The following is a 99,154-nucleotide window of genomic DNA, read 5'->3' as shown; positions in this document are numbered from 1 at the left end:
AGTTGAACGTCGGCGTACGTTCGTGCGCCCTGGTGGGGTCCGGCCGTGACCTGGATCCTGGCGACCAGCATCAGGCACCACCGACCGGCGTCGCGCTTTCTGCGACGCCAGCGTCGCCGGCGATGCCGAGCGCGGCGAGCGGCTCGTTGACCCACGACACCAGTTGCCAGCCGGCACCGTCGGCTTGCCGGGTGAAGACCCTGATGTTGCGAAAATGCTGCGCCCCGGCCGGAGTGGCCTTGGAGACCGCGCAGACCACGACCGCCCGGTTGTCGAACATCGTCGTGGACTCGATGCGCGTCTGCCGTGGCGAGCTGACGGTCAAGGAGTCGAGGAAGGTCGCCCGGTCGTCGAAGCGCAGGCCATCCGGGCGGCCCATGCTGAAGGCCGGTGCGAGGAGACGTTCGAAGAAGGCTCGATCCGCGGACGCTTCGGCGTCCCCGATCGCGAGGTTGATGGCGGCGAGTTCGCGTTCCGGCCGGATCATGCGGAGTGCCTCTCCGTGCGGTCGCCGGCCCACAGGGTGTGGAAGGTCCCGGCTTTGTCCACACGCTGGTAGGTGTGCGCCCCGAAGAAGTCGCGCTGGCCCTGGGTCAGGGCTGCGGGCAGCCGTTCCGATCGCAGACCGTCGTAGTAGGACAACGCTGCCGCGATGCCGGGCGTTGGGATACCTGCTCTCGCGGCTCCCGCGACGACATTGCGCCAGGAGTCCTGCGCGGCTGTGATGGCGTCGGTGAAGTACGGTGCCAACAGCAACGATTCGGGAAGCTCGGTGCCGGCGGCGACGTCATAGGCCTCGGTGATCCGGTCCAGGAACTTCGCGCGGATGATGCACCCGCCGCGCCAGATCCGAGGTGCGCGAGGCACCTGAGCAATGACTCGGGTTCCCTGAGCTATCCTTCGTGTCGCGGTTCGGCCCCGACTTCTCCACCCGCCGCACCTCTTGAGCAAACGCCGATCCGACCTCCAGATAGTGGCAGCGTTGGCGCATCTGCGTCGTGTCCTCGCAGGCGGCTTCGCGGAGGAGACTGACTGATCAATCGGCCGAGTCACTGCAACGGGAACGGCGGCTGCCACCACCACGGCCGGGTATCGACGACCACGCGATCCAGCCATTTGACCCACCAGAAGCCCCGTCGCCCCGGCGCGACGAGCCGTGCCGGCCCGCCATGGCCGATCGACAGCGGCCGGTCGGCGAGATGCGTTGCGATGAGCAGGGACGGTACGTCCCGCAGCGGCAGGCGCCGCGCGTACCCGGTAACGGAGACCGCGACGACGCTGCGTGCGTCCGGCGGGAGCGATGCCGGCAGCAACCGGTCGAGCCGCACCCCGCGCCAGCGCTGGTCGGCGTACCAGCCGCCGGTGCAGTCGAGCACCGCCTCCATTTCGTCGGTGGCCATGGCCAGCAACGCGTCGCGGTCGAGTTCGGCCACCTGCCGACCCGCCACCCCGACACGCAGCCGCCAGGTGGCAACGTCGACCCTGGGCACAGCGTCCAGGGCCCACTGCGTGACCGGCATCGCCTCCGGACGATCCGAGCCGACCTCGTGCGAGCCGGTCACCCGGCGGTCCTGCCCCGGCAACGAGAGCCCACGGGCAACACCTTCCACCGCGACGTATGCCGCAGCCGCACCCCCGCCGAGCCAGAGCGCGCGGAGCAGGGTGCGCCGGGACAGGTCAGTACGCCGCGGCCGCTGCGGGTGCTGGAGCACGTGCAGGACAGCGAACGGCACCGCAAGCACCGCGGCACCCACGTGCACCTGCATCGGCGTCAGACCTGCGTAGGTCCGGAAGCCGCCGAGGACGTGCACGACGCCCGCGAGAAGCGATACGGCGACGAGAGCCCCGAGGACGAGGCCGGCAGCCGCACGCCAGGAAGCCGACCGGAATGCCCTGCTCCGCCGCACGATCAGCGACTTCCACGGGACGAGCAGCACCAGGGCCAGACCCGCCGCGCCGTGCAGCACCGTGACGATCCACCCGGGCGTCGTGGTACCCGTGCCGAACGCGGCCCAACCGGTGGTGAACGCGAGCACGAGAAGCACCAGCAGGGCGACGTTGGTACGGCGCCCGGCACGTCGGCGGACCCGACCTTCCCGGCCCATACATCAAGTGTGCAGCGTCAGCTCCGGAGGGCCTCGCCAGGACGGGGCGGCCCACGGTTAAGTGGTGCTCCGCACGCCTTCACGCACATCGGCTGCGTGCGTTGGCCGGCGTCCCCACGTGGTCGCCAGGCTTCTAGCTTGTCGCACATCAGCCGGGACACTCGCCCCCCAGGTCATCTGCCAGTCGGAGCGCGGGTCGCGGCATGGGCGGTCAACAAGGGGGCTCACGGTGGTCGCTACCTTGGCCAATGCCGTCGCTCCGGCAGTACGGTCATCGGCGCAGTCGCGCCCAAATGAGCGGCGGAGTCTGATGGCTCTGAACGCACGAGCGTAGAGTCACCGAGAGGGGGCCCGCACGCGGTGATTTGGGGGGTGCGCGGTGAGCGAAAACGAGAACATCGATCCACGACCTGCGGGATCGCCGGCGGAAGCGCGGTCCCAAGCAGGGCGGTTGCTTCTCATCGTGGGTGCGGTACTGGTAGGGGCTGTCCTTCCTGCCCTCCTGGTTGGCGCGCTCGTGGGCGAGTTCGGCGTCTCGACGTCGTTCACCGGTGTGTTGTGGGGAGTGCTCGGAGCCAAACTCGGTGGGACTCAACGGATTGCTTACCTGGCTCCTGCACTCGGTGTCGTGGCGGCCTGGCAGCTTGGACGGCGTACGACTGGTGGTGGGCGGCGCTGCTTGCGGCTACGGGAGTTGTCGCGGGCGCAGGATTCCGGGCTGGCTGGTTCGGCGCTCTGTTAGTCGGTTCATATGCCGCAACGTTCACCACGCCGGTGTCGACAGGAACGGCCGCACTGACCTTCGGCGCCATCGTGGCGATCGGAACGGTGTACGGCGTCGTCATCGCTCATCGGTTCGGCGCGCCGCCGGTAATCGAGGGTGATCGGTAGTCACTGCCGGTCACTGCCCTCATCGCTGTCGCATTCGGCGCAGTCCTCGGTGCGGCTGCTGCCCTCGGGGTGGCCATGTCGTGGACCGGGCCCTACTGGGCACCCGAGCCGATCCGCATCCTGGTCATGTACATCCTGATGGGCAGACGCGAGAGGATCAGGGAGAAGGCCCTCGGCACCGCACTCGGTGCAGCTGCGGCGGTGGTCGTTGCGATCATCGGGCCACCCGCGTGGGTACTCACCGCGGCGGCGATCGTCGCGTTCCTGCTGGCACTCACGCAGCGGGCCGTGTACTGGCGTCCGCGACGGACCTCGTCCACTGCTGCTCGGAGTTCAGCTCTGAAGTCCCTCGCCAGATCGGAGGCGCGGGAGTCCGCGGGCGATTGCGGCAGCGGTCGCCTGCATGCTCGGCAGGTACGAGACGAGCGTCTGGCGACTCGAACGGATCGACGGGCATGCCAGAACCAGGGCCGCGACTGCCTTGCCGTGATGGCCCGTCACGGGGATTCCGATCGCGTTGACGCCTCTCTCGCTTTCCTCGAGGTTGAGGGCGTAGTCGTTCCGGCGTACGACGGAGAGTTCGCGGCGGAGGCCGGCCAGGTCGCGGACCGAGCCGTCGCGCATCGGCACCTGGCCTGTTGGATACAGGGCCGTCAGCTCGGCGTCCGTCAGGCACGCGAGGAGGACCTTGCCGCCCGAGGTGGTGTGCGCCGGAAGCAGGAGACCGACCCGGCTGCCGACGCGGAGTGCGTGCGTACTCTCGACGCCGTCGACGAAGCGGGAGCCGTTGCCTTCGAGTGTGACCAGGTGCACTGTCTCCTCGGTCTCGGTGGAGAGCGCAGCCAGGTGTGGATGCGCGACGCTACCGAGGTCGGCGCGACGCTCCTGCGGGACACCGAGTTGCTTCAGTAGCGGGCCCGGAAAGTAGACCCGCTGCCGGTCCTGCTCCGCGAACCGCAGCCGCTTCAGGGTGGACAGCAACCGGTGCGCCGTCGGTGGAGTGACCGAGAGAAGTTGAGCCGCGTCTGCCACGCGTAGTCGGCCGCGCTCGCTGAGGGCCGCGACGAGCACAAGCGCGTTCTCGGCCGACGAGACCACCTCGGGTGATGGCATCAGCGCCTCGGTATCAGGATCCGACGACCAGTACGACCCGGCCGACATTCAGATCATCCTCCAGATACCGGTGCGCCGCAGCTGCCTCGGAAAGCCCGAAGGTCGCCGCCACCGGAGGCCGGAACCCCCGCGCGACCTCGTCCCAGAGCCGGCGGCTGCTGGCCTTGTTACCGGTCCGTACGCCGAGGACCTGCTGGCCCATCGAGTACAGGCGTTGCAGATTCACTGGAACCTCGGCACCCCGGAACGCACCACTGGACACCAGCACCCCACCGCGCCCCAACGCAGCTTGGCTGTTGCGCCACAACCGCGGATCACCGATGTCGTCTACGACGATGTCGGCTCCGACGCCGCCGGTCAGGTCGAGGATCCGGTCGGCGAAGTCGGCCGCGGTGCCGTCGAGCACGTGCTCGAAGCCGAGCTGCCGCAACTGGGCTCGCTTGCCTGCCACGCGGGAGGTCGCCACCACGTTTGCCCCGAGCTGCTGGGCCAGCAGCGCGGTGATGCTTCCGAGTGCGGACGGCGCTGCTTGCACCACGACCCAGCTGCCAGGTCTCAGGCCCGCCTGGGTCAGCTGGTTCATGGCCACGGCGCCACCGAGTGCGAGCGCGCACGCGGTGACCGGGTCGATCCCCGCGGGCACCGGGTGGAGGTTCGTTGCCGGTACGGCGACGTACTCGGCGTACGCCCCTGGTCGGTGGGTACCGATGATCTCCAGTCGCCGGCAGAGTTCGTCGCGCCCCTGGCGGCACACAGAGCACTCGCCGCAGGTGATGACGGGGAATGTCGCGACCTGCTGTCCGACCTCGAGGTCGGTGACGTCCGCCCCGACAGCGGCGACGACGCCTGCATGCTCGGCCCCGAGAACGTGCGGGAATGTGAAACGAGCATAGGGATGCGTGCCCGCACGGGCCGACAGGTCCAGCAGGCGGCCGACGCTCACCGCGGCGACCTGCACCAGGACCTCGCCCGGCAGGGGGTGTGGCACCGGCAGCGAGTGCGGCTGTAGTACGTCAGGTGACCCGAACTCGTGGAACACGGTCGCGGTCATCGTGCTGCCCGGGGTCCGGAGCGCCGGCCACCGTGCAGTCTCGCTGCGGATTCCCTCCTGTGTGGTCATGGTTTCACCATGCGGTTCTCGAGGCGTCCGATGCGCTCGATCTCGGTGACCACGACGTCGCCCGGGCAGAGGAACGTGTGCCGCGGCATGCCGACTCCGGCCGGCGTGCCGGTGAGGATGACGTCACCGGGCTCCAGTGTCAGGATCCGGCTGGCGGCCGCGATCAGGCGGGGGATCGGCACCACCATGTCGGCGGTCGTTCCGTCCTGTTTGAGCTGTCCGTTCACCGACAGCCGCAGGCCGAGGTCGTGAGGGTCCTCGATGAGCCAGCTCGGGACCACGCCGGGCCCGAGCGGGCAGAAGCCGTCGAACCCCTTGTGGCGAAGCCAGTCCCAGTCGAACGGCGGGAAGACCGCGTCGGTGCGCGGGAAGAGGCCACGGGCCGACAGATCGTTGGCGACCGCGTAGCCGGCGACATGATCGAGCGCTTCGGCAGCAGAGATGTCCCTGCCTCCGCGGCCGATCACCACGGCGAGCTCGGCTTCCCAATCGACGTTCGATTCTCCGTCGGGCAGGGACACCTCGTCCCACGGCCCGACGATCGTTGTGGTCGGGGGCTTGAGGAAGAAGAACGGCTCGCCGTCCGGATCGGGCGGCTGGGTGCCCATCTCCTGCGCGTGGCTGTAGTAGTTCGCACCGGCGCAGATGACCTTGCGCGGATAGGTCAACGGAGCGATCAGAACGCCACCAGGCACCGGTACGAGGCTCGAGACGTCGAGCCTCCGCAAGGCCGGAGCATGATCATCCCAGCGGCTCAGCGCGTCCATCAGGCCGGCGCTGCGGAAGTCGTCCGGTGCCGCGCGAACGGCGCCGTCGACCAAGACGCCGAGGTACGTCGAGCCGCCCGGATCATCGGGAATGGCGTACTGCACCAGCGCCCACGGGTGATCGGACATTGTGCCCCTCTCATTTGGCCTCAAAGTGCACACACTTTGCGCTATCCTGTCAAGGCCGAGAGTCTGGCGGCGATCTCGAGGAGGAGCACGGCATGAGTGAAAGCAGCGTCATCGCCTCGCTGGGGAAGCCGATGATCCGCGACCCTCGGACGACCAGCCTCGACCTGCACGCCCATCTGCGCCGGCTGATCACCAGTGGCGCACTGGCTCCCGGCACGATCCTCAAACAGGCCGAGCTCGCGCGGATCTTCGAGGTCAGCCGGACCCCGCTGCGAGAGGCGTTCCGGATGCTGCAGGAGGAGGGCCTGATCGAGGCCGACCTGAATCAGCGACCGCGAGTCCGCGGCCTGGACGCCGACGAGCTGGATCAGCTCTATGCCAGCCGGATCGCGCTCGAGGCGCTGGGGGCCCGGGTCACGACGGACCGCTTGTCGGCGGACGAGATCGAGGAGGGACGCTCGCTGTTGCGGCGGATGGACGAGGCGCGCGGCGATCAGGCGATGCCCGAATGGCTCGGTCTGCACCGCCGCTTCCATCAGATCTGCACCGCGCGGGCGGGTGGCCCGCTGGCCCGGGCGATCTCGTCGTACGGCGAACAGAGCGAGCGCTACCTGCTCACGTACCAGGCCTGGCATCCGGACTCGTTCGCGCGGGCCCATCGCGAGCACGTCGCGATCCTGCGTGCGGTCGGTGGTTCGGATTCGATGCTGTCGGGGTGTCTGATGGCCGAGCATCTCTCGCACACCGCGATGACAGTCCTGCGCGATCTGTCCGCGGATCTGCCCGCGCGTGCAGTCGTGCAGGCACTGGCGATGGTGAGCGGCACCCTGGACTGATCCACCGACGATTCCGGAGGGTGGAATTTGCCCGGCGGGGTCTTCACGTCCGCAGATTGTTCCATGCAAAGTGTCTACACAAGCACTACGCCGTCAGATGGGAGACCGACGATGAGAGTCAAGGGTCTGCTGCACTACGGGCTCCAGGTGCCCTCGCTCTAAGTCGGCCAAGCTTTCTACACCGACTTCGGACTCGCGGTTCGCGAGCGCGACGACGCGCTGGTGGTGCGTTGTGACGGGCGTGGGATGGATCAGGCCGTTCTCAGCGAGGGGCAGCGCAAACAGCTGCGGTTCGTGTCGTTCGCCGTGGAGGCCGGGTCGTTGCCGGACTGGCAGCGACGGCTGGAATCGGCCGGCGTCAAGCTCGCCGACGCGCCGATCCATGCGGCCGACGGCGGCCTGTGGTTCTGCGATCCGGACGACGTACAGGTCAACCTTCGGGAGGACGAGCTCGTGCCCTGGCGCAAGGCGGCGCCGGAGGACTCGATGTTCAACTTCGGTGACGACATCCAGCGCGTCGACCAGGCCCGGTGGCTGACCGCGGACGCGCCGGCATCACCGCGCCGGCTGAGCCACATGCTGATCTTCGTGTCGAGCCTGGCCGCGTCCGAGCGGTTCTACACCGAGCTACTCGGTCTTCGGTTGTCGGACCGGATCAAGGGCATGGCCACGTTCCTCAATGCGGGCCCCGGGGATCACCACGTCTTCGGCTTCATCCAGAGCACACACCCCGGCCTGCACCACTCCAGCTGGGAAGTCCCGAACTTCGACCAGTTGGCAATCGGAGCACGGACGATGCAGGAGCGGGGCTATCAGGAGGGCTGGGGACTCGGCCGGCACACGCTGGGCTCGAACATGTTCCACTACATCCGGGATCCGTGGGGAAGCTGGATCGAGTACAGCACCGATATGGACCGGATCACCGAGGCGTGGAAGGCCAGTGACTGGGACATCCCGCCGGCCGTCTGGTGCCCGATGCCTCCGGAGACGTTCCTGGCAAACCTGGAAGACCAGGGCTGAGCCGGTCTGGACTGCTCAGGCCTGGTGGGGGACGGGTCTGCCCTCGGCGTCCGTGGGAGCGCCGGCCCAGATCCTGAGTGCGTCCATGGCGGGTTCGAGACCCCGGCCGCGCTCGGTGAGCCGATAGGTGACCGTCACCGGCGGTCCTTCGGAGACCTCGCGCTGCACCAGGCCGGCATCCTGTAGCTCGGTCAGGCGGTCGGACAGCACTCGCTTGGACAGCTCGGGCAGCGCCGCGGCGAGCTCGTTGAAGCGTGCAGGCCGCTGCAGCAGCAGATCGATCAGCAGGCCGGACCAGCGCTTCCCGAGCAGGGCAAACGCCTCCTCCGTGTAGGAGCAGGCGTGCAGCGGAACTCTCGGCTCGATCACCCGTCCAGTGTACGGGGATTCGAACTTTTCTCATCAGGTGCTATGAAGTAACCTGCTGCTAAAAGCGCACCTTAGTGAGAGGAATCGAGATGAGCGAGAATCCGTACCCCGCCGCGCGGCTGACCCGTGACCTGGCCGCCCTGGTTCTGGTCGACCATCAGGTCGGCCTGCTGCTCGGCGTGCACGACCATGATCAGGAGCAGCTCCGCCGCAACGTGATCGCCCTGGCGAGGGTCGCTCAGGCGTACCAACTGCCGGTCGTCATCACGACGAGTGCCGACGACGGACCGAACGGCGTCCTCTTGCCCGAGCTGGCCCAGGTACTACCGGACGCCTCGGTGATCCGCCGGCCGGGCGAGATCGATGCCTTTGACAACGAGCAGTTCGCGGCGGCGGTGCAGGCGACCGGTCGTGACCAGTTGATCATCGCCGGCATCAGCACCGACGTCTGCGTCACGTTCGCGGCGTTGTCCGCGGTCGCCGCCGGCTACCAGACTCACGCCGTACTGGACGCTTCGGGCACGTGGAACGCGCTGGCCTCGCACGCCGCCGCCGCGCGCATGCAAGGTGCCGGTGTCGTCCTCAACAGCACGGTCGCCGTGGCGGCCGAACTCCAGCGGGACTGGCGTCACGCGGGTGGCCAGGAGTTGGCTGGTCTGTACGCGCAGCACGCGATTCCCTTCTATGGTTCGCTGATCTCGTACGTCGTACCTGCCGCCGAGCCCGCTTGCAGGGCTGACCCAAGCGCCGGGGTCTGAGGCGGCCCGCGTTCCGCTCCGCGAAATCAGCGTGCGGCAGGGGTGAGCTGAGGGGACCTTCGAGCGAAGGTGTATGCACTTCGGGATAAATTGGAGGAGCCATGATCGACGTCAGCCGCACGCTTCCCGTCAACGACGGGTCGCAGCCGGAGCTGTCCTTGGACCAGGTGTGGGAGGGTCTGGTCGACAAAGCGGCCAACCCGCTGCCGTACGTCAAGAGCATCACCGAGTGCACGGTGGTCGACCGATTCGAGGGTGGCCTTGTCCGCGCCATCATTCATGTCGGCAGGCCGGTCCGTGAGGTGGTCACTTTCTATCCCAGGAAGCGGGTGCACTTCGTGCGGACGCACGGTATCGCGCGGGGGACGATCGACAACGAGATCGGTACCGACTCGAGCGGGAACCTCGGACTCACCTTCACCTTCCGCATCGTCGTCGACGGTGTCGAGGACGGCAGCGCCGAGGAGACGGAGTTCGCGACGCAGATGGAGGCCGACTATCTCGACGCCGTACGGACGACCCTCGCCGCCTGCCGAGAGCGCGCTGGTACGGCGTCCCCGCCGAACGGACCGGTCACCACGGCCGTTTTCAAGGTGGTCGACAGTCTCGATGCCAAGGGGTTTGCCGAGTTCTTCGCACCCGACGGCAAGATCACCTTCGGGAACAATCCAGCGCTTGTCGGTCGCAGCGCGGTCGAGTCCGGAACGGCCGACTTCTTGAAGACCATCGACGGCATCAAGCACGAGATCGTGAACGAGTGGGCCGCCGGCAACGACACCGTCGTCGAGTTGTCGGTCACCTACGCTCGCAAGGACGGAGCGACCGTCACGATCCCGGTCGTGACGATCTGGACCGCCCGAGACGACGGGCTCTTCCAGGACTACCGCGTGTACTTCGACCTGGCACCGGTGTTCGGATGAACTCACCTGGTGCCCACGGACGTGTCGCCGTCGTGACGGGTGGCGCTGCCGGGATCGGTCAGGCGCTGGCGGAACGGCTCGCCGGCGACGGCCACCGGGTGGCGGTCGCCGACTTGTCGCCTGCCGACGAGACACTCAGTCTCATCGGAAAGACCGGATCCGAGGGCTTCGCCGCGATATGTGACGTGTCCGCGCCGGATTCGGTGCAGGACTTCGCCATCGCTGTTGAGCGAGCGTTCGGACCGGTGGACGTTCTGGTGAACAATGCGGGCATCTATCCGCTCACTGCGTTCCTGGCCATGGATTGGGCCGAATGGCGCCGAGTCCTCAGTGTGAACCTGGACTCGATCTACCTGTTCGGCAAGGCTTTCGTCCCGGGTATGGTCCAGCGCGGCTGGGGTCGCGTCATCAGCGTTTCGTCGACAACATTCCATTCCGGCATAGGACTCAACACGCACTACACCGCCAGCAAGGGTGGTGTCATCGGCTTCTCGCGCTCGCCGGCTGCGGAGGTCGGGGAGCACGGCGTCACGGTGAACACCGTCGCGCCTGGGCTCGTTCGCACGGCGACCACAGCGCATGGCCCGCACGCAGCCTGGTTCGACGCGCTTGCTCAACAGCAGGCGATCAAACGAACCCAGGAGCCGAAGGACCTCGCTGGACCGGTATCGTTCCTCGCCTCGGACGACGCCGCGTTCATCACCGGACAGACCCTCTGTGTCGACGGCGGATGGATGCGCTCGTGATGACGCAGACCGTACTGGTCGCCCAGGGATGCCTTCGCACGTAGTCGAGAGCCAGTGACGTTTGCTTGCTCATATCAGCATTCCACGTCCATTGGTTCGGCCGGTTCGATGGTCACGCGCAGACCGGTGAACCGTCGGCTGAGGCCGACGGCTTGGGATGACGCTGCGCTACGCCTGGTCGTGTAGTTCACGATCGCGGACCGGCCGAACCAGACGCGGACCCTCACAGTGGGATCCGCGGTCCTGATTCCCGTTGCGTGGTTCACCTCTTCACGCCCTGAATGGCCGTCGCTGTCAGAACCGTTGGCTGGGTAGCGCACGCCGCCACCCGGTGCGTCGGAGTCCCAATAGAGCATCGTCAACACTTCCGTTCCATCCAGAACCTCCGGAGCCCTCCGGAGTCGTGGCCCGTCATGGCCTTCCGAGAGCTCCCGTGAAGTCACGCGGAATCTGTCGGAGTCGAGTGAGCCCGAGCAAGTACTTGGAGTCGGTCGATCGCCCCGCGAAGGGCTCGAGCGGCAGCCCAATGCTCGGTTACCGACATGGGCCAGGCGCTCCAGTACGGCACCTTGGCGGCAGCGTCGGCCGCGGTGTCTTCTTCGTCTCGGGCCAGATCCATCAACAGCCTGCAGGCGGCCTCGAGGACGTCAGGCCTCACGTCTTGAATGTTCATGGCAACGGCACCTCCATGCCCCTGGTCCTCAGGTTGCGCCTCACCTGTGGCCGGCGCATCAGTCGTGCGGCCCGTTGTCTTGGTCCCTTTTCGCTGCCCTTCCTCGCCGATCTGCACAAGGCCGTCTGCGACACATGTCCCGGCTACCGCCATTGCGAACCAGGTTCACGTCGGCCTCCTCGCCTCCGTGGCCGGGATGGCCGGGCGGCGTTTCGTCTGGGGGAATCCGCCGCATGCGCTCATGACACTCGCAGTTCGCCGGCGTTAGTCTGGATGCACCTCACGCCGTGGTGATGGTGAGCAGGACATGACCGAGCGCTTCGGACCGTCACTCGACGGGCGCGTCAGGTACGCGTGAAGACCGGAGGAGAGCTATGACCACGCCGGCCGGCTCGACGGAGGCAATCACCATCTTCGTCGTCGACGACCACGCGGTCGTGCGCCGGGGAATGCGGGCGTTCTTCGACGTGATCCCTGACATGGCCGTCGTCGGCGAGGCGGCCGACGGGCAGTCGGCCGTTGACGAACTACGTGTGCTGGCGGCCCACGGGCAGGCGCCTGACGTAGTACTGATGGATCTCGTCATGCCTCGGCTCGACGGGATCAGTGCGATCGCTGCCATCAAGAAGGACAGTCCGGAGATCGAGGTCGTCGCGCTCACGAGCTTCAGCGAGGCGGAGAGGGTGCACGCAGCCCTCGAGGCCGGAGCGGCCGGCTATCTCCTGAAGGACGCCGAGGCCGACGAGGTAGCAGCAGCCGTCCGCGCGGCCCACGCCGGCGAGGTCCATCTCGACCCTGCGGTCGCGCGCAAGCTGACCCAGTCACTTCGTTCGGGACGAGGCTCGCAGGCGACACTGACCGCTCGGGAACGCGAGGTCCTGATGCTCGTTGCCCAGGGCAAGTCAAACCTGGAGATCGCCGACAGCCTGACGATCAGTGAGCGCACTGCCCGAACCCACGTGAGCAACGTGCTGCTGAAGCTCGGACTCACGTCACGGACGCAAGCAGCCCTCTGGGCCATTCGGGAAGGACTTGTACCCTCGCCGTAGCCGGCTTGACGCGCCCTGACGTCCGCGACATCTGACGTACGTCGACTGCGCCCGATGTCGCCATGATCACTGGTCACACGCCGGTCGTCAGCGACCCACGGGACTGGTTGACTGACCAGGTGTCAAGGCAAGGACTCGGAGGGCGACCGTGCGCAATGGGGGCAGAGCCGACGTGGACGTCCTCGTCGTCGACGACGATCTACGAGTTCGCCAGGCGGTCGTCCGGCTACTCACTGCGTGGCCCGGCTTCAGGGTGGTCGGGGAGGCGGGGGATGCCGAGGCGGCGGTGAGGAGTGCCGAGGAGCGACATCCCAGAGTCGCCCTGGTCGATGTGCTGCTACCCGATGCCGACACAGGCCTGGGCCTTATCGATGCCCTGAGCCACGACATCGGGGCGCCTGTCATCGCAATCAGCGGTCAGAGCAGCTTTCGAGGGGCCGCACTGTCGGCCGGGGCGGTGTTCTTCGTCGACAAGGGCATCTCCCCGGAGCTCCTCGTGGGCGTCCTGACGGAGGCCGCGAACGAGCCGCCGGGTGGACGGCCCGGGCCAACGACGCAGAACTTCTGAGCAACGTGGAACCTTCTGAACCACCTGGAGGTGTCAGTTGAAGGATGACGGGCGGACCAGCCTGCGTTCCTTGATGCTCGGGGTATTCGCCGCGAGTCTCCCGTTGGCCGTTGGTCGGCGCCTTGGCTACTTCGCTGATCAGGGCTTGGATGTGTGCGTTGAGCGTGTGCACTCGTCGCGCCAGCAGATGAGTGCGCTCGCGGACGGCAGCTACGACGTCATCCAGACATCCCCCGACAACCTGGCCGCCTACCGGGTCAACGAGACCAACCCGCTGGGGCGACGGCTCGCCGTGACGGCGTTCCTTGCGGCCGACAGCGGGATGAACCTGGTCCTCGTCGGCGAGCCCGGGGCGACCGCTGTGGACGCTGTACGCCACCGGGTGCTCGCGGTCGACTCGGCGGACTCGGGCTTCGCCTTCGTCGCCTACGCACTGCTCGAGCGCCATGGCATGTTCCGTGACCGTGACTACACGGTGCACGAAGTCGGCGGTGTGGCAGCGCGGGCAGAGCACCTGCTGAACGGCCAATGCAGCCTTACCCTGCTGTCGAACGGGTTCGAGCTGCAGGCCGTCCGTCGAGGGTGCACGGTTCTGGACCAGGTTGGTTCGGTGGCTCGGCCGTACCTCGGGACTGTCTTCAGCTCCCTGTCTGCATGGTTGGAAGAGCATGCGGACATCGCGGCAGCGTTTACCGTCGCATACCTCGACGCAGTGGCCTGGTGCCTGGACCCGGCGCACCGGGAGGACGCCGTCGAGCTGCTTGCCTCCGAGCTCGGCGTGACCAGCCGGATGGCCGAGGGCCTCTACTCTCCGTACGTCGACCCTCGTCACGGGCTGGTTGCCGATGGAATGGTCGGCCAGGCCGCGTTGCGCTCCGTGTTGGACCTGCGCGCGCGATACGACGGTTTCGATACCTTGCAGGGACCGGCCGACCTCGACCTCCTCTCGCGTCCAGGAATCCTCTACGACCAGACGACGTCAGAGTGGGCGCACCGGAAGCGCTCGTCACGGTCGGTCACGGCGACGTGAGCGCGCCCGGCGCCACCGCGCGGACGACCGTCGACACACCAGGAGTGCTGTCGATCACGATGCGGCCGCCAAGACCCTCGATCCGTTCGCGCATCGTCCTCAGCCCCAGGTGGCCGGGATAGTCCGCGTCGGGGTCGAAACCGACACCGTCGTCCGAGACCTGGACGAACAGGGATCCGGGCTCGGTGGGATCCTCTCGAATCTCGACGCCCACATGGCTCGCCTGGGCATGCTTGACGACGTTGTGGAGTGCTTCCTGCACCATCCGGAACAGCTCGTTCTCCGTGGCCTCGTCCAACGGCAGCGCGTCGTCGGGCCCTTCGACGCTGATGTCGAGACGTTCACGGGCTGCGACGGCGGCGGCGTGGCGGCGAATGCCTGCGACAAGTCCCTCCTCGTGCAGGGCTCCGGGGCGGAGCTGGAAGATCAGCGCCCGCATCTCGGCCAGCGCGCCTTGGGTCAGGTCGCGCAGCTCGGCAACGCCCAGTTCGATCGGGTCGTCAGGCGCCAGACCCCGGCGCTGCGCCGCAAGCTCCACCGCGCGTGCGGTCATGGTCATGGCGAACAGCGCCTGGCTGATCGAGTCGTGCAGCTCGCGGGCAAGCCTGTGCCGCTCCTCCAAGGCGGTGTGGCGTTCGAGCTCATCGAACATCCGGGCATTCTCCACGGCCACGGCGGCATGGTCCGCCATGGCGCTGAGGAACGCGACGTCGGCCTCACCGGGCTCGTAGGTCTCGCGATAGAACACGGTGAGCACGCCAACGGGTCGGCCGCGAACCAGCATCGGTACCGCGACGAACGCACCCCAGTTCGCCTGCCGTAGCACGTCGTGCAGCGGAGCCCACCGGGGATCGCCGAGCACCTCCCGGCGCCAGTCGGGCCAGACGATGGGTCGCTGCAACTCGAAGACCCGGTAGACCGCCAGCGGCGCTCCGAGGCGGCGGCACTCCTCGACCCGTGCCGCGTAGTCCTCGGGCAGGCCGGCCGTGCCGGACACGGTGGCGATCCGGGACTCGGGGTCGACGGGTACGACGGCGCAGCCGGCGACGCCGGTGGCGTGGAAGACCTCCGAAGCGACCCGGTCCAGGGCTGCTTGGAGCGACTCGGCGAACGCGATGCTGGAAGCGGTGCGGGCGAATGCCGCGACCCTGCGTGCCTGGACCTGGCTCTCGGTGACGTCTCGGAAGGTGACGATCACCAGCCCGCGACCCTCGGCATGGAAGGAGCTCTGCGAGTACTCCAGCTCCCGTTCTGACCCGTCTGGGCGGTGGTAGCCGACCGAATGGGCTGTCACCTCACCCGACGCCTCCGAGGGCGTCGTCCGGCCGAGCCGCAGGGTGGTGAGGAACGGGCCTGTCCGGCCGACGAGCTGCTCGGCGCGGCGGCCGAGAATACGACTGCCGGACGGATTGATGTAGACCAACCGGCCGCGTTCGTCGAGTACGGCGATACCGTCCATCGACGCCCGCACGAGTTCTGCCAGGGTGCCGAGCCCAAGCCGCTCAGGGCTCATCTCGGCCGCTGCCGGCGTAGCCTCGGCGTCCGACGGCTCGTCCATCACTGCTCCCTGCTTCGCAGACGGTCCCGATCCTCCTCCCACGGCGTCCGTAGTCAGAGGTCGGTCGAGCCAGGATCACCAACGACGTCGAGCGGCGTGTGGCTCGCGAATCGGCGCCCGGCGTAGACCAGTGGCGGACCGTCGAGACCGACGGCGGCCTCCTCGACGCTGCCGATGACGATTCGATGATCGCCCCCAGGGACGACGGCGTCCAGTGAGGCCACGAGCCAGCCCACCACCCCATCCAGGCGCGGTAGCCCGGCGGACTCGTGCCAGCGAACGCCCGCGAACCGGTCAGCCCGCTTGGATGCGAAGGCTCTGGCGACGTGCACCTGTTCGGTCGACAGCACGTTGACCGCGAACCGTCCTGAGGAGCTGATCGTGGGCAGCAGGGATGACTGGAAGTCCAAGGCGATCGCAACCATCGGGGGATCCAAGGACAGCGAGGTAACAGCGCTGACGGTGGTGCCCCGTGGCCGTCCGCCCACCGACATCGCGGTGACGACCGTCACGGGGGCCGGCAGGCAGGCCATCACGTCCAAGAACTCGCGGCGGCCGACCGCGCGGTGTGAGGCCGGTGTGAGGCCGCCGAACAGTGCCGTCGGGCCTGTCATGAGCTGCTCCGATCGGAGGTCGGCCAGGAGCCAGGAACGTGTCGATCCACCGTAGGAAAACCGGACCCCGAGGGCACGCGACAGATGTCCTGGCGGATGCGGGGCTTGCGTCCCAGGCAGTGCTGCCTGCATCGACCGGCCGAGCCGGGTCGGACGGTCGATGACGCAGACAGCCAGCGTGGACGACCGTTGTCGAACGAGGTCATCACGATGACCCACACCACTGAAAGGTCGTGACATGATCGAGAGCGACCCCGGCCGTCCGACGCCGACTCGCGTCTCGAACGAGCCGGCGATCCGTTTCGCATCCGTCGTCACCACGTTCGGCGACGAACTCGTTCTGGACAGGGTCTCGTTCGACGTCGATGCCGGCGATTTCGTGTGCCTGCTCGGCCCGAGCGGCTGCGGCAAGTCGACAACGCTGCGCATCCTCGGTGACCTACTCGACTTCGACGAGGGCGACGTCGAGGTGGGCGGCCGGCCCCCGAAAGACACTTGGCGCGACCTGGCCTACGTGTTCCAGCAGCCGCGCCTGCTTCCCTGGCGAACGGTTCTCGGCAACGTCATGGTGGGCATGGACCTTCGCGGCGTGGGCGGGTCGAAGGCCGACCGGCGGGCCACCGCGGTTGCGAAGCTCGCGCTCGTCGGTCTCGCCGATGCGGCACAGAAGTACCCAGGAGTGCTCAGTGGCGGCGAGCGTCAGCGGGTGGCCTTCGCCAGAGCACTGGCCATGGACCCCCACGTGGTCTTCATGGACGAGCCGCTGTCGGCACTCGACATCCGGACCAAGCACGAGCTGCGCAACGAGATCGTCGACCTCTGGCAGCGCACAAGCAAGACGATCCTCTTCGTCACGCACGACCTCGACGAGGCGCTCTTCCTGGCCGACAAGGTGATCGTCTTCTCGAACAAACCAACGCGCATCCTGCGCCAGGTGGCCGTCGAGGCGCCTCGTCCCCGCGACCTCGACCAGGATCCCGAGCTGCAGCTGCTCCGCAAGCAGCTCCACCAGCTGTTCCAGGACGCGAGTGAGTCGGACGACCCCGCTGATCGGCGGAGCGAGCTCGGCCATGCGGCCGCCGAGGAGGTGACGGCATGACGCGCGGTTCGAGCCGGGGCGGCACGACGACCTCACCCGCCGTCGATTCCAGGAGTAAGGCCGGGCGGGTACGGCGCCGGCGGTCGGAAGCCTCAAGGTCGGGCTGGTTGCTCTCCAGGACTCTCACCGACGGAGTCCCGCTCCTGCTCATCGTCTTGTGGTGGTACTTCTCTCAACGCCTTCCGGCTTACGTGCTGCCGGATCCGATCGAGGTGGTCGTTAGGACCTGGGACCTCCTTGGAGCGGATGCCGACGCCTTCCACCACACCTACGTCTCGGCGGTTCGTGTCGCCACAGCGGTGACGATCGCACTGGTCGTCGGCACTACGGTGGCGGTGGCAGCCCGGTACGTGCCGCCGCTGCGTGGGCTCCTGATCGACAGGTTCAGCCCGTTCGTCAACGCGTTTCCCAGCATCGGGTGGGCCATCGCAGGTCTGTACTGGTTCGGCGTTTCGACGCAGGCGGTGCTGTTCGTCGAGGTCGCGATCATCCTTCCCTTCACCCTCATCACCGTCTGGGAAGGGCTGAAATCGCTGGACCCGGAGACCATGGAGATGGCGCACAGCTTCACCCGCAGCCGCATGCGGGTGCTGCGGATAGTCGTCGCTCCGTTCCTGGTGCCGTACCTGTTCTCGGCGCTGCGGATCTCCTTCGGAACGGCCTGGAAAGTGGCTCTCCTGGCTGAGATCTTCGGCGCCAGCGACGGGCTCGGCTACCTGCTCAACTACTCGCGCGAGCAGTTCGACTCCACGACGCTCTTCGCGACCATCTTCACGATCATTCTCATCGTCCACGCTGTCGACAAAGCGGTCTTCGGACCCGTCGAGCGACGTCTCCTGCGCTACCGGCGAGTCCCCCTGACACGTCAGTGAATGCCCGGGACCCGCGCCACCTCGTCAGCACCAACGCTCTGGCTTATCAACGCGAAAGGTCAATCGTGTCCACAACCCCACCACAGCAGGGCTCCACCAGTCGAACGCGTCGGACCGCCGTCGTCATCCTCGCGCTCTGGTGCCTCGTTGCTCTCGCCGGTTGCGCGTTCGGCGCAGGGCCGTCGGCGGCCGAAGCCAAGACGATCAAGCTCGCGGTCAGCGACGACCCCACCAGGCACATGGCACTGTGGGCACTGGAGCACGGGAAGGTCGACACCGGTGGCATCGACGTCGAAGTGGCCTACCTCCCGAACGAGACCGCCACCCAGGCGTTCCAGACCCGCCAGTACGACCTGATCGAAGCGTCGCCGGTGTCCGTCGCCGCATCCGCGGCATCCGGTTTCCAGACTCGGATCGTCTCCGCCGGCGTCCTGAACCGAACCGGAACGGTCGTCTACGTCCGCAGCAACTCGGCGATTCGAGGCGGCAGCGACTTCAAGGGAGCCCGCATCGCGATCGGTTCGCTCGGTGGGAGCTCGACCCAGGAGCTGCGCTTCGTGCTCCAGGAGGACTACGGGCTCGACACGAGCCTCAAGGGCGGTGACGTGGTTTTGCAGCCTGCGTCGCCCGACAGCGTGTTCACGCTCCTGAAGCAGGGGCAATTCGACGGTGCGGTGATGCTCAACCGGGCTTCGTACCTTGCCGGCAAGGACCCCTCCCTGCGCGTCGCACTCGAAGTCAGCAAGGAAGCAAGCGCGATCACCCACGCCTCGGCAACGCAGACGGTTCTGGTTACCTACCCTGACGTCGAGGACGTCAAGCGCGACGCGCTCGCCGAGGTGAGCAGCGCGCTGGCTGCCAGCGTGGCCTACGCGCGAGACCACAAGGCAGAGGTGGCCAAGGAGGCAGCTCAGGGGAACGCCGCGACGGCCGACTACCTGCAATGGTGGTGGCAGCACGCTGACCTCCGGTTCGGGTCACTCGTCGACGCCGACATCGCCGGCGTCGAAGCCTTCTGGACGATGGCAGAGACGGTTGGTCAGATCAAGGACAAGCCCAGCTTCGACGACCTTCGGTCGAGCGCCGCTCCCGAGCCCTCCTGATGGACCGGCAGGCCATGATGAGCACACAGCGCAGCTTCACGTTGTCCAACTGGACGGACCTCGATGAGGTGCCACGCGATGTCGGTCCGGACGGTCTCTACGAGATGCCCGGTATGGGGCGCATCCCTGCCCACCTGCCGCTCGGTCACACCAAGTTCCTCGGATCGGGCTCAGGCGTAGACGCCGGGCCGCCCTGGCTGTACCTGTTCCAACGGCCGATCGGGGAGGTGACTCCCTGGCGTCGCCACACCAGCGACCACCTCGAGTTGGTCCTGTCCGGGGAGATCGAGTGGTACGACGACGCCGGCAACGCGGGGACGCGGCTGGGTCCGGACAGCGTGTTGTTCATCCCAGCCGGTCGCAGCTACCGCTACACGACCGTCAGCGCCGCCGATCTTCTGGCCCTGTGGTACGGCGTGCCCGACGTCATCGCGGAGGCGACGCCGCACCTGGCCGCAGACGAACCCACGACAAGGGGATGACCATGGACTTCTCGCTCTATCTCAACCCCCAGACCAGGGGGGCGGCCGAGGACCGGCAAGTCATCGAGCACGTGACCTCCTCGGCCCTTCGCGCCGACGTCGCAGGCTTCCGATCGATCTGCCTGACCGAGCATCACTTCAACGACTACAACACCTACGCCGACCCGTTCGTGTACGGGGCGTTCCTCGCCGGCCGGCTCCGGAACGCGTGGCTCGGGCTGACCGTCGCGACCGTCCCGCTGCACCACCCCATGCGGTTCGCGGAGCAGGTCAACCTGCTGGACCAACTGACCCGCGGCAGGCTGTTCGTCGGGATCGGCGTTGGCGGGTCCAACCTCGAGTTCGAGGGCATGGGCGTCGACATCGAAGAGCGCCGCGATCTGCTCGACAGGCACCTCGAGCTGGCCCGCCGGGCATGGGCTCTACCTGACCGGCAGGGCAGCCTGACCTGGAGCAGCGGGCACTCGTCGGGCCAGGTCCGCGGCCGGGTGATGCCGGCGCCGTTCGGTCCGACTGGCCCGCTGCTGGCACGCGCCTGTCTGTCCGACGAGAGCACCCGCGCGGCCGGACAGGAAGGGCTGGCCCTGCTGATGGGACGCTTCGGACCCGAGCGAGCCGCGCAGCAGCTCAACATCTATCGCGAGTCGCTGGAAGAGGCGGGACACACGAAAGCGCGGATCGAGCACCTCATGCACTGGTCCGGCCTGGCGAAGATGATCGTCGTCGGCGAGGACGACGCGAGCGCACGAGATCAGGCCGAGCCGATCGTCGACGCCTATATCGCCGCCGCGAACCGCTCGCGGTCAGCGGACAACGCCGAGGCCGCGATGAGCGCTGGGGTTGGTGCGTCAGAGGCGCACGTGAAGGCCGACTACCTGGAACGCGCGATCATCATCGGCGGGCCTGAAACCGTCGCGCGTCAAGTCGCCGACTATGCCGAGATCGGGCTCGGTCACCTGATGCTGTGGTTCAGCTGGGGCTTCATGAGCGCCGAGACCGCAGACCGGTCCCTCACGCTGTTCATCGACGAGGTCGTGCCCCGCTATCACGCCTTGAAGGCCCGGAACGCCGGCGCTGCCTGAGCGCCGTACCCGATCGATCTCGCAAGATCTCTCGAAAGGAGCATCGTCATGGACGGTATGGATGTCGGGCTGCTACTCGTCCGGTTGGGGGTCGGTGCCGTGCTGGCACCGCACGGCCTGCAGAAGCTGTTCGGCTGGTTCGGCGGACCCGGAGTCGGCGGCACCGCGCAGTACTTGCGCGGGCACGGGTTCCGCCCCGCGAAGCTGCACGCCATCGCAGCCGGACTCTCCGAGTTCGGCGGGGGTCTCCTCGTTGCGCTCGGCCTTCTCACCCCGCTCGGCGCGGCGGTGATGGCCGGAACCATGATCGTCGCCATGGCCAGCGTGGCCGGCAAGCGCGGATTCTTCGCCAACACTGGGGGCATCGAGTTCCCGCTGGCGCTCTGCCTTGGTGCGCTCGCCGTGGCGTTCACCGGCCCGGGGGACATCTCGGTCGACGCGCTGTTCGGAATCGCTTACCACGGCACGGCCTGGGGACTGGGTGCCGTCGCGCTGGCGCTGATAGCCGCGGGTGGCACCCTCGCGACCCGCCTTGGCGGTAAGACCGTCGAGCCTGACGCGGTGGTCGCGGACTCGTCGCACTCCTGACGTCATCCTCTCGAAGTTCCGTCCCCCGAGCACACCGGCGACGTGGCTTCAGCACCACCGAGGTGCACGCATTTCCAAACCAGAAAGGGTTCCGATGGCAACGCAACGATGGTCGCTGGTCCAGTACGACGCCAACGGGGCAAAGGGATCAGAGCTAGGGGTTCTTGCCAACGGCAAGGTCACTCGACACATGGCGGAAGCGTGAGGACGCAGGGGGCAGCGGTGGCTTCACGGACCGATTGGCCGGTCCGCCGTACGCCGGGCACGACCATGACCGCTGTGACCTTCCGCGAGTTCGGAGGGCCGGACGTACTGCACTCAGAGCCGGTCCCGGTTCCCGAGCTCGGTCCTGACGAGGTGCTCGTCCAGGTTGCGGCGGTGAGCGTCGGACGCCTGCTGGACTTGGCGGCCCGCGCCGGCACCCACCCGTACGCGCGCTTCACCTTCCCGCACATCCTCGGCGCCGACCACGCCGGCGTGGTGGCGGCGATCGGGAGTGAGGTGACCGGGCTGGGGCTCGGCCAGCGGGTGGCGACGTTTCCGGTCGTGACCTGCGGGATATGTGCCACGTGTCTCGCCGGGCACGACGAGCTCTGTCCGAACCTGCAGATCATCGGCACCGACCGGCCCGGCGCCTATGCCGACTACGTCGCCGTGCCGGCCGTCAACGCGCATCCCGTACCGCACGGTATCGACCCCGTCGACGCCTGCGCTCTCGTGCTCGGAGCGGCCACGGCGATGAACCAACTCACCCGTGCAGGCATGCAGCGGGGCGACTGGGTCGTGGTCCAGGCGGCGCCGTCCGCGCTGGGTAGTATCACCGCTGCTCTCGCCAGGCACCTCGGCGCGAACGTCGTCGTCACCTCCCGCGTCGCGGACAAGCGAACGCAGCTCAGTGAGCTCGGCTTCGAGCACGTGCTCGACGGAACGGCCGCGGAGTTCCCCGACAAGGTTCACGAGCTGACCGGCGGAGCCGGCGCCGACATCGTCGTTGACAACATCGGCGACCTCAAGCTCTGGCGCAACAGCCAGGCCGTCCTCGGCCGGGGCGGCACGCTGGTCACCAGTGGAGCATTCCGCGGGTCGGAGGTTCCCCTGGACCTGCAGCGCCTGTACTCGATGGGTCAGAGCGTCCTCGGTCTGCGAACCGGCAACAAGGAGAGCAGCCGCCGGGTGTGGGAAGAGGTGGAGCGAGGATTCCGCCCGCCTGTCGCGGCGACGTTCCCACTGCAGGAGGCCGCGGCGGCGCACCGGTACCTGGAGGACGACCTGAACGTCGGCCGAGTGGCCTTGGTGACCGAGGGCTGAGCCAGATGGCGAATGCGCAGCCCGGGGCGTTGATCTCCTCGGCAGAGAAGGCCCTGCTGCTTGCATGTCTACCCGAGCGCCAGCGACGGCTGATTGGAGTGAGGAAACCGATGCACGTCAAGGGTCTGCTGCAGTACGGCCTCCAAGTGCCCTCCCTGGAGGTCGGCCGTGTGTTCTACACCGACTTCGGCCTACAGGTCGCCGAGCGGGGGTGCGCTTTGGCCGTGCGGTGTGACGGTCGGGAGATGGACCAGGCCCTGTTGACCGAGGGCTCCCGCAAGCAGCTGCAGTTCGTCAGCTTCGCGGTAGAAGCCGGATCCCTACCCGAGTGGCAGCGCAGGCTGGAGTCTGCGGGGACGTCGCTCGTGGACGCGCCGGTCCAGTCCGCGCAGGGAGGCCTGTGGTTCACCGACCCCGACGGGGTTCATGTCAACCTGCGGGAGGACGATGTCGTCCCCTGGCGCAAGGCCGCTCCCGAGGAGTCGATGTTCAACTTTGGTGACGAGATTTAGGGTGGACCAGGCTCGCTGGCTCAGGGCTGACGCCCCGGCATCCCCTCGCAGGCTCAGCCACATGCTGATCTTCGTGACCGATCTGGCGAGATCGGAGCATTTCTACACCTCGCTGCTCGGCCTTCGGCTGTCCGACCGGATCCGCGGCATGGCGACATTCCTCAACTCCGGGCCGGGCGACCACCACGTCTTCGGGTTCATCCAGAGCACCCATCGCGGCCTGCACCACTCCAGCTGGGAAGTGACGAACTTCGACCAGCTGGCCGTCGGCGCCGGGACCATGCACGACAAGGGCCACGAGGAGGGATGGGGTCTCGGCCGGCACACCCTGGGCTCGAACCTCTTCCACTACATCCGCGATCCGTGGGGCGGCTGGATCGAGTACGGCGCCGACATGGACCGAATCACCGACGCTTGGAAGGCCGGCGATCGGGAGACTCCGCCTGCGGTCTGGTGCCCCATGCCTCCGGAGACGTTCCTGGCCAACCTCGAAGAGCCCGGCTGGAGGGACAAGGGAAGGAAGCGGGTTACGCACTGCTTTCGACAGACCCGACGCGCACTTTCCTGGTCGGTGTCGGTGCGGAGTTACGGTGGTCGAGGAGGCGAAGATAGTGACACGTCCAGGGTGGGTCAACGACGAGTTGTTCCCGTTCGAGAGCCGGTACGCCGATGTGGCCGGTGCCCGGGTTCGCTACATCGACGAGGGTGACGGCCCAGTGTTCCTGGGCTTGCACGGGAATCCGACCTGGTCGTTCCTGTACCGGCACATCGTGCAGGGGTTGAAGGATCGGTTCCGGTGTATCGCGCTCGACTACCCGGGGTTCGGCTTGTCTTCCGCTCCGGCTGGGTATGGCTACACGGTCAGCGAGCACGCCGCGGTGGTGGAGGCGTTCGTCGAGCAGCTGGACCTGCGTGACATCACGTTGATGGTGCAGGACTGGGGTGGTCCGATCGGGTTCTGGGTGGCCGGCCGTCACCCTGAGCGCTTCCGGGCGTTCGTGATCGGCAACACCTGGGCGTGGCCGATGGCGGACAGGGCGACCAAGACCTTCTCCAAGACCCTTGGCGGGCCGATCGTCGGTGGGTTCCTGGTGGAGCGCGCGGACGTCTTCACCGAAGTGTTCATGCGCGGCGGTATCCGGCGAAAGAAGCTCACCATCGATGAGCGGTTCATGTACAAGCGCCCCCATCCGACTCGCCAGTCGAGGGTCCCGGTGCACGTGATGCCGCGTGAGATCCTGGCAGCCGGCGAGTTCCTGGCAGAGGTCGAAAATGGGCTCGCGCGGGTCGCCGGGAAGCCTGCGCTGGTGGTATGGGGTGACAAGGATCCGGGATTCAAGACGCCGCACCGGCTCCGCTGGGAACGGACATTCCCGAACCACCGGACCGAGATCCTCAGGGGCGCGTCGCACTACATCCAGGAAGACGCTCCGGACGAGATCGTCACCGCGATCCGGTCCTGGTGGCCAGGCGGCCGCTGAGCCGAGGGTCGCTGAGGTGCTGTGCGCCATGTCCGAGGTCGGGATCATAGCGGCAGGCGACCTGCCCCTCGCGCCAACCTGACCGACAAGTTGGCGTCCGTGGAGGGGCTGATCGCCGCGGCCGCATCGCGGACATCGCTACCGCGCTCCGGTCAGCGGGCGTCCCATGTGAGGTTGTCCTCGATGAAGCGTCGCAGGGATTCCAGCGATTGCTGGTATGCGCCACGAATCATGTCGGAGAGCCGGTCGGCGTCCGCGGAATCGAGCTGCTCGAACGTGGAGTGCAGGGTGACGGTGGCGGAATCGGCGGTAGCGCCTTGCGTGACTGTGAAGGTCCCGCGGGAGTGACGCACCGGCAACGGCACCTGGACGTGCTCGAACCGGAGGCTGTGGTGCGCGGGCGACAGTTCGCTGATCCGCTCGTGTACCTCCTGTCCGTCGGCCATCTGGCACACCCGCAGGTCCCCGTCTACCCGCGCGGAGACCACTCGTGGCAGCCATTGCCGAGTAGTGGGCAGATCGGCCAGAACGGCCCAGACGTCGTCGGGGCCGGCCGAGATGTCGATGGTGTTGGTGATCGTGGGCATCGGTCGGGTCCTTTCGTGGTGAGACGGCTTCACCAGTTGTGACGGCAACCAGGCCGCGAATTCATCGCGCGTGAGTCGTAGCCTGGGCGCGTGGCGACGACTGACGGATTCGTTGCGCCTGCGGATGCGCCAGCTCTGCTGGCGGCTGCGGTAGGTGGTGATGCGGAGGCGTTCCAGCTCTTGACCGCACCGCACCGACGCGAATTGCTGGTGCACTGCTATCGGATGCTCGGTTCGGTGGACGACGCGGAGGATGCCGTTCAGGAGGCAATGCTGAAGGCGTGGCGGCGACTGGCGGGGTTTCAGGGGCGCTCGTCGCTGCGGGCCTGGCTGTACCGGATCGCCACCAATACGTGCCTGGATGCTCTCGACTACCGCGCCCGGCGAGTGCTTCCGACCGCGATCGCCGACCCCGCTGACCCCCGGATTCCCCCTGAACCGGACGACCCCGAGTTACCGTGGCTTCAGCCGTATCCGGATGCGCTGCTGGACGTGACCGACCCAGACCCAAGGGCCGACCCGGCCGCCGTGGTGGTTCGCCGCGAGCACATCGAGTTGGCCTTCATCGCAGCCATCCAGTACCTGGCTCCGAGGCAACGTGCGGTGCTGGTGTTGCGCGACGTCCTCGGCTGGTCCGCGGCGGACACCGCTGCGATCCTCGAAGTATCGGCCGCCTCGGTCAACAGTGCCCTGCAGCAAGCCCGCCGTGGCCTCGATGCCCGGCTGCCCGGCAGTGGCGACCAGACACCGCCGGCGGACCAGATCGAGCTGGCGAGGAAGTACGCGCGGGCCTGGCATGCGGCCGACCTGGCCGCCCTGGTCGCATTGTTGCGCGCCGACGCCCAGATGGCGATGCCGCCGAGCAGGTCGTGGTACGACGGGAGCGACAACATCGAGGTCTACCTGCGGAAGCTGTTCGGCAGCGCGTTGGGCAGGAGCCTGCGCCTGGTACCGACGGCAGCCAACCGTCAGCCCGCGCTGGCCGTCTACGCGCCCGCGGACCGCGAACCCGATGGGTATCAGCCCTTCGCCCTCATGGTGCTCACCATCGACAACGGACTGATCTGCGCCGTCACCGGCTTCGTCGACCCAAGCCTGTTCCCGAGATTCGGCCTTCCGCCACGCCTAGCCGCAACCGACCACTGAATGACCGTCGCAGATACCGAGTCGCGTCGCTGCGGCCGAGAAGATCGCCTCGCCTCTTGAACCGAAACCTCACTTGGCCGGGGGGAGCTTGTCGTCCGGCACTGATGTGGGCACGGCCTGCACGTTGACGGTGAACTCGACAATGTCGGAGATCAGGCCGCGGAAGGCCGATATGCCGAATTCACTGCGCCGGAGGCGGCCGGTGGCGCGGGCGCCGACGCGCTGGATGCCGAAGCCGTCGGTCACCGGTCCTGCGGTGTCGGCGACAAGGTCGACCGCCCGCGTCACGCCGTGCAGTGTCAGCTCCACCGTCATCAGGTAGGTGGACAGCACATCCTTGGTCAGCGACGCCAGCCTGACCTTGGCCTCCGGGTGGACACCGACGTCAAGGAAGTCCTCGCCCTTGATGTGGTGATCGCGGGTCGGCACACCTGAATCGAAGCTGTCCAGGTCGAAGTTCGCGTCGAACGAAACGAGCTCCGGCACTTCACCGTCCGGCCCGTCGCCGAGCTGGACCGGGCCACGGAGGCCGTTGAATCGGCCGTGAATGGTGGATACGAGGTAACGAACGGAGAGGTCGACGGATGAGTGTGCTGGGTCGATCTTCCACTCCATGAGCTTTCTCCTGTCGGTGCGATGATGACGGTGTTGTCCTCAGCCCAGGCTGAGGAGGTTGCGGCTGTTGCTGTGCGCAATCTTTCGGCGGTCGAGCTCGCTGATGGGGGCCTGATCGATCCAGGCCGAGGCTTCGGCGTTCGTAGAGTAGGGGTAGTCGACGGAGAACAGAATGTGGTCGGCGCCGACGGTCAGGATGGCGTTCGTCAGGGCGTGGTCGGAGAATGCGCCGCTGGTGGTGATCCAGATGTTGTCGGCGAAGTACTCCGGCAGTGTCTTGTTGATCTTCTGGGCGAACGGGTTGAGGTCGAACATGTGCTGTGTTCGCCAGAGCAGGGCCGGCAGCGCCTCGCCCAGGTGGCCCAGAATCAACTGGGCGTCCGGGAAACGGTCGAAGTGTCCGCCGAGCAGGAGCCGTACGGTGTGAGAAGCCGTCTCGGTCCCGAAGCCCCAAGTGGCGCCCTTCATCTCGGGATGCCCGTCGTACGGGATCAACCCACCGGGTAGCGCGGGGCGGGGATGCAGGTAGAGCGGAACATCGAGTTCGGTCAGGGCTTCCCAGAAGGGGTAGTACGCCGGATCGTCGAGGTAAAGGCCGTGGTCGTTGTCCCCGACATTGGTGTAGCCGTTGACCAGGACGCCCTTGAACCCGAGCTCGGTGATGGCGCGGCGTATCTCCTCGACCGCGCGGTCGGGCTGCTGCAGGGCAACGGCGGCAAAGCCGGAGTAGCGGTCGGGGTGCCTCGCGACCTGCTCGGCCAGGAAATCGTTCTGCCGGCGGGCTTCCGCGGTGGCCTGGGACGGATCGGTAATCGCCTGGATGCCGGGAGCGGTCAGTGACAGTACGACGTGCTCGATGCCGGCGGCGTCCATCGCGTTCAGGCGGATGTCGTCGAACTCGCCGAGTTTCTCCAGCACCGGCCGGTAGTACGACGGCATCACTCCGCCGCCGTCGGACATTCTGGCCAGTTCCTCGTCGCTGGCCAGAATCCGCGAAACGTCGTCCGGATGCGCGTACGCCTCTTCGAGCGCGATCTTCGGCAGGACGCTGATGCTCATGTTTCTTCCTCTCGTCCGGCAGTGCTGATTCCAGGCTTGCACCGGTCGATGAGCTACCCGGCTACTCTTTAGAGCAGGATCAGCTGGCCGAAGGAGTGGAGACCGATCGACGAGGCGACGCTGGATGCCGTGCTGGCAGTGCTGCGGTCGCCCGACGCGGTGATCTTGGCGCGGTTGTCGGCCGAACTCGCCGGCGACGTGCCACACGACTGGGCCGCAGCCCTCATCGACGACGCCGTACACAGCACAGGCCTCGAGCTCGGCGCGGCCGCACCAGTGGTCACTGAGCTGGCCGAACTGATCCAACGCGTCCCGCCCGGTACGACGTGGTCCGGGCGCGCGGTTGTCGGCGGGTCCGCACGGCAGGTGCTCGCGGTGGCGTCCACCGAGCCTGCCGCGGCGGGCAGCGTGCTGGTTCTGGTCGGCGGCCGAGGCAACGCCACGGCACGTGACCTGGTGCAGCGCCTCTGGGAAGTCGCGGTGGTACGGCTGAGGATGCTCATGTCGCTCGGCGCGCTCGATCCGCCGCTGTACCTGGCTGCCGGCCGAGCCGCCGCCGGCGAACACGCCAAAGCCCTGACTGCTTTGAAAGACGCACACTCGGCCACGCTGACCGCACTACTGGGAGCGCTGCGTTCGCGCCGGCTCGAAGACAGTGCGGCCCGGCAGGCCGCCATCTCGCTCGCCTCCATGGCGTTGACCGGACTCCGCGCTCGCCCTGCGGCTGGCGAACGGACCGCCGCCGAGGCGTTCGCTGCCATGAGCGCAGGGCTGCGGTCGCTGTCCGGGTACAGCGGCTTCGACCTCGAACTGGTGCCACCCGAGCGGGGCGACCGGCTGCTCGCACCCGCTGTCGCCGCTGCCGCCGGAACTGTCGCGCGGGGATGTGTTCTGACCATGGTGGAACACACCGACCCCCGCCGGATCCGGGTCGGCTGGGAGGTGAACGACGCGGATCTGACGATCAGTGTGCGCGACAACGGCAACGGCGCCTTGTTCCCGCAGGAACTGGCCGAGTACCGGCTCCGGGAGCGGGTGATCGCGCTGGGTGGCGACTTCGCAGTAGACGCCGTACCCGGCTGGGGAACCGCCGTCACGGCCCGCATCCCGCTCGCGCTGCCACCCGTACCTGGCCCGGACGCGCTGGGCGTCCTCAGCCCTCGCGAACTCGAGGTGCTGACCGAACTCGCCGCAGGCAGACGCAATCGGGAGATCGCAACCCGGCTGCACATCACCGAACACACGGCGAAATTCCACGTCGCGAGCATCCTGGCCAAACTCGGCGTCCGCTCCCGCGGAGAAGCCGCCGCCCTAGCCCGCGACGCCCACCTCTGACCGCCCGGGGCCGGAAAGCCAAGGTACGCGTCGGGCCGCGGATCCGGAAGTTCTCTGCAATCTGAGCAGGTACCAGGTCACGGTTCCACGGTGTACTGGCATGCACAACTCGTCCCAGTTCTCCACAAATGTGGAGCAGGGGCGCTAGCTGGAGATCACCATCGTCTCGTGGGATCACTTCGAGTTCTGGACAGCTGCTGGCCGGTCGGTACGTTCTGGCGGATCATGCTGCCACTCGCGAGGCCGTGCCTCGCGGCGGTGGCGGTGATCAAGGCCCTGCCGGTCTGGAACGAGTACCTAATGGCGCTGGTTCTGTTCAACACCGACGATCTGATACCTGTGCAGCGAGGTATGACCAAGTTCGTGTCGGCCGAGACGCCGCGACAGCGTTGTCGGCCCTCTCAATCATTGCCAAGTACGTCTTCGCCCAACGTCGCTATGGCCTCGTTTTCAAGCGTCGTCGACACCGACGCGACACTAACGCCGCCGAAGGCGTTGACTCGACCAACAGACGCCGCACCGTGAACCGCCCAAGCATGCCCCCAGCGTAACCTGGATTCGAACATATGTTCTAGTCGGGGTAAGTCGGGGTCGTCGAAGGCTCGTTCGAGAGCCTCGGCCGCGGCAGGGTTCGCCACGCGGCGGGCCAGGTAGATGTCCTGGGTGATGGAGACCTGGCCTGGCCTAGTTGGTCCGCGATTTGGCGAGCGGTATGGCCGGCTTCGTCCAGGGCGGTGGCGGTGGTCTTGCGGAGGGCGTGGGAGCGGATCCAGGCGAGTTTGTCGGACTCGGTCGGTTGGGTCGCTCTGTCGACCGCAGTGGCTAGGGCGGGCAGGTTCTCGAGTTCAAGGCCGTAGGTCCCGATCAGGTCAGTGATCAGTCGACGGTCGACTTTGATGCGGCCGGTTTCGATGAGTTCGATTCTGGTTTGGGCCCGGGTGAGGGCTTCGGCGACTTGCTTGCGGGTGAGGTGTGCTTCGCGGCGGAGGGCTCGGAGGGTGAGGCCTAGGTCGCGGCGGGCGGTGTTGGCGACGGGGGAGAGGGCTGTGCGGAGGTGGCGGCGGGTGTTGGAGGGGTCGCGGTAGCCGCCGAGGGTGTCGGGGAAGACCGGGCTGTCGAGGCGGATGCCTGCGGCGTGGCGGGTGCGGAGCATGGCGATGGCCCAGTTGGGGAGGTGGAGGAGGCGTTCGCCGGCCTTCGACTTCGTGGGCTTGCGGATCAGGCCTTCGCCTTTGACGCGGGCGATGGTGTGGGTGATCTCGACGGTGCCGGCTTCGAGGTCGACTTGGTGCCAGAGGACGGCGAGGGCTTCGCCGATGCGTACGCCGGTGCCGAGCATGAATGTCACCAGGTCAGGCAGGTCGGCCTCGACGGCGCGTTCGTCAGCTGCCAGGCTCCTGCGAAGCAGCGTGACTTCTTCGCTGGTCAGGGCACGAGGCGGAGCCTTGGGCGCGGCTTCGATGGAGTCGACCTCACGGACGGGGTTGACCGAGAGGGCGCCGAAGCGGACGGCAAGTTTCATGGCACCGGAAATGATGGCGCGGCACGTCTTGGCGGTGGGCCCGCCCGCCGTGGTCTTGACCTTGGTGAGAACGGTGTCGATGCGAGGCGTGGTGGCTTCGCCGATGCGGAGTTCGCCGAGGGCGGGGCGGACGTGGTTCTTGAGAGCTCGGCGGTACGTGTCGAGGGAGGTTGGTGAGCGGGTGCCGTCGGCGACCAGTGCCTCGAATCTCTTCTCCCAGAGGTCGAACAGGTGGTTGAGCTTGTGCAGCGCGGTCAGCTCGCCTGACTGGTTGGTCTTGGCGCGGTCCTGGAGCTTCTTCAGCAGGGCGCGCTCGGACGCTGTCTTGGTCTTGCTGTAGGCCGACACCTGGCGGACGTGGCCGTCGTGGTCGCGGAACTTGGCCTGCGACTTGTACTTGATCGGCTTGCCCTTGCCGTCGGTCGCTGTGACCCAGGTCGAGATCTCGCCCCAAGAGCCGAGAGGGATCGGCGGCTTCGCCATGTCAAGCCTCCAACCTGTCTGATGGTTGGAAGCTCAACGCTGGGGACGGCGCCGAATCGGAGAAGTCGGCAACGCTGCGAAGCGATGTGATGTGACGCACAGTCACGATCAGATGAACCGCGATCCGGCGGCCGCGGGTGGTGCACGAGGCGGCGGTGTGCGGATCGGCTCGGAGTCGGCGCGCGGCATATGAGTGCGTATTGAGTGCGTCGCGGACATCAAGAAACCCAGGGCACCTGCGTGACCTGGGTGTTTGTGCGCCGCCAGGGACTCGAACCCCGAACCCGCTGATTAAGAGTCAGCTGCTCTGCCAATTGAGCTAGCGGCGCCTGTGTTGTGTTGTGTCTTGCGGTCGAACGATGAGGATCGTAGCAGGGGTGGATGGGAGATGCGAAATCGGTTAGCGGGTGAGGAGGGACATGGCTGCGTTGTGGCCGCCGATGCCGGAGACGGCGCCGCCGCGGCGGGCGCCGGAGCCGCAGATCAGGAGGTTGGCGACGTCGGTCTCGGTGCCCCAGCGGCCGGTGTCGGTGTCGTCGGCGGCCCAGGGCCACTGCAGGTCGCCGTGGAAGATGTGGCCGCCGGGCATGCCGACCGACTCCTCGATGTCGTACGGCGTCTTGGCCTCGACGCACAGGTTGCCGTCCGGGTCCCGGGCGATGCAGTCCTCGAGCGGTTCGGCCAGGTACGACGCCAGCCCGGCCAGCACCCGGCGGGTCGACTCCTCCCGGGCCGCGTCGTTGTCGGAGGCAAACAACCGGGCCGGGAAGTGCACGCCGAACACGGTCAGCGTGTGGTGGCCGGAGGCAACCAGCGACGGGGACAGGATCGACGGGTCGGTCAGCGAGTGGCAGTACACCTCCGACGGAGGTACGGCGGGCAGTTCGCCGGACGCAGCCGATCGGTACGCGGACTCCAACTGACTGTAGTCCTCATCGATGTGGAACGTGCCCGCAAACGCACGCCGCGGGTCGTCCCCGGACTTCAGCACAGGCAGCCGGGACAGCAACAGATTGATCTTCAGCTGCGACCCCTCAGGCTTCACGCCGACCGGCCGGTCACGCAGCGCGTCCAGCGTGGTCGGCGCGACGTTCGACAGCACGTAGGAGCAGTCGACCGACCGCTCGCCGTCCCCACCGAGCCACGTCACCGACGCGCCGACGCCGTCCGCCTCGACGGACGTCACCGAGGCGTTGGTGACCAGTACGGCGCCCGCCCGCCGAGCCGCGGCCGCCAAGGCGTCCGTGACCGCGCCCATCCCGCCAACCGGCACCCGCCACTCGCCGGTGCCGTTGCCGATCAGGTGGTAGAGGAAGCACCGGTTCTGGATCAGTGACTCGTCGTGCAGGCCGGCGAACGTGCCAATCACCCCGTCCGTCGCCACCACGCCGCGCACGGTGTCGTCGGCGAACCGCCGTTCGATGGTCTCGCCGAGCGGACGCTCGATGATCTCGTCCCACAGGGCCGGGTCGATCCGCGAGCGCATCGAGGCGGCCGGCTCCAACGGCTCGAGCAGGGTCGGCGCGATCACCTCGGCCAATGACCCGACCGCGCCGTAGAACTCGGACCAGGCCGAGTACTCCGCATCGCTCCCAGTCAGCGCCTCGAAGGACGCACGCGTGCCCGCACCCTCCGGTCGCTCGACGAGGAGGCCGACGTCGCGGCCGGAGCGCCGTACCGGGGTGTACGACGCCACCGCGCGCGACCGGAGGTCCAGCGACAGGCCCAGGTCCGCGACGATCTTGTCCGGAAACAGGCTGACCAGGTACGAGTACCGCGACAGCCGGGCGTCGACCCCGGCGAACACCTGCTGGCTGACCGCGGCGCCGCCGGTATGGCGCTGCTGCTCCAGGACCAGCGTGGACATCCCGGCCTGGGCCAGGTACGTGGCGGCGACGAGGCCGTTGTGCCCGCCGCCGACGATCACGGCGTCGTAGAAATCCTTCATCCGACCGGCCAATCCAGCTTGTGGTACGCGGCGTCCCAGAACATCCACTCGTAGCGGCACGTCGTACTGAAGTGCTGGTGACAACGCTCCCGCTCCGACGCGCTCACGTCCAGCCCGTCGGTCACCGCAAGCACCGACTCGACGACAGCGTCGAACTCTTCCGAGCCGTACGTCTCGATCCACTGCCGGTACAGCGGGTCCGGTGACGACCGCTTCAGCAGCTCGCGACCCACGTCGCGGTAGATCCAGTAGCACGGCAGTACGGCGGCCACGGCCTCGGCGTACGTGCCCGTCGCGCACACTGCGGTCAGATAGGACATGTACGCCGTCGTCGTCGGCCCGGACCCGGCTGTGTCGACATCCGCCGACGTCAGACCCAGCGAACCGAGCAGCGACGCGTGCAGCTCCCGCTCGACCGCGATCGCGTTGGCCGCGTGCAGGGCGAACATGCTGACCGCGTCCTCGTCGACCGCGCGGCCGGCGACCAGGGTCAGGGCACGCGAGTACGAGCGCAGGTAGTGACTGTCCTGAACGATGAAGTAACGGAACGCGTCGTGGTCCAGCGTGCCGTCGGTCAGCCCGGTGATGAACGGATGCCGGACGATCTCGTCGTACACGGGCGCCCCACCGCGGTCCCACAGCTCGGTGGAAAACGTCATCCCCAACTCCCTCGCCGTCGACTGCGACGACCTTATCCACAACGCGGCACGACAGCACGAGACGAAAGTCACTCGCGCGCTCTACCCTGGCGCCATGACCATCCAGGGGGAGCGGGTTGACGTGACGGCCGGTATGCCGCCCGACACCCCCTTGCTGCGCCGGATCCGGGCCTCGGTGATCGGCGACGACCAGGTCATGTACGGGCCGTACGGGCCGCGCCGGGTGACGTACGCCGACTACACCGCCTCCGGACGCGCCCTGACCTTCCTCGAGGACTTCATCCGCGCCGAGGTGCTGCCGCGATACGCGAACACCCACACCGAGTCCAGCGGGACCGGCCTGCAGACCACCCGGCTGCGCGAGGACGCCCGCCGGATCATCCGCGACAGCGTCGGCGGCGACGACGAGACCGCGGTGATCTTCTGCGGCTCCGGTGCGACCGGCGCGATCGACAAGCTGATCGGCATCCTGGGACTGCGGATCCCGGCCGAGCTCGACGACACCTACCACTTCACCGACCAGATCCCGCCGGAGCAGCGCCCGGTCGTGTTCATCGGGCCGTACGAGCACCACTCCAACGAGCTGCCGTGGCGCGAGTCGATCGCCGACGTGGTCGTGATCAGCCAGGACCACGACGGCCACATCGACATCGACCAGCTCGAGTCGCGGCTCGTGCAGTACGCGGACCGCCCGCTGAAGATCGGCTCGTTCTCCGCGGCCAGCAACGTGACCGGGATCGTCAGCAACACGCGCCGGCTCTCCAAGCTCCTGCACCGGTACGGCGCTCTGTCGTTCTGGGACTGTGCCGCGGCGGCGCCGTACGTGGAGATCGACATGTACGGCGACGACCCGCTGGAGTACAAGGACGCGATCTTCCTGAGTCCGCACAAACTCATCGGCGGGCCGGGGACTCCCGGCGTACTGGTTGCCCGCCGGGAGCTGATCCGCAACCGGGTGCCCGACGTGCCTGGCGGTGGGACGGTCGCGTACGTGAACCCGCTGGAGCACCGCTACCTCGAGGATCCGGTGCATCGGGAGGAGGGCGGCACGCCGAACATCATCGGGTCGATCCGGGCCGGGCTGGCCTTCCAGCTCAAGCAGGCGGTCGGGATCGACGTGATCCGCGCGCACGAGGACGCCTACCTGCGGCGCGCGGTCGAGGCCTGGCAGCAGGAGCCGAACATCCAGATCCTCGGCAACCTGGACGCCGAGCGGCTGTCGATCGTGTCGTTCGTGGTGAAGGCGCCGTCCGGACGGTACCTGCACCACAACTACGTGGTCGCGCTGCTGAACGACCTGTTCGGGATCCAGTCGCGCGGCGGGTGCTCGTGCGCGGGCCCGTACGGGCACACGCTGCTCGGGATCGACCTCGAGCGGTCGCACGAGTTCGCCGCGGAGATCCTGCACGGCTGCGAGGGGATCAAGCCGGGCTGGGTGCGGGTCAACTTCAACTACTTCATCTCCGAGGCCGCCCTCACGTACGTCGTCGAGGCGGTCAAGCTGGTCGCCCGCGACGGGTGGCGGCTGCTCGGCGACTACCGCTTCGACCCGGCCAACGGCCTGTGGCGGCACCACCGCGGCCCGATCGAGCCCCCGATGCGGCTGTCCCAGGTCGGGTACGACGCCGACGGCACGCTCCGGTATCCGCACCACGACCACACCGCCCCCGAGTCGGCCCTCGAGGACTACCTGGCCGAGGCCCGCGACCTGCTCTCGACCTGCCCAGGCACCCCCGACCACGACGGCGAGGTCAACGCCGACTTCGACCACCTCCGCTGGTTCGACCTTCCCGCCCGCTGCCTGAGCAACCGGACCTGAGGCGTTTCGGGAGCTGCCTAAGGACATCGGGTGGCGAGGTGTGGGCAGATGCCCGATGTGGGCAGCGGGGCTGCGCGACGACTGTGGTGATGCAAGCAATTCTCACCGCAAGGAGTTGGCCATGAAGCACCCGTTGTCCATCCTCGCCGCGCTCGCCTTCGCAGCCGGCACCACGATGATCGGCGCGACGGCGGCATCGGCGATGCCCCCGGACGAACCGAGTCCTAGGGTCACCGAGGCCGTCCCGGCTGGTCCGCCGAACTACCCCGAGTACCCGGAGGAGCCGGCCGGGGTGCCCGACACCAGCACGGCCCTGACCGCCGTCGACGACACCGGCACCGAGGCCCTTCAAGCAGGCGCTTCAGCGATCGGCGGCGCCGCCATCGCACTCGCCACAATGTGGCTCGTCCAGCGCCGCCGCGTCCACACCGCCTGACCAGTAGCCGTACCTGCACCAGCAGGTACGGCTACACCAACTGCCTTGGGTGACGCATGATGGGCAGGTGGCCACCGAGCTGGTGGGTCGAGGGGATGAGGTCGGGTTTCTCAGGGGGCTTACTGCCACGCTGCCGACCTCGTCGGCGGCTGTGCTCGTCCGGGGCGAGGCGGGCATCGGGAAGACGCTGCTGGTCGAGACCGTGCTCGAAGGAACCACCAGTCCACAGCGCCCTTCGACTTGACGTTGCTCGACCGCGCGATCGACTCGCCTGACGCCCTGGAAAGCATCGCCCGGCCCTACTACCTGGCCGCTCGCTACAACCCCGACCTGACCACGTTACGGATGTCCTAGCGCAGTCGCTGCTCCAACCAGTGGGCGGTTGCGATTGTCTGGTCGTTGTCCTTGGCAATGACCTGGAGGCCGATGGGGAGACCTGTTGTGGGCAGGGGAATGGTGATCGCGGGGTGCCGGGTGAGGTTGGCCAGGCGGGTGTTGCTCAGGAGTGACGTGCGTACGGCGACGGCGCCGGACGGGGTGTCCACGGCGTCGATGGGTGGCGCTGTGCTGAGAACAGTCGGCGTGAGGATCGCATCGTGCTCGTGGAGTAGCTCGTCCAGAGCAGCGGTGATCTCGACGGCCTCGGTGCGGGCGGCGTCGTACCGGGAACGGGGGACGGCGGCGGCTTCGCGGAGTCGTTCCTGGACGTCGGGTTGGTAGCGGGAGGTGTCTCGGCCGGCGTGGTTGGCGGCTGCTTCCGGGCCCTGCAGGTCGGCGGCCGTCTGGAAGCTCTCGGCCCAGTCGGGGAGGCGCACGTCGATTGTCGACAATCCACTGATCGCGTCGGACCAGGCGGCGCCGACCTCCGGCGTGTAGTTCAGGTACTCCTCGTTCACCACGACACCCAGCCGCTCAGGCTCCCGCCCGGCGCCAACGGGCAGGTCGGTCAGCGCAGCGACGGCGTACGCCGCGTCGGCGACGGTTGTGGTGAGGACGCCGACATGGTCGAGGCTGATCGCGAGCGGGAACACGCCGTCGACGGGCAGCGTCCCGTCGGCGGGCTTGAAGCCGACCACGCCACACAACGCGGCCGGGATCCGCACCGAGCCCGCGGTGTCCGTCCCGAGCGCCAGCGGAACGATGCCCGCGGCAACGGCCGCGCCGGCGCCGGAGCTCGACCCGCCGGTCATCCGGCTCGGGTCGTGCGGGTTGCGGCACGGCCCGACGCGGTTCGACGTACCGGTGCAGCCGTAGGCGAACTCGTGGGTATGACTCAGCCCGATCACGATCGCCCCGGCCGCCCGCAGCCGCGCGACCACCTCGGCATCCCGCCGGCCAACCTCGTCCATCCCGGCCGACCCACAGCGGAACGGCAGGCCCTCGACCTCGATGATCTCCTTCACCAGCACGGGTACGCCGGCCAACGCGCCCGAGCGCGGATGGTCAGCAGCCGCCTTCCGCGCACCCGGCGCGTCGAGATGCACCACAGCGTTGAGGTGCTGACTCTCGTCGGCACGCCGAAGCGCCTCTTCGACCAGTACGACGGGATCCAGCCGCCCGGAGCGTACTCCTTCAGCGATCTCCCGGATCATGCGTCGACCCGGTGATCGGCCGCGAGAGACACCGCGAGCTCGAGCGTTGCGTCGTCCAGGGTGACCGGGCTGGGCGCGCCGTACGCGTCAAGAAGCTGGCCCTGGACCATGTCGACGGTCAGGCCGGGCACCTCCGTCGACAGCGAGCCGACCGACACCGGGTCGAACGGCAACTCCAGATGCCGGTAGACGTCCGTCAGCACGGCCCGGAGCCGCTCGTCGTCACCCACCACGACCAGTGCGCTGAACAGCCAGCCGTTACGGACGACGCGCTGCCCGGTGCCGACCAGCTTCACCACACCGCGCGCGTTGATGCTGTGTGCACCCGGACAGTACTCACCAGGCACTGCCCCCACCCGCGCGTCGATCCCGAGAGCTTGCAGTACGTCGGCGTACAGCAAGCCGTACTCCTTGAACCGGGTCTCCAGGCCGTCCGGTGCGAGTTGCTCATGCTTGACGTGGTCCACCACCAGCGCCTCGGTCGTGTAGGCCACCGGACGCCCGCCCACTGCCCGCACCAGCGGCTCGAACCCAGCGGCCCGAGCAGCCTGCGCAGCAGCCGCGAACCCGGGCAGCCGCGTGTCCCGTCGTCCGAACACCACGACCGGCGACGCAGGCCGGTAGACGCGCAACGCCTCCGTCACCTCGCCGGCCGACACCCGCCGTACCAGCGCATGTCCAACCGCCAACTCAACCGCCGCGTCGTCTACCCCGCCACCGATCACCAGCACCCAGCCATCGTGTCACGCCCGCCGTGGAAGGCTGTGAGCCATGGTGCTTGGAGTCGATGCGTGCAAGAAGGGGTGGGTCGGGGTCTCGGGGGAGCTGCGCGGGTACTTCGGCCGGACCATCGACGAGGTGGTCGCGGCGGCGGCGCAGGACGGGTCCCTGGACGTGGTCGGGATCGACATCCCGGTCGGCATGCCCGCGACTGGAGCGCGGCAGGCCGACGTGCTGGCCCGGCGGATGGTTGGACGGCGAGCGTCGTCGGTGTTCTCCACGCCGGTGCGGGATGCGGTCGCGGCGGCCACGTACGCGGAGGCGTTGGAGGTCAGTCTGCGGCTGACCGGGAAGGGGATCAGCAGGCAGTCCTATGCGTTGGCGCAGCGGATCCTGGAGGTGGACGCCTGGGCGCCGACCGCGGGCTGTCCGGTGATCGAGGTGCATCCGGAGGTCTGCTTCGCGACGATGGCGGGCCACTCGCTGGAGCATCCGAAGTCGACCTGGGCGGGCATCGAGGAGCGCAGGCGCCTGCTGGCGAGCGTTGGTCTGCTGATGCCCGCCGACATCGGCGCGGCTGGTGAGTATGGAGCCGTCGACGACGTGCTCGATGCGGCCGCGGTGGCGTGGACGACCGGGCGGTACGCCGAGGGCAAGGCGGTTGCCTACCCGGATCCTCCTGAGGTCCTCGGCGAGGGCGTGACGGCCGCTATCTGGGTCTAGCGCGCTCCGGCGTCGCGCAGAAGGTCGGCGATCTCGTCGTACCCGCGGTTGGTGGCGTGCTGGAGTGGGGTGACGCCGTCTGCGTCGGCGAGCGACGGGTGGGCGCCGGCGGCCAGCAGAATGCCGACGATCTGCTGCCAGGGCTCGGTGCCTTTGCCGAGGATGATGGCTTCCAGCAGGGCGGTCCAGCCGAGGTTGTTGACGTGGTTGACGTTGATCGGGGTCTTGACCACGCGACGGACGTAGTCGACGTGGCCGCGTTCGCTGGCCGGGATGACGGAGATGCCGCCGTACCGGTTGCGCAGGGTGAGGTCGGGGTCGGCCGGCAGCAGCGTCTCCAGCATGGCCACGCTGCCGGTGACGCCGGTGACCAGCCAGGCGGAGTCCTGCCGGTCGTCCTGCGCGTCCGGGTCTGCGCCGAGCGTCACCAGCAGCCGGGCGACGTCGACGCGGTCGTGCAGTGAGGCGAGCAGCAGCGCAGTACGGCGGTGTGCATCACGAGACTCCAGCTCGGCGCCGGCCCCGAGTGCCGCCGCTGCCCGGTTGGCGTCCCCTGCTTCGGCTGCTTCGAGCAATGCATCCGTGGCGTCGTCGCGCGCCGGCGGTTTGGTGCCTAGCGCGGCCGCAACGGCACCATCGCCAGCAGGAACCGGAGTGGTGCCCGCAGGGTTGCGGTCCGCGCCCGCGGCGATGAGCAGCCGGACGGTGTCGACGTACCGCGGGCTGCCGTCGCCCAACTGCACCGCCTCATGCAGTGCGGTCCAGTTGAGCCGGTTCACGTGGTCGACGGCGACACCTGCGCGGAGCAGGCGGCCGACGACGGCGGCGTGACCACGCTCGGCGGCGCGGATGAGCGCCGTACCGCGGTAGCTGTCCAGGCTGCGCACGTCGGCGCCATGCTGCAGGGTTAGCTCGAGCAGTTCGAGGTAGCCCTCGCTGGCCGCGATCAGGAACGCGCTCTGCACGGTGTCGTCGACCGCGTTCACATCGGCGCCTGCCGTGATCAGCCGACCTGCCGTGCGGACGTCGTTCTTCCAGGCGGCGTCGATGAGTTGCTGGTCCAGTGATCGCACAGTGGACGTCCTCGGGGTCGGAGCGGGCGGCGGCTCAGCGGGGGAGCAGGCTGCCGCCATCAGGACGACGGCAGCCATGGCGACAACTCTGTTCATCAGCGTGGCGGGGTCAAGGCGACGACCTGGTACGGCGGTACGGCGACCTGCTCGTCGAACTTGCTGTCCACCAGCAGCAGCCTGCCCTGGGCGAGCTTGGCAGTGGTGAACACCCGGGTCGGGTCGGTCGGAGTTGCCGAGACCAGAGTCGCCGTACGGCCGTCCTGCGACAGCTGCAGGGTGCTCAGCACCCGCGAGAAGTTCCGCACGACCCACAGCGCATTGCCGTCCCGCACGAGACCGTCCGCGTTGACCAGGTCCGCCGTACCGGTGTCCACAGCCGATACCTTGCCGCTGCGCAGGTCGAAGCGCCACAGCTTGCCGACGTTGCCCTGGGCGACGACCAGTGCGCGGCGGTCCGGCGACAGCACGATGCCGCCGAGGTTGAAGCCGGCCTGCGTCGGGATCGTCGCAGTGGCGTCCGCCCAGGTCCGCACGGTCCAGTCGCCGTGCCGCTCGGCTACACGGAACACCTGCGGCACGTTGGAGTTGGTGAAGTACGCCGCTCCGTCCGGCCCGATCACAACGTCGTTCAGGAACGCGTTCGGCACGCCGGTGCGCAGGGCGGCCAGCAGTCGACCGGCCCGGTCGTACACCCACAGGTCGGGTGCGCCCGGGTGGTCGATGCCGTTCGGACCGCCGGCGACGTACACCCGGCCCTCCGAGTCGACGGTGACGCCGCGGGCGGTCCAGCGGCCGTCAGTGCCGTCGCCGCGCAACCACTCCGTCGCGCCGGGGGAGCGCAGGTCGCCACGGTGGATCTCACCGCCGGTCGTCTCCGACACGTAGAACCGCTGCGTGCGTACGTCGTACCCGATGCCCTCGTACTTGGACCCGCCCGCGTCACCGGGCAGCTCGTAGCTGGCGGGCCGGGCGGATGCGAACGCAGCAGGAGCACCTGCGCCGAGCAGTGCGGCGGACAGCGCCAGCGTGGCGGACAGGGAGCGGACGGACATGAGTACCTCGCTTCGAGAAGGGGTGGATGTCTCAAGCCTGCTCCGTGGGCGGCTGGGGTACGACGGGCGTTCGGGGACGATCGGATAGCCGAACGGATGATTTTCCCGGGCGTGGTTCGGGCCTACCATCGGCTCGACATGACCACTTCACGAACGCAGCTACCGTGGGTGACCGGGATCCTCGCCCGCGCCGACGGGCTGGTGACGGCGCTGCACACGGCGTTCGTCGTCCTCGTGCTGGCTTCCACGGTGCGGTACCTGACCGGGCACGGATTCGGCGACCGGGCGCCGTGGGTGCTTGCCGGAGCCGGTGTGCTGCTGGCGACCTACGCGGCGTACCGGGTGCTGCCTGGGCGGGTGTGGCTGGGGCTTGTGGTGGCGGTGTGGTTCGGGCTGGTGCTGCTGGCGCCGTCGTTCGCGTGGTGCGCCGTACCGCTGTCGTTCGTGGCGCTGCGCGTGCTGCCGTTCTGGCCGGCCTGTGTGGTGGTGGCCGGCATGGTCGCGACCACTGTGGTCACGTGGACCCGGATGACCGACCGTCTGGACCCGACCATCGTGCTGGGGCCGGTGTGCGTCGCCGTACTGGCTGTCAGCGCCTACCGGGCGTTGGAGCGGGATGCACTCGCGCGGCAGGCGCTGCTGGACGACCTGCACGCGGCGCAAGGCGACCTGGCAGACGCTCAGCACCAGGCCGGCGTACTGGCCGAGCGGGCGCGGCTCTCGCGGGAGATCCACGACAGCGTGGCGCAGGGGCTGTCCAGCATCAACCTGCTGCTGCAGGCGGCCGAACGCGAGTGGGACGACCGGCCAGGCGCTGCTCGCCAGCACGCGTCGCAGGCGGCGGCGACTGCTCGCGACGGCCTAGATGAGGTACGGCGGGTCGTCCGTGACCTAGCGCCTGCGGATCTGGTGAGCGGCTCGCTGCCGGACGTCTTGCGGCAGACATGCGAGCGACTGGCCGAGCACAGCGGAGTCGATGTGCAGGTCCAGGTGCATGGCACGCCGGTGGCACTCCGGCCGGACGTGGAAACCGCACTACTGCGTACGGCGCGTGGTGCACTGGCTAACGTGCTCGAACACGCTGCCGCGACCACTGCGGTCGTCACACTGACCTACCAGCCGGATGCCGTCGTACTGGACGTCCGCGACGACGGCCGTGGTCTGGGCGTCGGTAGCTCCGACCCGGACCGTGGCCGCGGCCTGGCCGGCATCCGCGAGCGACTCCAGGCGCTCGGGGGCACGCTGGTGCTGGAGAGCGAGCCAGGTGAGGGTACGGCGCTGGCCGCATCGGTACCGCTGGAGCAGTCGTGATCCGGGTAGCGCTGGTCGATGACCACCCTGTGGTGCGCGCGGGGATGCGTGCGCTCGTGGAGGGACAAGACGACCTGACTGTGGTCGGTGAGGCGTCCGACGCGCACAGTGCCGAGCAACTGGTCGCGGCTGTCCGGCCAGACGTCGTACTGATGGACCTGAACCTCGGCAGCGGGCCAGGTGGGGCCGAGGTGACCGCACGGCTGCGTGCACTGCCGGAGGCGCCGCAGGTCCTGGTGCTGACGACGTACGACACCGAGGCCGACATCCTGAGCGCGATCGACGCGGGCGCGTCCGGCTACCTGCTGAAGGACGCGCCGCCGGAGGACCTGTTCCGAGCCATCCGCGGCACTGCCCGCGGCGAGGTGGTCCTGGCGCCGGCAGTCGCCGCCCGACTGGTACGACGGACCGGCCCGAGCCTTACCGATCGCGAAGTCGAGATCCTCGGCCTGCTCGCGACCGGCCAGTCCAACCGCGAGCTCGCCAAGCGGCTGTTCGTCAGTGAGGCGACCATCAAGTCCCACCTCTCGCACATCTACACCAAGCTCGAGGTGGACACCCGGGCCGCGGCCGTGGCCCGGGCCATCGAGCAGCGGATCATCCGGCCGCCCGCGTGAGGCCTACTCGCCGTTGAGGTTGGAGCCCGGCGCCGGCGGGACGGTCCAGCGGAAGTAGACCGGGTCCGGGAACTCGGCCTGCACCCAGTGGAACTCCTGGATGACGGTCGCGGTCCCGTTGGCGTGGCCGATCGCGAACATCTGCGCGTGCTGGCCGTTGCGGTCGATGGCGAGCAGCAGAGTGCCGTACTGGCCGCACTTCTCGGCGATCAGGTTCTGGTACGGCTCCCACCGCTGCCCGCCGCCCGGACCAGCTTCACCACCGGCTTCAGCGGCGCGGTGACCGGCAGCCGGACCGTGTAGAGCGCGCAGCCCCGGGTGGTGGCCAGGAAGGTGTCGTACGTCCGGGTCTGGCTGATCAGCGCCATCGTGCGCAGCGATGAGAACCCGGTAGCACTGACCGGCTTGGTCCAGGTGTCGCCGGACATGGTCCAGCGGAACAGGACACCGTCGGAGCGGAGAGCGTACTGGTTCGTACGGCGGTAGGCGGCGGTGGCGTCGTAGTACCGGGAGGTCTCGATGGTGCTGAACCCGCTCCAGCCGGCGCCGACCCGCTGCTTCACCAGCGTCCCCGGGACGAGCTTGCGGTCGGCGTCGGCCGGGTAGCCGACCTTGTACATCACGTCGCCGAACACCATCCACCCCGAGAACACCGTGCCGTCGGCCACCGCCTGACTCACCATCGACGCACCGAGCCGCGCGCCCTGGAACACCCCGGTCGCACCCGCAATCTCCGCCGTACGCGAGGGAGGCGTCGACCGCCAGTATGTTGCAGGTGCCTACTTGGTCTTGGTGGCCGGCGTGGTCCCCTTGGACGGCTTCACGACACTGCGGTCAGGCAGCTTCCACTGCGGGCTCTGCACCAGCTCGGTCAGTTGCGCAACGGTGAGAAGCGGCTTGGTGCGGGTGTGTGGCGTCCCCTTCTCGGCCGGACCGTTGTAGCTCGTCAGGCTCATGAAGCGCCCGTCAGGCAAATACCGTGCCACGTAGTTGGACACCACGCCGTCGACGTTGCGCGACCCGGCGTACGAAGGCACCTCCATCAGACTGAACACCTTCGACCCATCCGGAAGCGTGGTACAGCCGCTACCGGCCGCAGCACACCGGTTCTCCTCGCCACCGCCGGTCAACAGCACCTCCACCCGCGACGCCCCCTGCCCGTCATCGACCACGTACGAGGCGCCAATCGCTCCCTTGTCACCCCAAGCCTGCGGCGCAGACAGCGTCCGCCCCGGCGCCTGCACGAGCGCCCGCAGCGTGGCCAGCCCCTCCTGCGACGTCACCGGCGTCGCCTTGGGCGCAATCGGCGTCGCCGACGGCGCGGTCGTAATGCCGCTCACTGCCACGTCGGACGGTCCGCCAACGAGTTGCGTCGCGCTGACCACCAACCCCGCCGTTGCCAGCACGGCACTAGCGCCGGCGACGCTGAGGAGCGCAGTACGGCGTCGCCGCAGCCGAAGCCCCTCGTGCAGACTCCGCTCGAGCAGATCGTTGGAGACCGGCTCGAGATTCTCAGTAGCCCGCTGCATCAGCGCAGGCAGCGTGTCGTTCAGGTTGTTCATGAGTTCTCCCGGTGAGTTCAGTGCACGATCAACTGAGCCGCGTCGTCACCGAGGACGGCCCGAAGCCGCTCCAAGGCCCGCGACGTCCGAGTCGTGATCGCGCTGGCGTTCTTGCCAAGATCGAGCGCCACCTGCTCGACGCTGCGATCTTCGAAGAACCGCAGCACCAGCACCGCCCGATCCAACGGCGCCAGCTCAGCCAAGGCCGCCTGCAACGCCACCCGCAACGCGAGATCCCCACCCCGCTCAACCCGCTCCGGCACCTCAGCAGTAGGCCGCTCGGACCAGCTACGCCGCCGCCGCTGAGACACAAACGTCCGAACCAACGCAGTCCGCGCATAAGCGATAGGACTGTCGATGCGAGGCCAAGCCTTGAGCATGTTCGCGAGCGTGTCCTGCACCAGATCCTCGGCATGATGCCGATCCCCGGTCAGCAACCAAGCAGTCCGGTACAACTGCGGAATCCGAGCCCGCGCAAACTCCTCAAACTCATCAGAACCCCTCATCGCAGCCCTTCGATCGACGCTCCTGCCTAGATGACGCATCCATCCACAAGGCAGGTCACACCCAGATCAGAAGACTTTCGACAGCACCCACACAGCAAAAGCAAGAAACCCGACCACGAACGTGACGACGACCACAGCCCCGTACCCCAACCACAAGCTCCCAGAAGATTTCACCCGCACATCCTTCCAGCAGACAACCGCAGCCACCGAAGTAAGCCGACCGACATCCCCAGCCGCGGAGCCGAGCGAAGGCGAAGGCGCAACCCCGACCGACAACCCCAGCCACGGAGCCGAGCGAAGCGAAGGCGCAAGGGGGTGCGGGTGGCGAAGCCCCCGCCCGCGCCGAGCGAAGCGACGGCGCACGAAATGGAGAAGGCGACCCGCTCCGCGCTCTCCGCGGACACGAGTCGCCCTCGCCTTCGGGTGAGTGACGGGACTCGAACCCGCGACCACCTGGACCACAACCAGGTGCTCTACCAGCTGAGCTACACCCACCATTGCCGTCCGGACTGCGACGGCTGAGCAATCATAGCGATGATGGCCGATTACCAGAAATCGGGTCGGCAGGGGCTCCGTTGACACCGTCGGCGACCAGGCTGGCAGCCGCCCGGGCGGTGTCGGAGTCCGGCCCGGGCTGCGGCACGAACACGGTTTCGCGGTAGTAGCGGAGCTCGGCGATGCTCTCGGTGATGTCTGCGAGCGCACGGTGGTTGCCGGTCTTGGCCGGGGTGGCGTAGTAGACCCGCGGGTACCAGCGCCGGACGAGCTCCTTGATGGAGCTGACGTCGACGTTGCGGTAGTGCAGGTGCGCTTCGACGCGGGGCATGTCGCGGACCAGGAAGGTGCGGTCGGTGCCGACGGAGTTGCCGGCCAGGGCGGCCTTGCGGGGCTCCTTGACGTACCCGGAGATGAAGTCGAGCACCTGCTGCTCGGCGTCGGCGAGCGGGATCCCGGTGGCGAGCTCGTCGAGCAGGCCGGAGGCGGTGTGCATGTCGCGGACGAAGTCGCCCATCTGCTCGAGGGCGGCAGGAGGCGGCGCGATGACCAGGTCGATCCCGTCACCGAGCACGTTCAGTTCGTAGTCGGTGACGAGTACTGCGACCTCGATCAGGGCGTCTGCCGCCAGATCGAGGCCGGTCATCTCGCAGTCGATCCACACCAGCCGGTCGTTCATGGGCACCCACCCTACGGTGAGGCGCCGACACCGTCGCGTTCGCCAGGCCGGTCAGCGTGGTGCGTGCCCGATGTGTATGCTGCGCACCGACAGTACGGCGAGGTCCGTGCGCCGCCCGAGGTAGTGCGAACTGTCCGGATCCAGCAACTGCTCCCACACTGCGAGGTCCTCAGCGGACAGCCACTCCTGATACTCGACGTGGCCGTGCCCATGGCCATGACCATGCCCATGACCGTTCCCACCGCTCTCCGGCTTGAGCCGCTCGACGCGATGCTGGAACTGCGTGACGACCCGCTCCTGCTGCTCGGCCGCCAGCGGCGGTGACGACTCGGTCAGGATGCTCCGCGTCCCGACCTCGACCAGTCCGGCCCGCGTCAGCGCGTCGGTCCACCCGTACGGCATCGGCACCGTCCCCGGAAGCGAGTCACGCATCGCCGCGAACCACTTGTCCTGCGCCAGGTCCAGCCGCAGCTCCAGACCGGGCTCGCCGATGCCCAGGTCCCACGGCAGGCTCCTTGCCGGCAGACCGCTCTCCGCGAGCGCCAGGCGCCCACCTGGAGCGAGTAGCGACGCCAGCGCGTCGATCGCTGCTTGCTGGTCGGCCGCGTGGTGCACCGAGGCCGACGCCCAGATCAGGTCGGCCGGCGCGTCGATTGCCTTGCGCAACGGTTCGGCGCCGTCGTCCATCGAGGCCAGCTCGCACCGGACGGCGCCGGCGGTGTGCTCGCGCGCCTGCTCGAGTACGTCGGGATCCGCGTCGATCGCGACCACCGTCGTACCGGACGGCATGGCCGCGGCGAGCGCCTTCGCCATCCCGCCGCCTCCGCAGCCGACGTCGACGGCCACCTTGTCGCTGTCCCGCACGAGTCCGGCGGCCACCGCGGCGTTCCAGTCGGCCTCGTTCGCGGCCGACTCCCGCAGGTGCCCGGCCCATTCACCCCATTCGATCTCCACCATGAGCCAAGTCTCCGCCGCGACGGCCGGAATCCGATGAACAGTTGCCATTTCGGCAACACTCATTTCGGCTCCCCGGCGTTCCGGATCGGCCGGGACGCCGATCCCGCCCGGACCGGGAGATTGTGACGTTCAACCAGGAGATCAGGGCTAGCACTGTTGCGGCGCGGTGATCCGGGGTGCTGTCCTAGGCACTGTCTGGGGAGGAGGTGGGGCGCCGGTGGATTCCGTGGCGGGGACGGTGGCGCGCCCCCGGTTGGCGACGTTGCTGGACGAAGGTGCCCAGCGACGGCTGCTGACCGTGGTGGCGGATGCGGGGTTCGGGAAGTCGACACTGCTCAGCTCGTGGGCCGCCGGGCGTCCCTGCGCGTGGCACACGGTCCGGGCAGAGGACGCATCGCTCGCAGCCATGGTCTCCGGCCTGGTCGAGGCGCTACGCCGTCAAGTGCCTGCGCTCGAGGCGATCCCGGCCGAGTTGCAGAGTCCGCGCGGCCCGGACGCCGACGCGGAGCAACAGACCCGTGCGCTCGCCTATGCCGCCCTGCTCGCCGACGGCCTGGAGCAGAACCTCAGCAACGACCTGGTTCTGGTCCTGGACGACCTGCACGAGCTGGACCCACTGGCTCCGGCCACCAGGCTGATCGAGGGACTGGTCCGCACCGCACCGCCGCACCTGCACCTGGTCGTTGCCTCTCGCACCCACATGCCGTTCGGCATCGACCGCCTGCGCGGCCGTGGGCAGGTCCTGGAGATCGACGCGCCCGCTCTCGCGTTCACAGTGCCCGAGACCCTCGCCGTACTGCAGAAGGTGCTCGGTGAGGGCACGGACGACCTGGCCGAGTCGCTGCAGACCGCAGTCCAGGGCTGGCCAGCCGCCGTACGTCTTGCTGTGGAAGCCCTCCGGACAGCACCGCCGGCGGAGCGCACCAGCCGGCTGCAGCGTGCTCTGCGGTCAGACGGTCCGCTGTACGACTACCTGGCCGAGGAGGTCTTCGCAGCCGAGCCCCCAGCGGTACGGCGCTTGGTCGCAGGCGTAGCTGTGTTGCCGCGGTTCGGGTCGGAGCTGTGCAAGGCAATAGGACTGACAGACAGCGCCGAAACGCTCCAGCAGCTGCGGACACGCGGACTGCTCGTCTCGGCCGGTGAGGCGGACGGCTACGAGCTGAACCCGCTGGTGAAGAACTTCGCCAAGGACCGGCTGGCTGTGGACGAGCAGGAGATGGCAGAGCTGTCCCTGGAGGCCGGCAGGTGGTTCGAGTCGACCGGTGAGCACCGCGACGCGCTGGCCTGCTACCAAGCCGTCGAGCCGGCTGCTGCGGCGCGCATGCTGGCTGAGCGCGGCCACGCGATGGTCAGCGGTGGGCTGGCCGAGATCGTGGTCGCTGCGGTCGCCGCACTGCCTGCGGACCTACGTGACGCCGGCATGGACCAGTTGGAGGGCGAAGCCCGGCAGGTGCTCGGCGACTGGCAAGGCGCGAAGGAGTGCTTCGACCGGATCATCGGGCCGGAGGGTGAGATCCCGGTTGCCATCGCCTGGCGGCTCGGACTGATCCACCACCTGCGCGGCCAGACCGATGTGGCGATCGCGACGTACCGGCGCGGACGCATCGATGGGCAGCACCCGACGGACGAGGCGTTGCTGCAGGCATGGTGGGCCGGAGCGCACTGGCTGCGTGGCGAGTTCGACGAGTGCCGTGCGCTGGTCGCCGCCGCGCATGAGACTGCAAAGGTCTCCGGTGACGACGGGGCGCTGGCCATCTCCTACACCGTGCTCGCCATGCTGGCTGCGGTCGACAGCGACCCGCACGGCAACTACACCAACTACGTGCGAGCGCTCGAGCATGCCGAGCGCGCCGGCGATCTGCTGCAGTCGATCCGGATCCGGGTGAACCGGTCTTCGCACCACATCGCCGAGGGCGGCTACGCGCTCGGGCTGAAGGAGTTGGACATCGCTCTGGAGCTTGCGGACCGGGCAGGCTTCGCCGTGTTCCGTGCGCTGGCGCTGAACAACCGTGGAGAGGCTCTGCTCCGGCTCGGTCGGCTGGACGAGGCCATCGGCGAACTGGAGGCGTCGCGAGCGCTCTACCAGAAGCTGGACTCGAAGCGGGTGGCACAGCCGCTGTCCGTACTCGGGGAGGTCTACCGCGAGCGGGGTGATCGTGCGATGGCCAGAGCCTGCTTCGAGGAGGCCATCCCGATCGCCGAGGAGACCAAGGACATGCAGTCCCTGGTCCCGGCCCTGGCCGGCCTGGCCCGGGTGCTCGCGGTCGAGGAGCCGCAGCGGGCTGCCGAGCTGGCCGCACTGGCTCGGCAGGCAGTTGCCTACGGCCCCGTCCTCGGCCTGTCCGGTGCACTGGTCGCGCTGGGCTGGGTCACGCTGCACGCCGGCAACGAGACCGAGGCCGCGGCGACTGCGGAGGAAGCGGCCGCGCTGTGCCGCAAGCGACGGGACCGGGCCGGCCTGGCCGACGCGCTCGAGTTGTACGCGGCAGCAGGCGGCGGTGAGGTCCTGCACGAGGTGCTGAACATCCGCAGCGAGCTGGGCGACCAGCTGGGCGAGGCGCGGGCCGAGCTGATGCTTGCCAAGCGCACCAGCGGTCCGGACGGCCGTGAGCTCGCACTGCGCGCTCACCAGCAGTTCCTGGCTGCCGGAGCGACCCGCTACGCGGCTGCTGCTCTGGAAGCGAGCGAGGAGACCGGTCCGGCGGCCGTGCGGATCGAGTGTCTCGGCGGATTCCGGGTGCTGCGGGATGGCAAGGCAGTCCAGCTGGGGGAGTGGCCGTCTAAGAAGGCGCGCGACCTGCTGAAGATCCTGGTCGCCCGCCGCTGCCGTCCGGTCGCCCGCGTGCAGCTGCTGGACCTGCTCTGGCCGGAGCAGGACGAGTCGGTCGCATCGCCCAGGCTGTCCGTCGCCCTGTCGACTGTGCGGTCCGTGCTCGACCCGGAGAAGCGGTACCCGCCAGACCGGTTCGTTGGCGCCGACCGGGCCACCATCTGGCTGGATGGTGAGCAGGCCGCCGTCGACGTGGAGCACTTCCTCCACGACGCCCGGGAGGGACTCACGACCAGCGACCTGCGGTTGCTGCGGGCGGCAGAGGCGGCGTACAGCGGGGACTTCCTGGAGGAGGACGTGTACGCCGACTGGGCCGCCGGGATGCGGGAGGAGGCCCGGGCGCTGTACGTCCGGGTGGCGCGCGTGCTGGCCGAGCGGGGCCGGCGTGACCCCGACGCCGCGGCCGGGTACCTGCTCCGGATCCTGCAGCGGGACCAGTACGACGAGCGCGCTCACCTAGGCCTGGTCGGGGCGTTCCAGGCCAGCGGTGCGCACGGCGAAGCACGCCGGGCCTACCGCACCTACGTGCAGCGGATGGGTGAGCTGGAGGTCGAGCCGGCCCCCTATCCGGCGGTGCCGGCCCGGCTTTAAGACTATCTGAAGGTACGGCCGCACCATCTGACCATGGCAGCGCCGGTGCACAACCCAGTGGTGGTCCGCGAATACGACCGCGCGGGGCACACCGGTCGGGACTACCGCTCCGAACCAGGCACGCCCGTCAGGGCTGCGCTGGCCGGTGTGGTGGTCCGGGTGGAGCCGGGTCGGGTCGTGGTCGAGTCGAACGCGATCTGGCACGTCTACGACCACCTGTCCGAGCTCACGGTCAGCCAGGGGGAGACCGTGGAGACCGGGGACCTGCTGGGGGTCGCGGCCGGCCCGCACCTGCATTACGAGGAGCGGGTCGCGCCGTACGGGGTGGGGGATCAGCGGAGTCCGCAGTTCGATCTGCACACGAATGCCCGGATGCGGATGGTGGCGCAGGGCGGGTCGGCCGAGGAGGGAGCGGCCGAGTCGTCCGGTGCCACCCCCGAGCCGTAGCGTGGAGTGGTGATAGCCACCAGCTTCCACACCGCCCGGCTGGTCATGCTGCCGCTGCAGGTGGAGTACGCCGGGGAGATGGCGGAGGTGCTCTCCGACCCGGACCTCTACACGTTCACCGGCGGCGAGCCGCCGACCGTGGAGGCCCTGGAGAACCGCTACCGCCGTCAGTTGGCCGGACCGGGCCGCGAGAACGAGTACTGGCTCAACTGGGTAGTCCAGTACGACTCCCAGCTCGTCGGCTGCGTGCAGGCGACAGTCACCGGCCGTACGGCGGAGATCGCCTGGGTCATCGGGACCGCTTGGCAGGGCCGTGGCTACGCCAAGGAGGCCGCCCGGGGCCTGGTCGACTGGCTGGGTGCCCACGGCGTCGAGCGGATCGTCGCCCACGTCCACCCCGATCACGCCGCCTCAGCGGCCGTCACCGCTGCCGCCGGTCTCACGCGCACGGATCAGGTCGACGACGGCGAGTACCTCTGGACAACATGACAGCAGGCCCAGCCGCGATGCGACTGGGCCTGCTGTGCTGCTCAGCTCAGAGCGGGCGGACGTTCTCCGCCTGCAGGCCCTTCGGGCCCTGGGCTACCTCGTACTCCACCTTCTGGTTCTCCTCGAGCGAACGGAAGCCGCTCGTCTGGATGGCCGAGTAGTGGACGAACACGTCGGCGCCGCCCTCGTCCTGGGTGATGAAGCCGAAGCCCTTTTCACCGTTGAACCACTTCACTGTTCCGCTGGCCATGTTCTGCTCCTCGCGTTAGGGCCGGTACGAGCCCCGGCCCGGTGCCGGTTCTCGGGTTGCCGTTTGAGCCCTCCCACAACAGACCAGGCCTGAGATGAGAAAACGCCCTGCGGATCACAAATCCGCGGGCGCTGAAACACGAACGTGGAACTGCAAAACTGCAACCGCAGGCAACCCTAGCAGACCCCCGGCCATCCGTCGCGTCCCCGCCGGGAAACGGGCGAGCGCTTGCCGGGGGGTGTGATCTTGACCGCATTCAGGCTCCCGCCTACTGTATCCCGTATACCGAGCCCCTCCGGAAGGTGGGACCATGGACTCTGCCCTTTTCGCGGTCAACTGCTCGATCCTGTTCACCGAACTCCCGTTGCTCGACAGACCGGCGGCCGCCCGGCAGGCCGGGTTCGAGGCGGTCGAGTTCTGGTGGCCGTTCGACACCCCTCTGCCCGGCGACGCGGAGGTGGACGCGTTCGCACGCGCCGTCACCGACGCCGGGGTTCAGCTCGTCGGGCTGAACTTCGCGGCCGGCGACATGCCCGGCGGCGACCGCGGCCTGGTCTCCTGGCCGCAGCGATCACTGGAGTTCCGGGACAACATCCCGGTCACTCTCGGCATCGGCGAACGCCTCGGCTGCCGTGCCTTCAACGCGCTCTACGGCAACCGCGTCGACGGCGTCCGCCCGGAGGCCCAGGACGACCTGGCCGCCGAGAACCTCGCCCTCGCCGCCACCGCGGCCGGCTCGTTCGGCGGCGTCGTACTGGTCGAGCCGGTCAGTGGCGCCGACCGCTACCCCCTCCGTACGGCGGCCGACGCGGTCGAGGTGATCGACCGCGTCCAGGCCGAGTCCGGCGTCACCGCCATCGGACTGCTCGCCGACCTCTACCACCTGACCGTCAACGGGGACGACGTGACGGCGGCGATCTCGACGTACGCGGACCGGATCGCGCACGTCCAGCTCGCCGACGCGCCCGGCCGGAACGAACCCGGCACCGGGAAGATCCCGGTCGACCAGCATCTCGGCGAGCTCCGGGCCGCCGGGTACGCCGGCTGGATCGGGCTGGAGTACAAGCCGTCCAGTATGACGGCCGAGAGCTTCGACTGGATCTCACCCTCCGACTGAAAGGCAGCTGGCATGCCCCGAATGACCGCCGCCCGCGCCGCGGTGGAGATCCTTCGCCGTGAAGGCATCTCCCACCTGTTCGGCCTGCCCGGCGCGGCCATCAACCCGTTCTACGCCGCCGTCCGCGCCCAGGGCGAGCTCCAGCACGTGCTCGCCCGGCACGTCGAGGGCGCCTCCCACATGGCCGAGGGCTACACCCGGGCCGCCCCCGGCAACATCGGCGTCTGCGTCGGTACGTCGGGACCGGCCGGCACCGACATGATCACCGGGCTGTACTCCGCGAGCGCCGACTCGATCCCGATCCTGTGCATCACCGGCCAGGCCCCGGTGGCCAAGCTGCACAAGGAGGACTTCCAGGCGATCAACATCGCCGACATCGCCAGGCCGGTGGCCAAGTGGGCGGTCACCGTGCTGGAGCCGGCCCAGGTGCCGGGCACCTTCCAGAAGGCGTTCAAGCTGATGCGCGAGGGGCGTCCCGGCCCGGTCCTGATCGACCTGCCGCTGGACGTCCAGCTTGCCGAGATCGACTTCGATCCCGACCTCTACGCGCCGCTCCCGATCGCGACTCCGCGCGCCACCGTCGCGCAGGCCGAGTCGGTCCTCAGGCTGCTCGCAGAGGCCGAACGCCCGCTGATCGTCGCCGGCGGCGGGATCATCAATGCGGACGCGGCCGACCTCCTGGTCGAGTTCGCCGAGCTGACCGGCGTCCCGGTCGTCCCGACGCTGATGGGCTGGGGGACCATCCCGGACGACCACCGGCTGATGGCCGGCATGGTCGGGCTGCAGACCTCCCACCGGTACGGCAACGAGACGCTGCTCGCCTCCGACCTGGTGATCGGCATCGGCAACCGCTGGGCGAACCGGCACACCGGCTCGATCCCGACGTACACGAAGGACCGGAAGTTCGTCCACATCGACGTCGAGCCGACCCAGATCGGCCGGGTCTTTGCGCCGGACCTGGGCATCGTCTCGGACGCCAAGGCCGCGTTGGAGACGCTGCTCCACGTCGCCCGGCAGCAGGTGCCGCTCCCCGATCGCTCGGAGTGGGCGGCCGCCTGCCGCGACCGCAAGAAGACGCTGCTTCGCCGTACGGACTTCGACAACGTGCCGGTGAAACCGCAGCGGGTCTACCAGGAGATGAACAATGCCTTCGGACCCGAGACCCGGTACGTGTCGACAATCGGATTGTCGCAAATCCAGGCCGCCCAGATGCTGCACGTCTACCGCCCGCGGCACTGGATCAACGCCGGCCAGGCCGGACCGCTCGGCTGGACCGGCCCGGCCGCCCTGGGTGTCGCGGTGGCGGACCCGGACGCGACCGTCGTCGCGCTGTCGGGTGACTACGACTTCCAGTTCCTGATCGAGGAGCTCGCTGTCGGCGCGCAGTTCAACATCCCCTACATCCACGTCGTGGTGAACAACTCCTACCTCGGGCTGATCCGGCAGGCGCAGCGCAACCTGGACATGGACTACTGCGTCCAGCTCGCCTTCGACAACATCAACAGCCCCGAGGTCGAGGGATACGGCGTCGACCACGTGAAGGTCGCCGAAGGCCTCGGCTGCAAGGCGCTGCGGGTGCTCGAACCCGACGGCATCCTGCCTGCCCTCGACGAGGCGAAGAAGCTGCTGCTCGAGTTCCAGGTCCCGGTCGTCGTCGAGGTGATCCTGGAACGTGTCACGAACGTTGCCATGGGCACCGAGATCGACAACGTGGTGGAGTTCGAGGAGCTCGCCGGCGTGACGAACCCGGTGCCGACGCTGTCCGGTCTGAGGAGGGACTGATGAAGGTTGCTGTTCTCGGCGCCGGGGCGATCGGCGCCTACGTCGGCGCGGCCCTGCACCGCGGCGGGACCGAGGTCCACCTGATCGCCCGCGGCGCCAACCTGGCGGCGATCCGGTCCGACGGCGTGCGGGTGCTCAGCCCGCGCGGCGACTTCGAGGCCCGGACACCGGCCACCGACGACCCGGCCGAGGTCGGCCCGGTCGACTACGTCTTCCTCGGCCTCAAAGCGAACTCCTACGCCACCGCCGGCCCGCTGCTCGAGCCGCTCCTGCACGACGAGACCGTCGTCGTCGCCGCGCAGAACGGCATCCCGTGGTGGTACTTCCACGGCCTCAAGGGCCCGTACGAAGGCCGCCGGATCGAGTCGGTCGACCCCGGTGGCGCGGTGACCGAGGTCATCCGGCTCGACCGCGCCGTGGGCTGCGTCGTGTACTGCTCGACCGAGCTCGAGGCGCCCGGCGTCGTACGCCACCTGGAAGGCACCCGGTTCTCCATCGGCGAACCCGCGGGCGGGCTGTCGCCGCGGTGCGAGGCGTTCAGCACGGCGATGATCGCCGGCGGACTGAAGTGCCCGGTCGAGGAGGACGTCCGCAAGGACATCTGGATCAAGTTGCTCGGCAACGCGGCGTTCAACCCGATCAGCGCGCTGGCCCGGGCGACGATGGTCGAGATCGCCACCCACCAGGGCACCCGGGCGATGGTCCGGCTGATGATGGAGGAGTCGCTGGAGATCGCGGCCGCGGTCGGCTGCCATCCGGAGATCTCGGTGGACAAGCGGATCAACGGCGCCGAGCGGGTCGGCGAGCACAAGACGTCGATGCTCCAGGACCTGGAGAAGGACAAGCCGCTCGAGCTCGACGTGATCCTCGCCGCGGTCGTCGAGCTGGCCGACCTCACCGGCACCAAGGCGCCGACGCTGCGCGCGGTGCACGCCGTCGCGGATCTCCTCGCCACGAAGGTGGGCGTGCCTTCCTGAAGCCAGGTGGGTCCGGCCACAGCGACGTCGGACCCACCTGTACCAACCAAAGACCAAAGAAAGAAGCAGTGATCAGGGAGTTCCAACCTGATTACAATTCGGTCGGCCCTAACGAGAGACCAGACACGAAGTGCGCGACGGGCTCGGCCATCACGTCGAGCTCGAGTACGACGAGTTCGTTGCGCCCGGGCCGCAGTACCGGACCCGGAACGTACAGCGTCTCCTGCGGCCCCCGCCGCCAGTACCGCCCGAGGCAGAACCCGTTGACCCACGCGATGCCCTTGCCCCAGGCAACCGTGGAGAGAAAGTGGTCGACCGGCTCAGCGACCTCGAACCCGGCCCGCCAAGCCGTAGGCCCAACCCCGGGGGCATCCGGCGTCTGGCCCACGGAGTCCCAAAGCCCCGGTACGGCGTCCAGGTCGATCACGCGGGCCGTCCAGTCAGTCAGCTCGGTGGATCCCAGATGCACAGGACCGATCAGCCCCTTCGGCTCCCCGATCCGCTTCCCGTAGTTCACCCGGCCCTGATCCTCGACCACGATCTCGAGCCGCCCGCGGCCGGCCGGCAACATCAGAGCCCGATCGTGCCGTTCCCGATCCAGGACGCCCACCGGAGCCCCGTCGAGGAATACATACGCCCGGTCCCGCACCTCGTCGACGCTGAGCAGCATCGGCTGATCGATGTCGATGGACGTCGCGAACAGCGCCAGTTGGGCGTCCAACTCGTCGAGCGTCGGCATCACGTCGTACTGCGACGCCGTACCCCAGACCGACGGGTCGGCGAGCAGCCGGATCGGCGAGCCCAGCGCCGCGGATGTCTCCGGTGCGGCCGGCCCCGACGCCGGGACAACGTCGGGGACGGGCGCGTACCGGGAGATGACGTCCCGGAAGGCGTGGAACTTCGCGGTCGGGTTCCCCGCCTCGTCCAACGGGGCGTCGTAGTCGTACGACGTGATGGTCGGCCGGTAGACGCCCTTGTCGTTCGCCCCACTGGTCAGCCCGAAGTTCGTGCCGCCGTGGAGCATGTAGATGTTGACAGACGCGCCCGCCGCGAGCAGCGCGTCCAGCTCGGCGGCTGCCTCGTCGACACCGGTCGTGTGGTGCGGCCCACCCCAGTGATCGAACCAGCCGTCCCAGAACTCCATGCACATCAGCGGCCCGGTCGGCTGGTGCCTGCGCAGAGTCGCGAGCCGCTCGTCGGCCCGCGACCCGAACGAACCGGTCCGCAGCACGCCGTCCAGCCCGCCCGCCGCCAGCATCGCGTCGACCGGCTGGTCGACGGTCACCAGCGGCACCGTGGTGCCGGCGTTCCGGATGATCTCGGCGATCGACTTCAGGTACGTCGGGTCGTCGCCGAAAGCGCCGTACTCGTTCTCGACCTGGACCAGCAGGACCGGGCCGCCCCGGCCGACCTGGAGCGGCTGCACGATCCGCAGCACGTTGCGCAGGTACTCCTCGACCGCGGCCATGAACTTCGGCTCGTACCGCCGGACCCCCATGCCCGGCTCCCGGAAGAGCCAGGCAGGGAGCCCGCCGTTGTCCCACTCCGCGCAGATGTACGGGCCGGGGCGGACGATCGCGTACAGCCCGGCGTCGGCGATCTCCCGCAGGAACCGCTCGAGGTCGAGCATCCCGGAGGTGTCGAAGACACCGGGAGCCGGGCTGTGCGCGTTCCACGGCACGTACGTCTCGATGGTGTTGAGCCCCATCAGGCGGGCCTTCTCGATCCGGTCGGCCCAGCTGTCCGGGTGCACCCGGAAGTAGTGCAGCGCACCGGACAGGATCCGGAAGGGCCGGCCGTCGAGGAGGAAGTCGGACTCACCGATCGCGAACTGGGACACCGGCTAGCCGTTCACCTGGAAGCCCTGCTGGTTGCCGTAGGCCACCAGCGCGTCCTGCCAGGCCTGCAGGCCGGTGTTCAGGTCGGACTTGGACTGGTACGACTTGCCGACCGTGTCGCCGTAGATGCTGTTCGCGTACAGCTCGTACGGCAGGTAGCTCCAGCCCTTCACGACGTTGTCGGCCGCGCCGGTGAGCACCTGGTTGATCTGCTGGCCACCGAAGTACGCGCTCGTCTTGTCCACGAACGCCGGGTCCTTCAGATCCTTGGTCGTGGCCGGGAAGCCGCCGCTGGCGAGGAAAGGCTTGACGCCCTCGTCGTGGTTCAGCCAGCGCACGAACGCCGCCGCCAGCGCCGGGTTGGCGCTCTGCTTCAGCACGGACTCGGTGCTGCCGCCGTTCTCCGCGGTGGCCGGCTGGCCGTCGTACGTCGGCATCGGGGCGACCGCCCACTTGCCCGCGCCGGCCTTGACCGACGCCTCCATCACACCGGGCATCCACGCGCCGGTCGGCAGCGTGGCGATGGTGCCGTCACCGAGCGCCTTGAACCACTCGTCGGTCCAGCCGGGGATCTGCGACACCAGACCACCCTCGACCAGCTGGTTCCAGGTCGAGGTCCACTTCTTGGAGCCCTCGTCCTGCAGGTTGATGGTGATGTTCTTGCCGTCGGTCTTGAACGGCTGGCCGCCGGCCTGCCAGATCATGCTGGTGGTGAAGCCCGCGTCACCGGAGTCGTTGGTGATCCAGGCCTTCGGGTTGGCCGCGTGCAGCTTCTTCGCGGCGGCGACGTACTCGTCCCAGGTCTTCGGCACGGCGATGCCGTACTTGTCGAAGACCTCCTTGTTGTAGAACAGCGCCATCGGCCCGGAGTCCTGCGGCAGGCCGTAGAGCCCGCCGCCGGCGTGCACGGCGGCCCAGGTCGAGGCGGTGTAGGCCGACTCGTACTGGTTGAAGCCGTACTGGTTCAGGTCGACCAGCGAGCCGGGCAGCGCGAACTGCGGCAGCGCCTGGTACTCGATCTGCGCCACGTCCGGGGCGCCCGAGCCGGCCTTGATCGCGTTCTGCAGCTTGGTGTAGTGGTCGTTGCCGGTGCCGGCGTTGACGTAGTTCACCTTCACGTTCGGGTACTGCGCCATGAACGCCTTCACCTGGGCCTCGGCCGACGGCGTCCAGCTCCAGTAGGTGATCGTGCCGCCGGCCTTCAGCGCGGCGTCGACGGCGTCGGGCGAGCCCGTGGTCTGGCTGCCGCTGCCGGAGGTGTCCGACCCGCCGCCGCACGCAGCCACGACCGCGAGGGCGGTGAGAGCGGCTCCGGCAACCACCAGTTGCCGGAGGCCACGCCAATGTGACTTCATCGGTGTTCCTTTCACTTGACGCTGCCCGCGCTCAGGCCCGACTGCCAGAAGCGCTGAAGGAGCAGGAAGGCGATCACCAGGGGCACGATGGTCAGCAGCGAGCCGGTGATCACCAGGTTGTAGATGGGGCGGGCACCCACGCCGGTCGCCTGGTTGCTCCACTGGGTGAGCCCGACCGTGAGCGGGTAGAGGTTGGGTTTGCTGAGCATGATCAGCGGGAGGAAGTAGTTGTTCCAGGTCGACACCACCGCGAACAGCAGGGTGGTGACGATGCCCGGGGCCAGCAACCGGAGCGCGACGGTGAAGAAGATCCGCACCTCGCCGGCGCCGTCGATCCGGGCCGCCTCGAGCAGCTCCGGCGGCACCGCCTCGGTCGAGTACACCCACATCAGGTACAGCCCGAACGGGCTGACCAGCGACGGGATGATGATCGCCCACACCGTGTTGGTCAGGCCGAGGTTCGAGAACATCAGGAACGTCGGCACCGCGAGCGCCGTCCCCGGTACGGCGACCGCTCCGAGCAGCACCGCGAACACGGCCCGGCGGCCGGCGAACTTGTACTTCGCCAGGCCGTAGCCGGCCGCGGTCGCGAGCAGGGTCGCACCGCCGGCCCCCACGACGACGTACAGCAGCGTGTTGCCGAGCCACTGCAGGAAGATGCCGTCGTTGTAGGTCAGCGTGTCCTTGATGTTGTCGAACAGGGCGAAGCTCTTGCCGAACCACAGGCCCGGCGTCGACAGCAGGTCGGCCTGGGTCTTGGTCGAGCTGATCAGCAACCACGCCAGCGGGACCAGCGTGTAGATCAGGTACAGGACCATCAGACCGGTCAGCAGCGGCGACTTCCGCGGCCTTAGTGGCGACGTGGCCTTCTTGTTGGCGCGAGGCGCCGTACGCACGGCCCGCGGAGCGTCCACGGTGGTGGTCGAGGTGCTCATCAGAGGGCCTCCCGGGAGCCGCGCAGCTGGACGACGTACGCGATGATCGCGGTGATGACGCCCATCACGATCGCGACGGTGGCGGAGTAGTTGAACTGCTGCCCGGCGAAGGACAGGTTGTAGGCGTACATGTTCGGCGTGTAGTACGTGGTGATCACGTTCGGCGCCAGGGTCCGCAGGATGTTCGGCTCGTTGAACAGCTGGAAGCTGCCGATGATCGAGAAGATGGTCGCGATCACGATCGCGCCGCGCAGCGCGGGCAGCTTCACCGCCCGGATCGTCCGGAAGGTGCCGGCGCCGTCGATCGCGGCCGCCTCGTACAGCTCACCGGGGACCGTGCGCAGCGCCGAGTAGAAGATCAGCATGTTGTAGCCGACGAACTCCCAGGTGACGATGTTGGCGATCGACGGCAGCATCCAGCTCCCGCTCAGCGGCTGGATCGCGGTGGTACCGAACAGGTCGTTCAGGTTCGCGGCCAGGCCGAAGTTGTCGCCGTAGATGTAGCCCCACATCAGCACCGCGACCACGCCCGGCACCGCGTACGGCAGGAAGATCACGATCCGGAAGAAGCTCGCGCCGTGCAGTCGGGCGCTGTCGATGGCCAGCGCGGCCAGCAGCGCCAGCCCCAGCATCACCGGCACCTGGACGACCAGGAACACCGCGACCCGGCCGAACGCCTCCCAGAACTTCGGGTCCTGCAGCGCCTCGGTGTAGTTGTCCAGGCCGACGAACACGGTGCCGCCGAAGAAGGCCTGGTCGCGGAACAGGCTCAGGTAGATCGCGTACCCGATCGGGGCCAGGAAGGTCAGCGCGAACACGGCCAGGAACGGGCCGACGAAGACCCATCCCTTCCCGTCCTGACCGAACCTCCCACGCCTCCGGCGTAGTGCTACGGACTGACTCATGCGCCCGCCGGCCTCCTTCGTGACTTGTCGCCGACACGCGATGTTGACGTCAACATCGATCGCCGAGACGGTAGCGTGTTTACGTCAACATGTCTACACTGCGGGCACAAGCGAGGAGGGGTGACGATGTCAGCGGAGGAGCCTGCGGTCCGGCGGCGGCGCGGTCCGTCGATGGCCGACGTGGCCCGGCTGGCCGGCGTGTCCGGGCAGACGGTGTCCCGGGTCGCGAACGACCGGCACAACGTCGACGCGGCCACCCGGGACCGGGTCCAGGCCGCCATGCGCGAGCTCGGCTACCGCCCGAACAGCGCCGCCCGGGCGCTGCGCAACGGGCAGTTCCGCAGTATCGGCGTGATCGTCTTCGAGCTGCACAGCTTCGGTACGACGCGGACGCTGGACGCGGTCGCCGCGGCGGCCACCATCAGCGGCTACGCGATCAACCTGCTGCCCGTGCTCGACGTGAACCAGAGCGCGGTGACGAATGCGTTCAGCCGGCTGGGGGAGCAGGCCGTCGACGGGGTGATCATCCTGATCGAGGCGCACACGCTGGACGAGGCCGGCGTACTGCTGCCCGAGGGGCTGCCGGTCGTGGTGGTCGACTCGAGCGCACACTACGACTACCCGATCGTGGACACGAACCAGGCCCAGGGCGCCCGGCTGGCCACCGAGCACCTGCTGGACCTCGGGCACGAGACCGTGTGGCACCTCGGCGGCCCGCCGACGTCGTTCGCCGCGGACCGGCGCCGGCGCTCGTGGGAGCTGACGCTGAAGCAGCGCGGTCGCGAGGTCCCGCCGGTCCTGGACGGCGACTGGACACCGGGCTCCGGGTACGAGGCCGGCCGCGAGCTGGCCGCGAATCCGGACGTCACGGCCGTGTTCGCCGCGAACGACCAGATGGCGCTCGGGTTGCTGCGGGCGCTGCACGAGCGGGGCCGGGTGGTGCCGCACGACATCAGCGTGATCGGCTTCGACGACATGGAGGAGGCGGCGCACTTCTGGCCGCCGCTGACCACGATCCGGCAGAACTTCGCCGAGGTCGGCCGGCTCAGCGTCGACGCGCTCATCCGCGAGATCCAGGCCGGCGAACACCACCACGACCCGGTCGCCGTACCGACCAAACTGGTGGTCCGGAGCAGTACGGCGCCGCCCCGCAAGTCAGCGAGCTGACAGCTGCTCGACGACCTTCAGCAGGGCGGAGTGGTCGAGGGAGCCGTGGCCTTGGGCGCGGGCTGCGGCGACGAGCTGGGCGACCACGCCGGTGACGGGCAGGGCGACGCCGGCCGACCGGGCGGAGGCGAGGGCGATGCCAATGTCCTTGTGGTGCAGGTCGATCCGGAAGCCGGGCTCGAACTGACGGGCCAGCATCGTGCCGGCCTTGAGGTCGAGGATCCGGTTGCCGGCCAGCCCGCCGGCGAGCACCTCGAGGCCGCGTTCGCCGTCCACTCCAGAGGCCTCCAGCAGCACGATCGCCTCGCTGACCAGGCTGATGATGCCGGCCACCAGGAGCTGGTTCGCCGCCTTCACGGTCTGGCCGGCGCCGTGGCCGCCGACGTGCACGATGGTCCGACCGAGATCCTCGAAGATCGGCTTGGCCGCCGCGAAGTCCGCCGCGTCGCCGCCGACCATGATCGACAGCGACGCCTTGATCGCGCCCTGCTCGCCGCCGCTCACCGGCGCATCGAGCACTCGTACGCCGCGCTCGGCCCCGGCCGTGGCGACCTCGCGCGAGGTCTCCGGCGCGATCGAGCTCATGTCGATGAGCAGTACGCCGGGTTGCACGGCAGCGAGCACGCCACCCGATCCGAGGACGACCTCGGCGACCTGTGGCGAGTCCGGCAGCATCGTGATGACCACCTCGGCACCGTTGAGGGCGTCGGCGATGTCCGCGGCCGGCTTCCCACCGGCCTGCGCCAACCGATCCACGGCCGCCGGTACGACGTCGTACCCAGTCACAGTGTGTCCGGCCCGGACCAAATTCGCCGCCATGTGCGAACCCATGATCCCGAGCCCGATGAAACCAATCGTGGTCATACCGCGACCTCCTCGACGGCCATCACGGCTCGCATGAGATTGGCGGTCTCGGTGGGGGTTTTGCCGACCTTGACGCCGACGGCCTCGAGGGCCTCCTGCTTGGCGGCTGCGGTGCCGGAGGAGCCGGAGACGATGGCGCCGGCGTGGCCCATGGTCTTGCCCTCGGGGGCGGTGAAGCCGGCCACGTAGCCGACGACCGGCTTGGTGACGTTGTCCTTGATGAACGCCGCCGCGCGCTCCTCGGCGTCGCCGCCGATCTCGCCGATCATCACGATCGCGTCGGTGTCCGGGTCGTCCTGGAACGCCTGCAGCGCGTCGATGTGGGTGGTCCCGATGATCGGGTCACCGCCGATCCCGATCGCGGTGGAGAACCCGAAGTCCCGCAGCTCGTACATCATCTGGTACGTCAGCGTGCCGGACTTGCTGACCAGCCCGATCCGGCCCGGACCCGCGATGTCGGCGGGAATGATGCCCGCGTTGGACTGGCCGGGGCTGATGATTCCGGGGCAGTTCGGCCCGATGATCCGGGTGGTGCCGGACGCCTGCGCGTGGGCGAAGAACGCGGCGGTGTCGTGCACCGGCACGCCCTCGGTGATCACCACCACCAGCGGGATGCCCGCGTCGACCGCCTCGATCACCGCGCCCTTGGTGAACTTCGGCGGTACGAAGACCACCGACACGTCCGCGCCGGCCGACTTCACCGCGTCGGCGCAGGAGCCGTAGACCGGGATCGACCGCTTCGCGAAGTCGACCGACTGGCCGCCCTTGCCCGGAGTCACGCCGCCGACCACGTTGGTGCCCGCGGCAAGCATCCGGCTGGTGTGCTTCTGTCCTTCGGACCCGGTCATGCCCTGCACGACGACCCGGCTCTGCTCGGTCAGGAAAATCGCCATCTCACATGCCTCTCAGTTCTGCGCTGCCAGTTCGGCGGCACGGGTGGCGGCGCCGTCCATCGTGTCCACCACGGTGACCAGCGGATGGTTGGCCTGGGCAAGGATCCGGCGGCCCTCGTCGACGTTGTTGCCGTCCAGCCGGACCACCAGCGGCTTGTCGGCCTGGTCGCCGAGCAGCGCGAGCGCCTGGACGATCCCGTTCGACACCGCGTCGCAGGCGGTGATGCCGCCGAACACGTTCACGAACACACTGCGGACCTGGGCGTCGCCGAGGATGATGCCGAGTCCGTTCGCCATCACCTCCGCCGACGCGCCACCCCCGATGTCGAGGAAGTTGGCGGGTTTCACGCCGTACGGCTCACCGGCGTAGGCGACCACGTCGAGGGTGGACATGACCAGGCCGGCGCCGTTGCCGATGATGCCGACCGAGCCGTCCAGCTTGACGTAGTTCAGGCCCTTCTCCTGGGCCGCGGCCTCCAGCGGGTCCGCGGCCGCCTTGTCCTCGAAGTTCGCGTGGTCGGCGTGCCGGTACGCCGCGTTCTCGTCGAGAGTCACCTTGCCGTCGAGGGCTTCGAGCGATCCGTCGGCCAGCTTGACCAGCGGATTCACCTCGACCAGGGATGCGTCCTCGGTGATGAACACGTCCCAGAGCTTCCGGACGACGTCCCCCGCGCCGGCCGGGAAGCCTGCGGCCGCGACGATTTCGGCGGCCTTGGCCTCGTCCACGCCGACGGCCGGGTCGATCGCGACCTTGGCGATCGCGTCCGGCTTGGTGTGCGCGACCTCCTCGATCTCGACACCGCCCTCGGTGCTGGCGATGCAGAGATAGTCGCGGTTGGCCCGGTCGACCAGGAAGGAGAAGTAGTACTCCTCGGCGATGTCTGCGGCCGGCGCGAGCAGCACCCGGCGGACGGTGTGGCCCTTGATGTCCATGCCGAGGATCTCGCCGGCCCTGGCCACGGCCTCGTCGGGGGAGCCGGCCAGCTTCACGCCGCCGGCCTTTCCGCGGCCGCCGGTCTTCACCTGCGCCTTCACCACCACCCGGCCGCCGAGCTCCGCGGCGGCCGCGGCAGCGTCCGCCGGGTCCTCGACCACCCGGCCGAGCGTCACCGGGACGCCGTGCCGGGCGAACAGTTCCTTGGCTTGGTACTCCATCAGGTCCACGTCAGCCTCCCGGCTCGTAGCTGTGTTCAGACGACTGTATGCGATATGCAATCTGGTCACAAGGGCGGGGGTTGGAACGCCCCAGGTCTGGACAGCCGCGCCGGGGAGGCGTACCACAGATCTCATACGGTATGCAGTAGTCAGGAGGCGATATGAATCACGCCATGTATCCAGACCGGGGTGGCGGGGTGGGGACAGTGAAGGTACAGCCCCGGGACGTGCGTGACGTCTACGGACGGCAGTACCGCATCGGCGAGGACGCCGAGGAACTGACCGGACACTCCCGTCGATGGCAACTGTGGGCGACCTGGGCCTGCATGGTCGCCATCAGCCCACTGCAGTACTCCTTCGGATCCGCCGCGATCGGCTTGCAGGACGGACGTGGCTGGGACGCCGTCGCGACCATGTGGCTGCTCGCCGTCTTCGTCGCCTGCCAAGCACTGATCGCGATCCCGGCCGCCTGGGCCCAGCGAGTACGGCGGGCGACGCCGACCCAGCTCGTTGTCGTCGGCGGTCTGCTCGGCGCGATCGGGCTGGTGACCCTCGCGCATGCGGACAGCTATCCGTTCGTCGTCCTCGGCTACGCGGTGGTCGGCGGCGCCGGCGCCGGGCTCGTGTACGCGGCCTGCATCACTACGGCCGCACGATGGTTCCCCGATCGCCGCACCGCCACGATCGGTTTCGTCACCGGAGGGTTCGCGGTGGGCGCGGTGCCGAGCATCGCATTGTTGACAATCTTCCAGTCGACAACCGGACAGCGGATCGTCTTCGACCTGACCGCGCTGGTCGCCGTCGTGATCGTGCTGATCGCCGGCGGCGTGCTCAAGGACCCGCCGCGGCACTGGTGGCCCGCCCACATCGACGCGCAGGTGTGGGCGATCGACCGCAAGCTCAACCGGAACATCCCGCACAACGCGCCCGCGGTCCGCCACTACCGCCCGGCCGAGGCGATGCGCACCGGCGCCCTCCCACTGATGTGGCTGACACTCGCTCTGAGTACGGCGCTCTCCCTCTTCGGCATCGCCTTCGTCGTGAGCTACGCCGTCACCGCGGAGCTGGGCGTCGCGGTCGCCGGGTTCGTGGCCGGAATGCTTGCCGCAGTCAACGGTCTTGGCCGATCGCTGGCCGGGCACCTCTCGGACCGGTTCGGCCGGCGTCGGGTGCTGGCCGCCGTACTGATGGTCGAAGGGTTCACACACGTCGGGCTCGTGATCGCGGGGGAGGCGGGTGCGGGCTGGGTGTTCGTGCTGTGCGCCATGTTCGCCGGGCTGGGTGGCGGTGCGTTCTACGCGATCATGGCGAATCTGGTGGTGGAGTTCTTCGGCGAGAACAGCCTGCTGCAGAACCAGGCGATCCTGTACTCCGCGAAGGCTGCCGGCGGACTCGTCGGCGTCGGTGTCGCCGCGTCGGTGGTGGCGTCCGTCGGGTATCGGCCGCTGTTCCTCGGTGCCGGGTTGCTCGGCGTGCTGACGGCGCTGATCGTGCGGTTCCTGAAACAACCAGGTCGGCCGGCGTTGCCGGTTCGCCCGCAGTTGGGTACACCGGTCGCCGGGTCGGGCGAGTGAACGGCTACGGCCGGGTTGCACGGCCCGATCCGTGCGTGATGGAGCTGGTGTCGAAGCTGGCCCGGGAACCGTGGACCGATCGCCCGACCTGCGTGCATCCCACCCTGAGCGCGGTGGCCAGAGCGGTGCACGACCACAGCAGCTCCGCCGGCCGCAAGGCCCTGCTCCCGCTGGCGCCGAGCTTCCTCGGTACGGCGCAGACCGGCTTCGAACCGTCCGCCCGCGTTGTCGCGCTGTGTGTGTCGACAGCGCTCGCGGGCGGCGAGCTCACGAAGGACGAACGCGTCCGGTTGGCGAACGCGCACCAGACCGCGATCCACCTGATGAGCGGGCGCGAGGAACCCGGGGGAGCGGCTCGCTGGTGGCTGCCGCTGCTCGGCCGGTTCGGCTGGAGCGAGCCGTTCTACCGGACCTTCGTCGCCACCGAGCACGCCGCAGAAGCAGTCGCGGTCACCGCCCGGCTCTCGAACGGTGACCGCGACGTACGTCTGAGGCAGTTACTGAAGCAATGTCTGGCCGCTCACGGTGCCCGGCGACCAGGTGCTCCCAGGCCTTCGTGTTCGACGTCCGCCCAGAAGCCGTGGTCGTAGTCGCCGTCCGGGATCACCACCAGTTCGCGCCTGCGGGGTGCGCGGACCTGCTGCTCGAGGCGCTCCAGGTCCGCCGCACACCGTTGCAGATCGTCCATCAACCGCAGTACGTCGAGATGCGGACCGAGCTGATTCCTCAACGCCAGAAGGGATTTCTCCAACGCCTGCACGGCCTCGCGGGTCCGGTCGAGATGTTCGTGAATCGTCATCGCAGCCTCCGTTGTGTCCTGTGGCGGGCGTCCTTCGGCGCTTCCGGCGCCCATGCACGCACCTCACGGCACTCGAGCAGCGCCCACGATGCTCCGCATCGAGGCCACTTCTCGAGCACCGCGATGCACGCACCTGGACACCGGAATCGCTCGAATGACGCCCGCCACAGGACACCGCTTCGAACTCTGGACAACCACCACGGCGTGCGATAAGACTACGACTACACCATACGGTATGCAATCTACATTCAAGCCGTACCACCGGCCCTTCCGAGGAGATGACTGCAGATGGCGCAGACAGTGTCGGAGACCCAACCAGCTGCTGAGGTGAAGGGGCCCGAGGAGTCACAGCCGGCGACGATCTCAGGTGGTCACCTGGTCGCCAAGGCGCTCAAGGCCGAGGGGATCGACGTGATCTTCACCCTCTGCGGCGGCCACATCATCGACATCTACGACGGCTGTGTCGACGAGGGCATCGCGGTGGTCGACGTACGGCACGAGCAGGTCGCCGCGCACGCGGCCGACGGCTACGCCCGGATGACCGGCAAGCCCGGCTGCGCGGTCGTCACCGCCGGCCCTGGGACGACGGACGCCGTCACCGGCGTCGCGAACGCGTTCCGGGCCGAGAGCCCGATGCTGCTGATCGGCGGCCAGGGCGCGCTGAACCAGCACAAGATGGGGTCCCTGCAGGACCTGCCGCACGTCGACATGATGACGCCGATCACCAAGTTCGCCGCGACCGTGCCGCACACCGCGCGGGTCGCCGACATGGTGTCGATGGCGTTCCGCGAGTGCTTCAACGGCGCCCCCGGCCCGTCCTTCCTGGAGATCCCGCGCGACATCCTGGACAACTCGGTCCCGGTCGAGTCCGCGACGGTCCCCGAGCCCGGCCGGTACCGGGCCTCGACCAAGAGCATCGGCGACCCGGCCAACATCGAGGCGCTGGCCGACCTGCTGGTCCGGGCCGAGAAGCCAGTGGTGCTGCTCGGCACCCAGGTGTGGACCTCACGCGGCACCGACGCCGCGGTCGAGTTCGCCCGGAAGCTGAACATCCCGGCGTACATGAACGGCTCCGCCCGTGGCTCGCTGCCGCCCGGCGACCCGCACCACTTCCACCTGTCCCGCCGGTACGGGTTCAACAACGCCGACCTGATCCTGATCGTCGGCACGCCGTTCGACTTCCGGATGGGCTACGGGCGCCGGCTGCCGAAGGGCGCGACCGTGGTGCAGATCGACATGGACTACCGCACCGTCGGCAAGAACCGCGACATCGACCTCGGCCTGGTCGGCGACCCGGGCGCGATCCTGGCCGCGGTCACCCAGGCGGCCTCGGGCCGGATCCAGAAAGCGGGCGACCGGAAGGCCTGGTTCGCCGAGCTCCGTGCCCAGGAGGACGCGGCGTACCAGAAGCGGCTGCCGAAGCAGCTGTCGGACGCGAACCCGATCCACCCGCTGCGGCTGGCGCACGAGATCAACGAGTTCCTCACCGAGGACTCGATCTACATCGGCGACGGCGGCGACATCGTCACCTTCTCCGGCGGCGTGGTGCAGCCGAAGTCGCCCGGCCACTGGATGGACCCGGGCCCGCTCGGCACCATCGGCGTCGGCATCCCGTTCGTGATGGCGGCCAAGTACGCGAGGCCCGACAAGGAAGTGGTGGCGCTGTTCGGCGACGGCGCGTTCTCGCTGACCGGCTGGGACTTCGAGACCCTGGTCCGCTTCAACCTCCCGTTCATCGGTGTCGTCGGCAACAACTCCTCGATGAACCAGATCCGCTACGGCCAGGAGGTCAAGTACGGCCAGGCCCGCGGCCGGGTCGGCAACACCCTCGGCGACGTCCGGTACGACGAGTTCGCCAAGATGCTCGGCGGGTACGGCGAGGAGGTCCGCGACCCCAAGGACATCGGGCCGGCCATGCAGCGCGCCCGCGAGTCCGGGCTGCCGTCGCTGATCAACGTCTGGGTCGACCCGGACGCGTACGCCCCCGGAACCATGAACCAGACGATGTACAAGTAAGGGGACCCAGCATGACAAAGGCCCTCGAAGGTGTCCGTGTTCTCGACATGACCCACGTGCAGTCCGGACCGTCCTGCACGCAGATTCTCGCCTGGCTCGGCGCCGATGTGATCAAGCTCGAGGCGCCCACCGGTGACATCACCCGCCAGCAGCTGCGCGACATCCCGGACGTCGACAGCCTCTACTTCACGATGCTGAACTGCAACAAGCGCAGCATCACGCTGAACCTGAAGTCCGACCGGGGCAAGGAGATCTTCACCGACCTGGTGAAGGACGTCGACATCCTGGTGGAGAACTTCGCTCCCGGCGCGATCGACCGGATGGGCTTCACCTGGGAGCGGCTGCAGCTGATCAACCCGCAACTGATCTTCGCCTCGATCAAGGGCTTCGGCCCGGGCCGCTACGAGGACTTCAAGGCCTACGAGGTGGTCGCCCAGGCGATGGGCGGCGCGATGAGCACGACCGGGTTCGAGGACGGGCCGCCGACCGCGATCGGCGCCCAGATCGGTGACTCCGGCACCGGGATCCACCTGGTCGCCGGCATCCTTGCGGCGCTCTACCAGCGGACGCACAGCGGCAAGGGCCAGCGGGTCAGCGTGGCCATGCAGGAAGCCGTGCTGAACCTGACCCGGGTCAAGCTGCGCGACCAGCAGCGGCTGGCGCACGGGCCGCTGCGCGAGTACCCGAACGAGCACTTCGGTGACGAGGTGCCCCGGTCCGGCAACGCCTCCGGCGGTGGCCAGCCCGGCTGGGCGCTGCGCTGCGCTCCGGGCGGCCCGAACGACTACATCTACGTGATCGTCCAGCCGCCCGGCTGGGCCCCGATCGCGAACCTGATCGGCAAGCCCGAGCTGGCCGACGACCCGGACTGGTCCACCCCGGCAGCCCGGCTCGGCAAGCTGGACAAGATGTTCGCGCTGATCGAGCAGTGGACCGAGCAGCACACCAAGTTCGAGGTGATGGACCGGCTCAACGCGCTGAACGTGCCCTGCGGCCCGATCATGTCCACGCGCGAGCTGATCGAGGACGAGACGCTGGCCGAGCTCGGCGCCGTGGTCGAGGTGAAGCACGCCGAACGCGGCAGCTTCAAGACCGTCGGCTGCCCGATCAAGCTGTCCGACTCCCCGGTCCAGGTCGAGACCTCACCCGGTCTCGGCGAGCACAACTCCGTCATCTACGGCGGGCTCGGGATCGACACCGCCGAGCTCGAGGAACTCAAAGCCGCCGGCGTCGTCTGACCTCTTCGCGAATTGGAGCTAATGGCATGACCTATGACAAGGCAGCAGTCCGGACCATCCTCGACCAGGCTCTGGCGGACGGCCGCACCTCGCTGAGCGCGCCCGAGGCCAAGCAGGTCGCGGACGCGTACGGCATCCCGACGCCGGGTGAGGGGCTGGCCACGACTGCCGAGGGAGCGGCCGGCCTGGCGGCCGAGATCGGCTTCCCCGTCGTGCTGAAGATCGTCTCGCCGGACATCCTGCACAAGACCGACGCCGGCGGGGTGGTGGTCGGGGTCGACTCCGAGGACGCCGCGAAGGAGGCGTTCCGGAAGATTGTCGACAATGCGAAAGCCTACAACGCCGACGCGGACATCACCGGGGTCCAGGTGCAGAAGATGCTGGTCACCGGCGGCGACGTGCAGGAGGTCATCGTCGGCGCCGTCACCGACCAGACGTTCGGCAAGGTGGTCGCGTTCGGGCTGGGTGGCGTCCTGGTCGAGGTGCTGAAGGACGTCACCTTCCGGCTGGCCCCGCTGTCCGGCGACGAGGCCCGCTCGATGATCGACGGGATCGGCGCGCACGAGATGCTGGACGGCGTCCGGGGCGCCAAGCCGGTGGACAAGGAGGCCGTCGCCGACCTGGTCAAGCGGCTGTCCGACCTGGTCACCGACTTCCCGCAGTTCGCCGAGGTGGACCTCAACCCGGTGCTCGCCGGGCCGGACGGCGCCACCGCGGTGGACTTCCGGATCATCGTCGACGCCGAGGCCGGCAAGCCGGTCGAGCGGTACAGCCAGGACGAGATCCTGACCGCGATGACCCGGATCATGAAACCGCGCGCGGTCGCGGTGATCGGAGCCTCGAACGAGACCGGCAAGATCGGCAACTCGGTGATGAAGAACCTGGTCAACGGCGGTTACCAGGGCGACATCTACCCGATCAACCCCAAGGGCGGCGAGGTGCTCGGGCTGAAGGCGTTCCCGAGCATCCTGGACGTCCCGGGGGATGTGGACGTCGCGGTGTTCGCCGTACCGGCCAAGTTCGTCGGCGGGGCGCTCGAGCAGTGCGGCGAGAAGGGCGTGGCCGGGGCGATCCTGATCCCGTCCGGGTTCGCCGAGACCGGTGAGCAGGAACTCCAGGACGAGGTGGTGGCGATCGCGCGCAAGCACGGCGTGCGCATCCTCGGGCCGAACATCTACGGCTACTACTACCTGCCGGAGAGCCTGTGCGCGACGTTCTGCACGCCGTACGACGTCAAGGGCAGTGTCGCGCTCTCGTCACAGAGCGGAGGCATCGGGATGGCGATCCTCGGCTTCAGCCGGTCCAGCCGGATGGGCGTCTCCGCGATCGTTGGAGTAGGCAACAAGGCCGACATCGACGAGGATGACCTCCTGACGTTCTTCGAGAACGACGACGACACCAACCTGATCGCCATGCACCTGGAGGACCTGAAGGACGGCCGGGCGTTCGCCGAGACGGCGGCCCGGGTGTCGAAGAAGAAGCCGGTCGTCGTGCTGAAGGCCGGCCGTACCGACATGGGCGCGCGGGCGGCCAGCTCGCACACCGGCGCCCTGGCCGGCAACGACAAGGTGTACGACGACATCCTGCGGCAGAGCGGTGTGGTCCGGGCGCCGGGTCTGAACGAGATGCTCCAGTTCGCCCGCGGCATCCCGCTGCTGCCGACGCCGAAGGGCGAGAACGTCGTCATCATCACCGGCGCGGGCGGCTCCGGCGTCCTGCTGTCGGACGCCTGCGTGGACAACGGCCTGCAGTTGATGTCGATGCCGGCCGACCTGGACGAGGCGTTCAAGAAGTTCATCCCGCCGTTCGGGGCCTCCGGCAACCCGGTGGACATCACCGGCGGTGAGCCGCCGTCGACGTACCGGAACACGATCGCGCTCGGGCTGTCCGACGAGCGGATCCACGCCTTGATCCTGGGCTACTGGCACACCATCGTGACACCGCCGATGGTGTTCGCGAAGCTGGTCGCCGAGGTGGTCGAGGAGTACCGGGCGAAGGGCATCGACAAGCCGGTGGTGGCCTCGCTGTCCGGCGACGTCGAGGTCGAGGAAGCCAGTCAGTACCTGTTCGACCACGGTGTGGTCGCCTACCCGTACACCACCGAGACCCCGGTCCAGGTGCTCGGTGCCAAATACCGCTGGGCCCGCAACGCCGGCCCGCTCGGCTGACTGATTGGAGGAAGGGAGCGCGCGGGGGAGCGTTGATCCGCTAGTTGGCGTCGATCTAAGGAGTCCGCCTTGGACGTCACAAGCAACACCTCAGAAGTACCCGAAGGGCCCGCCGCGGCAGCTGTGACCGAGAAGGTCTGGAAAGCGGGCAGGCTCGAACCGATGCCGATCCGGAAGCTTCCGGACGCACCGCCCTCGCTGCACATCCTGGGTCCGACCGTGTTCCTGGTCGCGCTCGGCGTCGGGATGGGCGAGTCCTACATGTGGCCCCGGCTCGTCCTGGTGTTCGGGCCGGACATCCGCTGGCTGTTCATGGTCGGCGTCACCCTGCAGGCGTTCGTGCTGCTGGAGATGGCCCGGTACGCGATGGCCACCGGCGAGAGCATCTTCTTCGGCGCGGCCCGCATCTTCAAACCGATGATGTGGTTCTTCTACGTCGCGGCGATCCTGATCTACATGTGGCCCGGCCACCTGTCGGCCGGCGCCGCCGCGTTCGAGGAGATCAGCGGCATACCCTGGCAGGTGACAGCCTGCGTCGCGCTGATCTTCGTCGGGGTGCTGTTCAGCCTGCTCTCGGTGATCTACAACTTCCTCGAGAAGCTGCTCGGCCTGCTGATCGGCCTACTGGTGGTCGGCACGTCGGTGATCGCGGCGATCGTGGGCAGCTGGGACGACCTGGCCAACACTGTGTCCGGCATGTTCGCGTTCGGGTACTTCCCGGACAAGGCGCTGACCGACGCGTGGTTCCCGATCGTGGTCGGCTCGATCGCGTTCGCCGGCCCGTCCGGCATGCAGCAGATGTGGTACACCCTGCAGTTGCGCGACAGCGGCGCCGCGATGGGGTCGCACATCCCGAAGATCCGCGGTCTGCGGTCGGCCGGCGAGGCCGAGTCGATGCCGTCGCGGGGCTTCATGTTCGACACCGAGGACCCGGCCGAGATGCAGAAGTGGAAGGGCTGGCGCAAGTGGGTCACCTTCGACGCGCTGCTGCTCTTCTGGGGTATCACCATGCTGGTGACGGTCTCGTTCACCGTGCTGGCGATGTCGGCGGCCCGGACCAACCCGAACGTGGCCGGCCTGATCGAGGGCGGTGACCGGGAGGCGGCGCTGAAGGCCATGTCGGATGCGTTCGCGTCGGCCGGCAGCCCGATCCTCGGCACGCTGTTCTTCGGCTTCATCGCGCTGATCGGGCTGAACGCGACCCTCGGTCTGTTCGACTCGTTCTCCCGCGGCCAGGCGGACATGACGTACTACTTCGTGCCGGGGGCCAAGCGGTTCTCGATGTCGAGGCTGTACGCCGGGTTCCTCTGGGGCGTGATCACCTTCGGCATCCTGATCCTGCTGTTCGGGCCGGCCGACGGTCCGGCGGGCATCCTGGACATCCTCGCGTTCCTGTCCACGTTCGCGATGGGCGCCTACTGCATCGTGTTGCTGCTGGTGAACAACATGCTGCTGCCCAAGCCGATCCGGCCGGGTCCGGTGCGGAACCTGATCATCGGGTTCGGCGCGGTGTTCTACCTCGGCCTGCTGTTCTACTGCCTGATCCGCTTCGGTGTGGCGGTGGGCTGATCATGGCGGACCTGAAGCAGCTCGCGGAGTTCTCGGTCCCGGCCGCCGCGGTCGGCGCCTCGGCCGGAGTCATCGCCGGAGGGTTGGCCGCGTTCGTCGGCCAGCCCTTCGGCTGGGCGGTCGCGACCGGCCTCGGTCTCGGCGTCCCGCTGGTCCTGTTCGGCGCGGGGTACGCCGTACTGGTCGCGCTGGGCAAAGTCCCCGCCGGTGTGTTCGCGCCGGCGGCGGTCTACTGGGTGATCGGCTTCCCGCTCGCCCTGCTGGTGCATTCGGTGGTGACCGAGTGGGTGGTGGCCGGCTCGCCGGGCCTGCCGCCCGAGCCGTGGAAGTTCCTCGCCTTCCGTGCCCTGGTGAGCATGGGCTTCGCGATCGGCTTCCTCTGGATGCACGAGCAACTCGGCCGCCACTGGTGGCCGCGCATCCTGGATCGCAACATCTACGCCAGGCGAACCGTGGAGCAGTACGCGCACCTCGCCGCCGCCTTGGAGGCCCGCAAGGCCGCCACCGGCCGCGGCCGCAAGAAGCGTGTCGCCTGATCCCCTGCCGGTCGCCCGCAGCCTTCTGGTTGCGGGCGACCGCTTGTGCTCAGCTTGTGATCGTACGGCGGCGGCGCCGGGGAGTTGCCTCGGTCTCGGGAGCCGCTTCGTCGGAGCCGTTGGCGGCCTGGAGGTCGTGGTAGGCCTTGCGAGTGTGCTCGGTGTGCTCGCGCATGGCCTGCGCGGCCTTGTCCTCGTCACCCTCGCTGATCGCCTTCACCAGCCGGTTGTGCTCCCGCCACGACGCGGCGCCACGCACGGGCGCGACCGGTGTGTAGTACCACCGGACCCGGCGGTCCACCTGGGCCGCGAAGTCCACCAGGAACCTGTTGCCGGACATCTGCGTGATCAGGCTGTGCAGCTCGCCGTTCGTCCGTACGGCGCCGTCGATGTCACCGGACTCGTGGTACGCCGTGCCGACCTTGCAGAGCTCCTTGAGCTTGGCCACGTCGTCCTTCGTGGCGTGCCGGGCCGCGAGCCGGGCGGACTCCGACTCCAGCGCCGCACGGGCCGCCAGCAGTTGGTCGACCTCGTCCTCGGCGGGGACGTGCACCATCGCGCCGAAGCCCGGCCGCAGGTCCACCCAGCCCTCGTTGTTGAGCCGCTGGAGGGCCTCGCGGACCGGCTGCCGGGACACCCCGAGCATGCCGGCCAGCTCGACCTCGACGAGGTGCCGGCCGCGCTCGAGGGTGCCGTCGATGATCATCTCGGTCAGGGCCTCGTAGACGGACTCCCGCAACGGCGTCGGGCGCTTGACGTGCCGGACACCGGGGGAGACGGGATCGCTGGTACCCGTGCTGATGGTCGTCATGAGGTCCTTCCCGGAACAAGCGCTGAAGGGATTAGGATGGCACTTGGTAGACAGTCTACCAAGTGCCATGACCGAACATATGCTTTTCGGCCCCGGGATTCCGGGTGCCGGTCAGGCGGCCGACTCGTCCGCCCGGCGGCGGTCGTCGTCGCCGGAGGCGAGCCGGACGTCGTCGCCGGTCAGCCGGGCCAGCTCGGCGTCCAGGTCGACCGGGGTGTTCAGCTCCTGCTGCAGCTCCGGGGCATCCGGGAACTGCGGGCGAGCCGCCAGAGCGCCGAACCTACGCGTGAAGATCATTGTGTACCTTCCTGCTCCTCGTGGGAGCGTGCTTGAATTCTGCCTTCTGTATACATTCAACCAGCCGTACTAGCCGGTTATGCCCATGTCTCACGTGATCCCGGTTACGTACGACGTGATCCCGCTTACACACCCCGCTCAGCGGGGGTTGAGGGCATTTCTACGGTCGCCCGGTCACTGGCCGGCGGTCAAAGACTTGCTTGCTATGTCGAGATAGCCGGAACCCATGAGGTGCACGTCGAGCAGCGCGTCCAGCGCGTTGTGGACGCCGGCCTGTCGCGCGACGTCGAGGAGCGCGCGGGCGAGCACCGGCTCGGGGCTGCGAGCCGCGATCACCAGGCCGACCCGCGGCCCGTGCGCGGGGCCCTTGAGCGGTACTACGCGCATGCCGTCAGGCACCCCGAACATGTGCAGCCACGCGTGCGAGATCACGGTCGACCAGTGGTTGCCGTGCAGATGGCTGTAGAGACCGGAGACCGTGTCGCTCTCGATCGACGGCGCCGCGGTGACGCCGTCGTCGGTGAAGTAGCCGTTCATGATCCGGCGGTTGCGCATGTCCGGGGAGAGCAGGCACAGCGGCAGCTCGGCGACCTGCGCCCACGTGGCCATCGGCAACTCGGCGAGCTTGGTGTGCTGTGGGGTGAGCAGCAGGTAGCGCTCCTCGTACAGCGGCGTCTTGCGGACGTGGCCGAGCGTGTCGTCGTCGAGGTAGGTCATCGCGACGTCCAGGTCGAACTCGGCGAGCTTCTGGGTGATGTCGCGCGACGACAGCGACTCGATGGTGACCTTCGCGTTCGTGTGCCGTTCGCAGAACGGGGTGGTGAGCAACGAGACGACGGGCATCGCGGTCGGGATCGCGCCGAGCCGGAGCGTTCCGGTCAGGCCGCCGCGCATCACCGACAGTTCGTGCCGCAGCGCGTCCTGCTCGGCCAGGATCCGCTGCGCCCAGAGCAGCACCCGCTCACCCTCGGGGGTGAGGCCCTCGAATCGGCGGCCGCGGCGGACGATCGGCACGTCGAGCTCCTGCTCGAGCTTGCGGATCGCGGCGGACAGCGACGGCTGGGACACGTAGCAGGCGTCCGCGGCGCGGGCGAAGTGCTTCTCCCGGGCCAGGGCGACGAGGTACTCCAGCTGGCGGAGCAGCATCAGGACCCGGCCCGCCGGTGGACCGCATACCAGTCGTCTGTATACATAATCCAACTGTAGTGACGTGGCTTGGCTCCGGGAAGGTCCTGCGGGTCGCGGCGGTGTCGTGTGATGTGGATCACATTGGACCTAGTCTCATCGGGACTGGGTCGTTCGACGGATGGGTAGGGAGTCCCGTTTGCTAAGGAGCAGGTGATGGAGAAAGTTGTCTCGAAGGACGGCACCGAGATCGCGTACGACGCTGTCGGCAGCGGTCCGGGCCTTGTGCTGATCGCCGGCGCGTTCACCGACCGGTCGTTCTTCGCGTCGTACGCCGAGGCGTTGTCCGGCTCGTTCACGGTGGTGAACTACGACCGGCGCGGCCGCGGTGACTCCGGCGACACGACGCCGTACGCGGTGGAGCGGGAGTGGGAGGACCTGGACGCCGTGCGGACGGCGACCGGGGCGCGGTACGCCTGCGCGTTCTCCTCCGGGGTGATGGTGCTGCTGCAGGCCGGTTTGCCGTTCGAGAAGGTGGCGATCATGGAGCCGCCGTTCCGCGTCGAGGGCGCGCCGCCGGCGCCAGAGCGGTACCTGGAGCGGCTGCAGGAGTACGTCGACGCCGGAAACCCGGGCGGTGCGGCCGAGCTGTTCATGGTGGAGGCGGTTGGTCAGCCGAAAGAGGTCGTGGACCAGATCCGGGAGACGCCGATGTGGGCCGGGCTGGAGGCGATGGCGCACACCCTCGTGTACGACGGCTTGCAGATGCGGGACAGCGCCGTACCCGTGTCGTTGCTGTCGTCCATCTCCACGCCGGTGCTCGGGCTGTACAGCAACGCGAGCCCGGAGTGGATGCAGCGGGCCGCGCAGGAGGCTGTGGCCGCGCTGCCGAACGGTACGGCGGAGGGGCACGGCGGGACGTTCCACACGCTCCCGCCGGAGACGCTGGCTGCTGTCCTGACCGGCTACTTCAGCGCTAGCTGACGTCTGCCGGCAAGGAGGCTTTTGAGGCGCGGTGCCAGTGGTCGCTCGTCGCAGTAGTGCAGGGCGGCGGCTGCGGCGATCATCAGGATCATCGTGGCGGCGACCAGGAGGACGTGATTCACCTGGTCGCCGAGCCGCTCGAAGATGATGAAGCCGACGTGCGCGTGGATCAAGTACAGCGGGTAGGTGAGTGCGCCGAGGACCGCGAACCACGGGCGGCCGAGGTGCTGCGTGAGCCGCGTCGCGATCGCGAGCATGACCGCGAAGATCACCACAATGACGGCGATCACGACCGGGCGGTGGATCTCGGTGCCGTAGCGGGCGCCGACCCGCTCGGCGAACCCGATGCCGCGGAAGATCGCGTTGCCCAGTGCAACGGCGACGATCAGGAGGTACTGCGGTTTGGCGCCGTACCGGTGGATCAGGCAGAGCGCCATACCGGCGATGAAGTAGTGCGAGAACTGGGTGTTCAGGACCAGATCGGTTGCGGAGGGCAACAGGCCGGCCCACAGCGTCCAGTAGACGACGTCGACATCGTCAAACCACGGCGTGATCCCGGCGTGCTACCTGCGGATGAGGTCCGGGTGCTCGGCGACGAGATCGTTGTACGCGGCAATAACCTCCGGTGGGATGTCCACGTGGTCGACGAAGTTCCGGCCGCGGGGGCCGTAGCCGTCGGCGTCGTCGCGCAGCCGCCGGATCTCGCCGAGGACGAGCTCGGTGAATCGGCGCCGGCTCCAGATCTCGGGGAGGTTGGGGCCGGCGCTGACGTGGGCCGGCTCGATCCACGGGATGAGCGGGGCGTGGCTGATCAACGTCGTCCCGGGCAGGTCGCTGAACGATCGCTCGAAGCAGGCGTGCGTCCGGCGTTGCATGGTCGGATCCTGGATCAGCAGGAGCGTCTCCGGACGATCGACGAGCTGGCGGGTCAGACGCGCGTTCTCGCCACAGTTGGTCGACTCGTCCTCGACCGCGATGGCGTCGGACGGCACGCCGTACCTGGTGACAAGCAGGTCCCGGAAGACGTGGGACTCGGGGCGATCGGTGGCGGCGACGTCGAGTCCGCGTCGTCGGACTGCTTCCTCGAGGTAGTGGGTCGAGTGGCCGATGCCGCCGCTGATCAGGAGCTGCGGGGCGAGCTGTCGGTGGTACAGGTCGGCCGCGGTCTCGACCGACTCCAGAACAGCGGAGCCCATCAACACGATCCGATCAGCCGACCCGAGCCGGTCCCGCCGCGCCAGATACCGCGCGATCACCTCTTCAGCCATCACTCACCCTAGTCAGCTTGGCAGGCGCATGGGCATCAGGATGTAGGCGGAGTCGGTGGGCGGGGCGTCGTCGGGGGAGCGGAGGCCGGTGAGGTTCGCGGGCTTGGTGGGCTGGGTGAAGGCGAAGTGCGCGACCGGGGCGCCGATCGAGGCCAGGCCGTCGAGCAGGTAGCCGGCGTTGAAGCCGGTCGACACCGGCTCGCCGGTCAGCGTGACCTCGACGGACTCCGACGCCTGGGCCTCGTCCCCGCTGCCGGCGTCCAAGGTCGCCGTGCCGTCCGCGACCGTGAGCCGGACCGGCGTCGTCCGCTCCGCCACCAGCGCGACCCGTTTCGCCGCCTCGACCAGCACGGCGGTCTCCACCCGGACCGTGCTGGTGATCGCGGCCGGCGCCGGGATCAGGCTGCGGACCTTCGGGAACTCGCCGTCGATCAGCCGGCTCGTCGCCCGGCGGCCGGCGCCCCCGAACCCGATCAACCCGTCCCCTGTGCGGGTCGAACCGAGCGCGAGCGTGACGTCGTGACCGGCCATCGCCTTGGACACGTCGGCGAGCAGCTTGGCCGGCACCAGCGCATTGGCCTCGACCCCCGGGTCGACCGGCTCCCACTCGACCGTCCGCACGGCGAGCCGGTACCGGTCGGTGGCCAGGAGCTCGATCCTCGGCCCGCGGATCTCCAGCCGGATCCCGGTGAACACCGGCAACGTGTCGTCCCGCCCGGCCGCGCTCACCACCTGGTGAACGGCGCGCGAGAACGCCTCCCCGCTCACCACCCCGGTCGCCGCAGGCAACTCCGGCAGCGCCGGATACTCACCCAACGGCAAGGTATGCAGCACGAACCGCGAGCTCCCGCTGCTCACCTGCAGCCGAGCGGCGTCGCCGCTCAGCTCCACGGAGTCGCGCGGCATGCTGCGGCAGATGTCGGCCAGCAACCGGCCGGACACCAGATACCGCCCCTCGTCGGCCACCTCGGCCGGCACGGTCACCTGCCCCGAGCTCTCGTAGTCGAACCCGGACAGCGTCAGCTGCCCGTCACCCGCCTCCACCAGCATCCCGGCCAGGATCGGCACACTCGGCCGGCTGGGCAGCCCCTTCGCCACCCAGCCGATCGCCTCGGCCAGCACCTCACGCCCGACCCGAACCTTCATGCCCACTCCTCCCCATCGAGAGCTTCGAGCCAATCACCCGCCACCGACAATTCCGGATCGCAGGTAGGCCAGGACGGCGAGGACCCGGCGATGGCTCAGGGCTGATTCGTGGATGTCGAGTTTCTGGAAGACGGAACGGACGTGGGTTTCCACGGTTCGCTCGGTGATGACGAGACGGGCTGCGATGGCCGCGTTCGAGTGGCCCTCGGCGGCGAGCGCCAGCACCTCGCGCTCGCGGGCCGACAGCTTGCCAAGTCCTCCGTCATCGGACGCCAGCAAGGCTGCGACGACATCTGGGTCCAGAGCGGAGCCGCCGGCGGCCACGCGTTCCAGGGCGTCGAGGAAGTCGGTCACTCGAAGCACGCGGTCCTTCAGCAGATAGCCGAAGGCGCCGGTCGACACCAGATGCACCGAGTGCCTGGTCTCGACGTGCTGCGACAGCAGCAACATGGGCTGGTCGGGTGCAGCCTCCCTGATGAGGTGGGCTGCCCGGGCTCCGTCGTCGGTCATCGTCGGCGGCATGCGCACGTCGATCACGGCGATGTCCGGCCTGAGTACGTCGACCAGCTCGGGCAGACCGTCCGCAGTCGCCGTCGTCTCGACCACCTCATGCCCTGACTCGGTCAGCAGGCGCACGAGGCCTTCGCGAAACAGCACGGAGTCCTCGGCGATCAGGACACGCACGGGAGCACCACCTCGATCGCAGTACCGGACTGTGCTGGGCTGGAGATGGTCAGGCGGCCGCCGACGGAGTCAACTCGGTCCCGCAACGTGACGAGGCCGTTGGACGGCGTACCGCCGACGCCGTCGTCAGTCACGGACACGTGCAACTGATTGTCGGCCTCCCGCACGACGACATCGATCCGCGTGGCTTGCGCGTGCTTGAGCACGTTGGCGACTGCCTCGGCGACGACGAAGTACGCCGTCGTGGCGATCAGCTCGGGCGGCACCACGTCGGGTACGGCGAAGTGGATAGGGATCGGCGAGTCAGGGGCCAGCCGACGCAGTGCAGTGGCCAGACCGTCGTCCAGACTCGCCGGACGGACCCCGTGCGCGAGGCGACGCAGCTCGCGGACGGTCTGCTCGAGCCGCTCGACGGCTACATCCAGCTCACTCAGCACGGGGTGCTCTGGCGGCAGCTGGCGTTGGGCAGCCTGCAGCTGCATTCCGATCGCCAGTAGCTGTTGTTGCGCGCCATCGTGGAGGTCTCGCTCCAACCGGTGCCGCTCAGCCACAGTCTCGGCGACGATCCGATTTCGGCTGTCGTCCACTTCCTGCAGAGCCCGGCGCAGCCCCAGCCGCAGCCGGCTGACCTCGATCGGCAGTCGCGCAGCCGACGCAGCCAGCTGCACACGTCGCAGCTGCCGCGCCGACGCGTCACCGACCAGCACCAGCCCGATGTCCGTGTCCGTCGTCCGCAACGGCACCTGTACGGCGTCTTGCCCAACCTGCACTGGCTCACCGGCCAGATCGACGTACCGTCCGTCCTCGACGCTCGTCAGCAGCAGTGACAGCTGCGGATCACCCACCGCGTCTCTCAGCACCTGCTCGACCGTCTCAGGCTCGGCGGAACCATCCCGGACCTGGTCGACGAACCGCCTGATCCGCTCCAGCAGTACGACGCGGTCCCGGTCGATGACCCGCCCGACAGCCTTGTGGAACCACCGGTGCAGCGGAAGAAGCGCAAGCGCGACCAGGAACACCGATGCAGTCAGTCCTGCCGCCGACTCCCGTCCGGCCAGGTAGCCGATGCCGATCACCAGACCGGCCGTCATCAGCGCGGCCACCACAGCGGTCACCACCCAGGCCACCGAGTCACTGAGGATGCGGTCGATCTCGAAGAGGTCGTGGCGCAGGATCGCGATGGTCACCGCGGCCGGCACGAGGACGACGATGCCCAGCAGGAACCCGGCGTACGCGCCCTGCCCCACCCAGCCGAACGCGGTCACCACCCAGCTCGCGACCATCAGCACCACAACGGCTCCGGCGGCCAGAATGAGCCAGCGCAACTGTTGCCTCGTCCGCTGATCGCCGTGCCGGTAGCGGACGACCACGCTGGCCATGCACGCCACACTGACTGTCAGAACGATGCCCAGGGCGCCGAGCATCACGGGCATCCACAGTGCCTCGGGTACGGCGACCGGCGAGTGCGCCGGCGGTACGTCGTGGTAGTTCATCGTCACGACGAACGCGGCAGTCATGATCGTTGCTGCGATGGGCACCAGCCAGAACAGCGCCTTCCAGCGCAGCCCGTCCGGGAACACCAGCAGCAGGATGAGGAAGCCGACGAGCTGCCAGGCCCAGACGCCGGCCCCGATCACCGCGACCACGCCGCCGCTCATGTCCCCCCACGACTCCACAGCCGGTGTGGCGACCAGGAAGGCGGCCAACCAGGCCAGCGCGGGTCCGACTGGGCTGGCCGGCACCCGTACGGCGATCAGCCAGGACAAGCCGAGTGGGACGAGCACCAGGAGGTCGGCGAGGGTGGCAACCTCGTCACGCGCGTCGGACGGACCGAAGGCGGCCACGGCGAGCACAGCCCAGGACGCGACGCAGACCGCCGTCGCCCCCAGCATCAGCCCGCGCCTCATGGCCAGATTGTGCACCGATTCGCCCCTGGGTGGACTCAGTGCCAGCACTGGCCCCAGATCCAGCGATGGCCTCGATGCCACAGACCAGGCCGGCCGAGGACGGTAGTGATCAACTTCTACGGGTCCTGGAGGACACCATGATCGCCATCCTGACCGTCCTGGTCGCACTGCCGCTCGGCCTGCTGGTCCGCAACCGGCTGGCCGCCTACCTGATCTTCGCCATCGCCTTCAGCCACGTGTACACGTTCCAGACCGCGAACCTGGTGATGGAGTGGGTCAACGGCTCCACCGCCGCGTTCCCGGCGACCGAGTCGAACCAGCTCCTCGACGGCACCCTCGGCTACTTCACCTTCACCACGATGATCTACGCCGTCGGCTTCGGCCTGGTCACCCTCGGCCACTGGCTCCGCAACCGCCGCCGCACCGCCCCCGAGGTACGGCTGGACCAGCCGGCCTAGTAGCGGAACACCTGCGTCGGCGAGCCGTTGCAGTTGGCGAGCACCACCTGTTCGGCGTTGGTCTTGCCGGGCGCCGAGAAGCAGAGCTTCGGCCTGCTGGTCGACCTGATCCTGCTGTCGGCGCCGATGGTCCACTTCTGGGCCGGGTCGGTGCTGCTGCAGATGTCGGTCCGCACCGGAGCACCCACCTTGAGCGTCCCGCCCGGTACGTCCGCGCACACCCCGAGGGCCCGCAACGTGCCGTCGGCCGGACGCGTCCAGCGCTGGGCCGGCGTGCCGTTGCAGTCCCACAGCTGGATCTTGGTCCCCGGCACGACCGAGCTGTGGTCGATGTCCAGGCACCGGTCGCCCGGTCCGCTGATGGTGAGCCGGATCGGCGCCGGCGCCGGCGGGGCGGTGGCGGTCAGCTGCACGATCCGGGCCACCGACGGCACGCCGTTGCTGTCGACCACGAACAGCATGTAGTACCCGGGCGGGGCGAGGTTGACGTTGGCCGGTGAGCCGACGGTCAGCGTCGTACCCGTGGCACTGAACGAGAGCGGCACGTACCGCTGGCCCTGGTCGTCGCCGTGGGTCGGCGCCCCCAGGCCGACCAGCCCCACCTTGGTGATCGCCGCAGCCTGTGGCGACGTCAGCGAGAAGAAGCTTCCGTACGACGCAGTGGCCGGCGCCGAGGTGATCGCCGGTCGCGCGGCGAGCTGTCCGTCCGGTCCGTACAGGTACGGCGGGGTGAAGTACTCGATGTTCTTCTCCAGATAGCCGACCCGCTGGCACTCACCGCAGATGCCGCCGCCACCGGTCATGACACGGCCGTCAGGCAGCAGCAGTGCGGTCGAGTGGTACTGCCGGATCCGGTTGGCCGCGCCGAGCGTGCGCCATGCACCCGTCTCGGTGTCGTAGAGCTCGGCGGCGTACACCGGAGCCGCGAGGTTGACGCCGCCGTCGCTCATCACCGCATTCATGCCACCGGTCGCCAGCGCGTCGCCGTCGGCGAGCACGGTCAGGTTGTGCTGCCGCCGTCCGGTGGCCATCGAGCCGGTCGGCAGCGCCAGCGTCGTACTGTTCGAGTCGACGATCACCGCAGTGCGGGTCGGCACGCTGACCTTGCCTTCCTCGGCGACGACGCCGCCACCGGCCACGAGCGTCTTGCCGACCCGGATGGTGGCGAAGCTGGCGTAGTCGCGGTTGATCAGGTCCCGGACGGAGGTACCGACCTGGGCGCCGGCCGCACTCGTCTGCAGCGTGCGCATGACAGTCCCGGTCCCGACCATGTCGACGTTGCCGTCCGGCCGGACGGTGAGTAGCGGGTACAGCCGACTGGACGGCGTGGTGAAACCGGTGAGCAGCCGGATCCACTGGTTCGTCTGGTGCACCTCGGCGTTCTCCGGACCGCCGCCCTGGATCAGGGCCTCCTGGTTCGGCAGCGCGGTCACCGACGGGTACCAGCGCTCGGCGGCCATGTCCGGGCCGCGGCGCCAGGTCTCGGTCCGCCAGTCGAACAGGTGGGTCTTGCGGATCCCGTTGAGCGACATGTCCCGGTTGCCGCCGGCAACCAGCACGGTGCCGTCGGAGAGCTGGGCGTACCCGGCGCAGAAGATGTTGTAGCCCTGGACGTCGACCCGCTTGCTCGTGTTCGTCACCGGGTCCCAGACCGCGGCCCGGGTGAACGACTGGTCGCTGTACGACTCGGCCGGCCCTTCGCCGACGGAGTCCCACATCAGCACCTTGCCGTTCGGCAGCGTGGCGCTGAACACCGGTACGACGGGAGTGGGGATCACACCGCCCCACGTCCCGGACACGGCCGGGTCCGCGGCCGCGACGATCCGGTCGGCCTCCGCCTGCTCCTTCGGGGAGCGGCGGCCGGGCCGCTGACCGGTCTGCCGCTGGACCTCGTCGGCCCGCGCCTTCGCGGCGCGCTCGATCTCGTTCATCGGAACGCCGACCAGGTCCTCGAGAGCGTGGTCGTGGTCGTGACTGTGGTGGTCGTGCCCCGGTGGTGTGGGCGGCGGGTCCGCGGTGGCGGGCGCGGTGGCGGCGAGGCCGAGCCCCAGCGCGATGGCGGCGGCGATCGCCACCCGGGCATGCGAGACACGAGTGCGCATGACAGGTCCCCCCTGCAGCAGTAGCGATCATCCCGGCGACCGCTGGAGTCAGTGTGTGAGATCCACGACCTCTGGTCAACGGGGGAACGGAGTCGTACCTTCGGAATGTCCGTCTGTGGGGGATGGACAGGGGAGTGCCGCCGAGGTGCCTGCCCGGCGGTGCGCTATTCACAGAGGGGGGCCTGAAATGGGCCGCAACCGTGGGGTGTTCGCAGTCGTCGCCGCAGTGTCAGCGGTAGCCGCCGGAAGTGTTCTCGGCATCGGCTTCGTCTCGCAAGCCGGAGCGACCTCGAGCACGACGAGCTCTACGACCACCACAACCACCGCCACACCGCCGTCGACCACACCGCCGACGACGCCACCGACCACACCGCCGACCACACCGCCGACCACACCGCCACCCGGGGCCGAGTTCTGCACACCGGGGTTCTGGAAGAACAACCCCGGCGCGGTGGCCGAGACGGGCGTCGACATGTCGCAGTCCTACAACGCGCTGTTCGACCCCGACGTCGACGGCACCGCCAAGGGCGGCGTCGCGAACCCGACTCTCCAGCAGGTGCTGGACAACCCGCAGCACTACGGCGGCGAGGCAGCCAACAACGTCGCCGCGCTGCTCAGCGCCGCGCACCCGGATATCAACTTCACCGGTGAGCGCGTCGAGGACAGCTGCCCGCTGGACGCGGACGAGGCCAACGACTGAAGTAGTACGGCCTGGCCGTGTGGTCACGGCCAGGCCGTCGCTGGCCTTAGCGGGATCAGTAGACCGTGACGCCGTAGGTGCTCGCGGCCTCGGGGACCGGTAGGTAGAACGTCGTACCGCCGGACCTGCAGTCGCCGCTGCCGCCGGAGGTGATGCCGAGGGCCTTGGAGCCGTCGTAGAGCGGACCGCCGGAGTCGCCGGGCTCTGCGCAGACGTTGGTCTGGATCATGCCGCTGACCCTTCCGCCACCGGAGTACCGGACGGTGACATTGAGCGCGGTGACTTGACCGCTGTGCGTGCCGGTGGTCGAGCCCTTGCGGGTGACGTTCTCACCGACGAACGCGTTGGCCGCAGTGAAACCACCGGGGTGGCTCAGCGACGTATTGCTGTACTGCACGAGCGCGTAGTCGTTGCCGGGGAAGCTGTAGTCGACGGTCGGGCCGATCAGCGTGGTCTTGGCGGAGTTGGCGTACCAGGTCTTCGCCACCTTGCCGCAGTGTCCGGCGGTGAGGAAGTAGTAGGTGCTGCCCTGCACGACGTTGAAGCCGAGCGAGCAGCGGTACTGGCCGCCGTAGATGGCGTCGCCGGCCGACAGCAGTGGCCGGAACACCCCGTTGGTGCGATTGACCTGGACGCCGTCGTGCTTCAGCGCGGCGACGTCGGCGGACGAGACAGTGGCGTCAGCGGTGACGACAACCTTGCCGGAAGCCGCATCGGTGTACCAGGCGATGCCCTTCACACCGGACTGGTCGACCTTTGCGGTGGCCGCTGCGAGTTTGGCGGCTGGTGACGGCTCGGCGGCTGCGGGCGGCACGGCGTACAGGCATGCTGCGACCGCGCTGACTGTGGCTGCCAGCTGGGCGAGCCGGCGGCGTGACGTACGTTCGTTCCTCACGGTGGGTCCTCCTGAGGCGTGCACGGGACCGACTGGGCGGGGTCCCTCGAACGTCGACCGGCAGCAGCACGTAGCCGTGTCGCCACCGGCTGACACTCAGGAGTATTTGCCTCGTTCGCGGAACAGGCAACCGCTGGGCTAGTCGAACGTGATTCGCTCGAGTCTGCTTGCCTGGCGGCGGCTGAGGACCACTGCAGACTCGGCGCCGGGCACTACGTGGCTCGGGTCGGTGACAGCCTGTGCCAACAGGTCCGGCCAGCGACGGAGGTGCGTCTCCATGCTGCTGGAACGCACGACCCGACCACGAGCCCACTGCCCGGACCGAGCGACGTCCCCGGGTACGTCGAGCAGCACCAGGTGCACCTGGAGTCCGGACCGACGCGCCCGCCAACCGATCAAGCGCCGTACCCACGGGCGAGTGGCGCAGTCGTGCAGGATCATCGGGCCGCTGCGCATCGCGCTGATGGCCTTCACGTAGTAGGCGAGGTGCAGCAGCGGCCGCCACCACGCGTACGGAATCGCGCCGAGCGTTGGCATCCAGCGATCGCGCAGTCGCTCGGAGTCGAACACTCGCACTCCCTGGTGGTCACCACCCACCGGGTACAGCCGGCGCAGCAGCGTCGACTTCCCTGCTCCCGGGATCCCGGCCAGCACCACCACCGAGCCCGCCGGGTACCGCAACTCGTCCTTGTCCTGCGCCAGGAGGGTCCCCGGCGCCTCGGCGATCCCCAAACCTGCCACAGCACTCAATCCTCTCGTCCGTAGTGGAGTCCAACACCCACTTAGACGAGAGAGCTTCCCCACCGGCCCATAGAGCACGCTAAGAACTCACTGGGAAAACCCTGAGAGCAGGGCTGCAACCAACGTATGCTCGATCGGTGACCCCCCGCCGTTCAGGCGCCGGATTGATCGGACGGCTCGAGGAGTGCCGGGCGCTCGACGACCTCTTGGAGGACGCCAGGGCGGGACACAGCGCTGCCCTGGTGTTGCGCGGCGAGGCCGGCATCGGCAAGACCGAGCTGCTGAAGTACCTTCTCGACAGCTCAGCCGGGCACCACGTTCTGCGGGCTGCCGGCGTCCAGTCCGAGATGGAGCTCTCGTACGCCGGCGTGCACCAGCTCTGCGCCCCGTTGCTCACCGGTCTGGACCAGCTTCCCGGACCTCAACGCGATGCGCTCGCCACTGCGTTCGGTCTGCGGGCCGGGAACGCACCCGACCGGTTTCTCGTCGGCCTCGCCGTACTGAGCCTCCTTGCTGATGCCGCCGGCAACCAACCACTGGTCTGCCTCGTCGACGACGCCCAGTGGCTCGATGAGGCCTCGGCGTTGACCTTGGGATTCGTCGCGCGGCGACTGCTCGCGGAATCGGTGCTGCTGGTCTTCGCCGTCCGCGAACCCACACCCGTGAAGATGCTGCCCGGGCTCCCGGAGTTGGCCGTGAAGGGCCTGTCGGACCGTGACTCCAGAACACTCCTCGGCTCCGTCGTCACCGGTCCGCTCGACCAGCGGGTGCGCGACCGCATCATCGCCGAGTCGCGTGGCAATCCACTGGCCTTGCTCGAGCTCCCGCACGGTTGGACCGCCGCGGAGCCGGTTGGGCATCCGGAGGCCCGGCCGGTGTCGAGCCAGATCGAGAAGGAGTTCCTCCGCCGGGTCGGGTCGCTCCCGATCGATACCCGGCGCTTGATGTTCACCGCTGCCGCCGAGCCGGTCGGTGACGTGCGGTTGCTGCGGCTGGCGGCCGAGCGGTTGGGCATCGACGTGGAGACTGCCGCGGCCGACGCCTCCGAGCTGATGACCCTCGACTCGCACGTGCGGTTCCGGCATCCGCTGGTGCGCTCGGCGGTCTACCGGGCGACGCCCCTCGAGGATCGGCAGACGGCCAATCGGGCGCTGGCCGAATCGATCGACGGCGACGTCGAGCCCGATCGCCGGGCCTGGCATCGGGCGCAGGGCGCGCCGGGCCCTGATGAGGACGTGGCCGCGGAGCTCGAGCGTTCGGCGGTGCGGGCCCAGGCCCGTGGCGGCCTGGCAGCGGTGGCCGCGTTCCTCGAGCGCGCGTCCGACCTGACCCAAGATCCCGGTCGCCGATCGCAGCGCGCACTGGCCGCGGCAGGGGCGAAGTTCCAGGCCGGGGCCTTCGAGGCGGCGGCCGCTCTCCTCGCGACGGCAACCGCCGGACGGCCCGACGAGCTCACCCGCGCGCGAATCGACGTACTGCATGCCGGGCTCGCCTTCGCACAGGGCCGCGGCACCGAGGCACCTCCACTGCTGCTCACCGCGGCTCGCCGGCTTGAGCCCCTCGACGTCGCCCTCGCGCGGGAGACCTACCTGGAAGCGGTCTCGGCAGCGATCTTCGCCAGCCATCTCGCGCACAGCCCGGGTTGGCGTGAGGTTGGCGAAGCGGCCCGCGAGGCCCCGCCAGCGGAGCTGTCGCGCGCAACGGACCAGCTGCTGGATGCGCTCGCCGTGCGTCTCACGGACGGCTTCGCAGCCTCGGCTCCGATGGTCGAGCGAGTCCTGACGGCGTTCTGTGACGACGACGTACCCGTCCAGGAGTCGATGCGGTGGCTGCTGCTCGCCGGAGTCATCGCGGCCGACCTGTGGGATCTCGAGCGCTGGGACCTGGTCACGTCCCGGCACGTGATGCTGATCCGCGACGCCGGCGCGCTCAGCGAGCTCCCGCTCGCACTCGACTCGTCCGCCGTCGTACATGTCTTCGCCGGCGACCTGGCGGCGGCGTCGTCGATGGTCGAAGAGGTGAGAACGGTCAGTACGGCGATCGGCAGCAACCAGCCGCCGTTCGGCGCTCTCGCGCTGGCCGCCGTGCGTGGCCACGAGGAGGAGGCGCGGACGCTGATCGAGGGCACGATCAGCGGCGCCACCCAGCACGGCCAGGGGCTCGGGGTCACCGTCGCACACTTCCACCACGCTGTGCTCTGCAACGGCCTCGCGCAGTACAAGCAGGCCATGGCCGCGGCCCAAGCATCGGCGGCACACCAGGAGCAGTTCGGTGCGCCGCAGTGGGCCCTGGCCGAACTGATCGAAGCGGCGACCCGGAGTGGTGCGTCAAAGGCGGCGTACGACGCGTTCGAGCAACTCACGGAAACCACGCAGGCCAGCGGTACGGACTGGGCGCTCGGTGTCGAGGCCCGCTCACGCGCACTCCTGTCCGAGGGCGCCATAGCGGACACGCTCTACCGCGAGGCCATCGAGCGGCTCTCCCGCACACGGGTCCGCGTCAACCTGGCGCGCGCGCATCTCTTGTACGGCGAGTGGTTGCGCCGGGAGGGCCACCGCGTCGACGCTCGTACGCAGCTGGGCATCGCCCACGACATGCTGAGCCGCATCGGCGCCGACGCCTTCGCCGAACGAGCGCGCCGCGCGCTGCAGGCCGCCGGAGCGAAGGTGCGCAAGCGTGCGGTGGAGACATCCACCGCGCTCACTGCCCAGGAGGCGCAGATCGCCCGCCTCGCCGGCGACGGGCTCACCAACGCCGACATCGGCGCCAGATTGTTCCTCAGCCCGCACACCGTCGAGTGGCACCTGCGCAAGGTGTACTCCAAGCTCGGCATCGCATCCCGGAGGGAAATCCCTACGTTCACCGGGGCATCGGGAAGCTGACAACGTCGTCACCCTTCTCGGTCGCCGTACCCCGACCTACCGTGAGCCCGTCACACTCACTCTCCAGGGAGGGATCCGCTCGTGAGAGACGTCCGGAGAAGTATGTTCGCGGTGACAGGGGCCATCGCCCTGGTCGCCGCCACGCTCGCCGTACCGGTGACCGCCGGCGCCGGGGCTACGGGAGCGACAGGGGGAGACACCGAGTACCTGGTCCTGCTCGAAGAGGGCGCGGACCGCAACCAGGCCATCGCGGCGGTCAAGGCCGCCGGCGGTGAGGTGGTCAAGGAGAACGCCCACCTGGGCACGCTGACCGTGCGGGCGGCGGCGTCGGGATTCGTCGCCGGCGTGTCCGCGTCGAGCGCGGTCGAGGGCGCGGCCCGCAGCCGGCCGATCGGCACGGTGCCGCAGCAGAAGAAGCGGAGCACCGTCGAGCGAGAGAACAGCCTGAGCGGCAAGACCGCGGCGAAGAGCAAGAAGAAGACCGTCGGGATGGACCCGCTCGACCCGCAGCTGTGGGGTCTGCGGATGGTTCGCTCCGACCTGGCGCGGATGGTCCAGCCGGGCAAGAAGTCGGTCAAGGTCGGCGTGCTCGACTCCGGGATCGATGCCCGCAACCCGGACATCGCGCCGAACTTCGACTGGAAGCTGTCCCGCAACTTCGCGCCGGACATCCCGGAGATCGACGGCGAGTGCGAGTTCCGCGGCTGTGTCGACCCGGTCGGCTGGGACGACAGCGGTCACGGCACCCACGTGGCCGGCACCATCGGCGCCGCGGCCAACGGCTTCGGCGTCTCCGGCGTCGCGCCGAACGTGACGCTGGTCGAGATCCGTGGCGGCCAGGACAGCGGCTTCCTGTTCCTCGGCCCGGTCACCGACGCGCTGACGTACGCCGGCGACGTCGGGCTCGACGTGGTCAACATGTCCTTCTACGTCGACCCGTGGCTGTACAACTGCATCGCCAACCCGGCCGACAGCCCGGAGGCGCAGGCCGAGCAGCGCACCATCATCCGGGCGATGAACCGGGCGCTGAACTACGCGCACAAGCGTGGTGTCACGCTCGTCGGCTCGCTCGGCAACAACCACGAGGACCTCGGCAAGCCGCGGACCGACATCTCCAGCCCCGACTTCCCGCCGGGCACGGCGTACCCGCGGCCGATCGACAACGCGACCTGTGTCGACCTGCCGGTCGAGGGCCCGCACGTGATCGGTGTGTCGGCACTCGGTCCGTCGACCAAGAAGGCCGACTACTCCAACTACGGTCTCGAGCAGATCGAGGTCTCCGCGCCGGGTGGCTGGTTCCGTGACTACTTCGGGACGCCGCAGTTCCGGACCAACGAGAACCTGATCCTCTCGACGTACCCGGTCAACTCGCTGCAGGCCGACGGGCTGGTCGACGCGGCCGGCAACATCACGCCGGACGGCGTGGCGCTCGGCGCGCAGAAGCAGTGCCCGGCCGGCGTCACCGACTACACCAAGTGCGGGTACTACTTCGTGCTCCAGGGCACGTCGATGGCGTCGCCGCACGCCAGCGGCGTGGCTGCGCTGATCGTCAGCGAGTACGGCAAGAAGAGCCGTGGTGAGTACGGGATGAACCCGGACAAGGTCGGCAAGATCCTGATGGACACGGCCCAGGAGCGGGCTTGCCCGACCCCGCCGCTGCAGACCTACACCAACGAGGGGCGGCCGGAGGAGTTCAACGCGCTCTGTGAGGGCACGCGGGACTTCAACGGCTTCTACGGCCACGGCATCGTCGATGCCTACGCCGCGGTGACCCGCCACTGACAGCTGTCGACCAAGGTGCTGCCCCCTCGAGACTTCGAGGGGGCAGTACTGCGTTCGGGCACGGGTCAGGCGCGCCAGCGGTCGGTCAGCTCGGCACCGCTAGGCGGCGGTCCCGGGAGCTCCGGCTCGCCGCCCGGTCGTTCCCCCGGCCGGCGCATCGCCTCCAGCATCAGGGTGAGGTACCGGTGCCGGAGCTGGTTCGTGCGTGCCTCGTCGCCGAGCTTGATCGACGTGATCTGCTCCAGGATCACCGCGAGGTCCTCGACCACGATCCCCGGCCGCAGGTGCTCCTTCGTCCGCTCGTAGATGGCCTGGTTCAGCTCACCCGCGCGGGCGGCGTCCTGCCAGAGGTCGGGCGTCGGGGTGAACGTCCCCGCCAGCCGCTGGGTCAGTGAGTTCGTGTCGGCGTCGACCAGCGCGTGCAGGAACGCTCCGAACGCAACCCATGGCTCACGGTCGTCGGCCAGAGCCTTCTCCGACTCCGCGATGTACCGGGCCAGCCCGTCGCTGCAGAGCTTGCGGAGCAGCTCCTCCTTGCTCGCGTACCGCCGGTAGAGGGCGCTGATCCCGACCCCGGCGCGCTCGGCCACCGCGGCGATCGGGGCGCCGGGATCGGCGATGAACACCGCCCGGGCCGCGGCCAGGATCACTTCGTCGTTGCGGGCCGCCTGCGCCTGCCGGCCACTGAGCGCTTTCGTCGTCATTTCTCCAGCATAGCACTTGAACGGAATGCTCCGTTCCGCTAGAGTTGGAACAGAACATTTCGTTCCGTTTGGGTCTGGAGCCGATGATGACCGCAGTCGCAGAACTTCCCGCAAGCGCAGTAGTCGCCGCGCAGCCGCTCCGCAGGCGCTGGCTCGCCTTCTCCGCGGTCATCACCGCGTCGGTGATGGACCTGCTCGACTCGACCGTGATGAACGTCGCCGCCCCGGCCATCCGCGCCGACCTCGGCGGCTCCTTCGCGAGCCTGCAGTGGATGGCGGCCGGCTACACGATGGCGCTGGCCGTCCTGCTGCTGGTCGGCGGGCGCCTCGGTGACCTGGTCGGGCGGAAGCGGGCGCTGCTGATCGGCGTCGCCGGGTTCACCGTGACGTCGTTCCTCTGCGGCCTCGCGGTGTCGTCGGAGATGCTGATCGCCGCGCGCGTCGCGCAGGGCGCCTTCGCCGCGATCATGCTGCCGCAGGGCTTCGGACTGGCCCGGGACCTGTTCGAGCCGGGCGAGCGGGCCAAGGCGTTCGGGTTCTTCGGTCCGGTGATGGGCCTGTCCGCGGTGATCGGCCCGATCGTCGGCGGCACGCTGCTCGACGCGGACCTGCTGGGCACCGGCTGGCGGGCGATCTTCCTGGTGAACATTCCGGTCGGCATCTTCACCTTCGCCGTCGCGGCGAAGTACCTGCCGAACACCCAGCCCACCGCCGGCCGGGTCTCGCTGGACATCCCCGGGCTGCTGATCGCCGGCGCCGGTCTGGTCGCCCTGGTCTACCCGCTGGTGCAGGGGCACGAGATCGGCTGGCCGCTGTGGTCGAAGGCGCTGCTGGTCGCCTCGGTGCCGATCCTGGCCGGCTTCGGTGTCTACCAGTCCCGCCGGCAGCGCAGCGGAGCGACCCCGCTGATCGAGCCGGGGCTGCTGCGGAGCCGCTCGTACCTGTCCGGCGTGCTGTTCGCGGTGGTCTTCTTCGGCGCGCTGGCCGGAACCTTCGTGCTGGGCATGTTCCTGCAGGTCGGCCTGGGCTACCCCCCGATCCACGCAAGCCTGGCGATGGCGCCCTGGGCCTTCGGAGCGCTGATCGGCTCGGCGGTCTCCGGGATCACGATGCAGAAGTACGGCCGCAGGCTGCTCCACGTCGGCCTCGCGCTGATGGCGGTCGGCCTGGTCGGCCTGTACGGCGTTCTGTCGCTGGCCGGGCTGAACGTCGGGCACTGGGATCTCGTCGTACCCAACCTGATCGGCGGAGCCGGGATGGGCATGGTCTTCGTCCCGCTGTTCGACATCATCCTGAGCGGCGTCCGGGACCAGGAGGTCGGCTCGGCCACCGGCATGCTGGGCTCGCTCGAGCAGGTCGGGATCGCGCTCGGCATCGCGGTGATCGGAACCATCTTCATGGGCAAGGTCGCGCACGCCACGCCCGCAACCCGGACGCTGGCCGCCCTCGACGGCACCCAGACCGCGCTCCTGGCAACCGTTGGCGGCATCCTGCTCGCCTTCGTGATCGGCTTCCTGCTCCCCAAGACGGCCCGCCCTGGCACCGAGCACTGACTTCGGCCACCCTCGCCCCGGCGCCGCTCCGTCCCACGGAGCGGCGCCCCTGGCGTATGGTCGAGTCAGGGGGCGAGATGACGACTTTCACAGTTGCAGCTGTGCAGGCGGCCTACGTGCTGATGGATCGCGAGGCGACGCTTGCCAAAGTGGAGAAGTTGCTGGCGGACCCCGCCGTACAGGCGGCCGACCTGGTGGTGTTTCCCGAGGCGTTCGTGCCTGGCACCCCGATCTGGATCGACGGGCCGCCGATCTGGGACGGTGACGAGCAGTGGTTCGCGATCCTGGCCGACCAGGCCGTGGTAGTTCCGAGCGAAACCACCGACCGGCTCGGGGCAGCGGCTCGGCAGGCCGGCGTCTACCTGGTGATGGGGGTCGACGAACGCGAGGCCACGGGAAGCACGATCTACAACACCTTGCTGTACTTCGATGCCGATGGCAACTTGCTTGGCAAGCACCGCAAGCTGATGCCGACCGGCTCGGAGCGCACCGTGTGGGGGATGGGCGACGGCTCGATGCTCGAGACCTACCCGACTCCCTTCGGACGCGTCGGCGGGCTGATCTGCTGGGAGAACTACATGCCGCTGGCCCGGTTCTACCTCTACTCGCAGGGTGTCGACGTGTGGGTGGCGCCGACGCTGGCCAGAGGTGACGGCTGGGTCGCGACGATGCGGCACATCGCCCGGGAAGGCCGCTGCTACGTGATCGGCGCGAACCCGTGCCTGCACGTCGACCAGATCCCGGTGGACTTCCCCGACCGGGACCGGGTGTGGCGGACCGAGCCGGACGACCCGGACTGGGTCGAGCCCGGCAACACGGTGATCGTGGGTCCCAACGGAGAGATCCTCGCCGGACCGGCCCGGCACGAGGAGACCATCCTGGTGGCCGAGCTGGATCTCGGGAAGGTCCGTTCCGCGCGCCGGATGTTCGACCCGGTCGGCCACTACCACCGCCCCGATGTCTTCCGGCTGGCCGTCGACACCGCCCCGCGGCCCGTGGTCACCACGCTCCGCAACGGTTTCCCGGACGAGTAACCGACATGCGCACGCTACGGCCACACGGCGATCCGGGCGGATGATGGCGCATGGCCGGCTTGATGGTCGGACGCGGGGGCGAGGCTGCGGTACTGCGCGGAATGATCGCGCAACTGCCGAAGCGCTCGGCAGTCGTGGTGGTCCGGGGTGAGGCGGGCATCGGCAAGACAGTGCTCGTCCGGTCGGTTCTCGACGAGCAGTCCGGCAACGGCGTACGGATCCTGCGCGGCGCCTGTGCGCCGATGTCCGGCGCGACTGCCTACAGCGGCCTCGGCGCAACGGTGACGGCTGCGCTGAGTCAATCTGTGGAGGCCGGCCAGTTCCCTTCGGCTGCGGCGGCTCGAGCGTGGTCGATGCAGATCCTCACCGACGTGCTCGACAGCGACGCGGAGCAGGGCACGGTCCTCATGGTCGAGGACGTTCACTGGGCGGACTGGTCCACGCTGGACTTCCTGGCCCATTCGACACGCAACCTGCCCGACAGACGGCTGCTGGTCCTGCTCACCTGGCGGGACGAGACTGCCGAACCCGACCGCCTGACCTGGCTCGGGGAACTGCTCCGAACCCCTGCAGTCATCGATCTGCCGCTCCGTCGCCTGACCGAGCAGGAGACGTCACAGCAGTTACTCGATCTCCAACCGGACTGTACGACGGAGACGGTCGCCGCCGTGTACGCGCGCAGCGCAGGCAACCCATACCTGAACGTCGAACTGGTCCGCGGGGACCTGACCGTGCCGGCATCGTTGCGCCAACTCCTGCTGGCGCGTCTGCAGGCACTCTCGGCGGCTGCCCGACCAGTCGTCGCAGCCACCGGCACGTTGGCTCGCGCTCTCGATGACGATGACCTGCTGGCGGCGGCCAGCGGTGTGGGCGACGCCGTACGAGAGGCCTGTGACTCCGGCCTGGTGATCCGGGACCCGGCGGACGGATGCGTCGCGCGGCACCCGGTGGTCGCCGAGGTGGCTTACGACCAGTTGTTGTCTGCAGAACGCCGCGACCTGCACGCGCGCCTTGCTCAGCATTTGGCTGGCCGCGTTCGTCCCTCGGCGACCGCGTCGGAGCTCGCCGAGGTCGCTGAGCAGTACCACCGCGCGAGCGACCGGGACGCGGCATTCACGTGGGCTCTCGCGGCGGCCCGCGCCGCTGAGAAGGAGTGCGCGTTCGCGGAGGCCGGCCACTGGTACTCCGTTGCTGCGTCCCTCTGGCAGCCATCGGACCTAGCCGACGACCAGGCGCCACCGCGCCTCGTCCTCGCCGAGCGTGGGGCTTCACTGCTGGGGGGCGTCGGTCGACGTGCGGAAGCTCTCGCCTTGCTCGAGTCGGCGGTGACTGCGTCCGATGCCGAGGTCGGCACGCTCGAGGCCTTGATGATGCGTGGCAAGCTGCGCTCGCTGGACGATGACCTCGCAGGGGCCCTGGCGGACGTTGAGCGCGCACGGCGCCTGGTGCCGGCCGACGATGACCGCGCGCTCGGCCAGCTCTGCATCGCGCACGCGGAGGTGGTGGGCCTTTATGCGCGCTCGGCGGAGCAGGCCGAGGCAGCCCGTGCGGCGCTGCAGTACGCGACCCGAGCCGGCGACACACGGACGATCGGCCAGGCCCGGGCGGCGCTGGGAGCGGTCGCCGCAAGCGAGGGCCGGCTGGACGAGGCGCTCGAGGAGACACTGGCTGCGCTCGGAATCGCTCACGAGCTCGCCGAGCCCGAGGACATTGCAGGGGCGGCGCTGACGCTGACCTCTGTGCACGGGATGCGCGGCGAATCCGACCAGGCGTTGGCGGTCGCGGACGCCATCCAGTCCGATCTCCGGCGGCTGATGGTCGACGAGCATTGGATCGAGGGGGTCATCGAGAGCAACGCCGTCTTCACCCTCTACGCGGTCGGTCGGTGGGATGAAGCGCTGAACAGGGATGACAGCAGAGGCCGGCCGCCGTCCGGGCCGGCGTACAAGGATGCCGAGCTTGCGCTGATCGAGATCGCGCGCGGGAACCTGGAGAAGGCCGTCGAACTGATGCGCGGACAAGAGTTGCTCGCGGTCGACGACCAGCCCATGATGAAGCGCGACTACGCGGGTATCACGGCCGAGCTGCGCCTACTGCAGCAACGTCCACACGAAGCCCTGACCCTTGCACTCGACGCTGCCGAAATCAGCCACGACACCGAAGACGAGCTGGTGGCCGGCGGGCTGCTGCGCATCGGTCTCGAAGCAGCAGTCGCCGCGCAGTCGCCGGACGGCTTCGATCGACTCGTGATGCTCCTGCGGCGTGCCATCACCGGAATCGAGGGCCCAGCGCTGGCTGCGATCGTCGACGGCGAACGCTCCCGGATCCGCGGCACGCCCGACCCGGCCGCATGGCGCACCGTCGTACAGGAATGGTCGGCACTCGGCCGACCGTACTGGGAGGCGCAGGCCCGGCTGCGGGTGGCCGAGGCGCTGCTGGCTCAGCGCGGGCAACCTGGCGCCCGAGCCGAGGCGGCCGGCGAGCTGGAAACCGCGCGACACATCGCCGAGCGGCTCGGCGCGGCGCCCCTGCTCGGCCACATTCAGGAGCTGGCGAAGCTCGCCCGGATCCAGCTCGACGACTCCGTGACCGAGCACCATAGGCAAGGCGCGGTCACCACCGACTCACACCCACCGCTGACCGAGCGCGAGCTCCAGGTCCTTGCCCTGGTCGCAGCCGGCCGGACGAACCGCGAGATCGGCGAGGCGCTCTACATGAGCCCCAAGACCGCCAGCGTGCACGTCACGCACATCCTCGAAAAACTCGGCGTACGAACCCGAATCCAAGCCGCCACCAAAGCCACCCAACTCGGCCTCACCGGCAACCCCCCAACCACCTGACACCGACGCGACCGCGTCCACGCCGAGCCGCGGCAGCGCGGCGGCCGGCGAGGCCAA

At 68.7% G+C, this 99,154-nt stretch carries 95 protein-coding genes, 2 tRNA genes and 1 pseudogene; 50 read left to right on the top strand and 48 right to left on the bottom strand.

Annotated elements, in window-relative coordinates:
* Positions 1 to 70: 70 nt before the first annotated feature.
* The 3 genes from AB0H36_RS22885 to AB0H36_RS22875 all read right to left on the bottom strand — a co-directional run bounded on the left by AB0H36_RS22885 (position 71) and on the right by AB0H36_RS22875 (position 2,105).
* Entirely contained in the window at positions 71 to 487 is a 417-nt protein-coding gene (locus tag AB0H36_RS22885) for a nuclear transport factor 2 family protein (protein ID WP_360526693.1), read from the bottom strand.
* On the bottom strand, positions 484 to 867 hold the full coding sequence (locus AB0H36_RS22880; RefSeq protein ID WP_360526690.1) for a hypothetical protein: 384 nt from the start codon (positions 865 to 867) through the stop codon (positions 484 to 486). Before AB0H36_RS22880 ends, AB0H36_RS22885 begins: the two co-directional genes overlap by 4 nt.
* 182 nt (positions 868 to 1,049) lie before the next feature.
* Positions 1,050 to 2,105 carry a molybdopterin-dependent oxidoreductase gene (locus AB0H36_RS22875; protein ID WP_360526687.1) on the bottom strand — a complete coding sequence of 352 codons (1,056 nt, stop codon included), beginning with the start codon at positions 2,103 to 2,105 and terminating at the stop codon, positions 1,050 to 1,052.
* 894 nt (positions 2,106 to 2,999) lie between these two features.
* Here AB0H36_RS22875 and AB0H36_RS22870 point away from each other — a divergent pair.
* Positions 3,000 to 3,278: pseudogene (locus AB0H36_RS22870) on the top strand (FUSC family protein); the annotation flags it as partial.
* A gap of 51 nt (positions 3,279 to 3,329) precedes the next feature.
* Here the strand turns inward: AB0H36_RS22870 and AB0H36_RS22865 are convergent.
* The 3 genes from AB0H36_RS22865 to AB0H36_RS22855 are packed head-to-tail and all read right to left on the bottom strand — an operon-like array spanning position 3,330 to position 6,125.
* Positions 3,330 to 4,157 carry an IclR family transcriptional regulator gene (locus tag AB0H36_RS22865; RefSeq protein ID WP_360526684.1) on the bottom strand — a complete coding sequence of 276 codons (828 nt, stop codon included), beginning with the start codon at positions 4,155 to 4,157 and terminating at the stop codon, positions 3,330 to 3,332.
* The gene (locus AB0H36_RS22860; protein ID WP_360526681.1) at positions 4,123 to 5,229 is read right to left on the bottom strand and encodes an alcohol dehydrogenase catalytic domain-containing protein; all 1,107 of its coding nucleotides are present in this window, start codon (positions 5,227 to 5,229) and stop codon (positions 4,123 to 4,125) included. The genes AB0H36_RS22865 and AB0H36_RS22860 overlap by 35 nt, the downstream gene beginning before the upstream one ends.
* Positions 5,226 to 6,125, bottom strand: coding sequence for a fumarylacetoacetate hydrolase family protein (locus AB0H36_RS22855; RefSeq protein WP_360526678.1), 900 nt, complete (start codon positions 6,123 to 6,125; stop codon positions 5,226 to 5,228). The genes AB0H36_RS22860 and AB0H36_RS22855 overlap by 4 nt, the downstream gene beginning before the upstream one ends.
* Positions 6,126 to 6,217: 92 nt before the next feature.
* Here AB0H36_RS22855 and AB0H36_RS22850 point away from each other — a divergent pair, with 92 nt between their 5' ends.
* Together AB0H36_RS22850 and AB0H36_RS22845 are read left to right on the top strand one after the other, a co-directional pair.
* Positions 6,218 to 6,961 (top strand): GntR family transcriptional regulator, encoded by a 744-nt coding sequence (locus tag AB0H36_RS22850; protein ID WP_360526675.1) that lies wholly within the window; start codon positions 6,218 to 6,220, stop codon positions 6,959 to 6,961.
* 246 nt (positions 6,962 to 7,207) lie between these two features.
* Complete coding sequence (locus tag AB0H36_RS22845) at positions 7,208 to 7,981, top strand: VOC family protein (RefSeq protein ID WP_360526672.1); 774 nt, start codon at positions 7,208 to 7,210, stop codon at positions 7,979 to 7,981.
* 15 nt (positions 7,982 to 7,996) lie between these two features.
* Here the strand turns inward: AB0H36_RS22845 and AB0H36_RS22840 are convergent, their stop codons facing one another.
* The gene (locus AB0H36_RS22840) at positions 7,997 to 8,350 is read right to left on the bottom strand and encodes a helix-turn-helix domain-containing protein (protein ID WP_360526669.1); all 354 of its coding nucleotides are present in this window, start codon (positions 8,348 to 8,350) and stop codon (positions 7,997 to 7,999) included.
* An 89-nt stretch (positions 8,351 to 8,439) separates the two neighbouring features.
* Here AB0H36_RS22840 and AB0H36_RS22835 point away from each other — a divergent pair, with 89 nt between their 5' ends.
* The 6 genes from AB0H36_RS22835 (at position 8,440) to AB0H36_RS22810 (ending at position 14,094) form a co-directional block, all read left to right on the top strand.
* A complete protein-coding gene (locus AB0H36_RS22835) occupies positions 8,440 to 9,108 on the top strand; it encodes an isochorismatase family protein (protein WP_360526666.1) in 669 nt (222 codons plus the stop codon).
* A gap of 101 nt (positions 9,109 to 9,209) precedes the next feature.
* Entirely contained in the window at positions 9,210 to 10,028 is an 819-nt protein-coding gene (locus AB0H36_RS22830; protein ID WP_360526663.1) for an AtaL-like protein, read from the top strand.
* The gene (locus AB0H36_RS22825) at positions 10,025 to 10,774 is read left to right on the top strand and encodes an SDR family oxidoreductase (RefSeq protein WP_360526660.1); all 750 of its coding nucleotides are present in this window, start codon (positions 10,025 to 10,027) and stop codon (positions 10,772 to 10,774) included. Before AB0H36_RS22830 ends, AB0H36_RS22825 begins: the two co-directional genes overlap by 4 nt.
* Positions 10,775 to 11,821: 1,047 nt before the next feature.
* On the top strand, positions 11,822 to 12,496 hold the full coding sequence (locus AB0H36_RS22820; RefSeq protein ID WP_360526657.1) for a response regulator transcription factor: 675 nt from the start codon (positions 11,822 to 11,824) through the stop codon (positions 12,494 to 12,496).
* 172 nt (positions 12,497 to 12,668) lie between these two features.
* Entirely contained in the window at positions 12,669 to 13,064 is a 396-nt protein-coding gene (locus tag AB0H36_RS22815; protein ID WP_360526654.1) for a response regulator transcription factor, read from the top strand.
* Positions 13,065 to 13,137: 73 nt separating this feature from the next.
* A complete protein-coding gene (locus AB0H36_RS22810) occupies positions 13,138 to 14,094 on the top strand; it encodes an ABC transporter substrate-binding protein (RefSeq protein WP_360526699.1) in 957 nt (318 codons plus the stop codon).
* Here AB0H36_RS22810 and AB0H36_RS22805 read toward each other — a convergent pair.
* Both AB0H36_RS22805 and AB0H36_RS22800 read right to left on the bottom strand, forming a co-directional pair.
* A complete protein-coding gene (locus tag AB0H36_RS22805; protein WP_360526651.1) occupies positions 14,081 to 15,652 on the bottom strand; it encodes a GAF domain-containing protein in 1,572 nt (523 codons plus the stop codon). The two genes, AB0H36_RS22810 and AB0H36_RS22805, sit on opposite strands and share 14 nt — an antisense overlap.
* Positions 15,653 to 15,705: 53 nt before the next feature.
* Positions 15,706 to 16,266, bottom strand: coding sequence for a flavin reductase family protein (locus AB0H36_RS22800; RefSeq protein ID WP_360526648.1), 561 nt, complete (start codon positions 16,264 to 16,266; stop codon positions 15,706 to 15,708).
* Positions 16,267 to 16,504: 238 nt separating this feature from the next.
* Here AB0H36_RS22800 and AB0H36_RS22795 point away from each other — a divergent pair, with 238 nt between their 5' ends.
* From AB0H36_RS22795 to AB0H36_RS22750, 10 genes are all read left to right on the top strand, one after another.
* Positions 16,505 to 17,365, top strand: coding sequence for an ABC transporter ATP-binding protein (locus AB0H36_RS22795; protein WP_360526645.1), 861 nt, complete (start codon positions 16,505 to 16,507; stop codon positions 17,363 to 17,365).
* A 107-nt stretch (positions 17,366 to 17,472) separates the two neighbouring features.
* On the top strand, positions 17,473 to 18,237 hold the full coding sequence (locus AB0H36_RS22790; RefSeq protein ID WP_360526642.1) for an ABC transporter permease subunit: 765 nt from the start codon (positions 17,473 to 17,475) through the stop codon (positions 18,235 to 18,237).
* Positions 18,238 to 18,302: 65 nt separating this feature from the next.
* Positions 18,303 to 19,340 (top strand): ABC transporter substrate-binding protein, encoded by a 1,038-nt coding sequence (locus AB0H36_RS22785; RefSeq protein ID WP_360526639.1) that lies wholly within the window; start codon positions 18,303 to 18,305, stop codon positions 19,338 to 19,340.
* A 17-nt stretch (positions 19,341 to 19,357) separates the two neighbouring features.
* Positions 19,358 to 19,822, top strand: coding sequence for a hypothetical protein (locus tag AB0H36_RS22780; protein ID WP_360526636.1), 465 nt, complete (start codon positions 19,358 to 19,360; stop codon positions 19,820 to 19,822).
* A 2-nt stretch (positions 19,823 to 19,824) separates the two neighbouring features.
* Positions 19,825 to 20,904, top strand: a complete 1,080-nt coding sequence (locus tag AB0H36_RS22775) for an LLM class flavin-dependent oxidoreductase (RefSeq protein ID WP_360526633.1) — start codon at positions 19,825 to 19,827, stop codon at positions 20,902 to 20,904.
* 48 nt (positions 20,905 to 20,952) lie between these two features.
* Positions 20,953 to 21,492 carry a DoxX family protein gene (locus AB0H36_RS22770; protein ID WP_360526630.1) on the top strand — a complete coding sequence of 180 codons (540 nt, stop codon included), beginning with the start codon at positions 20,953 to 20,955 and terminating at the stop codon, positions 21,490 to 21,492.
* 222 nt (positions 21,493 to 21,714) lie between these two features.
* The gene (locus AB0H36_RS22765; RefSeq protein WP_360526627.1) at positions 21,715 to 22,800 is read left to right on the top strand and encodes a zinc-binding dehydrogenase; all 1,086 of its coding nucleotides are present in this window, start codon (positions 21,715 to 21,717) and stop codon (positions 22,798 to 22,800) included.
* 110 nt (positions 22,801 to 22,910) lie between these two features.
* Positions 22,911 to 23,312, top strand: coding sequence for a VOC family protein (locus AB0H36_RS22760; RefSeq protein ID WP_360526624.1), 402 nt, complete (start codon positions 22,911 to 22,913; stop codon positions 23,310 to 23,312).
* A 61-nt stretch (positions 23,313 to 23,373) separates the two neighbouring features.
* Complete coding sequence (locus AB0H36_RS22755) at positions 23,374 to 24,021, top strand: VOC family protein (protein ID WP_360526621.1); 648 nt, start codon at positions 23,374 to 23,376, stop codon at positions 24,019 to 24,021.
* On the top strand, positions 23,924 to 24,793 hold the full coding sequence (locus AB0H36_RS22750) for an alpha/beta fold hydrolase (RefSeq protein ID WP_360526618.1): 870 nt from the start codon (positions 23,924 to 23,926) through the stop codon (positions 24,791 to 24,793). The genes AB0H36_RS22755 and AB0H36_RS22750 overlap by 98 nt, the downstream gene beginning before the upstream one ends.
* 152 nt (positions 24,794 to 24,945) lie before the next feature.
* Here AB0H36_RS22750 and AB0H36_RS22745 read toward each other — a convergent pair whose 3' ends face one another.
* Positions 24,946 to 25,380, bottom strand: coding sequence for an SRPBCC family protein (locus tag AB0H36_RS22745; protein WP_360526615.1), 435 nt, complete (start codon positions 25,378 to 25,380; stop codon positions 24,946 to 24,948).
* A gap of 90 nt (positions 25,381 to 25,470) precedes the next feature.
* On the opposite strand from AB0H36_RS22745, the gene AB0H36_RS22740 reads away from it, so the two are divergent.
* Positions 25,471 to 26,526, top strand: coding sequence for an RNA polymerase subunit sigma-70 (locus AB0H36_RS22740; protein ID WP_360526612.1), 1,056 nt, complete (start codon positions 25,471 to 25,473; stop codon positions 26,524 to 26,526).
* Between the two features lie 69 nt (positions 26,527 to 26,595).
* Here the strand turns inward: AB0H36_RS22740 and AB0H36_RS22735 are convergent, their stop codons facing one another.
* Together AB0H36_RS22735 and AB0H36_RS22730 are read right to left on the bottom strand one after the other, a co-directional pair.
* Positions 26,596 to 27,141: a YceI family protein gene (locus AB0H36_RS22735; RefSeq protein WP_360526609.1), complete on the bottom strand. Its 546-nt coding sequence runs from the start codon at positions 27,139 to 27,141 to the stop codon at positions 26,596 to 26,598.
* Positions 27,142 to 27,180: 39 nt separating this feature from the next.
* Complete coding sequence (locus tag AB0H36_RS22730) at positions 27,181 to 28,200, bottom strand: amidohydrolase family protein (protein ID WP_360526606.1); 1,020 nt, start codon at positions 28,198 to 28,200, stop codon at positions 27,181 to 27,183.
* 129 nt (positions 28,201 to 28,329) lie between these two features.
* On the opposite strand from AB0H36_RS22730, the gene AB0H36_RS22725 reads away from it, so the two are divergent.
* The gene (locus AB0H36_RS22725) at positions 28,330 to 29,535 is read left to right on the top strand and encodes a LuxR C-terminal-related transcriptional regulator (protein ID WP_360526603.1); all 1,206 of its coding nucleotides are present in this window, start codon (positions 28,330 to 28,332) and stop codon (positions 29,533 to 29,535) included.
* 168 nt (positions 29,536 to 29,703) lie between these two features.
* Positions 29,704 to 30,060, top strand: a complete 357-nt coding sequence (locus tag AB0H36_RS22720) for a hypothetical protein (RefSeq protein ID WP_360526600.1) — start codon at positions 29,704 to 29,706, stop codon at positions 30,058 to 30,060.
* Positions 30,061 to 30,106: 46 nt separating this feature from the next.
* Here the strand turns inward: AB0H36_RS22720 and AB0H36_RS22715 are convergent, their stop codons facing one another.
* From AB0H36_RS22715 to tenA, 4 genes are all read right to left on the bottom strand, one after another.
* Positions 30,107 to 31,540 carry a tyrosine-type recombinase/integrase gene (locus AB0H36_RS22715; RefSeq protein ID WP_360526597.1) on the bottom strand — a complete coding sequence of 478 codons (1,434 nt, stop codon included), beginning with the start codon at positions 31,538 to 31,540 and terminating at the stop codon, positions 30,107 to 30,109.
* A gap of 256 nt (positions 31,541 to 31,796) precedes the next feature.
* Positions 31,797 to 31,869, bottom strand: a tRNA-Lys gene (locus AB0H36_RS22710).
* 71 nt (positions 31,870 to 31,940) lie between these two features.
* Positions 31,941 to 33,488: an NAD(P)/FAD-dependent oxidoreductase gene (locus AB0H36_RS22705; RefSeq protein WP_360526594.1), complete on the bottom strand. Its 1,548-nt coding sequence runs from the start codon at positions 33,486 to 33,488 to the stop codon at positions 31,941 to 31,943.
* On the bottom strand, positions 33,485 to 34,147 hold the full coding sequence (gene tenA, locus AB0H36_RS22700; protein WP_360526591.1) for a thiaminase II: 663 nt from the start codon (positions 34,145 to 34,147) through the stop codon (positions 33,485 to 33,487). Before tenA ends, AB0H36_RS22705 begins: the two co-directional genes overlap by 4 nt.
* 94 nt (positions 34,148 to 34,241) lie before the next feature.
* On the opposite strand from tenA, the gene AB0H36_RS22695 reads away from it, so the two are divergent.
* The 3 genes from AB0H36_RS22695 (at position 34,242) to AB0H36_RS22685 (ending at position 36,646) form a co-directional block, all read left to right on the top strand.
* Complete coding sequence (locus AB0H36_RS22695) at positions 34,242 to 35,966, top strand: aminotransferase class V-fold PLP-dependent enzyme (RefSeq protein WP_360526588.1); 1,725 nt, start codon at positions 34,242 to 34,244, stop codon at positions 35,964 to 35,966.
* A gap of 121 nt (positions 35,967 to 36,087) precedes the next feature.
* Positions 36,088 to 36,402 carry a hypothetical protein gene (locus tag AB0H36_RS22690; protein ID WP_360526585.1) on the top strand — a complete coding sequence of 105 codons (315 nt, stop codon included), beginning with the start codon at positions 36,088 to 36,090 and terminating at the stop codon, positions 36,400 to 36,402.
* A gap of 67 nt (positions 36,403 to 36,469) precedes the next feature.
* Positions 36,470 to 36,646, top strand: coding sequence for a hypothetical protein (locus tag AB0H36_RS22685; RefSeq protein ID WP_360526582.1), 177 nt, complete (start codon positions 36,470 to 36,472; stop codon positions 36,644 to 36,646).
* 106 nt (positions 36,647 to 36,752) lie between these two features.
* Here the strand turns inward: AB0H36_RS22685 and AB0H36_RS22680 are convergent, their stop codons facing one another.
* Positions 36,753 to 37,994, bottom strand: coding sequence for an amidase (locus AB0H36_RS22680; protein WP_360526579.1), 1,242 nt, complete (start codon positions 37,992 to 37,994; stop codon positions 36,753 to 36,755).
* Entirely contained in the window at positions 37,991 to 38,725 is a 735-nt protein-coding gene (locus tag AB0H36_RS22675) for a lipoate--protein ligase (protein WP_360526576.1), read from the bottom strand. The genes AB0H36_RS22680 and AB0H36_RS22675 overlap by 4 nt, the downstream gene beginning before the upstream one ends.
* A 40-nt stretch (positions 38,726 to 38,765) precedes the next feature.
* Here AB0H36_RS22675 and AB0H36_RS22670 point away from each other — a divergent pair, with 40 nt between their 5' ends.
* A complete protein-coding gene (locus tag AB0H36_RS22670; protein ID WP_360526573.1) occupies positions 38,766 to 39,437 on the top strand; it encodes a DUF429 domain-containing protein in 672 nt (223 codons plus the stop codon).
* Here the strand turns inward: AB0H36_RS22670 and AB0H36_RS22665 are convergent.
* Positions 39,434 to 40,588, bottom strand: a complete 1,155-nt coding sequence (locus AB0H36_RS22665) for an ankyrin repeat domain-containing protein (RefSeq protein WP_360526570.1) — start codon at positions 40,586 to 40,588, stop codon at positions 39,434 to 39,436. The genes AB0H36_RS22670 and AB0H36_RS22665 overlap by 4 nt on opposite strands.
* 17 nt (positions 40,589 to 40,605) lie before the next feature.
* Positions 40,606 to 41,562 (bottom strand): SMP-30/gluconolactonase/LRE family protein, encoded by a 957-nt coding sequence (locus tag AB0H36_RS22660; RefSeq protein ID WP_360526567.1) that lies wholly within the window; start codon positions 41,560 to 41,562, stop codon positions 40,606 to 40,608.
* 138 nt (positions 41,563 to 41,700) lie between these two features.
* Here AB0H36_RS22660 and AB0H36_RS22655 point away from each other — a divergent pair, with 138 nt between their 5' ends.
* Both AB0H36_RS22655 and AB0H36_RS22650 read left to right on the top strand, forming a co-directional pair.
* A complete protein-coding gene (locus tag AB0H36_RS22655; protein ID WP_360526564.1) occupies positions 41,701 to 42,873 on the top strand; it encodes a sensor histidine kinase in 1,173 nt (390 codons plus the stop codon).
* Positions 42,870 to 43,490, top strand: a complete 621-nt coding sequence (locus tag AB0H36_RS22650; RefSeq protein WP_360526561.1) for a response regulator transcription factor — start codon at positions 42,870 to 42,872, stop codon at positions 43,488 to 43,490. The genes AB0H36_RS22655 and AB0H36_RS22650 overlap by 4 nt, the downstream gene beginning before the upstream one ends.
* Positions 43,491 to 43,493: 3 nt before the next feature.
* On the opposite strand, the gene AB0H36_RS22645 is transcribed toward AB0H36_RS22650, so the two are convergent.
* The 7 genes from AB0H36_RS22645 to AB0H36_RS22615 form a co-directional block, all read right to left on the bottom strand.
* Positions 43,494 to 43,631: a hypothetical protein gene (locus tag AB0H36_RS22645; protein WP_360526558.1), complete on the bottom strand. Its 138-nt coding sequence runs from the start codon at positions 43,629 to 43,631 to the stop codon at positions 43,494 to 43,496.
* Between the two features lie 68 nt (positions 43,632 to 43,699).
* Positions 43,700 to 44,173: a hypothetical protein gene (locus AB0H36_RS22640; RefSeq protein WP_360526555.1), complete on the bottom strand. Its 474-nt coding sequence runs from the start codon at positions 44,171 to 44,173 to the stop codon at positions 43,700 to 43,702.
* A 96-nt stretch (positions 44,174 to 44,269) separates the two neighbouring features.
* Entirely contained in the window at positions 44,270 to 45,052 is a 783-nt protein-coding gene (locus AB0H36_RS22635) for a hypothetical protein (RefSeq protein ID WP_360526552.1), read from the bottom strand.
* Between the two features lie 17 nt (positions 45,053 to 45,069).
* A complete protein-coding gene (locus AB0H36_RS22630; RefSeq protein WP_360526549.1) occupies positions 45,070 to 45,558 on the bottom strand; it encodes a SigE family RNA polymerase sigma factor in 489 nt (162 codons plus the stop codon).
* Between the two features lie 422 nt (positions 45,559 to 45,980).
* Positions 45,981 to 46,053, bottom strand: a tRNA-His gene (locus AB0H36_RS22625).
* A gap of 31 nt (positions 46,054 to 46,084) precedes the next feature.
* The gene (gene orn, locus AB0H36_RS22620) at positions 46,085 to 46,732 is read right to left on the bottom strand and encodes an oligoribonuclease (RefSeq protein WP_360526546.1); all 648 of its coding nucleotides are present in this window, start codon (positions 46,730 to 46,732) and stop codon (positions 46,085 to 46,087) included.
* 51 nt (positions 46,733 to 46,783) lie between these two features.
* The gene (locus AB0H36_RS22615; RefSeq protein ID WP_360526543.1) at positions 46,784 to 47,689 is read right to left on the bottom strand and encodes a class I SAM-dependent methyltransferase; all 906 of its coding nucleotides are present in this window, start codon (positions 47,687 to 47,689) and stop codon (positions 46,784 to 46,786) included.
* Between the two features lie 217 nt (positions 47,690 to 47,906).
* On the opposite strand from AB0H36_RS22615, the gene AB0H36_RS22610 reads away from it, so the two are divergent.
* From AB0H36_RS22610 to AB0H36_RS22600, 3 genes are read left to right on the top strand one after another with little or no spacing between them, the layout of a single operon-like run.
* Positions 47,907 to 51,110, top strand: a complete 3,204-nt coding sequence (locus tag AB0H36_RS22610; RefSeq protein ID WP_360526540.1) for a tetratricopeptide repeat protein — start codon at positions 47,907 to 47,909, stop codon at positions 51,108 to 51,110.
* A gap of 33 nt (positions 51,111 to 51,143) precedes the next feature.
* Positions 51,144 to 51,557, top strand: a complete 414-nt coding sequence (locus tag AB0H36_RS22605; RefSeq protein ID WP_360526537.1) for a M23 family metallopeptidase — start codon at positions 51,144 to 51,146, stop codon at positions 51,555 to 51,557.
* A 9-nt stretch (positions 51,558 to 51,566) separates the two neighbouring features.
* The gene (locus tag AB0H36_RS22600; protein ID WP_360526534.1) at positions 51,567 to 52,046 is read left to right on the top strand and encodes a GNAT family N-acetyltransferase; all 480 of its coding nucleotides are present in this window, start codon (positions 51,567 to 51,569) and stop codon (positions 52,044 to 52,046) included.
* A 46-nt stretch (positions 52,047 to 52,092) separates the two neighbouring features.
* Here the strand turns inward: AB0H36_RS22600 and AB0H36_RS22595 are convergent, their stop codons facing one another.
* Positions 52,093 to 52,296 carry a cold-shock protein gene (locus AB0H36_RS22595; RefSeq protein ID WP_360526531.1) on the bottom strand — a complete coding sequence of 68 codons (204 nt, stop codon included), beginning with the start codon at positions 52,294 to 52,296 and terminating at the stop codon, positions 52,093 to 52,095.
* Positions 52,297 to 52,606: 310 nt separating this feature from the next.
* Here AB0H36_RS22595 and AB0H36_RS22590 point away from each other — a divergent pair, with 310 nt between their 5' ends.
* Genes AB0H36_RS22590 through AB0H36_RS22580 form a run of 3 tightly spaced genes read left to right on the top strand, consistent with a single transcriptional unit; the run spans position 52,607 to position 56,172 of the window.
* Positions 52,607 to 53,413 carry a TIM barrel protein gene (locus tag AB0H36_RS22590; protein WP_360526528.1) on the top strand — a complete coding sequence of 269 codons (807 nt, stop codon included), beginning with the start codon at positions 52,607 to 52,609 and terminating at the stop codon, positions 53,411 to 53,413.
* Positions 53,414 to 53,425: 12 nt separating this feature from the next.
* Positions 53,426 to 55,195: a glyoxylate carboligase gene (gene gcl, locus AB0H36_RS22585; protein WP_360526525.1), complete on the top strand. Its 1,770-nt coding sequence runs from the start codon at positions 53,426 to 53,428 to the stop codon at positions 55,193 to 55,195.
* Positions 55,195 to 56,172 (top strand): 2-dehydropantoate 2-reductase, encoded by a 978-nt coding sequence (locus AB0H36_RS22580; RefSeq protein ID WP_360526522.1) that lies wholly within the window; start codon positions 55,195 to 55,197, stop codon positions 56,170 to 56,172. The genes gcl and AB0H36_RS22580 overlap by 1 nt, the downstream gene beginning before the upstream one ends.
* 91 nt (positions 56,173 to 56,263) lie before the next feature.
* Here AB0H36_RS22580 and AB0H36_RS22575 read toward each other — a convergent pair whose 3' ends face one another.
* From AB0H36_RS22575 to AB0H36_RS22560, 4 genes are read right to left on the bottom strand one after another with little or no spacing between them, the layout of a single operon-like run.
* Positions 56,264 to 58,012 carry a beta-galactosidase family protein gene (locus tag AB0H36_RS22575; protein ID WP_360526519.1) on the bottom strand — a complete coding sequence of 583 codons (1,749 nt, stop codon included), beginning with the start codon at positions 58,010 to 58,012 and terminating at the stop codon, positions 56,264 to 56,266.
* 3 nt (positions 58,013 to 58,015) lie between these two features.
* On the bottom strand, positions 58,016 to 59,365 hold the full coding sequence (locus AB0H36_RS22570) for a sugar ABC transporter substrate-binding protein (RefSeq protein WP_360526516.1): 1,350 nt from the start codon (positions 59,363 to 59,365) through the stop codon (positions 58,016 to 58,018).
* 11 nt (positions 59,366 to 59,376) lie between these two features.
* Positions 59,377 to 60,300 (bottom strand): carbohydrate ABC transporter permease, encoded by a 924-nt coding sequence (locus AB0H36_RS22565; protein WP_360526513.1) that lies wholly within the window; start codon positions 60,298 to 60,300, stop codon positions 59,377 to 59,379.
* Complete coding sequence (locus AB0H36_RS22560) at positions 60,300 to 61,205, bottom strand: sugar ABC transporter permease (RefSeq protein WP_360526510.1); 906 nt, start codon at positions 61,203 to 61,205, stop codon at positions 60,300 to 60,302. The genes AB0H36_RS22565 and AB0H36_RS22560 overlap by 1 nt, the downstream gene beginning before the upstream one ends.
* A gap of 126 nt (positions 61,206 to 61,331) precedes the next feature.
* On the opposite strand from AB0H36_RS22560, the gene AB0H36_RS22555 reads away from it, so the two are divergent.
* The gene (locus tag AB0H36_RS22555; RefSeq protein WP_360526507.1) at positions 61,332 to 62,372 is read left to right on the top strand and encodes a LacI family DNA-binding transcriptional regulator; all 1,041 of its coding nucleotides are present in this window, start codon (positions 61,332 to 61,334) and stop codon (positions 62,370 to 62,372) included.
* On the opposite strand, the gene AB0H36_RS22550 is transcribed toward AB0H36_RS22555, so the two are convergent.
* From AB0H36_RS22550 to sucC, 3 genes are read right to left on the bottom strand one after another with little or no spacing between them, the layout of a single operon-like run.
* Positions 62,361 to 63,236 (bottom strand): 2-hydroxy-3-oxopropionate reductase, encoded by an 876-nt coding sequence (locus tag AB0H36_RS22550; protein WP_360526504.1) that lies wholly within the window; start codon positions 63,234 to 63,236, stop codon positions 62,361 to 62,363. The two genes, AB0H36_RS22555 and AB0H36_RS22550, sit on opposite strands and share 12 nt — an antisense overlap.
* The gene (gene sucD / locus AB0H36_RS22545; RefSeq protein ID WP_360526501.1) at positions 63,233 to 64,129 is read right to left on the bottom strand and encodes a succinate--CoA ligase subunit alpha; all 897 of its coding nucleotides are present in this window, start codon (positions 64,127 to 64,129) and stop codon (positions 63,233 to 63,235) included. Before sucD ends, AB0H36_RS22550 begins: the two co-directional genes overlap by 4 nt.
* A 12-nt stretch (positions 64,130 to 64,141) precedes the next feature.
* Positions 64,142 to 65,293 (bottom strand): ADP-forming succinate--CoA ligase subunit beta, encoded by a 1,152-nt coding sequence (sucC, locus tag AB0H36_RS22540; RefSeq protein WP_360526498.1) that lies wholly within the window; start codon positions 65,291 to 65,293, stop codon positions 64,142 to 64,144.
* Positions 65,294 to 65,490: 197 nt separating this feature from the next.
* Here sucC and AB0H36_RS22535 point away from each other — a divergent pair, with 197 nt between their 5' ends.
* Together AB0H36_RS22535 and AB0H36_RS22530 are read left to right on the top strand one after the other, a co-directional pair.
* Positions 65,491 to 66,858 carry an OFA family MFS transporter gene (locus tag AB0H36_RS22535; RefSeq protein ID WP_360526495.1) on the top strand — a complete coding sequence of 456 codons (1,368 nt, stop codon included), beginning with the start codon at positions 65,491 to 65,493 and terminating at the stop codon, positions 66,856 to 66,858.
* A 35-nt stretch (positions 66,859 to 66,893) separates the two neighbouring features.
* Entirely contained in the window at positions 66,894 to 67,448 is a 555-nt protein-coding gene (locus tag AB0H36_RS22530; RefSeq protein ID WP_360526492.1) for a hypothetical protein, read from the top strand.
* Here the strand turns inward: AB0H36_RS22530 and AB0H36_RS22525 are convergent.
* Positions 67,379 to 67,657: a hypothetical protein gene (locus AB0H36_RS22525; RefSeq protein WP_360526490.1), complete on the bottom strand. Its 279-nt coding sequence runs from the start codon at positions 67,655 to 67,657 to the stop codon at positions 67,379 to 67,381. The two genes, AB0H36_RS22530 and AB0H36_RS22525, sit on opposite strands and share 70 nt — an antisense overlap.
* A 288-nt stretch (positions 67,658 to 67,945) precedes the next feature.
* Here AB0H36_RS22525 and AB0H36_RS22520 point away from each other — a divergent pair, with 288 nt between their 5' ends.
* From AB0H36_RS22520 to AB0H36_RS22500, 5 genes are all read left to right on the top strand, one after another.
* Positions 67,946 to 69,673 (top strand): thiamine pyrophosphate-binding protein, encoded by a 1,728-nt coding sequence (locus tag AB0H36_RS22520; protein ID WP_360526487.1) that lies wholly within the window; start codon positions 67,946 to 67,948, stop codon positions 69,671 to 69,673.
* An 11-nt stretch (positions 69,674 to 69,684) separates the two neighbouring features.
* Entirely contained in the window at positions 69,685 to 70,911 is a 1,227-nt protein-coding gene (gene frc / locus AB0H36_RS22515) for a formyl-CoA transferase (RefSeq protein WP_360526484.1), read from the top strand.
* 26 nt (positions 70,912 to 70,937) lie between these two features.
* Positions 70,938 to 73,079 (top strand): acetate--CoA ligase family protein, encoded by a 2,142-nt coding sequence (locus AB0H36_RS22510; protein ID WP_360526481.1) that lies wholly within the window; start codon positions 70,938 to 70,940, stop codon positions 73,077 to 73,079.
* Positions 73,080 to 73,241: 162 nt separating this feature from the next.
* Positions 73,242 to 74,648: an Nramp family divalent metal transporter gene (locus tag AB0H36_RS22505; protein WP_360526478.1), complete on the top strand. Its 1,407-nt coding sequence runs from the start codon at positions 73,242 to 73,244 to the stop codon at positions 74,646 to 74,648.
* A 2-nt stretch (positions 74,649 to 74,650) separates the two neighbouring features.
* Complete coding sequence (locus tag AB0H36_RS22500; RefSeq protein ID WP_360526475.1) at positions 74,651 to 75,184, top strand: hypothetical protein; 534 nt, start codon at positions 74,651 to 74,653, stop codon at positions 75,182 to 75,184.
* A gap of 49 nt (positions 75,185 to 75,233) precedes the next feature.
* Here AB0H36_RS22500 and AB0H36_RS22495 read toward each other — a convergent pair whose 3' ends face one another.
* The 3 genes from AB0H36_RS22495 to AB0H36_RS22485 all read right to left on the bottom strand — a co-directional run bounded on the left by AB0H36_RS22495 (position 75,234) and on the right by AB0H36_RS22485 (position 77,438).
* Positions 75,234 to 75,995: a GntR family transcriptional regulator gene (locus tag AB0H36_RS22495; RefSeq protein WP_360526472.1), complete on the bottom strand. Its 762-nt coding sequence runs from the start codon at positions 75,993 to 75,995 to the stop codon at positions 75,234 to 75,236.
* 111 nt (positions 75,996 to 76,106) lie between these two features.
* Positions 76,107 to 76,292 carry a hypothetical protein gene (locus AB0H36_RS22490; protein ID WP_360526469.1) on the bottom strand — a complete coding sequence of 62 codons (186 nt, stop codon included), beginning with the start codon at positions 76,290 to 76,292 and terminating at the stop codon, positions 76,107 to 76,109.
* Positions 76,293 to 76,466: 174 nt separating this feature from the next.
* Entirely contained in the window at positions 76,467 to 77,438 is a 972-nt protein-coding gene (locus tag AB0H36_RS22485; protein WP_360526466.1) for a LysR family transcriptional regulator, read from the bottom strand.
* Positions 77,439 to 77,633: 195 nt separating this feature from the next.
* On the opposite strand from AB0H36_RS22485, the gene AB0H36_RS22480 reads away from it, so the two are divergent.
* Positions 77,634 to 78,401, top strand: coding sequence for an alpha/beta hydrolase (locus tag AB0H36_RS22480; protein ID WP_360526463.1), 768 nt, complete (start codon positions 77,634 to 77,636; stop codon positions 78,399 to 78,401).
* Here the strand turns inward: AB0H36_RS22480 and AB0H36_RS22475 are convergent.
* The 5 genes from AB0H36_RS22475 to AB0H36_RS22455 form a co-directional block, all read right to left on the bottom strand.
* Positions 78,383 to 78,898 carry a hypothetical protein gene (locus tag AB0H36_RS22475; protein ID WP_360526460.1) on the bottom strand — a complete coding sequence of 172 codons (516 nt, stop codon included), beginning with the start codon at positions 78,896 to 78,898 and terminating at the stop codon, positions 78,383 to 78,385. The genes AB0H36_RS22480 and AB0H36_RS22475 overlap by 19 nt on opposite strands.
* 66 nt (positions 78,899 to 78,964) lie before the next feature.
* Positions 78,965 to 79,669 (bottom strand): YdcF family protein, encoded by a 705-nt coding sequence (locus tag AB0H36_RS22470; RefSeq protein ID WP_360526457.1) that lies wholly within the window; start codon positions 79,667 to 79,669, stop codon positions 78,965 to 78,967.
* Positions 79,670 to 79,681: 12 nt separating this feature from the next.
* Positions 79,682 to 80,815, bottom strand: coding sequence for a DNA polymerase III subunit beta (gene dnaN, locus AB0H36_RS22465; RefSeq protein WP_360526454.1), 1,134 nt, complete (start codon positions 80,813 to 80,815; stop codon positions 79,682 to 79,684).
* Positions 80,816 to 80,848: 33 nt separating this feature from the next.
* On the bottom strand, positions 80,849 to 81,499 hold the full coding sequence (locus AB0H36_RS22460; protein WP_360526451.1) for a response regulator transcription factor: 651 nt from the start codon (positions 81,497 to 81,499) through the stop codon (positions 80,849 to 80,851).
* On the bottom strand, positions 81,487 to 83,406 hold the full coding sequence (locus AB0H36_RS22455; RefSeq protein ID WP_360526448.1) for a histidine kinase: 1,920 nt from the start codon (positions 83,404 to 83,406) through the stop codon (positions 81,487 to 81,489). Before AB0H36_RS22455 ends, AB0H36_RS22460 begins: the two co-directional genes overlap by 13 nt.
* A 137-nt stretch (positions 83,407 to 83,543) precedes the next feature.
* Between AB0H36_RS22455 and AB0H36_RS22450 the strand changes: the two genes are divergently transcribed.
* The gene (locus AB0H36_RS22450; RefSeq protein ID WP_360526445.1) at positions 83,544 to 83,864 is read left to right on the top strand and encodes a hypothetical protein; all 321 of its coding nucleotides are present in this window, start codon (positions 83,544 to 83,546) and stop codon (positions 83,862 to 83,864) included.
* Here AB0H36_RS22450 and AB0H36_RS22445 read toward each other — a convergent pair.
* Positions 83,861 to 85,966: a galactose oxidase-like domain-containing protein gene (locus tag AB0H36_RS22445; protein ID WP_360526442.1), complete on the bottom strand. Its 2,106-nt coding sequence runs from the start codon at positions 85,964 to 85,966 to the stop codon at positions 83,861 to 83,863. The two genes, AB0H36_RS22450 and AB0H36_RS22445, sit on opposite strands and share 4 nt — an antisense overlap.
* Positions 85,967 to 86,153: 187 nt before the next feature.
* Between AB0H36_RS22445 and AB0H36_RS22440 the strand changes: the two genes are divergently transcribed.
* Positions 86,154 to 86,666: a hypothetical protein gene (locus AB0H36_RS22440; RefSeq protein WP_360526439.1), complete on the top strand. Its 513-nt coding sequence runs from the start codon at positions 86,154 to 86,156 to the stop codon at positions 86,664 to 86,666.
* A 55-nt stretch (positions 86,667 to 86,721) separates the two neighbouring features.
* On the opposite strand, the gene AB0H36_RS22435 is transcribed toward AB0H36_RS22440, so the two are convergent.
* Positions 86,722 to 87,561 carry a S1 family peptidase gene (locus AB0H36_RS22435; protein WP_360526436.1) on the bottom strand — a complete coding sequence of 280 codons (840 nt, stop codon included), beginning with the start codon at positions 87,559 to 87,561 and terminating at the stop codon, positions 86,722 to 86,724.
* Between the two features lie 138 nt (positions 87,562 to 87,699).
* Positions 87,700 to 88,302 (bottom strand): AAA family ATPase, encoded by a 603-nt coding sequence (locus AB0H36_RS22430; protein WP_360526433.1) that lies wholly within the window; start codon positions 88,300 to 88,302, stop codon positions 87,700 to 87,702.
* A gap of 137 nt (positions 88,303 to 88,439) precedes the next feature.
* Here AB0H36_RS22430 and AB0H36_RS22425 point away from each other — a divergent pair, with 137 nt between their 5' ends.
* Together AB0H36_RS22425 and AB0H36_RS22420 are read left to right on the top strand one after the other, a co-directional pair.
* Complete coding sequence (locus tag AB0H36_RS22425) at positions 88,440 to 91,184, top strand: AAA family ATPase (protein WP_360526430.1); 2,745 nt, start codon at positions 88,440 to 88,442, stop codon at positions 91,182 to 91,184.
* 102 nt (positions 91,185 to 91,286) lie between these two features.
* On the top strand, positions 91,287 to 92,966 hold the full coding sequence (locus AB0H36_RS22420) for a S8 family serine peptidase (RefSeq protein WP_360526696.1): 1,680 nt from the start codon (positions 91,287 to 91,289) through the stop codon (positions 92,964 to 92,966).
* 65 nt (positions 92,967 to 93,031) lie between these two features.
* Here AB0H36_RS22420 and AB0H36_RS22415 read toward each other — a convergent pair whose 3' ends face one another.
* Entirely contained in the window at positions 93,032 to 93,670 is a 639-nt protein-coding gene (locus AB0H36_RS22415; RefSeq protein ID WP_360526427.1) for a helix-turn-helix domain-containing protein, read from the bottom strand.
* 86 nt (positions 93,671 to 93,756) lie between these two features.
* Here AB0H36_RS22415 and AB0H36_RS22410 point away from each other — a divergent pair, with 86 nt between their 5' ends.
* From AB0H36_RS22410 to AB0H36_RS22400, 3 genes are all read left to right on the top strand, one after another.
* Positions 93,757 to 95,223, top strand: a complete 1,467-nt coding sequence (locus AB0H36_RS22410) for an MFS transporter (RefSeq protein ID WP_360526424.1) — start codon at positions 93,757 to 93,759, stop codon at positions 95,221 to 95,223.
* 77 nt (positions 95,224 to 95,300) lie between these two features.
* Complete coding sequence (locus AB0H36_RS22405; protein ID WP_360526421.1) at positions 95,301 to 96,257, top strand: carbon-nitrogen hydrolase family protein; 957 nt, start codon at positions 95,301 to 95,303, stop codon at positions 96,255 to 96,257.
* Between the two features lie 50 nt (positions 96,258 to 96,307).
* On the top strand, positions 96,308 to 99,097 hold the full coding sequence (locus AB0H36_RS22400; protein WP_360526418.1) for a LuxR C-terminal-related transcriptional regulator: 2,790 nt from the start codon (positions 96,308 to 96,310) through the stop codon (positions 99,095 to 99,097).
* Positions 99,098 to 99,154 lie beyond the last annotated feature (57 nt).

This window comes from Kribbella sp. NPDC050820, assembly GCF_040653975.1.
Lineage (GTDB): Bacteria > Actinomycetota > Actinomycetes > Propionibacteriales > Kribbellaceae > Kribbella.
This window is presented reverse-complemented; position numbering and strand designations above follow the sequence as displayed.

What these genes read in the sequence shown, in the direction of transcription:
- AB0H36_RS22400 (WP_360526418.1), top strand. Translation starts at nt 96,308, where the DNA reads ATGGCCGGCTTGATGGTCGGACGCGGGGGCGAGGCTGCGGTACTGCGC.
- AB0H36_RS22875 (WP_360526687.1), bottom strand. Translation starts at nt 2,105, where the DNA reads ATGGGCCGGGAAGGTCGGGTCCGCCGACGTGCCGGGCGCCGTACCAAC.
- AB0H36_RS22405 (WP_360526421.1), top strand. Translation starts at nt 95,301, where the DNA reads ATGACGACTTTCACAGTTGCAGCTGTGCAGGCGGCCTACGTGCTGATG.
- AB0H36_RS22440 (WP_360526439.1), top strand. Translation starts at nt 86,154, where the DNA reads ATGGGCCGCAACCGTGGGGTGTTCGCAGTCGTCGCCGCAGTGTCAGCG.
- AB0H36_RS22680 (WP_360526579.1), bottom strand. Translation starts at nt 37,994, where the DNA reads ATGATCCGGGAGATCGCTGAAGGAGTACGCTCCGGGCGGCTGGATCCC.
- AB0H36_RS22630 (WP_360526549.1), bottom strand. Translation starts at nt 45,558, where the DNA reads ATGAGGGGTTCTGATGAGTTTGAGGAGTTTGCGCGGGCTCGGATTCCG.
- AB0H36_RS22775 (WP_360526633.1), top strand. Translation starts at nt 19,825, where the DNA reads ATGGACTTCTCGCTCTATCTCAACCCCCAGACCAGGGGGGCGGCCGAG.
- AB0H36_RS22715 (WP_360526597.1), bottom strand. Translation starts at nt 31,540, where the DNA reads ATGGCGAAGCCGCCGATCCCTCTCGGCTCTTGGGGCGAGATCTCGACC.
- AB0H36_RS22810 (WP_360526699.1), top strand. Translation starts at nt 13,138, where the DNA reads ATGCTCGGGGTATTCGCCGCGAGTCTCCCGTTGGCCGTTGGTCGGCGC.
- AB0H36_RS22445 (WP_360526442.1), bottom strand. Translation starts at nt 85,966, where the DNA reads ATGCGCACTCGTGTCTCGCATGCCCGGGTGGCGATCGCCGCCGCCATC.
- AB0H36_RS22855 (WP_360526678.1), bottom strand. Translation starts at nt 6,125, where the DNA reads ATGTCCGATCACCCGTGGGCGCTGGTGCAGTACGCCATTCCCGATGAT.
- AB0H36_RS22885 (WP_360526693.1), bottom strand. Translation starts at nt 487, where the DNA reads ATGATCCGGCCGGAACGCGAACTCGCCGCCATCAACCTCGCGATCGGG.
- AB0H36_RS22760 (WP_360526624.1), top strand. Translation starts at nt 22,911, where the DNA reads ATGCACGTCAAGGGTCTGCTGCAGTACGGCCTCCAAGTGCCCTCCCTG.
- AB0H36_RS22705 (WP_360526594.1), bottom strand. Translation starts at nt 33,488, where the DNA reads ATGAAGGATTTCTACGACGCCGTGATCGTCGGCGGCGGGCACAACGGC.
- AB0H36_RS22805 (WP_360526651.1), bottom strand. Translation starts at nt 15,652, where the DNA reads ATGGACGAGCCGTCGGACGCCGAGGCTACGCCGGCAGCGGCCGAGATG.
- AB0H36_RS22735 (WP_360526609.1), bottom strand. Translation starts at nt 27,141, where the DNA reads ATGGAGTGGAAGATCGACCCAGCACACTCATCCGTCGACCTCTCCGTT.
- AB0H36_RS22665 (WP_360526570.1), bottom strand. Translation starts at nt 40,588, where the DNA reads ATGGCTGCCGTCGTCCTGATGGCGGCAGCCTGCTCCCCCGCTGAGCCG.
- AB0H36_RS22450 (WP_360526445.1), top strand. Translation starts at nt 83,544, where the DNA reads ATGATCGCCATCCTGACCGTCCTGGTCGCACTGCCGCTCGGCCTGCTG.
- AB0H36_RS22455 (WP_360526448.1), bottom strand. Translation starts at nt 83,406, where the DNA reads ATGAGGCGCGGGCTGATGCTGGGGGCGACGGCGGTCTGCGTCGCGTCC.
- AB0H36_RS22865 (WP_360526684.1), bottom strand. Translation starts at nt 4,157, where the DNA reads ATGTCGGCCGGGTCGTACTGGTCGTCGGATCCTGATACCGAGGCGCTG.
- AB0H36_RS22690 (WP_360526585.1), top strand. Translation starts at nt 36,088, where the DNA reads ATGAAGCACCCGTTGTCCATCCTCGCCGCGCTCGCCTTCGCAGCCGGC.
- AB0H36_RS22565 (WP_360526513.1), bottom strand. Translation starts at nt 60,300, where the DNA reads ATGAGCACCTCGACCACCACCGTGGACGCTCCGCGGGCCGTGCGTACG.
- AB0H36_RS22420 (WP_360526696.1), top strand. Translation starts at nt 91,287, where the DNA reads ATGTTCGCGGTGACAGGGGCCATCGCCCTGGTCGCCGCCACGCTCGCC.
- AB0H36_RS22820 (WP_360526657.1), top strand. Translation starts at nt 11,822, where the DNA reads ATGACCACGCCGGCCGGCTCGACGGAGGCAATCACCATCTTCGTCGTC.
- AB0H36_RS22590 (WP_360526528.1), top strand. Translation starts at nt 52,607, where the DNA reads ATGGACTCTGCCCTTTTCGCGGTCAACTGCTCGATCCTGTTCACCGAA.
- AB0H36_RS22755 (WP_360526621.1), top strand. Translation starts at nt 23,374, where the DNA reads ATGCTGATCTTCGTGACCGATCTGGCGAGATCGGAGCATTTCTACACC.
- AB0H36_RS22780 (WP_360526636.1), top strand. Translation starts at nt 19,358, where the DNA reads ATGAGCACACAGCGCAGCTTCACGTTGTCCAACTGGACGGACCTCGAT.
- AB0H36_RS22580 (WP_360526522.1), top strand. Translation starts at nt 55,195, where the DNA reads ATGAAGGTTGCTGTTCTCGGCGCCGGGGCGATCGGCGCCTACGTCGGC.
- AB0H36_RS22485 (WP_360526466.1), bottom strand. Translation starts at nt 77,438, where the DNA reads ATGCTGCTCCGCCAGCTGGAGTACCTCGTCGCCCTGGCCCGGGAGAAG.
- AB0H36_RS22845 (WP_360526672.1), top strand. Translation starts at nt 7,208, where the DNA reads ATGGATCAGGCCGTTCTCAGCGAGGGGCAGCGCAAACAGCTGCGGTTC.
- AB0H36_RS22835 (WP_360526666.1), top strand. Translation starts at nt 8,440, where the DNA reads ATGAGCGAGAATCCGTACCCCGCCGCGCGGCTGACCCGTGACCTGGCC.
- AB0H36_RS22825 (WP_360526660.1), top strand. Translation starts at nt 10,025, where the DNA reads ATGAACTCACCTGGTGCCCACGGACGTGTCGCCGTCGTGACGGGTGGC.
- AB0H36_RS22850 (WP_360526675.1), top strand. Translation starts at nt 6,218, where the DNA reads ATGAGTGAAAGCAGCGTCATCGCCTCGCTGGGGAAGCCGATGATCCGC.
- sucD (WP_360526501.1), bottom strand. Translation starts at nt 64,129, where the DNA reads ATGGCGATTTTCCTGACCGAGCAGAGCCGGGTCGTCGTGCAGGGCATG.
- AB0H36_RS22570 (WP_360526516.1), bottom strand. Translation starts at nt 59,365, where the DNA reads ATGAAGTCACATTGGCGTGGCCTCCGGCAACTGGTGGTTGCCGGAGCC.
- orn (WP_360526546.1), bottom strand. Translation starts at nt 46,732, where the DNA reads ATGAACGACCGGCTGGTGTGGATCGACTGCGAGATGACCGGCCTCGAT.
- AB0H36_RS22495 (WP_360526472.1), bottom strand. Translation starts at nt 75,995, where the DNA reads ATGACGACCATCAGCACGGGTACCAGCGATCCCGTCTCCCCCGGTGTC.
- AB0H36_RS22745 (WP_360526615.1), bottom strand. Translation starts at nt 25,380, where the DNA reads ATGCCCACGATCACCAACACCATCGACATCTCGGCCGGCCCCGACGAC.
- AB0H36_RS22595 (WP_360526531.1), bottom strand. Translation starts at nt 52,296, where the DNA reads ATGGCCAGCGGAACAGTGAAGTGGTTCAACGGTGAAAAGGGCTTCGGC.
- AB0H36_RS22505 (WP_360526478.1), top strand. Translation starts at nt 73,242, where the DNA reads ATGCCGATCCGGAAGCTTCCGGACGCACCGCCCTCGCTGCACATCCTG.
- AB0H36_RS22640 (WP_360526555.1), bottom strand. Translation starts at nt 44,173, where the DNA reads ATGGTGAGTCAGGCGGTGGCCGACGGCACGGTGTTCTCGGGGTGGATG.
- AB0H36_RS22670 (WP_360526573.1), top strand. Translation starts at nt 38,766, where the DNA reads ATGGTGCTTGGAGTCGATGCGTGCAAGAAGGGGTGGGTCGGGGTCTCG.
- AB0H36_RS22730 (WP_360526606.1), bottom strand. Translation starts at nt 28,200, where the DNA reads ATGAGCATCAGCGTCCTGCCGAAGATCGCGCTCGAAGAGGCGTACGCG.
- AB0H36_RS22795 (WP_360526645.1), top strand. Translation starts at nt 16,505, where the DNA reads ATGATCGAGAGCGACCCCGGCCGTCCGACGCCGACTCGCGTCTCGAAC.
- AB0H36_RS22415 (WP_360526427.1), bottom strand. Translation starts at nt 93,670, where the DNA reads ATGACGACGAAAGCGCTCAGTGGCCGGCAGGCGCAGGCGGCCCGCAAC.
- AB0H36_RS22695 (WP_360526588.1), top strand. Translation starts at nt 34,242, where the DNA reads ATGACCATCCAGGGGGAGCGGGTTGACGTGACGGCCGGTATGCCGCCC.
- gcl (WP_360526525.1), top strand. Translation starts at nt 53,426, where the DNA reads ATGCCCCGAATGACCGCCGCCCGCGCCGCGGTGGAGATCCTTCGCCGT.
- AB0H36_RS22560 (WP_360526510.1), bottom strand. Translation starts at nt 61,205, where the DNA reads ATGAGTCAGTCCGTAGCACTACGCCGGAGGCGTGGGAGGTTCGGTCAG.
- AB0H36_RS22555 (WP_360526507.1), top strand. Translation starts at nt 61,332, where the DNA reads ATGTCAGCGGAGGAGCCTGCGGTCCGGCGGCGGCGCGGTCCGTCGATG.
- dnaN (WP_360526454.1), bottom strand. Translation starts at nt 80,815, where the DNA reads ATGAAGGTTCGGGTCGGGCGTGAGGTGCTGGCCGAGGCGATCGGCTGG.
- AB0H36_RS22490 (WP_360526469.1), bottom strand. Translation starts at nt 76,292, where the DNA reads ATGATCTTCACGCGTAGGTTCGGCGCTCTGGCGGCTCGCCCGCAGTTC.
- frc (WP_360526484.1), top strand. Translation starts at nt 69,685, where the DNA reads ATGACAAAGGCCCTCGAAGGTGTCCGTGTTCTCGACATGACCCACGTG.
- AB0H36_RS22770 (WP_360526630.1), top strand. Translation starts at nt 20,953, where the DNA reads ATGGACGGTATGGATGTCGGGCTGCTACTCGTCCGGTTGGGGGTCGGT.
- AB0H36_RS22410 (WP_360526424.1), top strand. Translation starts at nt 93,757, where the DNA reads ATGACCGCAGTCGCAGAACTTCCCGCAAGCGCAGTAGTCGCCGCGCAG.
- AB0H36_RS22470 (WP_360526457.1), bottom strand. Translation starts at nt 79,669, where the DNA reads ATGGCTGAAGAGGTGATCGCGCGGTATCTGGCGCGGCGGGACCGGCTC.
- AB0H36_RS22550 (WP_360526504.1), bottom strand. Translation starts at nt 63,236, where the DNA reads ATGACCACGATTGGTTTCATCGGGCTCGGGATCATGGGTTCGCACATG.
- AB0H36_RS22830 (WP_360526663.1), top strand. Translation starts at nt 9,210, where the DNA reads ATGATCGACGTCAGCCGCACGCTTCCCGTCAACGACGGGTCGCAGCCG.
- AB0H36_RS22635 (WP_360526552.1), bottom strand. Translation starts at nt 45,052, where the DNA reads ATGAACAACCTGAACGACACGCTGCCTGCGCTGATGCAGCGGGCTACT.
- AB0H36_RS22605 (WP_360526537.1), top strand. Translation starts at nt 51,144, where the DNA reads ATGGCAGCGCCGGTGCACAACCCAGTGGTGGTCCGCGAATACGACCGC.
- AB0H36_RS22500 (WP_360526475.1), top strand. Translation starts at nt 74,651, where the DNA reads ATGGCGGACCTGAAGCAGCTCGCGGAGTTCTCGGTCCCGGCCGCCGCG.
- AB0H36_RS22525 (WP_360526490.1), bottom strand. Translation starts at nt 67,657, where the DNA reads ATGACGATTCACGAACATCTCGACCGGACCCGCGAGGCCGTGCAGGCG.
- AB0H36_RS22520 (WP_360526487.1), top strand. Translation starts at nt 67,946, where the DNA reads ATGGCGCAGACAGTGTCGGAGACCCAACCAGCTGCTGAGGTGAAGGGG.
- AB0H36_RS22510 (WP_360526481.1), top strand. Translation starts at nt 70,938, where the DNA reads ATGACCTATGACAAGGCAGCAGTCCGGACCATCCTCGACCAGGCTCTG.
- tenA (WP_360526591.1), bottom strand. Translation starts at nt 34,147, where the DNA reads ATGACGTTTTCCACCGAGCTGTGGGACCGCGGTGGGGCGCCCGTGTAC.
- AB0H36_RS22660 (WP_360526567.1), bottom strand. Translation starts at nt 41,562, where the DNA reads ATGTCCGTCCGCTCCCTGTCCGCCACGCTGGCGCTGTCCGCCGCACTG.
- AB0H36_RS22655 (WP_360526564.1), top strand. Translation starts at nt 41,701, where the DNA reads ATGACCACTTCACGAACGCAGCTACCGTGGGTGACCGGGATCCTCGCC.
- AB0H36_RS22800 (WP_360526648.1), bottom strand. Translation starts at nt 16,266, where the DNA reads ATGACAGGCCCGACGGCACTGTTCGGCGGCCTCACACCGGCCTCACAC.
- AB0H36_RS22480 (WP_360526463.1), top strand. Translation starts at nt 77,634, where the DNA reads ATGGAGAAAGTTGTCTCGAAGGACGGCACCGAGATCGCGTACGACGCT.
- AB0H36_RS22860 (WP_360526681.1), bottom strand. Translation starts at nt 5,229, where the DNA reads ATGACCACACAGGAGGGAATCCGCAGCGAGACTGCACGGTGGCCGGCG.
- AB0H36_RS22645 (WP_360526558.1), bottom strand. Translation starts at nt 43,631, where the DNA reads ATGTTCGCGATCGGCCACGCCAACGGGACCGCGACCGTCATCCAGGAG.
- AB0H36_RS22615 (WP_360526543.1), bottom strand. Translation starts at nt 47,689, where the DNA reads ATGGTGGAGATCGAATGGGGTGAATGGGCCGGGCACCTGCGGGAGTCG.